This window comes from Bradyrhizobium sp. Ec3.3, assembly GCF_000472925.1.
GTDB lineage: Bacteria > Pseudomonadota > Alphaproteobacteria > Rhizobiales > Xanthobacteraceae > Bradyrhizobium.
Map to the genome: position 1 here is coordinate 115,343 of NZ_AXAS01000011.1, position 93,916 is coordinate 209,258.

Here is a 93,916-nt window from a genome sequence, read left to right on the forward strand (position 1 = left end):
CCATCTACGCGATGCTGACGACCCACGACAAATTCCGCCAGTTCACGCCGAAGCCGATCGCAGATGCAAAGATCTCGAACCAGGCGCTGTTCTGCTTGTCCGCCGACAGTCGGAGCGAGGTCGACGATATCGTCGGCAGGGCCGAGGCTGCGGGCGGGGTGGCCGATCCCAGCCCGAAGGACGAATACAGCTTCATGTACGGCCGCAGCTTCGAGGATCCCGATGGTCATATGTGGGGTGTGAATTGGCTGGACATGGCGGCGGCACCGACCCAGCCCGGCATGGCGAACGCTTGATCGAAGCCCAGAGGATGGAAGAGGAGCATTCACGATGTCCAAGCTCGTGCCCTGCATGTGGTTCAACGGCGATGCCGAGGAAGCCGCCAAGTTCTACGTTTCTCTCGTTCCGAATTCGGCGATCACGCACGTCCAGCGCAACGTTTCAGACAATCCGTCCGGCAAGGAAGGCTCCGTGCTTGTCGTCGAGTTCACGGTGGCCGGCCAGCCCCTGGTCGCGCTCAACGGCGGCATGAAGATGGAATACACCCACGCGCTCTCGTTGATGATCCATTGCGACGACCAGGCCCAGGTCGACAGCGTCTGGAGTGCGTTCCTGGCTCATGGCGGCAGTGAAGGGCAGTGCGGCTGGCTCAGGGATCGCTATGGCGTTTCCTGGCAGGTGGTGCCGAAGGTGATGTTCGAATTTCTGTCGAGCCCGGACAAGGCCGCCGCCGCACGCGCGATGCAGGCGATGATGAAGATGGTCAAGCTGGATGTGGACGTTTTGCGCCGCGCATTCGAGGGTAAGTCCGCGGCGTGACCTCAAGGCAGGTGCAGTAGGGTGGGCAAAGGCGCGTTCGCGCCGTGCCCACCATCTGTCCTCGATTAAGAGAGATGTGGTGGGCACGCTTCGCTTTGCCCACCCTACAAGACTATGCCTCGGTGAGGCGTCTCAGTAATTAATCCGCAAGCCGACGCCGCCGTGGATGGTGTTGCCGACGGGCTGCGGGCCGAGCGTGCCGTTGGCGAAGAGGTCGACGATCCACCCTTGCGCGAAGCGGAAGCCGAGGCGGCCGCCATATTCGAACCAGCCTTGATTGCCCATGGTCGGCACCACCGTGCCATTGCCGGTGACGGTGGCGACGATGCCGGAATGGGCGCCGAACGACTGCACCCAGCCGCCGTTGACGTTGGCCTCGACCGTGCTGCCAAACAGATGCGTCCATTGTCCGCCGAGCTTGACGAGGCTGGTGCGGTCGGTGCCGCCCGCGATCGTCGCATCGAACGGATTGATCGCGACGGTCGGATCGCTGTAGCCGGACACGCGCTGCCACAATTGCCAGAACTCGACGGAGGCGGCGACCTCGTCGCGCGGCGACAGCCGGCTCATCCAGCCGGCCCGGCCGTAGACGGCGTAGTTCGAGCTGTCGGTCGAGCCGGTCACGGTGACCGCGCCGAGGCTCGATTGATAGCTGCGGGTGTAGCGTGCCTTCTCCCAGGGCGTGAGCACCGTGCCGATGTCGAAGAAGGGGCGTGACGAGCCCCAGTCGGTGAAATCGTAGCGCAGCGCAAAGGCGCCGATCGGCGCGCTGGTGATGTGGTAGCCACCCTCATTGTATTGCGTATAGGCGAGGCCCGCGAGCAGCGACAGGTTGCTCGTGAGCTCCTTGCGGCCATGGACTCCGGCGGAGAACGAGCCGGCCGAGCCGAACGCGCTGATGCAGTCGCTGCAATTGACCTGCTCGTTGACACCAAGCAGCACCGAGCCGAGCACCCGGTTGGTGATCATCTGGTTGAAGCGCTGGTTGGCGAGGTCGCCGATCGAGCCGGCGCTGGAGTCGGCTCCGGTCGGCCCATTGCCCGGACTGTTCGTCGTCGTCGTCGGCGTAGGCGACGGAGACGGAGACGGAGACGGCGTTGGCGTTGGCGTTGGCGTCGATGTCGTCGTCACGCACTCGCCGTCGCAGCTCGCCGCTGCGGCCGGGCGCGCGCCCGCGCAGAGCAGCGCAAGAGTGGCGCTTGCGGCCAGCGCGACGGCGAGAAGCAGGCGATGTGGCCGGAATATCGCCATGGTCACCGTCCGCACAGCATGCCGTCATCATGGACGGCGGGCGTGATGGTGGGAGAGGCGTCGGCATATTGGTTGACCGAGCAGAGGCCGGCCGCCGCGGTGCAGGTCGCGGCAAAGGTCCAGGGCGGCGTGCTTGTCTTGGTGATCCTGGTCTTGCCGCCGGTCGAGGTAATGATCGCGGTATCGCCCGGCTGGGTAAGCTGGATGCACTGGAAGCCTAGCGTGCAGACGCTGGCAGCGCCTTCCTGCAGCACCACGACCGAGCGGCCGCGCTGGGAGAGGATGTCGAGCGTGGTGCCGCGTACGCCGATGGTCGCCAGCGGCGTCGTGATCTTGTAGGCGGCCTTCTCCGAATGCCCGGTCACGAATCGGAAGGCGCCGGTCGTCATCTGGATCGCGACGTCGCGATAGCTGTGCTCGTCGTTGAAGACAGTGCGGTCCAGCTTGAGCGTGGCGCTCGGTCCGAGTGACAGGTTGGTGCTGTCGGCCATGACGAAGCGCGCCGCGCTATCGGCACCGGTGCGCACGGTCTCGTCGCGTAGCATGCTGTCGCCGACGTTGATCTGCGTCGCCGTCGCCGCGACGCGAACGACTTCCTTCTGGATCACCACGGCTTCGCCGACGCGCGTCTGCGCTTGTGCGGCGGACGCCGTGCAAGAGAGAGCCGCAAGCAATGCAGGAAGAACAACGCGAAATCGCAAAATCATCTCATAGCCGATCGATGTGTCCCGTATCGTACCGGATCGCTCTCGCTTGCGATGTGGTATAATTATCACAAGTAGCGCATCACGAGCGTCATGGTTAGTGACAGTTGCGCCAGAATGCGTTCAATGCGCTGAGCAAAGATATTTTTCTTCGCGGTGAAGCAGATTTGCCACGCAAAACATCCGCACAACGACAGCACCAAGTGACTTCTGCGTCGCCGATGTCGCGGAGCGCAGTGATCCCTGTCGTTATTTTCCTAGTCGCGCATCTCGTGCTTCTGATTGGCGTCTCGACGCCGGACAAATTCGTGTTCGACGAGGTGCATTACGTGCCGGCCGCGCGGCAGATGCTCGAGCCGGTCATGCCGAAACCCGTGCTCAATCCGATGCATCCACCGCTGGCAAAGGAGCTTATCGCGCTGTCGATCGCGGCCTTCGGCGACAATTCGCTGGGCTGGCGCTATCCGGCAACGCTGTTCGGCGCGCTCGCGGTCGTCGCCGTCTATCTTTGCGGCCTCGCGCTGTTTTCGGCCGAAGGCCCCGCGATCGCGGCGGCGCTGATTGCTTTCTTCAACCAGATGTTGTTCGTACAGTCGCGCATCGCGATGCTCGACATCTTTGCGCTTGCCTTCGGCCTGCTGGCGTCGGCGGCCTTCATGCATGGCTTTCGGAGAGAGCGACCGCACCGGTTGTTTGCGCTGGCCGGCGGATTGTTCGGTGTTGCCGCCGCCTGCAAATGGAGCGGCCTGTTTCCGCTGGCGGCCTGCATCGTCATCGTCGCGGCGATCCGCTTGATGCAGAGCTGGCGCACGCTGTTTGCCGACGCGAAGCCGACCGACTGGTATCGGCCCGACCTCTGGCCGGATTTCAGGGCGCAGCATTTCGCGCTCTGCTTCGTCCTGTTGCCGGCGGTGTTCTATCTCGCCGCGTTCCTGCCGCTCTACGGACTGGCGCCATCCGGTCTGATCGAGGCCCAGCGGCGCATCTTCGCCGACAACACCACGACCGCGATCGCCGGGCATACCTATATGAGCTCATGGCCGTCCTGGCCGTTTCTCGTACGTCCGGTGTGGTTCCTGTTCGACAAGGTCGGCGACAACAGCATCTCCGCAGTCGTTTTCCTCGGCAATCCCCTCGTGCTGTGGCCGGCGCTGCTCGCGCTGGCGGTCGTGTTGCGCGACTTCATCGTCACGCGGCGCTGGGATGCGTTCCTCGTCTCGGCATTTTATTTCGGGCCGTATCTTGCCTGGGCGCTGCTGCCGCGCACGCTCGGCTTCATCTACTACTATCTGCCGGCCGCGACCGCGTCCTCGCTCGCACTGGTCTATGTGCTGCGACGTGACAAGCTTCCGCCTTGGGTGCTGTGGGCCTATGTCGCGATCGCAGCCATCGGCTTCGCCGTCATGTTGCCGATCTCCGCCGCCTTCGTCGGCACCTCGATGCAGAACTTCAACCGGCTGATGATCTTCCAGAACTGGATATGAAACTCGCCCGCCGCGGGCGCGGCCGGCGAGTTTTCGAATCGGACGCCGCAATCACTTCGAGGCTGTCGTCTTGGTTTCCATGTTCACGACCTGGACGCGACGGTTGACCGGGTCGGTGCCGTTCGCGGTGTCCTTCAGCTTGGTCTTGCCGTAGCCGACGGTGACGAGGTCACCGGAGCTGAGGCCGTAATTCTGGACCAGGTACTTCTTGATGGTATCGGCGCGCTTCTCGGAGAGATCCTGGTTGAAGGGATCGCTGCCGATCGCATCGGTGTGGCCGGCGACCACGAAGGTCGAGCCCTTCAGCGCCGGGTCGGACAGCGCCTTGCCGAGCGCCTGCACCGACCCCATTGAGGTCTTGGCGATGTTGGCCGAGTTGTAGTCGAACTGGATCTCCAGATCGATCTTCGGCTTGCTCGCCGCGAGCTCGGCGATCTGCTCACGCTCGCCCATCGACAGCGACCGGGTCTGCCGGTTGCGCACGGTGTTGAGGAAGCTCGCCTCCTTGGCCTGATTCGGGGTGTCGGTCTGTGGACCGGTGGACAGCCCGCGGGTCAGGGGCTTCGACTTCAGCGCATCCAGGATCTGGTTGGCGGTGACGTTGTTGTCGCCGGCGAGTGCCAGGCCCGCCGTCAGGGACAGCGCGGCCGAGATGGTAATCGCCTTCAATCCGAAAAATGTGTTGAAACGGGTCATTGTCGTAAATCCTCGCTATGACGCCTGATGGCGATTTGATGCTGCGAGCCTAGGTCAGGTTCAAACACCCTGATGTGATGCGGATCACATTCAGAAAGGATTGATCTCGATGCTTATTCTAGCGCCGGAGCCGGTCAGCATCCAATCGCATGTAGGTCCACGGCAGCGGCCGACCACCGACAAGACAGGGACGTTTGCGTTGGTCGGGAAGCACGCCTGTCTATTCGAGCTTCGAAAGAGCGCTGCGGATCGACCGTCGACTTTTCCCGGCGGCCTCTTCGGCGGCATATGGGCGGATCGTTCGGCCGCCGCTGACGAGCAAACAGGCGAAGCAAAGGCGGCCCGATCGGGGCCGCCCTTCGTTTTGGACACCCTCGCTCGACGATGGTCGCAAAGCGGTCGTCGCGCGGCCCGGCTGCGAACAAGAAATCGGCCAGATGGGCGCCTAGCAAACCCCTTCACCCCGGAAGAAACGCTAGCCCCGCGAAGGGAGCCGGTTCGGAACAGTGCCAAGGCCGAGTGACTATCAGTTCAATCGTGGCGGCCCGCCGGATCGGACGACTTCGCAGAGTTCAATGCCGATCTATATCGGCGCGGCGATGATCGCGGTCGCGATCCTGCTGTCGACATTGGTCACGGGTCTCACCAATCGCTATGTCGGCCTGGAAGGCGTGACCGAGGACAATATGTGGCTGGTCGATCGCCTGACCGGCAGCGTCTATCGCTGCCAGGCGACCGACCGCGGCAAGGCCGCCTGCGAGCCTGATGTTGCGACCGGCAGCATTGGGGACCGTCCCAAGGGGGCGAAGCGCGGGCCTTGAGCCGGGCCCTCCTTGCACTGCAGCAATGAAAGCGTCCTTCTTCGCGAAACGCTCCTCGCAGACAATACGTAGTTGCGAAGGCCGGCACGACGCCGGTTTCGTTTTACTTGAGGAGACTTTTCGATGAAGACTTTGCTGACCGCCGCCGCCTTTGTCGCACTCGCGCTTTCGCCCGCTTCGGCGAAGATGATGGCCTGCACGAGCGCCAATATGGGCGCCACGCTGACGACAGTGGCTGCCATGCCCGATGGTTCGTCCAAGATGGGCATGAACAAGGAAATGGCGATGGCCAACACCGACATGAGCAACGGCAAGATGCCCAGTGCCTGCAAGCACTACATGAAGGCGCAGATGATGAAGTAGCACCGGCCTTCGTGCCGGGGCCGGCCGCGCTGTCAGCAGGTGGCAGCGCGGCTTTTTCGTTGCCGTTGTTTCTTTGCTTGCTTGCGAATCCCGCTACATTGCCGCTCGCAATGTCCCGCACGCCCAAACCACTCCCGCTTCAGACGTCACAGGCGCGACAGATCTGGCTGCACGCGCAACGGCTCGATACCCGCGAGCCCTTTGGCGCGGGCGCGCAAGCGGTTGCCGATGCCATCGCCCATCTCGGCTATGTGCAGATCGACACCATCAACGTCATCGAGCGCTGCCATCACCACATTCTCTACAGCCGCATCCCGTCCTATCGCCGAGCCGACCTGAGCCACGCCCAGAGCGTCGACAGGAGCGTATTCGAATACTGGACGCATGCGCTGTCCTACGTGCCGTCGAGCGACTTCCGTTTCTTCCTGCCGGCGATGCGCGAGCACCGCCGCGAGGGGCACAAATGGTTCGCGTCGGTGACGGCGGCCGACATGCGCAAGGTAATGCGGCTGGTGCGGGCCGGCCCGCTGACGATCCGCGACATCGAGGATGACGTCCTCACCGAGAAAGAGCATCTGTGGCAGAGCCGCAAGCCCTCGAAGCGGGCGTTGCAACTCGCCTTCTACACTGGCGTCGTCACAATCAGCGAACGCCAGGGCATGCTCAAGACCTATGAACTGATGACGCGCCATTTCGGCTGGGACAAGCTGCCGAAGCCGGCCTCAGCGAAGGACGGTATCACCTACCTGCTCGACCGCGCGCTGCGCGCTCAGGGCGTCGTGAGCCTCGATTCGATCTGCCATCTCGACGCGCCGAGCAAGAAGGCGGTGGCGCGCCTGATCGCATCACGGGTCCGACGCGGCGAACTCGTATCGCTTGCTTTGGAAGGCGCGGGCAAGCAGGAGCATTGGGCGACGCCGTCGGCGCTGGAGCCGGGCGAGGGGGCACCGCCCGATCTCGTGCACATCCTCTCGCCCTTCGATCCCCTGATCATTCAGCGCAAGCGCACCAATCTCATCTTCGGCTACAATCACCTCTTTGAAGCCTATGTGCCGAAGGCCAAGCGCAAGCTCGGCTATTTCGCGCTGCCGGTGCTCGTCGGCGACGAGATCGTGGCCGCGCTGGACCTCAAGACCGATCGGCAAAACAAGAAACTCCTGATGCAGAAATGGACCTGGGTCGGCAACGGCAAGAAGACGGCCGGCCGCAAGGAGCTGAAGCGCAGGATCGAGGACGAGCTCGATCGCTTCGAGCGGTTTCAATTGGCGGAGGAAGTCGCGGCTTCGTAGGGTGGGCAAAGCGAAGCGTGCCCACCGCTTATGTTTCGTTGAGGCAAGATGGTGGGCACGGCGCTAGCGCGCCTTTGCCCACCCTGCGATCTGATCGAGCCAGGCGCCGACAACAATACCCACGACATAGGCCAAAACATTCCACAGCGAAAAGATCCGCCCCAGGAGCAGCGCGCCGGCGGTCGTGAGGCGGAACGCATCGAGCCACGGTGTATGCACCAGCCGGGACAACTCGACCAGAACCGCAATCGCCGTCGCAATGGCCGCAATCTTCGTCCGCGTCAGGTGTGGCAGCACGGCGCCGACCAGCAAAAACACCATGGTCGCCCATAGCAGCGAGCCGCCATACTTCACGACGAAAGCGGGCAGCCCAAGCGGAAAGCCATACCAGCGCAGGGTGAGGCCGCAGGCGATCACGACGAGAGCGAGGGCGGCGCGGACCAGCGATACCTGCAAAGGCGCAACAGGGGTGGTCGATTGCGTTCCGTGCATTGCTCGCTCCATTGACTCTTTCGCCGCGATGCTCAAAACCGCCCTCGGACCTGAGAAAAGCAACAACCAAGGGGGACGCCATGAGCCAGACCGCTACCTTTGCCGGTTCCGCAGGCACTGCCAAGAACCCTAACAAGAGCGCGGTCGAGACCTCGACCATCCGCGCCATCTCCTGGCGCCTGATTCCTTTCCTGGTGCTGGCCTACTTCTTTTCCTATCTCGACCGCGTCAATCTCGGCTTCGCGGCGCTGACCATGAATGCGGAGTTGAAGTTCACGCCGCTGATCTTCTCCTGGGGCGCCGGCATCTTCTTCATCGGCTATTTCATCTTCGAGGTGCCGAGCAACCTGGCGCTGGAGAGATTCGGCGCGAGCCGCTGGATCGCCCGCATCATGGTGACCTGGGGCGTGATCTCGGCGCTGATGGCGACGGTCAACGGCGTCACCAGCTTCTACGTCCTGCGCTTCTTGCTCGGTGTCGCCGAAGCCGGCTTCTTCCCCGGCATCATCCTTTATCTCACCTATTGGTACCCTGCCGAATATCGCGCGCGCTTCCTCGCGGCCTTTGCCATTGCGGTGCCGGTCTCGACTGTGATCGGCGCGCCGATCTCGGGCCTGCTGCTCGGGCTCGACGGTGTGCTGGGCCTGCAGGGCTGGCAGTGGCTGTTCATCATCGAGGGCGTGCCGTCGGTGCTGCTTGGCATCGTCACCTGGTTCTATCTCACCGACAAGCCGGAGAAGGCGGATTGGCTGTCGGCCGAGCAGAAGGCGTGGCTCAAGGCCAGGCTTGATTCGGAAGTCGCAGCCAAGCAGGCGGTGAAGCACCTCTCGCTCGGCGAAGCCTTGTCGTCGCCGAAGGTGATAGCGCTGAGCCTGATCTATTTCGGCTTCGTCGGTGCGCTCTACGGCATGCAGTTCTGGCTGCCGCAGATCGTGAAGGCTTTTGGGCTCACAAATGCGCAGACCGGCTTCGTCACCGCGATTCCGTACCTGTTCGGCACCATCGCCATGATCCTGTGGGCGCGGCATTCCGATGCCACGCGCGAGCGTGTGATGCATGTCGGTGCGCCGCTGCTGCTCACTGCCGTCGCGCTCGGCGTCTCCTCATATCTCACCGATCCCACCCTGACGATGGTGGCGCTGACGGTGGCCGCGATCGGCGTATTCTGCTGCTTCGGCGTGTTCTGGACCCTGCCGACCGCCTGGCTTTCCGGTATGGCGGCCGCCGGCGCCATCGCCCTGATCAACTCGATCGGCAATCTCGCCGGCTTCGCCGGGCCCTATTTGATCGGCTGGGTCAAGGAAGCCACCGGCCAGACCTCGACCGGCCTCCTGGTTCTCGCGATCCTGCCCCTGATCGCCGGCATCCTGGTGTTCGTCGGCGGCCACGAGAGCGAGCACGAGTTCGCCGAGCACGGGCGGTAGCCTTCATGCGTCGCCCTGGCGAAAGCCAGGGCCCATACCCCGCGGCCCCTCTTGGGGCAGGTGGGGAGACGTTTCTTTCAACAACAGACTTCAGGGGTAATGGGCCTTGGCTTTCGCCAGGGCGACGGGAGGGAGACCCACTACTATCCCCTAACGCTCACGTTTTTCTGATGACTGACGATTATTGACTTTTATCAGTGATTAGTCGACATTTCTCCGGAACACAGTCGCAGGAGTGTCCGATGTTCGTCCGGTCGATTTTGTCGAGCTATTCCAGGCTCTTGGCAGGTGCTTCGCTGGCCCTGATGGCCGTGGCGCTGGCCGGATGCAATGACACCGTGGCGCAAAAGGCCGAGCCACCGCGGCCGGTTCTGGTCGCAACCGCCCATTACGAGGCCGACACGCCGGAGCGTAGCTTCGTCGGCACCATCCGGCCCCGGATCGAGAGCGACCTCGGTTTCCGCGTCGCCGGCAAGGTGGCCAAGCGCCTCGTCGAGGTCGGCCAGACCGTCGAGGAGGGCCAGCCGCTCGCGACCCTCGATGAAGTCGATCTGAAGCTTCAGGCCGAGCAGGCCGTGGCCGAGCAGACTGCAGCGACCGGCGTGCTGGCCCAGGCTGCCGCCGCAGAGCAACGTGCCAAGGACCTCAAGGCCAAGGGCTGGACCACCGACGCGCAGATGGATACGAGCCGTGCGGCCGCCGACGAGGCCCGCGCGCGGTTGAATCGCGCCGAGCGCTCGGTCGAGCTGACCAAGAATTCCCTTTCCTACGCGACGCTCAACGCCGACGCCCGCGGCGTCGTCACCGCAACGCTGATCGAGCCCGGCCAGGTGGTCGCCGCGGGCCAGGCTTCGATCCGCGTCGCCCGCTTTGCCGAGAAGGAAGCGGTCGTCGCGATCCCTGAGACGCTGGTCGGACGCGCCAAGTCGGGCGTCGCCAGCGTCACTCTTTGGTCGGAGCCGAACAAGAAGTACGCCGCCAAGCTGCGCGAGATCGCGCCTGCCGCCGATCCGGCCACGCGCACCTATCTTGCGAAATTCTCGCTGCCGGAAGCCGACGACAAGGTCGCGCTTGGCATGACCGCGACGCTGACGCTGTCGGATGCCGCCACCGAGCGCGTCGCGCGGCTGCCGCTGTCGGCGCTGTTCAACGAAGGCGGCAAGCCCTCCTTCTACGTCGTGGACGACAACGGCGCCGTCGCGCTGAAGCCAGTCACGGTGAAATCCTACGAGAGCAACGACGTCGTCATCACCAGTGGCGTGGAAGAGGGTGCGAAGATCGTCGCGCTCGGCGTGCAGAAGCTCGATCCGAACCAGAAGGTCCGGATCGTGTCCTCGCTGTCGTTCTAATACGGTTCCGTCATTGCGAGGTGAGTTTCGGCCGTCGCGCGAATGCGATGGAAGAAGCGGCGAAGTGATCCAGAACCTGCCCAGCCCCCTGGATCGCTTCGCTACCTCGCAATGACGGGTTGAAGGGTTGGTTGTTTTGTTTTTGGCAATTGGGTCATCTCTGGAGAGAGTGCGATGAAGCGCTTCAACCTTTCCGCCTGGGCCGTCAGCCATCCGACGCTGGTCCTGTTCCTGATGATCGTGCTCGGCGCCGCCGGCTTCTTCTCCTATCAGAAGCTCGGCCGCGCCGAGGATCCGTTCTTCACGGTGAAAGTGGTCAACGTCTCGGTGATGTGGCCGGGTGCGACGGCGCAGGAGATGCAGACCCAGGTCGCCGATCCCATCGAGAAGAAGCTTCAAGAGCTGCCCTATTTCGAGAAGGTGCAGACCTACTCGAAGCCCGCCTTCACCGCGATGCAGGTGACCTTCCGCGACAACACGCCGCCGAAGGACGTGCCGTATCTTTTCTATCTCCTGCGCAAGAAGCTCGTCGACGTGCAGGGCCAGCTGCCGTCGGGCATTCTCGGCCCCGTCGTCAATGACGAGTTCTCCGACGTCGATTCGATTCTCTACATGATGACCGGCGACGGCGCTGATTATGCGCAGCTCAAGAAGACCGCCGAAGGTTTCCGCCAGCGCCTCCTCAAAGTTCCGGGCGTGACCAAGGTCGACGTCTACGGCACACAGGACGAGCGCATCTATGTCGAGTTCTCGCATGCGAAACTCGCGACTCTCGGCATCACGCCGCAGGCGCTGTTCGATTCGCTGGCCAAGCAGAATAACGTGACCCCCGCCGGCACGGTCGAAACGTCCTCGCAGCGCGTGCCGCTGCGCGTGACCGGCGCGCTCGACGGCGCCAAGGCTGTTGCCGAGACGCCGGTCGAAAGCAATGGCCGCGTCTTCCGCCTCGGCGACATCGCAACCGTCACCCACGGTTACGTCGATCCGCCCAGTTTCGTCGTGCGCCAGGAAGGCAAGCCCGCGATCGGTATCGGCGTCGTCACTGCCAAGGGCGCCAACATCCTCGAGCTTGGCAAGGAGGTCGAAAAGGCGACCAGCGAATTCATGAAGGCGGTGCCGCAGGGCATCGACGTCGAGCTGATCGCCGACCAGCCCCACGTGGTCGAGCATGCGGTGGGCGAGTTCGTGCACTCCTTCGTGGAAGCGCTTGCGATCGTGCTGTTCGTGTCCTTTGTTGCACTCGGCTGGCGCACCGGCATCGTGGTCGCCCTCTCGGTGCCGTTGGTGCTCGGCATCGTGTTCATCGTCATGAACTCGATGTCGCTCGACCTGCACCGCATCTCGCTTGGCGCGCTGATCATCGCGCTCGGCCTTTTGGTCGACGACGCCATCATCGCAGTCGAGATGATGGTGGTGAAGATGGAGCAGGGCTGGGACCGCATCCGCGCGGCATCCTTTGCCTGGGAATCCACTGCGTTTCCGATGCTCACGGGAACGCTGGTCACGGCCGCTGGCTTCCTCCCCATCGGCTTTGCCAATTCGGCGGTCGGCGAATATGCCGGCAGCATCTTCTGGATCGTGGCGATCGCGCTGGTCGCGTCCTGGTTCGTCGCGGTGATCTTCACGCCCTATATCGGCGTCAAGCTGTTGCCCAACATCAAGCTGCACCACAACCACGATCCGCACGCGGTCTATGAGACCCGCATGTACCGCGGCCTTCGCGCCATCGTGCAATGGTGCGTCAACCACCGCATCACGGTGGTGGTCGCGACCGTCGGCGTCTTCGTCGCCTCGATCGTCGGCTTCGGCCATGTGCAGCAGCAGTTCTTCCCGCTGTCCGAGCGGCCCGAGCTGTTCCTCCAGCTCCGCCTGCCGGAAGGCACCGCCTTCAACGTCACCGAAAAGGCGGTGAAGGATGCCGAGAAGCTGTTGAAGGATGACCAGGACATCGCGACCTACACGGCCTATGTCGGGCAGGGTTCGCCGCGCTTCTGGCTCGGCCTCAATCCGCAGCTGCCGAACGAGGCCTTTGCCGAGATCGTCATCGTCGCCAAGGGTGTCGAGGCGCGCGAGCGCATCAAGGCGAAGCTCGAGAACGCCGTTTCCGACGGCGCGCTCAACGAAGCCCGCGTCCGCGTCGACCGCTTCAATTTCGGTCCCCCGGTCGGCTTCCCCGTGCAGTTCCGCGTGATCGGCCCCGATCCCAACAAGGTGCGCGAGATCGCCTACCAGGTCCGCGACGTCATGCGGCAGAATAAGAACGTCAAGGACGTCCAGCTCGACTGGAACGAGCAGTCGCCGTATCTCAAGCTCGTCGTCGATCAGGACCGCGCGCGTGCGATGGGCCTCACCCCGCAGGAGGTCTCGCAGTCGCTCGCGATGCTGATCTCCGGTGCGCAGGTCACGACCGTGCGCGACGGCATCGAGAAGGTCGGCGTGGTCGCCCGTGCGATTCCGTCCGAGCGGCTCGACCTCGCCCATGTCGGCGATCTCACCATCACCTCGCGCAATGGCGTTGCCGTCCCGCTCCAGCAGATTGCCAAGATCGAGTATTCCCACGAGGAGCCGATCCTGTGGCGGCGCAACCGCGACATGGCGATCACCGTGCGCTCCGACGTCGTCGACGGTGTCCAGGCGCCCGACGTCACCAGCCAGATCACGCCGAAGCTGCAACAGATCAAGGACTACCTCGAGCCGGCCTACCGCATCGAGCCGGGTGGCGCGTTCGAGGAATCCGCCAAGGGCAATGCCTCGATCTTCATCCTCTTCCCGGTGATGGTCATGGTGATGCTGACGCTGTTGATGATCCAGCTCCAGAGCTTCTCACGCCTGATCCTGGTGTTCCTCACCGCGCCGCTCGGCATCGTCGGTGCGTCCCTCGGGCTCAACGTCGCCAACCAGCCGTTCGGCTTCGTGGCGCTGCTCGGCCTGATCGCGCTCGCCGGTATGATCATGCGCAACGCGGTCATCCTGGTCGACCAGATCGAGACCGACGTCTCCCATGGCCTGACCCGGCGCGAGGCGATCGTGGAGGCGACCGTCCGGCGTGCGCGTCCGGTGGTGCTGACCGCGCTCGCCGCGATCCTCGCCATGATCCCGCTGTCGCGCTCGGCGTTCTGGGGCCCGATGGCGATCACCATCATGGGCGGATTGTTCGTTGCGACCTTCCTGACGCTCCTGTATCTGCCGGGCCTCTACGCCCTGTGGTTCCGCAAGAGCCTCGACGAGGCTGGAACGGCCGAGCAGCCGGAGGTTGCGCCGCAGCATGGCAGCGATGCCGAGCCCGCATTTCCGCTTGCTGAAGCGGCTGAATAAATGAAGAGTGAGTTTTGACGAGTCCCGACAGATGACACTGGTTTCGGAACATATCGAAGGCGACACCCGGGAGCGCATCCTCGAGGTGGCCGAGCGGCTGTTCCGCCAGATCGGCTACCAGAAGACCACTGTCGGCGACATCGCCAAAGAGCTGCGGATGAGCCCGGCCAACGTCTATCGCTTCTTCGAATCGAAGAAGGCGATCCACCAGGCCGTGGCCCGCTCGCTGATGGGCGAGGTCGAACTCGAGGCGCAGCGGATCGTGGCCGATCCCGGTCCGGTGCGCGACCGCTTCCGGCAGTTACTGACCACCATCCATCGCATGAACACCGAGCGTTATGTCGGTGATTCCAAGCTGCATGAGATGGTCGAGATCGCGATGCAGGAGGACTGGGACGTTTGCGTCGCCCATATGGAGTGTATCGCCTCGATCATCGGCCAGGTGATCGCGCAAGGTGCCGCCTCCGGCGAATTCGAGGCGCCGGACCTGCAACTGGCCTCGCTCTGCGCCTGCACAGCGATGATGCGCTTCTTCCATCCCCAGATGATCGCTCAATGCGCCACCAAGCCGGGCCCCACGATCGATCAGATGATCGATTTCGTCATCGCAGGCCTGTCGCCGCGTCACTGACGCGTGGTGCAATTGCCCCTATAAGCAAGCTGGACGTCATTCTGGGATCGGTCTTGCGGACCTACCCCGGATGACCGGGCGATTGGCGCGCAACACGGACCAACAAACTCCGTCATTGCGAGCGCAGCGAAGCAATCCAGGATCCCGCCGCGGAGACAGTCTGGATTGCTTCGCTGCGCTCGCAATGACGATCAGGGAAAAAGCAACGTGACCGAGAAAGACCTGCACTTCTACGAGCCCGCCAAGGGCCATGGCCTCAAGCACGATCCTTTCAATGCCATCATCGCGCCGCGGCCGATCGGCTGGATCTCCTCGCGTGACGCCACGGGCCACGTCAACCTCGCGCCCTACAGCTTCTTCAACGCCTTCTGCTACACCCCGCCGATCATCGGCTTCTCCTCCACCAACTGGAAGGACACCGTCGGCAATATCGAGGCGACGAAGGAGTTCGTCTGGAATCTCGCCACTATGGACCTGGCGAAGCAGATGAATGCGACCGCCGCCCACGTCGCCCCCGAGGTCGACGAGTTCAAGATCGCGGGGCTGTCAGCCGTGCCCGGCAGGCTCGTCAACGTGCCGCGCGTCGGCGAGAGCCCGGTCGCCTTCGAATGCAGGGTGTCCGACATCGTGCGCCTCAAGGGCGCCGATGGCCGGCAGGCCGATGCCTGGCTGACGCTCGGCGAGGTCGTCGCCGTCCACATCGACAAGGCCTTCATCCAGGACGGCGTCTACCAGACGGCTGCGACTCGTCCGATCGTCCGGGCGGGACGGCGCGGCGACTATTTCGAGATCAAGCCGGAAAACATGTTCGAGATGGTCAGGCCGGATTAGGTCTTCCGTCATTCCGGGATGCGCCGACAGGCGCAGGCCCGGAATCCATTCATCTACAATCTCTGCGGTTCAATGGATTCCGGGCTCGCGCTTTGCTGCGCTCCGGAATGACGGTGTTGATATTTGCGCTTTCGGCTAAGCTAGGCACCCATCAATACCTGGAAATTTTCAAACGAGAGAGGCATGACCGAACAGACCAGCACCGAACCCCGCGGCGATCTCTGCATCCGCACGCTTGCGATGCCCGCCGACACCAACGCCAATGGCGACATATTCGGCGGCTGGCTGCTCAGCCAGATGGACGTCGGTGGCGGCGTGTTCGCCTCGAAAGTCGCGAAGTCGCGCACCGTGACGGTCGCGATCGAAGCGATGAATTTTCGCAAAGCGGTCTACGTCGGCGATCTCGTCTCGGTCTACGCCACGCTCGTGCGCGTTGGGCGCACCTCGCTCACGGTGCGTCTCGAAGCCTGGGCGCTGCGCCGCGGCGAACAGCATCCGTTCCTCGTCACCGACGGCAACTTCACCTATGTCTCGATCGATGATCACGGTCGCCCGCAGACCGTCAATCGCACCGCGCCGCCGATCGCGACGTAAGCGCGCGGAGCCTTAACGCATGTGTTGCCTTAACGCATGTGGTGATCGTGCGCCGCGGATGTCGCGGCTTCGCCAAGAACAAGTCACAAAACGGATGAGGTCGCAGCGTACTCCATTGCGTGTCGATTCGGGGTGGAAACGGCCGCATGCCCATAGGAACCATTGGGCAGGAGCACCGTTATTTGCCCGCACTCGAGGAATCACGGGCAATGCCGGACAGCTACATCATTGAAGTCAATTCACAGACAGCAGGTATCGTCGTACGCAACCCGGAGGGATACCGCTTCTTCGCTTCCTCCCACCGCTTCAACCGCCTCGAAGGCCAGATCTTCCGCAACGCACGCGAAGCGGAACGCGCCGCGCGGCGTTTGGTGAATGGAGATTTGAAGGAAGCGGCGTGATTGGAATTTATGTCGTGGAATCCGCGCGCCCGTTGCGGGGCGATGCAGCATCCACAGGTCATTCCGGGCTCGCGCCTCACGGCGCGCCCCGGAATGAAGTGAATTACATCAAAGCTTCGTCGCGGCGCGCGACAGCAGCTTCCAGTCGTCGCCCTGCTTCTGCCAGTTCATCAGGATGTGAAGGTTGGTCGGCACTTTTTTCCCATCAGCCGCCATCTCCTGCTCGGCGATCCAGTGGAAGCGCACGATCGCGGCGGGGCCGACGACCTTGATGGTCGGGTCCTTGTACTCGATCGACAGGAATTTCGATTTTCCATCCGTGGCGTTGGCGATGAAGGTCGCCTTGTCCTCGACCTTGCCGCTGGAATGGCTGTAGCTGAGATCGTCCCAGCAGAGCGCGCCGAGCGCCTTTGGATCCGCCGCAATCTGGGCGAGACGAAAAGCCTCGACCTTTTTCGCAACCGCCTCTTCGTCCACTGAGGCGGCCAGCGCGGGAGCCGCGCCGAGAGCGGCAAGTGCCAGGGCCGAGACGGCCAGTTCGCGCCGATCGATGGTCATCGTTTTCTCCTTTTTGCTCTTGCAGGTAGTGTTGCAGCCGCGCGCCGATTTGTCGAGTGTGCTCACTCGTCATTCGGGCCGCAGCGTGTGCGATTGGATGGATTCCGGGCCCGCGCCTTGCGGCACGTCCCGGAATGACGGACGAGGAATTCTCGGCTATTAGTGCGCCCCGGCGAAGAGGAATCATTTGAAATGTCGCAAACCACGGGCCAGGCTCTGCTGTTCGACATCGACGGCACGCTCGCCGATACCGACGCGCTGCATCGCGAGGCGTTCAACCAGGTGTTTGGCCCGCGCGGTCACGTGTTCGATCATGCACGGTTTTCGAAGGAGTTGCAGGGCTTCTCCAATGTGTCGATCGGGGAGCGATTCTTGAGCGACGTGTTGCCGGAGCGGCGCGCAGCGATTCTCGACGAGAAAGAGCACATCTTCCGCACGCTGGTGGCCGGGCAGATCAAGCCGGTACCGGGCCTGATGGCGCTGCTCGACAAGGCGGACGCGACGGGCGTTCCCATGGTCGCCGTCACCAATGCACCGCGACTGAATGCGGAGATGCTGCTGTCGGGGCTCGGCATCATGGATCGCTTCAAGGCGATCGTGATCGGCGACGAACTGCCGCACGGCAAGCCGCATCCGCTGCCTTATCTGGAAGGGCTGCGCTTCGCCGGTGCCGCCGCCCATGCCTCGATCGCGTTCGAGGATTCCCGCTCCGGAATTCAATCGGCCTCGGCCGCGGGCATACCGACGATCGGCATGCGGACCTCGCTCAGTCACGACGATCTTGTCGCTGCCGGCGCCGTCGCCTCGGCCCGCGCTTACGATGATGACGCCCTGATGAAGCTTGTCGCGGCCGCCATGAAGTGGTGAGGGCAGGGCGCCGGCGCGCCGTCGTTAACTTTACCGCGCTCTCTCGTTGACCTCGGCGTCGAACCGCCGCACCATGCAGAACTCTGATGTGAGGTTGCCGCCCGTGACCGGATTGACCCATCGCCAGGCCGAAATCCTCAACATCGCCCGCGCCTCGGGCCGGGTGATGGTCGAAGAGCTCGCGCGCCGTTTCGAGGTTTCGGCGCAGACCATCCGGAAAGATCTCAACGATCTCTGCGAGCGCCGCTCGCTGACCCGGATCCATGGCGGCGCTATCATCGCCTCGGGCGTCGAAAACCTCGCCTACGAGGCGCGGCGCTTCGTCGCCGCCGACGAGAAGAAGGCGATCGGCGCTGCGGCCGCCTCGCTGATCCCGAACGGCTGCTCGCTCTTCATCAACATCGGCACCACGACGGAAGAGGTCGCAAGCGCGCTGACCTCGCACGAGGACCTGCTCGTCATCACCAACAACCTCAACGTCGCGATGCTGCTCTATCGCCATCCCCGCATCGAGGTGGTGGTCGCCGGCGGCACGGTGCGGCGCGCCGACGGTGCGGTGGTCGGCTCGACCGCGACGCAGCTGATCGGCCAGTTCAAGGTCGACTACGCCATCATCGGTGCGTCCGCGATCGATGAAGAAGGCGCGCTGCTCGACTTCGACTATCGCGAGGTGCAGGTCGCGCAGGCGATCATCGCGAATGCGCGCAGCGTGATGCTGGTCGCCGATTCAACAAAGCTCCGCCGCAGCGCGCCGGTGCGCATCGCCCATATCAGCCAGATCCAGACCTTCGTTACCGACCAGGAACTGCCCGAGCGTCTCGCCACGATCTGCCACAGCAAGGGCATCGAGGTGGTCGAGGCGATGCCGAAAGGCTCCCCCGAGGACGACGCTGCAACGGAGCCCACTCAGGATTCCGCGCCCGAAGCGGCGCCGGTGGTGCGGTTGAGGTAGCGGGCCGATGCTTCCGCATCGTCACGGCCGGGCTGGTCCCGGCCATCCACGCCTAGCCCCGTGGCACAAAGAAACGTGGATGCCCGGGACAAGCCCGGGCATGACGATCTCTTTTGGATGGTCCATGTGAGCCGACCCAAGGGAGGGTACTGCCCACCGTTTCATCCTGTTGCCCAGCAAAAATCACCGGTTTGCCCACGAAAAAAGTTCCATTTTCGCTTTCTTTCGCCTTGCTTTCGTTTTCGGTTCTGATCTAATCGAAAGCGAAAGCAAAATCGCCTAAGCGAATGGGCGATCGCCGGGGGATGCGTCAGTTGGAGCGTGTTTTCGACCTCGCCATCATTGGAGGCGGTGTTAACGGTTGCGGCATCGCGCGCGATGCGGTCGGCCGGGGCAACACGGTTTTCCTGTGCGAAATGAACGACCTGGCTAGCGGGACGTCGTCCTGGTCGACCAAGCTCGTGCACGGCGGCCTGCGCTATCTCGAATATTACGAATTCCGCCTTGTCCGCGAAGCGTTGATCGAGCGCGAGATCCTCTGGGGCGTCGCGCCCCACATCATCCGTCCCCTTCGTTTCGTTTTGCCGCATCACGCCGGCCTGCGCCCGGCCTGGCTGCTCCGCCTGGGCCTTTTCCTCTACGATCATATCGGTGGCCGCCATCTGTTGCCGGCAACCCGTTCGGTCGATCTGACCAAGGACGAAGTCGGCCGTCCGCTGATCCCGAACCGCTATTCGCGCGCTTTCGAATATTCCGACTGCTTCGTCGATGACGCCCGCCTCGTCGTGCTCAATGCGCGCGATGCCGCCGACAAGGGCGCCGACATCCGTACCCGCACCCGCGCCACCGAGATCCGCCAGTCCGACGGCGTATGGACCGTCGGCCTGGTCGACACCATTACCGGCGCACGCTCGACGATCCGAGCCCGCGCGCTGGTCAATGCCGGCGGTCCCTGGGTCGAGGACGTGCTCGGGCGCGGCGCCGGCGTGAACGCGAAGGCAAAAGTCCGCCTGGTGCAGGGCTCGCACATCGTCGTCAAAAAACTCTACGACCACGACCGCGCCTACATGTTCCAGAACGCGGACGGCCGCATCATCTTCGTCATTCCCTACCAGGACGATTTCACGCTGATCGGCACCACCGACCGCGATTATGACGGCGACCCCGCCAAGGTGAAGGCGACGGCCGAAGAGATCCAGTATCTCTGCACCGCCGCGAGCGAATATCTCGCCAAGCCCGTGAAGGCTGAGGACGTCGTCTGGACCTATTCCGGCGTGCGCCCGCTCTATGACGATGGCGCCAGCGAAGCCAAGGCTGCGACCCGCGATTACGTGTTCGAGCTCGACACGCCCGGCGGCGCGCCGCTGCTGTCGATCTATGGCGGCAAGATCACGACCTACCGGCGTCTTGCCGAGGAGGCGCTCGAGCGTCTCGCGCCCTATTTGCGCAGCGCCAAGGCGCGCGAGGGCTGGACCGGCAAATGGCCGCTGCCCGGCGGCGACATGGACGTGTCGGCGGTCGACGCGCTGATCGCGGACCTCCAGCGCGGCTATCCCTTCCTCTCCGTCGAGCATGCCCGCCGCCTGGCGCGGGCCTATGGAACCCGCGCCATCAAGCTCCTCGGCGACGCCAAGTCGGCGGCCGATCTCGGCCAGTCCTTCGGCGCCACGCTGACGGAACGCGAGGTGCGCTATCTCATGAACAACGAATGGGCGGTGACCGCCGAGGATATCGTCTGGCGGCGCTCCAAGCTTGGCCTGCGACTAAGTGCCGATCAGATCGCGGCACTTGACGACTGGATCGCCAGCCATGCCGTGCCGCAAAGTCCCCTGCTCGAAGCGGGAGGACGCTCATGACCGTCACACTGGATCACGTCAGCCGTTCCGTGGACGGCGTTCCGCACATCAGCGACGTCTCGCTGACGCTCGACGGTGGCACGCTCAACGTGCTGCTCGGGCCGACGCTGTCGGGCAAGACCTCGATCATGCGGCTGCTCGCAGGCCTCGACAAGCCGACCACGGGCAGGGTGCTCGTCAACGGCAAGGACGTCACCGGCATCGACGTGCGCCAGCGCTCGGTGGCGATGGTCTACCAGCAGTTCATCAACTACCCCTCGCTCACGGTCTATGAGAACATTGCCTCGCCGCTGCGCGTGCAGGGCAAGCCGCGCGAGGAAATCGAGAAGCGCGTCGCGGAGGCCGCAAGGCTGTTGCGGCTCGAGCCGTTCCTGAAGCGCACGCCGCTCCAGCTTTCCGGCGGCCAGCAGCAGCGCACCGCGATCGCGCGCGCGCTTGTGAAGGGCGCCGATCTCGTGCTGCTCGACGAGCCGCTCGCCAATCTCGACTACAAGCTCCGCGAGGAGCTGCGCGCCGAGCTGCCGCGCATCTTCGAGGCCTCGGGTGCGATCTTCGTCTATGCGACAACGGAGCCGTCCGAAGCGCTGCTGCTCGGTGGCAACACCGTCTGCATGTGGGAGGGTCGTGCGCTCCAGATGGGCGAGACCTCCAACGTCTACCGCCGCCCGCAGACGCTCCGCGTTGCGCAGGTATTTTCGGACCCGCCGCTCAATCTGGTCGGCATCGAGAAGAAGAACGGGCAGGTCGCATATGCCGGCGGCAGCTTGGCGCCGGCCTCCGGCCTTTACGCCGGACTCGCCGACGGACCCTATCGCGTCGGCTTCCGCGCCCACCAGCTCGGGCTCGCCAATGGCCAGACCGATCGCCACGCCTTCCACGCCACAGTGACGGTGACCGAGATCACCGGTTCGGAGAGTTTCGTGCATTTGACCCGCGACGGATCGAACTGGGTTGCGGTGCTGCACGGCGTGCACGAGTTCGAGCCCGGCCAGACGCTCGATGCCGTGCTCGATCCGCAGGATGTCTTCGTGTTCGACGCGGCCGACCGCCTGGTCGCCGCGCCCAGCTCCATAAATACGTGAGGGAGGTGCGCCATGGCCCGCATTGACCTCGTCGATCTCGCGCACTCCTACGGCGGCAATGATGCGCCGGCCGAAAGCTTTGCGCTGAAGCCGGTGACCATGACCTGGCGGCAAGGCGGCGCCTATGCGCTGCTCGGGCCCTCAGGCTGCGGCAAGACCACGCTGCTCAACGTCATCTCCGGCATCATCACGCCCTCGCGTGGAAAAATCCTGTTCGACGGCAAGGACATCACACCGCTGTCAACCCAGAAGCGCAACATCGCGCAGGTGTTCCAGTTTCCGGTGATCTACGACACCATGACGGTGGGGGAGAACCTGGCGTTTCCGCTGAAGAACCGCGGCGTGCCGAAGGCTGATATCGACAAGCGCGTGACCCAGATCGGCCGCCTGCTTGACCTCGAGCCATATCTGAACCGCAAGGCGACGCGGCTCACGGCCGACGCCAAGCAGAAGATCTCGCTCGGCCGGGGCCTCGTGCGCAACGACGTCGCCGCCGTGCTGTTCGACGAACCGCTGACGGTGATCGATCCCGAGCTGAAGTGGCAGCTGCGCTCGAAGCTGAAGGCACTGCATCGTGAGCTCGATCTCACGATGATCTACGTCACCCACGACCAGACCGAAGCACTGACCTTTGCCGACACCGTGGTGGTGATGCATGACGGCCGCGTGGTGCAGAGCGGTACACCGGCGGAGCTGTTCGATAAGCCCGCGCATACCTTCGTCGGTTACTTCATCGGCTCGCCCGGCATGAACATCATGCCTGCGGAGGTGAAGGGCCGCGAGGCGCGGATCGACGGCCACGTCATCGCGCTCAACCGCAGCTACGACCATCTGCCCGCTGGGGCCAAGATCGAGATCGGGGTGCGGCCGGAATTCGTCGACGTGGTCGCGCCGGCTCCCGGGCTGCTCACCTCGAAGATCGACCGGATCGATGATCTCGGCCGCATCCGCTTCGCCCGCGTGCGCGTCGGCGATGCCAAGCTCGCTGCCCGCGCGCCGGGCGGTTTCACCAGCTCCGACGGCTCCGCCGGACTGAAATTCGATCCGTCGCATGTCCACGTCTATGCGGACAGCCTTCTGGTGGAAGGAGCCGCCTGATGGACAAGACCATTAATCAAAAAGCCTGGTTCCTGGTCCTGCCGGTGTTCCTGGTCGTCGCCTTCTCCGCGGTGATCCCGCTGATGACGGTGGTGAACTATTCGATGCAGGACACCTTCGGCAACAACCAGTTCTTCTGGAACGGCGTCGGCTGGTTCAAGGAGCTGCTCGACCCCTCGACCGACCTCGGCGGCCGCTTCCTGGCCTCGCTCGGCCGCAACCTGTTCTTCTCGCTGGTGATCCTCGCGATCGAGGTGCCGCTCGGCATCGTCATCGCGCTGTCGATGCCGCGCGAGGGCTGGACGGTGGCGGCCTGCCTCGTGATCCTCGCCCTCCCGCTGCTGATTCCGTGGAACGTCGTCGGCACGATCTGGCAGATCTTCGGCCGGCCCGACATCGGCCTGCTCGGCTACACGCTGAACAGTCTCGGCATCAACTACAACTACGTGTCGAACGAAATTGACGCCTGGGTCACCGTCATCGTCATGGACGTCTGGCACTGGACGAGCCTGGTTGCGCTTCTGTGCTATGCCGGCCTGAAGTCAATTCCCGACGCCTATTACCAGGCGGCGCAGATTGACGGCGCCTCGCGCTGGGCGGTGTTCACCGCGATCCAGCTCCCGAAGATGAATCGCGTGCTGCTGATCGCGGTGCTGCTGCGCTTCATGGACAGCTTCATGATCTACACCGAGCCGTTCGTCGTCACCGGCGGCGGTCCTGGCAACTCTACGACCTTCGTCTCGATCGAGCTCGTCAAGATCGCACTCGGCCAGTTCGATCTCGGCAAGGCCGCGGCCCTGTCGCTGGTCTACAACCTGATCATCCTGATCGTCTGCTGGGTGTTCTACACCGTGATGACCAATGCCGGCGTCGAGCGCAAGACGCAGGCGGAGAAAGAGCCTGCGGCGGAGCTCAAGCCCGCCGGTGCGCTCCAGCCCGCACATGCGCTTCAGCCCAAGGAAGGAGTGGCCTGATGCACTCGATCCCCGGCCGACGCGTCATCATGGCGCTGTTCCTGATCTTCCTGCTGTTGCCGATCTACTGGCTCGTCAACATGAGCTTCAAGACCAACAGCGAGATCGTGTCGACGATGACGCTGTGGCCGCACACTCCGACGCTGCAGCACTACAAGCGCATCTTCACCGACGAGAGCTGGTATTCCGGCTACATCAACTCGCTGGAATACGTCGTCCTGAACACCATCATCTCGATTACCGTGGCCTTGCCGGCGGCCTACGCCTTCTCGCGCTATCGGTTCCTCGGCGACAAGCACCTGTTCTTCTGGCTGTTGTCGAACCGCATGGCGCCTGCTGCGGTCTACGCGCTGCCGTTCTTCAACCTCTATTCGGCGATCGGCCTGTTCGATACGCCGTGGGCGGTTGCGCTCGCGCACTGCATCTTCAACGTGCCGCTCGCGGTGTGGATCCTCGAAGGCTTCGTGTCCGGCGTGCCGCGCGAGATCGACGAGACGGCGTTCCTCGACGGCTATTCCTTCCCGCGATTCTTCGTGAAGATCCTGATCCCGCTGATCGCAAGCGGCATCGGCGTCGCCGCTTTCTTCTGCTTCATGTTCTCCTGGGTCGAGCTCCTGCTCGCGCGCACGCTGACCTCGGTGCAGGCAAAGCCCATCGCGGCGATCATGACGCGCACGGTGTCCGCGGCCGGCATGGACTGGGGGCTGCTGGCTGCCGCCGGCGTGCTCACCATCATTCCGGGCGCGCTCGTGATCTGGTTCGTCCGCAACTATATCGCGCGTGGTTTCGCGCTCGGCCGGGTGTAAGGAGGCGACCATGGAATCCATCGCATGGATGGCCTGGACGATACCAACCGCGATCTTCTTCGCCGCGCTCGCCTGCACGCTCGCGGTGATGACGTGTCTCGCCGCGGTCTATCCCGAGGCGGAGCGCCTCGGGGTCCTGCGCATTCCGACCACGCGCGGCGATCGCCTGTTCATCTCGCTGATCGCGGCTGCCGTCATCCATCTCGCGTGGATCGGCCTCGTCGGGACCGACACCATCGGAACGCTGCCGATCGGCGAGGAGGGGTTTGAATTGTCGAGCCTGTGGCTCGCATCAGGAATTTCGCTTGTCACGGCCGCGCTCATATTCCGCACGGTCTGAAGCTCGCGAAGAAGACCAGATCCGGGGTCAACCCGGGCCTGTTAGAGTTTGTCGCTGCAACGGAGGAACAACATGCGACAGTTTAGGAGAAGGAAAGGTCCATTGACCAAGATCAGCTTTCTGACGGTATCAAGTGCCGCAGCTATCATTGCGGCTGCATTCGCGACCTCGGCGCCGGTTCGCGCCGCCGATGACGCCACGATCCAGAAGTGGATCGCGGAATTCCAGCCCTCGACCCTGTCGAAGGACGACCAGAAGAAGGAGCTCGAGTGGTTCGCCAAGGCCGCCGAACCCTTCAAGGGCATGGAAATCAACGTCGTCTCGGAGACGATCACGACTCACGAATACGAGTCGCAGACGCTCGCCAAGGCGTTCACCGAGCTCACTGGCATCAAGCTCAAGCACGACATCATCCAGGAAGGTGACGTCGTCGAGAAGCTGCAGACCCAGATGCAGTCGGGCAAGAACGTGTACGATGGCTGGATCAACGACTCCGACCTGATCGGCACGCATTTCCGCTACGGCCAGACCATCGTGCTGTCGGATTACATGACCGGTGAGGGCAAGGACGTCACCGACCCCATGCTCGATGTCAACGACTTCATCGGCAAGTCGTTCGGCACCGCGCCGGACGGAAAGCTCTATCAGCTTCCCGACCAGCAGTTCGCGAACCTCTACTGGTTCCGCTACGACTGGTTCACCAACCCCGACTACAAGGCCAAGTTCAAGGCCAAGTATGGCTACGAGCTCGGCGTGCCCGTGAATTGGTCCGCCTATGAGGACATCGCCGAGTTCTTCACCAACGACATCAAGGAGATCAACGGCGTCAAGGTCTACGGCCATATGGACTATGGCAAGAAGGACCCCTCGCTCGGATGGCGTTTCACCGACGCCTGGCTCTCGATGGCCGGCAACGGTGACAAGGGCATTCCGAACGGTCTGCCGGTCGACGAATGGGGCATCCGCATGGAAGGCTGCCGTCCGGTCGGCTCGAGCGTGGATCGCGGTGGCGACACCAACGGTCCGGCCTCGGTCTACGCCATCTCGAAGTATCTCGACTGGCTGAAGAAGTATGCCCCGCCGCAGGCCCAGGGCATGACCTTCTCCGAGTCGGGTCCGGTGCCGGCGCAGGGCAACATCGCCCAGCAGATCTTCTGGTACACCGCCTTCACCGCCGACATGGTGAAGCCGGGCATTCCCGTGATGAACGCGGACGGTACGCCGAAGTGGCGTATGGCTCCGTCTCCGCACGGCTCGTACTGGAAGGAAGGCATGAAGCTCGGCTACCAGGACGCCGGCTCGCTCACGCTGCTGAAGTCGACCCCGGCTGACCGCCGCAAGGCGGCCTGGCTCTATCTCCAGTTCATCGTCTCCAAGTCGGTGTCGCTGAAGAAGAGCCATGTCGGTCTCACCTTCATCCGTGAATCCGACATCTGGGACAAGTCGTTCACCGAGCGTGCGCCGAAGCTTGGCGGTCTGATCGAGTTCTACCGCTCGCCCGCGCGCGTGCAGTGGACCCCGACCGGCAACAACGTGCCTGACTATCCGAAGCTCGCGCAGCTCTGGTGGCAGAACATCGGCGACGCGTCGTCGGGTGCCAAGACCGCGCAGGCCGCAATGGACTCGCTCGCTGCTGCCCAGGACGCCGTCATGGAGCGTCTTGAGAAGTCCGGCGTGCAGGGCGCCTGCGGTCCGAAGCTCCACAAGAAGGAGTCGGCCGAGTTCTGGTTCGCGAAGGCCGAGAAGGACGGCACCATCGCGCCCCAGCGCAAGCTCGCCAACGAGAAGCCGAAGGGCGAAACGATCGACTACGACACGCTGATCAAGTCGTGGCCGGCCACCCCGCCCAAGCGCGCGGAAGTGAAGTAAGCCTCGCGCATCACGTCATCCAACATGAAAGGCCGGGAGCGATCCCGGCCTTTTCTTTTGCGGCGTGCGCTGCGCTCGCGATGCGGTGTGCGCATTGAAGCGCATTGCCTCCCCATCGTCGTCCTGGCGAAAGCCAGGACCCATTACCCCGACCGCCGGTGTGGCGCGATGCTCGGACCACGCGCCTGCCCATTTCCACAACCGGTGGTTATGGGTCCTGGCTTTCGCCAGGACGACCCCGGGAGACACCCGCTTGACTCCGCCCGGCCTCAAATCCATGATCAGCATAATGCGATTGAAGTAATCGCATAACAATTAAAGTCAAACAGGCGGTCGGGGCCACTGGCGGTCCCATCCGGGAGGCCGGTTGATGGCATTGATCGAGGCGTTCAAGCGCTTGCTGGGCGACACGGCCGTGCTTGTTCGCGAGGAGGATCTTGCGGGCCTCACCGAGGATTGGCGCGGTCGTTATCGTGCGCCGGCGCTCTGCGCCGTTCTGCCGTCCACGACCGAGCAGGTCGCTTCCATCGTTCGCCTCTGCGTCGAGAGCGGCACGCCCGTGCTGCCACAGGGCGGCAACACCAGCCTGTGCGGTGCCGCGACGCCGACCGGGCAGGGCAAGCCGCCGGTCATCATCGCGCTGACGCGCATGCGGCGGATCAGGTCGATCGATCCCGTCAACAACACCATGGTGGTCGATGCCGGCTGCGTACTGGCCACGATCCAGGAGACCGCGGCAGCCAGCGGGCGGCTCTATCCGGTGAGCCTCGGCGCCGAGGGCTCCTGCCAGATCGGCGGCAACATCGCCACCAATGCCGGCGGCACCGGCGTGCTGCGCTATGGCAATACGCGTGACAACGTGCTCGGTCTCGAGGTCGTGCTGCCGGACGGCGCGATCTGGGACGGCCTCTATGCGCTGCGCAAGAACAACACTGGCTACGACCTCAAGCATCTCTTCATCGGCTCCGAAGGCACGCTCGGCATCATCACCGGCGCGGTGCTGAAGCTGCATCCGTTGCCGACCGCCGAGGCCGTCGCCTGGCTCGCGGTCGACAGTCCGCAGCAGGCGCTCGACGTGCTCGGCCTGTTGCAGGCTTCTTGCAATTCGCGGCTTTCCGCCTTCGAACTGATGAACGCCAAACAGATCCAGCTTGTCCTTGAACAGGTGCCGGGCCGCCGTTGCCCGGTCGCGCAAGTCGATAGCTGGCATGTCCTCGTCGAACTGTCCGACACCGGCGATGCCGGGGCGCTCAACGCCACCATGCAGGCGGTGCTCGAGCGCGCGTTCGAGGCCGGCTTGATCAGCGACGGCGTCGTCGCCGCGAGTGAAGCCCAGCGCAAGGCGATGTGGCTGGTGCGTCACAGCGTGTCGGAAGCCAACAAGAAGGCGGGCGTTGGGCTGACGTCGGACAGCGCCGTTCCGGTGTCAGCGGTGCCCGCTTTCATCGCGCAGGCAATGAGCGCGGTGCACGCGATCATTCCGGATCTGCCGTTCGTGGTCGTCGGCCATATGGGCGATGGCAACATCCACCTCATTCCCTTCTTTGGCTTTGCCGAATGGGATGCCCTGCCGGACCGCGACGCGGTCGGGGAACGCGTCCGCCATGCGGTCAACGATGTTGCGGCATCGCTCCGCGGCACTTTCAGTGCCGAGCACGGCGTCGGCCGCACGTTGATGGAGCAGATGACCCGCTACAAGCCGCCTGTCGAACTCGCGCTGATGCGCGCCGTGAAGCAGGCCTTCGACCCGAGTGGGCTCTTCAATCCCGGCCAGGTTCTGCCGCCGCCATCTGCGGACGCGCACGTTTCTTCACCATCCATCGCAACATCGCATAGAGGGGACTGACCATGACGCATCTTCCGAAGATCATCACCTCCCGCCGCCGCCTGCTGCTCGGTGCCGGCACCGCAGCCGTCGCGCTCGCTGCGCCGGCCGTCTGGTCCCCGTCACGCGCCGCAGGAAAGCGCATCGTGGTGCGCGACGACGGCGGCATCTACACCAAGGCCTATGGTGCGGTGTTCTACCGTCCGTTCACCGAAGCGACCGGCATCGAGGTGGTCGGGGTGCAGGCCAATGCCGAGCCGGTCGCGCAGATCAAGACCATGGTCGATACCAAGAACTACACCTGGGACATGGCCAAGATTAGCTGGCCCGCGATCCTGCTCTTGACCACCGGCAGCAAGCAATATCTCGAAAAGCACGGCCTCGAATCCGAGCCCGTCATCAAGTCGATCCCCGCCGAATTCATGTCGCCCTACGGCGTCGGCACCAACGTCTACACCACCGTGCTGGCCTACCGCACGGACGCCTTCAAGGGCCGCAAGGCGCCGCAGTCCTGGGCCGACTTCTGGAACGTGGCGGAGTTTCCGGGACGCCGCGCCGTGCGCAAGCATCCGTTCGACACCATCGAGGAGGCCTTGATGGGCGCCGGCGTGCCGACCGCGCAGGTCTATCCGTGCGACCTGAACAAGGCGTTCGCCTCGCTCGACAAGATCAAGTCTTCCGTCGCGGTGTGGTGGACCAGCGGCGCGCAGGTCGAGCAGATGCTGACCTCGGGCGAGATCGATCTGCTGCCGACCTGGGTGTCGCGTCCCCAGGCCGCGCAGGCGGCCGGCGCACCGGTCGAGATCGTCTGGAATCAGGGTATCTGGGGCGGCGACAACTGGTCGATCCTCGCCGGCACGCCGAACGCGGATGCCTGCCGCGAGTTCATCAAGTTCGCCTCCGATCCGAAGCGCCAGGCGGCGCTGATGGAGTATTTCCCCGCCGGTCTCACGCAGCCGGAGGCCTTCAACTACGTCAAGCCGGAGCTCGCCAAGAACTGTCCGACCTATCCGGACAACATCAAGGCGGGCCTGAAGATCGATGCGAAGTTCTGGTACGACAACCAGGCCGCTGTCATCGAGCGCTTCAATAGCTGGATCCTGGCTTGAGCCTCGCGATTGGAGCAGGGCATGACCTCGTCGAGCTTGCGCGTCAAAGGCCTTACCAAGCGTTATGGCGACTTCGTTGCGCTGGCGCCGACCAGTCTCGATGTCGCGAAGGGGGAATTCCTCACGCTGCTCGGCCCTTCGGGGTCGGGCAAGACGACGCTGCTCAGCCTGATCGCGGGGCTCGCGCATCCGGACGAAGGTCAGATCCTGGTCGACGATGCCGATGTGACGCACAGCCCGGCCTATGACCGGGACATCGGCGTCGTGTTCCAGAACTACGCGCTGTTTCCTCACATGACGGTGGAGGACAACATCGCGTTTCCGCTGAAGATGCGGAAGGTCGCCGACGCCGACGCGCGCCGGCGCACGGCGGAGGCGCTGGAGACGGTTCGCCTGCCGCATGTCGCAAAACGCTATCCGCGCGAGCTCTCGGGCGGCCAGCAGCAGCGCATTGCGCTCGCGCGCTGTATCGTTTACCGGCCGGCGATCATCCTGATGGACGAGCCGCTCGGCGCGCTCGACAAGAAGCTGCGCGACCAGATGCAGCTCGAGATCAAGCGCATCCATCGCGAGCTCCGCACCACGATCATCTACGTCACCCACGACCAGGAGGAGGCGATGACGATGTCCGATCGCATCTGCCTGATGAACGCAGGCGCAATCGAGCAGCTCGGCACGCCGGAGGATCTCTACTTCCGGCCGCAATCGGTCTTCGTCGCGGACTTTCTCGGCGAGTCCAACCTGCTCAGCGCAACGGTGCGGCAGGTCGATGCGCAGGGGCTCGACATCGTGCTGGCCGACCAGACGGCGCCGTCGCGCGCGGTCGGCAACGGCGCGAGCTTCACGGCCGGCGAGCCGATCAAGCTCATGGTCCGGCCCCAGAACCTTCATGTGGCGGACGCGGCGGACGGCAAGCTCACCGGCAGGCTGGTCGACGTGATGATCAGCGGCAGCATGACGCGGCTCTACATCGCGCCCGAAAAGGCCGACATGCCGCAGCTCGTCGCGGCCTATCCGACGCGAGCGAGCGCAGCGCCTTACGAGATCGGCCAACGCGTTTCGCTCGGCTGGAATTCCGCGGATGCCGTGGCGATCCGCGACGGCAGGGGACACTGACGCCATGGCATTGGCCAAAGCGCCTGCGATCGAGTCGGGACAGCTCCGGACCGCGACGCGCTCTCGCGCCCGGTCGCAGGCCTGGACCTGGGCCGCGATGGGGGGCCCGCTCGTCCTGCTGCTCGTCCTCTTCCTGGTCTACCCCGTCGGCCAGTTGCTGCTGCTCAGCATCCACAACGACAGCGGATTCACGCTTGCGCCGTACCGCCAGCTCTTCGCCTCATCGGTCTATATCGATGTCCTCCTCATCACGCTGAAGATCTCGCTGGTGACGACGCTGGTGTGCGTCGTCACCGGCTACCCGATCGCCTATCTGATTTCCGTCGTCGGCAAGGAACGGAAGGCGACGCTGCTGTTCTGGGTGCTGCTGTCGTTCTGGACCAGTTTTCTGGTGCGCGCCTTTGCCTGGATCGTGCTGCTCGGGCGCAACGGCGTCATCAACAAGCTCCTGCTGTCGCTCGGCATCATCTCGAGCCCGGCGAGCCTGCTTTATAATTTCGGCAGCGTCCTCGTCGGCATGGTGAACGCGCTGCTGCCGCTTGCCGTGCTGACCATGCTCTCTGTGATGGAGAACATCGACCGCAACCTGCCGCGCGCGGCGGCGACGCTCGGGGCGCGGCCGGGCATGGCGTTCTGGAAGATCTATTTTCCGCTCTCGCTACCCGGCGTCGCCGCGGCTGGCATCATGGTGTTCGTCACCGCGATCGGCTTCTTCATCGTGCCGGCGCTGCTCGGCGGACGCCGCGAGACCATGATCACGCAATTGATCATCGACCAGGTCCAGCAGACCCTGAACTGGGGATTTGCCGGTGCAATCTCCGTGCTGCTTCTGATCGTCGTGCTCATCGTCTTTGCGGCCTACGACCGGCTGCTCGGCCTGTCGACGATGACGGGCGCGGCAGCGCCGCGCAGCGTGGCGCCCTCGCGCCTCGCCGGGCCTGTCCAGAGGATCGGCGATGCCGTGCTGACGCTGCTCGGCATGATCTCCGATCGCATCATTCTCGCGCTGCCGTCGCGCCGTCGCGACCGCAATCCGGATCAGGCGGGCCTCGGCTTGCAGGCCTTCGTCTGGACCATGCTAATCATCATCAGCGCGCCGACGCTCCTGATGATCCCGCTGTCGTTCGGCACCGGCGGCCTGAACTGGCCGCCGCAGGGATTTACGCTGCATTGGTATGAAACCGTGCTGCATTCGCCGGTATGGACCCAGGCGTTCCTGCGCTCGCTGCTGGTTGGTCTGGGGACGGGTGCGCTCGCCATGCTGATTGGAACGCCGGCGGCGTTTCTGCTGGTGAGGAGCAACATCCCCGGCAAGGCCGCCTGGCTCGCCTTCATCCTGTCGCCGATCGTCGTGCCGCGCATGATCATTGCGGTCGGCATGTTCTACGTGTTCGCGAGCATGGGCCTCGTCGGCAGCGCCTTTGGCCTCATTCTCGGACATACCGTCGTCGCGGTGCCCTACGTCGTCATGACCATGATGGCCGTGCTGCGCAACTACGACACGCGGCTCGACCATGCCGCGCAAAGCCTTGGCGCGCGCCCCTTTGCGACGCTGCGCCACATCACCTTTCCGATCCTCGGCGCGGGCATGTTCTCCTCGTTCCTGTTCGCCTTCGCGACCTCGTTCGACGAGCTCACCATCGCGTTGTTCGCGACCGGCGGGCTTAACGCCACGCTGCCGAAGCAGTTCTGGGACGAGGTGACGCTTCAGGTCTCGCCCGTGATCGCCGCCGTCTCAACCTGCCTGTTCATCTTCATGGGTCTCTTGATCTTCGTCGCCGAACGCCTGCGTCGGCGCGCTGCCGCAAGGTAGTCATCCCGCGTTCTAACCAGAGGTTCTCGTCATGCTCACTGCAAATCGTCTTCGCGGCCTGCTCCCCGCCATTCCGACCCCGGTGAAGGCCGACGACACGATCGACGCCCAGGCGGTCTCGGCGCTGTTTGCCTGGCTGCTCAAGCAGGGCATCGACGGCGTGGTGCCGCTCGGCGGCACCGGCGAATATGGTGCACTCGCGCGCGCCGAGCGCATCCGGATGGCGGGCCTGTCGGTGAAGGCCATGGCGGGCAGGGGGCCTGTGATCGCCGGCGTGCTCGACACCGGCTTCCACGACGCTCTTCAGGCGGGCAAGGAATTCGCCGCCGAGGGCGTGGACGGCCTCCTGGTCCTTACGCCATATTATACCAATCCGACTCAGACCGGCATTCGCGACTATTTCCTGCGCTATGCCGATGCCTCGCCCGTGCCCGTCCTGATCTACGAGATTCCCTACCGCACCCGGATCGCGATCGAGCCCAGGATTTTGCATGAGCTGTCGAAGCATCCCAACATCATCGGCATGAAGGCCTGTAATCTCGACATGTACCATTTCCTTCAGGTCGTGGCCGGCGTCGACGACAGCTTTGCAGTGCTCAGCGGCGAGGACAGCCTGTTCCCGCTGCATCTTGCGGGGGGCGCGACGGGCGGCATCGTCGTCACCGCCTGCCTGTTGCCGCGCGCGTGGCGACAGATTTACGAGACGGCGATTGCTGGCCGGACGGCGGAGGCACTGAGCCTGCATCGCCGTCTGATCCCGTTCATGAACATGGCGTTTGCCGAGACCAATCCGGGGCCGATGAAGGCGGTGATGGACATGGTCGGCGTCGACGCGCCGCGGATGCTGGCGCCGCTGGTGCAGCCGGCGCCGGCGCTGGTCTCGGCATTCCGGGCCGAGCTCGGCAAGCAATTGGCGATCTCGGAAGGGGTTGCGTGAGGCAAGGGAATGGCAGATGACGCGTAGCGGCGAGGGCGGCACGAAGACGGTGCGCAAGGCCAGGAGCACTCGGAAAAGCGCCGGAAAGAGCGCCGAGCTGGCGCGCTCGTCGCTGTTCGTCGGCTCGACCGAGAAGGCCTTTCAGGTCCTGCACGCCTTCGATGGCCCGCGACGCTTCATGACGCTCGCCGACATCGCGCGCGCGGCCAATCTCGACCGCAGCGCCACCCAGCGCCTGGTCTATACGCTGGAGACGCTCGGCTATCTCAAGCGCATCGAGGGCACGCGCAATTACGGGCTGACCTCGAAGGTGCTGCAGTTCTCTCACAGCTATCTCAAGGCCAACGAACTTATCGACAAGGCCTCGCCCTATCTTCTCGACATGAGCCGTAATCTCGGCGAGACCTGCAACCTGCACGAGCTCGACGGCCATGAGGTCGTGTTCGTGGCACGCTTTCCCGGCAGGCACCTCATCCACATCGATTTCGTGATCGGAAGCCGGTTGCCGGCCTATTTCACGGCGTCCGGCATAGCCATCCTGTCGGCTCTTCCTGAGGAGATGCGGCAGGATCTGTTGAAGCGTACGCAACTCGAGCCCCTTACGCCGTATACGATTACAGATCCAGATAAGCTTCTGGAGCAGGTGCGCGTCGCCGCCACGCGCGGCTACTCGATCCAGATCAACCAAAGCGTCATGGGTGACATTTCCGTCGCGGCGCCGATCATCGACGAGCACGGCCGCGCGGTCGCCGCGGTCAACATCTCCGTGCCGACCACGCGCTGGACCAAGGAGCGCGCCGAGGCCGAGCTCGTGCAGCATGTCCATGTCGCCGCGACCTCGATCTCGAAGTCGAAATTCAACCGCTACGCCGCCTGATGCGGATGCTGCTGAATGCCGACGACTACCGCAGCCGCGCGCAAAAGTTCCTGCCGCGCGGCTTGTTCGACTATATCGATCGCGGCACGGAGGATGAGGTCGCGCTGAGGCGCCTGCGCGCCTCGCTCGACGAGATCACGCTCATGCCGTCGGTGCTGACCGGGCACGACGGGCGATCGTTCGACGCGACGCTTCTTGGACAGCACCTCGCAGCACCCCTGGTCGTGGCGCCGACCGCGCTCGCCGGTCTTGTCGCGCATGATGGCGAGACCAAACTGGCGCGCGCGGCCTCGCGCGTCGGCATCCCCGTCTGTATCTCGACGCAATCGGTGACGACGGTCGAAACCATCCGGCGCGGCGCGCCCGATGCGACGCTGTGGTTTCAGCTCTATGTCTGGCGCGACCGGGCACTGACGGCAAGACTTCTGGAGCGCGCCCGCGCCTGCGGCTGCGAGACCCTGGTCGTCACGGCCGATACGTCGGTCTCACCCAACCGCGAGTACAACAAGCGCAACGGCTTCGGCATTCCGTTGGTGCCCAGCCTGCGCAGCACGGTCGACGTCGCACTGCATCCGCGCTGGCTCGTCGGTGTTCTCGCGCGCTATCTCCTGAGCGAGGGCATGCCGACCTATGGACATTATCCGGACGAGTACCGCACGGCGATTACCCGGCCAAGCATTGCTGAGGCCGTGCGGCTCGACCATCGTCTCAACTGGGGCGACGTGCGCTGGCTGCGCCAGATCTGGCCGGGCAAGCTGATCATCAAGGGCGTCTTGGCCGTCAAGGATGCGGAGACCGCGGCCGGACTCGGTTGTGAGGCAATCGTGGTTTCCGCCCATGGCGGACGCAATCTCGATTGCCTGCCTGCACCGGCGGAGTGCATTCAGGCTATCGCGGATGCCGTGAAGGGACGACTGACGGTGCTCGCCGACAGCGGCGTCCGCCGCGGCACGGACGTGTTGAAATATCTCGCGCTCGGCGCCGAGGCCGTTCTCCTCGGCCGCTTGCCGCTCTGGGGCCTCGCCGCCGGCGGCGAGGAGGGTGCGGAAGCGGTCTTGCGGATGATCATCGGCGAGATGGACACGGCGATGGCGTTTTTGGGCGCGGAGCGCGTGGCAGAATTACGGGCGATGCTTCGATAAGACAAAAGGCCGGGCGCGATCCCGGCCTTCCGCACTTGTTGCGCTCACGGTTTTCTCGGAAGTCATCGTCCGCGAAGGCGGACGATCCAGCACGCCGCGGCCTATCGGTTGAATCTCGCCGCCGGTGGCTACTGGATGCCCCGCCTTCGCGGGGCATGACGAGCTGAGATGCGGATCTACTCCGCCGCGTCGGCAGCCTCCAGCGTCGGATAGTCCGTGTAGCCCCTGGCGCCGCCGCCGTAGAAGGTGTTCTTGTCCCATTCGTTGAGTGGCGCGCCTTTCTGCAAGCGCTCGACCAGGTCGGGGTTGGAGATGAAGGGCTTGCCGAACGCGATGAGGTCAGCAGCGCCGGCATCGAGCACCTTCGTCGCCAGCTCGAAATCGTAGCCATTGTTGGCGATGTAGGCGCCGGAGAAGCGCTTGCGCAGGTCAGCATAGTCGAACGGCGCGAAATCGCGCGGGCCGCCGGTCGCGCCTTCCACGACATGCAGATAGACGAGCTTGAGCGCATTGAGCCCGTCGACGATGTGGTCGAACAGCGCTTGCGGATTCGAGTCGGAGATGTCGTTCGCCGGCGTCACCGGCGAGATGCGGATGCCGGTACGGTCGGCGCCCGCTTCGGCGGCAACCGCCTTTGACACCTCCAGCATCAGCCTGGCACGGTTCTCGATCGAGCCGCCGTAGGCATCGGTGCGCTTGTTGGCGCCGTCTTTCGCAAACTGGTCGAGCAGATAGCCGTTGGCGCCGTGGATCTCGACACCGTCAAAGCCGGCCTCGAGCGCGTTGCGCGTGACGCGCTTGAAATCGTCGATGATCCCTGGAATTTCGGCAAGCTCGAGTGCGCGCGGCTCGGAGACGTCGGCGAAGGTGCCGTTGACGAAGGTCTTGCCCTTGGCGCGGATCGCGCTGGGAGCGACCGGCGCGCCGCCATTGGCCTGAAGCGCGTTGTGCGAGATGCGCCCGACATGCCAGAGCTGGATGAAGATGCGCCCGCCGCGCTCATGCACGCGATCGGTGACCTTGCGCCAGCCGGCGACCTGGTCTTTCGAGTAGATGCCAGGCGTATCCTGATAGCCCTGGCCCTGCTGGGAGATCTGGCTTGCTTCGGTGACGAGGAGTCCGGCGGAGGCGCGCTGCGCGTAGTAGTCGGCCGCAAGCGGGCTCGGCACGAAAGTCCCGGGCGCTGCGCGATTGCGCGTCAGGGGCGCCATCACGAAGCGGTTGGCCAGCGAGATCGGGCCAAGCTGATAGGGCTCATACAATTTGGTCGGACGGCTCATGGGAATGTTTTCCAGCGGTGACAGGTAGGGCACAGTTGTGCATCGCCACACACCGCGCAAGGCCGGAGTCATTCCGAAAGTGCAGGTGAGCTGCGCGACGGGACGGCGGGGAAGCTGAAAGAGGATCGTTTTTCTTCAATGTCATCCGCGGCAGCGGAGTTGATCTCCGTGCCGCGGAAAATATGGATCACAAATCTCAGGTCATGCCGAGGAAATCGCGCTTGCCGATCTCGACACCGTTGTGACGCAGAATCCCGTGCGCGGTCGCGGCATGGAAATAGAAGTTCGGCAGCGAGACCGAGCTGAAGAATTGCTGCCCCTTCAATGTAACGGTCCGGTCGGGGCCGGCCGGGAATGTGACGTCCTTGGCATCGGCGCCCTCGAACTGCTCGGACTTGAACGACTTCACGAAGTCGATCGTCTTTGCCAGCCGCTGCTTCAATTCCGCGAACGTCGTCTCGGTGTCCGGCATCGACGGCAGCTCCGTGTGCGTGAGCCGTGCACAGCCCTTGGCTGCGAAGTCGCTGACGAGCTGGATTTGCTTGCTGAACGGCAGCATGTCCGGGAAGAGCCGAGATCCGATCAGCACGCTTGGCTCGATCTTCCTGGCCGCGCAATGGGCCTCCGCCTTGGTGAGCAGGCCGGTCAGGCTGTTCAGCATCTGCAAATAGGCGGGGACGACGGCGTCATAAAAGGACATGTGATGCTCTCTTCTCGTTGGGATGTCAGGAGGTATCCTGGTCCCAAGAGATGGGAGCACCGCAGGAAAATACAATCGCCGAAGTGGCGTTCGCGGGTTAAAAATTCTACCGCACGATCGCTTGCGGCTGCGCCTGCGCGGTGCCGCCGCGCATGCGCGCGAGCAGTTCCGCCGTCGGCCAGGAATCCGCGGGCAGGCCGTACTTGATCTGCATCGCCTTCACCGCGCTGCGGCTCTGCTGGCCCAGCACGCCGTCGACCTTGCCGACGTTGAAGCCTGCGCGCACCAGCAGCTGCTGCAACTCCTTCAGCTCGTTGAACGGCAGTTGCGCCACCGGCTGCGCCGGCTTGCGCATGGGAGCTGCGCCCGCAATGCGCGAGGCGAGGTAACCGGCGGTGGTGGAATAGATCAGCGAATTATTCCACTCAGTGTAGGCCGCGAAATTCGGATAGGCCATGAAGGCCGGCCCCGACCGCCCCATCGGCAGGAGCACGGAGGCGGCGAGATTGTCGTTCGGCAGCGGCCGGCCGTCGGGGTAGGTCACGCCCAGCTGCGCCCATTTCGAGCGCGGCTGCTGCACCGAGAGATCAGTCTGCTCCCAGGGCAAATTTGCGGGCACCTTGATCTCTTCCAGCCACGGCTCGCCGCGCCGCCATTTCAATCCGTTGGCGATATAGTTCGCGGTCGAGCCGATCACGTCGGGCCCGCTGCGGAGCAGATCGCGCCGGCCGTCGCCGTCATAGTCGACGGCGTAGTTGACGTAATGCGTCGGCAGAAATTGCGTCTGTCCGAGCTCGCCGGCCCAGGAGCCGATCATCTCGGCAGGGCTGAGATCGCCGCGGTCGATCACCTTGAGCGCCGCGATGGTTTCGCCCACGAACATCTCCGAGCGTCGGCAGTCATAGGCCAGCGACACCAGCGATTTCAGCGTCGGCAGATTGCCCATGTTGGCGCCGAAATCGCTCTCCAGCCCCCAGAATGCGGCGATCACCGCCGGCGGCACACCGTATTCCTTCTCGGCGCGCGCGAACGCCGCCGCGTATTGCTTGATGTGCTGCTGGCCGTTCTGCATGCGATAGGTCGCGGCCATGCGGCCGGCGAATTCGGTGAAGAGCTGGCCGAACACGCGCTGGCCGCGGTCGCGGTTGACGATGCCCTGGTCGTAGACGAGGTAGGGCGAGGCCTCGCTGATCGCGCGCTGCGACACGCCCGCGGCGATGGCCTGCTGTTTCACCTCAGTGAGGAAGCGGTCGAAGCTCGCGCCATTGTGGCACGAGGCTGCGCGCGGCGCGGTCGGCCGCGGCGCGGCCTGTGGTTTTACGGGCGGCGGCAGCAACTGGGCGGAAGCGGTGGCGGAGAGTGCGAGCAGTGTGACGGCCGCGATCGCGAATCGGGTCTGGAGCATAGGGTTTCCGGCAGCGGGAAGGGCGGGAGGAATCTCCCGAAGTTTAGGTGAAGAACCGGCCTCACGCCACCCCGTTGCCGCTAGCCGAACAACCGCAGCATCAGGGCTTTCCCGACTGGCAGCGCCTTGATGCCGCGATAGGCGCGCACATATTCGCCGGCATAGAACGCCCGGACCGCGTGCACGCGCGTGTCCATGCCCTCTTCGAACCGCACGGCAAAGCCGTTCGTGGTCCGCCGCACCACGGTAGCCGCGATGGAACGGCCATAGATCTGGCATTCGATCGCGCTGCCGATCGCAGGTGGGTCGGGATCGATCAGCCGCGCGCCGGTGATCGAGATATCGGCGAGCCGGACGAGGTGCGACTTGCCGCCCTGGCGCAACAGGATGGCCTCGTTGCGGACGAAGCGTTCGGCCTTGCGCTTGCGCGGCTGCTCGATGCAGACGAAGCAGACCACGGTGAGGATGAACGCGTTGTACAGGCTCCAGGCCAGCGCCAGCCCGCCATAGGCAATGCTCTCGCCGCGCAAATGCAGGATGAAGGCATAGGCGATCGCCGCGAGCGTGATCAGAAGCGCGGTGCCGTAGAGCCGCAGCAGCGGCCATTCGACGAATTTCTTGTCGCGGTCGCCGCCTTTGGCAGTGACCTTGAACTTGTGCCCCTTGGGCCTCAGCAGGCCCGTGGTGACGGCCTTCAGCACGGCGGGCGCCGCCACGAGCTGCGACACGTCTGCCATCATGGCAAGCGAACGGCCGTGCGACAGCCAGGCCATCGTCAGTCCATGCCAGACGTAGAATGGCAGGAAGAAATGCAAGAGCTCGGCGAGGTCCGCCTGCACCGCCTTGATGCCGAACAGCAGAAACAGCCAGGGCACGACCAGCCCGAACATCTTGGCGAAATAGACTGTCGTCCAGCTCATGAAGGCGTCGACCAGCGACAGCCGGTCGATAAGCGGGAGCTTCGATGTCTGCGACAGCGGACTACTGCGGCCGCGCACGATCTGCATGAAGCCGAGACACCAGCGGCCGCGCTGGGTGATGTATTCCTTCAGGCCCTCCGGCGCGAGCCCGATGGTCAGGCGCTCATTGAGATAGACGGTCTTGAGGCCGCGCTCCTTCAGGCGCAGGGTAACGAGATAATCCTCGGTCACCGAGTCGGTCGGGAATCCGCCGATCTGCATCAGCCCGGAATAGCGGATCAGGGACGAAGTCCCGCAGCAGAACGCGACGCCCCAAGCATCCTTGGCCGGCATCAGGATGTCGAAGAAGAACCGCTGCTCGTCGGGCCACACGTCAGACGCGGCGAGGTTGGTCTGGATCGGATCGGGATTTATGAAATGCTGCGGCGTCTGCACCACGCCGACGGATGCATCGTCCATCAAGCTGATGGTCCGCGCGAGAAAATCCGGACGCGGCACGAAGTCCGCATCGAGGACGGCGATGAAGTCCGGCCGTTCCGGCAGCCCGCCGACATACTTGAGTGCGTGGTTGATGTTGCCCGCCTTGGCATGGCGGTTGTCGGGACGCGTGAGGTAGTGGCAGCCGAGTTCGCTCGCGAGGTGCCGCAGCCACAGCCGGCGTCCGTCGTCGAGCACCCAGACGCGGTAATTGCCGTACTCCATTCCGGTCGCGCCGATGATCGTGCGCTCGAGGATCGATCGCTCCTCGTTGTAGGTGCAGATGAAGACGTCGATCAGCGGCGCCTTCGGATCGGTGGCGCGGCCGTCGACCTCCGTGGTGCGTCTGGTGGTGCGGCTGAGGAACAGAAGCGACAATGCGACCGCGACCAGCGAAGCCGCTTCCGCCAGCATGAAGGGATAGCCGAAGAAAAAATCCGCCGTCAGGCCCGGTGGAGGCAGGGTCTTGGTGACGCGCCAGTAGAAGTAGCGCAGCAGGAGGACGAACGACACGCCGGTCAAAAGCGAGCGCGCCAGCGTGTTGTCACGCCTGAGAAGTGGCACCATCGCCATGAAGGCGCCGAGCGCGAGAAAGCCGGGCGCCAGTGCCGCCATCATGGCGTGGTCTCGTTCCGGCCAAAGACGACCCGCCCGGTTCGGCCGACAGTGCAGTCGTGAGCGGCGGCATCGGCCGGTGCGACCGTGACGCGATAGGGCTCCTTGTTCAGCGCATCGGGATTGATGGCGAGATTGGCGGGCGCACCGGCGGAACCTGTCAGATTGACGACGGTGCCGGAGATCGGCTCGCCGCCGTCATTCGGCTCGAAGGTGGCGTGGTCGCCGAGCCGCAGCCGGTTATAGACGCTCTCCGTGACGTTGGCGGTGACGACGGCGCCGCTGCAATCGAGCACCTTGAGCAGCGGCTGGCCTGCCTGCACATCCTCGCCCGGCGAGGTCATCATCTCCCAGACGCGGCCTGCGACCGGCGTCTTGATGTTGGCTTCGGAGAGGTCTGTGAAGCGGATCTCCTCCGTGATGATCTCGTTCGCAAGCCAGGCGATCTCCGTGTCGATACGCATCAGATCGGCTTCCAGGTCCTTGGCGCGCTGGCGCATCTCCTCCTCGCGCTGCACCGAGCTTGGCCGGTCGTTGTAGCTGTCGCCGAGGAACGAGCCGCTTTGCGCCGCGGTCAGCTCGACCTTGGCCGCATCCAGTCGCTTGCGCGCGCCGAGCTCGGTCTGCTGCGCAACCGAAAGCTCACGCGTCAGCCGCGCGAGCTCGACCGTGGAGATGTTGCCGGATTTCGCCAGCGATGAGGCGCGATCCACCGCTGCGCTCGCTTCCTCGCGCCGCGCCGCCGCTGCCTCGATCGAGGTCTGGATCTCGGCGATGCGTGCCTCGAGCTGCAGGACGCGTCCATTCTTGAACTGCTCGGCCTGCCGCGCGAGGTCCTGCTGTGCTGCCTGTGCCGTCGCCAGCTTGGCCGCGAGAGACGGTCGCTCGTTTTCCAGCCGCGATTTCTGCCGCCGAAGGTCATCGAGTCGCGTACGATCACTGCGCGGGTTGACCACCCGCAGCACGACCGCGTCGGCGTCAAGCCGAGCCCGATCCTTGATGGGATCGGAGGCTGCGACGATGCGTCCACCGATCGGCGCACGCAGGGTGACGAGGCGGGAGTTCAGCACGGCTTCGACGCTGGAGTTCTGCAGCATGGCGCGCAGCGGCAGCCAGCCGAACACGGCAATCACGGCAAGGCCGGCTGCGATCTTCAAGCCCCGCCACAAATACGGCCAGCGTGACGCCGGTTCCGCGGCCTCCATCCGGGCAGCGGGTTCCTGCGGATGTTCCTCGTCGGCAAATAGGCGTTCCTGCAGCGCCTGCTGCAAGCTCCTGGCATCCGAACTCCTTGCATCCGAACTCCTGGCTTCGGGGGCACTTTCTGCCTCGCGCGCGGGGGTCGGGGATGTATCACTGGCGGAAATTGCTCGAGACCGGTCCATCATGAACAGTCACCTTGCTGACTGGTGGCAATGGAACCGAGTAATGCCCAGGCAGGCCTGGGGTGCCCGGTTGTCCTCGATTAAGCGGCGGCTGCCTTTCTAACGGGTAAACTTCGGCGTGGGGTTTGGTGCAAATGCGCCGTAAGGTTTATGAGTGCCGAATTTTCCTCGCCAACACCCGCCGCGGCTCTCCGACGCAGCGGCCTGTCTTGCGGCGCGACGGCGTCGCCATACTTTGATTGCGCCGGCTGAAGGCTTGGCCACGGCCGGCTCACGGAGGCGGCCATGAACTATCTTCGCACGGCAATTCTCCTCGCAGGCCTCACCGCCCTGTTCATGGGCGTCGGCTATCTCATCGGCGGCGCCACTGGGGCCATGATCGCGCTGGTCATCGCGGCGGCGACCAATCTCTTCACCTACTGGAACTCCGACCGCATGGTGCTCTCGATGTACGGAGCCCATGAGGTCGACCGCGCCAGCGCGCCGGAACTCGTCGGTCTCGTCGCCGAGCTTGCGGGCCGTGCCGGGCTACCGATGCCGCGCGTGTTTGTGATGGACGAGCCGCAGCCCAACGCGTTCGCCACGGGTCGCAATCCGCAGAATGCCGCGGTTGCCGTCACTGCCGGCTTGATGCATCAGCTCAGCCGCGAGGAGCTCGCCGGCGTGATCGCGCACGAGCTTGCGCACGTCAAAAACCACGACACGCTGCTCATGACCATCACCGCGACGGTCGCGGGCGCGATCTCGATGCTGGCACAGTTCGGCATGTTCTTCGGCGGCCATCGCAACAGTAATTCCGGCCCCGGCATCGTCGCCTCGATCCTGATGATGATCGTGGCGCCGCTCGCTGCAATGCTGGTGCAGATGGCGATCAGCCGCACCCGCGAATATGCCGCCGACGATCTCGGCGGCCGCATCGTCGGCCAGCCGATGTGGCTCGCATCCGCGCTTGTCAAGATCGAGAATGCCGCACATCAGGTGCCGAACTTCGACGCGGAGCGCAATCCTGCGACGGCGCACATGTTCATCATCAATCCGCTGTCGGGGCACGGCGTCGACAGTCTCTTCGCTACCCATCCCTCGACGCAGAACCGCATCGACGCGCTGCAGCAGCTCGCGGCCGAGCTCGGCGCGAACGGGGCGCCATCGCTCGGCGCCAACGAAAACTATCCGCCGCAAAGTCCATGGGGCCGCTCGTCCAGGCGCGGACCGTGGGGATGAGACCAGTTGGCTCAGCCGTCGCAGATGTGCCGTGATGGCGTCACAATTGATGCGGGAAACCAGCCATTCAACCTCGCATTGGTGACGGTGTTCGAGCTCTGCGTCCGCGATTTACGCTTATCCTTGTCCCAAAAGACTCTTGCGCTTTGTCGCGCATTGATTCACACCAATGCGACTCGCCTTTTTCGGCGAGTCGCAGGCCGGACGGCTTGCCGGGTGTGACAATTGTTTAAACGTAATTGCCGGAGGTGCGCATGTTGCACATGAACCGGTCCGTGCGGGATGAGGCAGCTTCGCACGAGAGTTTTCTGGTCAATGCGGAAGGCGCGCTCCTTCTGACGTCCTTCGCACTTGCTGCAATCGGCTGGTGTTGTCTGCTGGCAATGTGGCTGACGAGGGCGCTTTCTTGGGCGTCTGACTGGGCGACCTGAGGCCGGCACAACCGAGATTGTGGTCGGCTTTGTGAGCTGGCGCACACAAGATCGTCTCCGCCGGTGCTAACACCGGCCCAGACCTCAAGCGTCTGAAAGGGGATGCGTGGCCGGCCTGTTGCCGGCGACGGCTGACGATGACCAGATTAGCTGCGCCATTGTTGATCGTGTCGGGCATTCTCGTCGGATTGTCGTTGCACACCGTCGTCAATTGCGGCGATGCTAACGAGCCCGACGTCTGCTCGGCCGTGATCGGCTTCAGCCCGTTCCGCGGCTCGCTGATCGCGTTCGCCTATGAGGGGCGCGGCCGCATCGCGCTGCGGCACGGCGACGCCAAACGGGCGATCGTCGATTTCGACCAGGCCATTCATCTCAACCCGAACCGCGCCGCCACCTTCCGCGACCGCGGCCTGGCCCACCGGCAGAACGGCGAACTGGATCTGGCGGTCGCCGACTACGACCAGGCAATCGCGCTCGATCCGAAGCTTGCGGCGTCGTATTCCGAGCGGGGGCTCGCCCTTGCGGCCAGGGGCGATCTCCAGCGCGCAATCCTGAGCTACAACACCGCCATCCGCCTCGCGCCCAATGATCCGGACGCGCGCGTCAATCGCGCCCTCGCGTTCCTCGCGAGCGGACGGACGGACGATGCCCGCGCCGATTTCGAAGCCGTCCTCGCGCTGCCGGAGCGCCCCGACGGCGCCGCCCATCAGCTCGCCCGCACCAAGCTCGGCGAGCTGGGCGAACCAAGGCCGACCAACATCTCTGCGCCGCTGCGGTGAGTTTTTTGTGCCGCCTCGGCAGTGCACCCTCTCCCCTTGCGGGAGAGGGTGGCTTCGATGCGCAGCATCGAAGCCGGGTGAGGGGTCTGTCTCCGCGTATTCGACTGCGTGAGATTCATTCGCGGAGACAACCCCTCATCCGGCGCTTCGCGCCACCTTCTCCCGGAAGGGGAGAAGGGAAGGCAGCGAGTGTGCCTTACGCCTTCTTTTTCTTCTTCGCGGATTTCTTCTTGGCCACCGGCTGCTCCTTTGCCGGCTTCTTCTCCGCCGCCTGCTGCTTCTCAACCGTCTCGGCGGCCGCACTGGCTGCGAAGCGCATCGACCTAGCGTAGCTGTCGGCGACGTTGTCGGCGGACATCTGGAGGCGCTTGGCCGCAGTGCTGGCCTGCTCCATGGTGTTCTTCGCGATCAGCTTGTAGCGCTCGCGGGCGTCCTTGCCCTTGGCCTTGGCCGCGAGGGTATTTAAGCGATCCCGCCGTTCCTTGGCGCGGGCCATCAGGCCCGTGTGGAGCTGTCTTGCCAGTTGCCGGATCACGACATCCAGGTCGGCGTCCGCCATGTCTTTTGTCCCCTTCGTAACGGTCACGATTGTTGCGCGCGGACTATGCAGATGCCGCATCCGCTTGGCAATGTGAAGGGGCAGGAGGATCGCTTGCACAACTTCGCGCGAGGGCGTGGATCGGCCACGCGCTTCGGCGTAACATCGCCGCAGGGCACCAGGCCCCACATCAGCGAGCCGGAAGGAGGACCCCATGTATGCCGCCATCCGTCAGGCCAAGGCGAAAAGCGGGAGCGCGGAGGAGCTGGCGCGCCGCATCAAGGAAGGCGCCGTTCCGATCATCAGCGATGTCGATGGCTTCCGCGCCTATTACGTGGTCTATGCCGGCGACGACACGGTGACCGCGATCTCCATCTTCGACAAGTTCGAGCAGGCGGAGGAGGCGAACCGGCGCGCGATCGCCTGGATCGAGAAGGATCTGGGCCCGCTACTCGCGGGCCACGCCAGTGCCGCCGCGGGGCCGGTGATCGTGCATACGCTGGCGTAGGAAACGGTCACTGCGCTCCCGCCCCAATGTCGTCCTGGCGAAAGCCAGGACCCATTCCCCCAGGGAGTAGTTTTGCGACAATTGTCCGCCACCTTTGTTCACAGCGAACGCCGGTGGTAATGGGTCCTGGCTTTCGCCAGGACGACCACCAAAAATGTGTCTCGTGCAAACTGCAACAAATGCAGCCGCCGCTTCACAACTCCCGCGCATTCGAGAACGCGAAACTCGACACCCGCCTTGTCGTCTCATCCAAAATAAGCGTGCGCGTGATCGGCGGCTCGGCGCGCTGGGCGCAGTTTTCGCGTTCGCAGAGGCGGCAGTTGACGCCGATCGGCGTGCCCTCGGCCTTCTCAAGATCCATGCCGGCGGCGTAGACGAGGCGCGAAGCGTGGCGGATCTCGCAGCCCAGACCAATGGCAAAGCGCGGCTGCGGCAGAGGGTGGGGCGCGACGGGCCGGCGCACCATCTGCGCGATCGAGAAGTAGCGCGTGCCGTCGGGGAGCTCGATGACCTGCTTCAGAAGCCGGTCCGGCGTGTCGAAGGTCGAATGCACGTTCCACAGGGGGCAAGTGCCGCCGAACTTCGAGAACGGGAAGGTGCCGGAGGAGAAGCGTTTTGAGACGTTGCCGGCATTGTCGACGCGGAGCAGGAAGAACGGGATGCCGCGTGCGTTCGGCCTCTGCAGGGTGGTGAGGCGATGGCAGACCTGCTCGAAGCCGGAATTGAAGCGCTGCGCCAGCACGTGGATGTCGTAGTTCAGCGCGTCCGCTGCGGCCAGGAATGGCTGGTAGGGCATCATCACGCTAGCTGCGAAATAATTCCCGAGCGTAATGCGGAACAGGCGTCGCGGCGCATCGTCCAGCGGCCCGGCGCGGCCGATGATGGTTTCGAGATGCTGGGTGCATTCGCCGAGCCCGAGCTGGAACGCAAGCTGGAACGCGCGGCCGGGCGGATCGACGAGCTCGGAGATCAGGAGCTGGCGGCGATGGCGGTCGAAGCGCCGCAAGGTCTCGCGCATCACGTCGACCGGCATGATGCGGGTCTGAACCGAATGCTTTTCGCGCAAGCGCGTCACGAGGGCGGCATAGAGCCCTTCGGCCGGCACGTTCAGTTCGTCGCGCAGGGCTTCGGCGGCCTGCTCGAGCTCTGGAAAATAATTGCGGTTGGCCTCGATCAGTTCGCGCACGCGCTCGACCGGATTGGCCTCATAGCGCGTGCCGACGTCGCGGTCGGCCATCTGCGCCGCGGCCAGCGTCTCGCCCTGGCGCGCCTCGGTATAGGCGGCATAGAGCCGTTGCAGCGCATGGGTGACGCCGGGACAGAGCTCGGCGAGGTCGCGCAGCTCCTGCTTGGGGACGTCGATCTGGCGGAACAGCGGATCGGAAAAGATCTCGTTCAGCTCGGCGAAGAAGCGGTCCTCGTCGGCGGTCGCAAGATCCCGCAGGTCGAGATCGTAGGTCTCGGCCAGCCGCAGCAGGATCTGGGCGGTCACCGGGCGCTGGTTGCGCTCGATCAGGTTGATGTAGCTCGGTGAGATCCCGAGCCCCTCGGCGATCTGGGTCTGCGACAGCCCCAATTGCTGCCGGATCCGCCGGAAGCGCGGGCCGACGAACAGTTTCTTCCCGGAATCGGTGGCCATCAGCGCTTCTCCAGAGCCGGTAGGGACAGATTCGCTGACCCATATTTTTTACAAACTTTACAAAATAACAACCGTGACATGTTCTTATGTTACATGACATCACCATTCAAATACAAGCCTACTATACGAGCTAGGGATTCTCGCGTTTAGCTCTCACCACGCATTTCGCAATGCACTGTCAAAAATGTCGACAACCAACACTGCAGTTTGTCGCGAGCCAAGGGATCACGGATATGAATTTCCAACCGCGTGAGATGAGCGACCGGGCGCTCCAGGGTCCGGCTTCCTATCAGAGCGAGATCGAGGCGGCCGAAGCGCTCCTCAAGACCAAGGAGACCTGGAACGGCGTTACCGCTGAAGCCGTGGCGCGCATGCGCCTGCAGAACCGCTTCAAGACCGGCCTGGATGTTGCCCGCTACACCGCGGCGCTGATGCGTGCCGACATGGCCGCCTATGACGCTGATAGCACCAAGTACACCCAGTCGCTCGGCTGCTGGCACGGCTTCATCGCCCAGCAGAAGCTGATCTCGGTCAAGAAGCACTTCGGCAACACCGATCGCCGCTACCTCTATCTCTCCGGCTGGATGATCGCGGCGCTGCGCTCCGAGTTCGGGCCGCTGCCGGATCAGTCGATGCACGAGAAGACCTCGGTGCCGGCCCTGATCGAGGAGCTCTACACCTTCCTGCGTCAGGCCGACTCCCGCGAGCTCAACGACATCTTCCGCAGCCTCGACAAGGCGCGCAAGGAAGGCGACAAGACCAGGGAGAAGGAGCTGATCGAGAAGATCGACAACTTCCGGACCCATGTCGTGCCGGTCATCGCCGACATCGACGCCGGCTTCGGCAACGCCGAGGCGACCTATCTGCTCGCCAAGAAGATGATCGAAGCGGGCGCCTGCGCTCTTCAGATCGAGAACCAGGTCTCCGACGAGAAGCAGTGCGGACACCAGGATGGCAAGGTCACCGTGCCGCACGAGGTCTTCCTGGCGAAGATCCGCGCCTGCCGTCACGCCTTCCTCGAGCTCGGCGTCGAAGACGGCATCATCGTGACCCGTACCGACTCGCTCGGCGCAGGCCTCACGCAGCAGATCGCCGTCAGCCACAAGCCCGGCGACATCGGCGATCAGTACAACAGCTTCCTCGATTGCGAGGAAGTGACGGCGGCGAACGCCCGCAACGGCGATGTCATCATCAACCAGAACGGCAAGATGATGCGTCCGAAGCGGCTGCCCTCCAACCTCTATCAGTTCCGTCCCGGCACCGGTGCAGATCGCTGCGTGCTCGACTGCATCACCTCGCTGCAGAACGGCGCTGACCTGTTGTGGATCGAGACCGAGAAGCCGCATATCGAGCAGATCGCCAGCATGGTGGACCGGATCCGCAAGGTGGTTCCGAACGCGAAGCTGGCCTACAACAACTCGCCGTCCTTCAACTGGACGCTCAACTTCCGTTGGCAGGTCTACGATGCGATGAAGGAAGCCGGCAACGATGTCAGCAAGTACAACCGTGCGGAGCTGATGAAGGCGGAATACGACGACACGCCGCTGGCGATCGAAGCCGACGAGCGGATCCGGACCTTCCAGGCCGACTCCGCCAAGCGCGCCGGCATCTTCCACCATCTGATCACGCTGCCGACCTATCACACGGCCGCGCTGTCCACCGACAATCTCGCCAGGGAATATTTCGGCGAGCAGGGCATGCTAGGCTATGTGAAGAACGTCCAGCGCGCCGAGATCCGTCAGGGTATCGCCTGCGTGAAGCATCAGAACATGGCGGGCTCCGACATCGGCGACGATCACAAGGAGTACTTCGCCGGCGAGGCTGCCCTGAAGGCGGGCGGCGCGCACAACACGATGAACCAGTTCGGCTAACGGTGGAATTGAGGAGGACTGACAATGAGCAAAGGCAGCAATTTCTGGGTGATCGGCGGCGAGTTCGGTTCGATGAACTTCCACAAGCTCGTGGAAGGCTCGGCCCAGGTCAAAGGCCCCTTCAAGTCCCGCAAGGAGGCCGAAGACTGCTGGCGTGAAGTGTCGGAAGAGAACCGCCACAAGGCCGGCGTCCGCTTCTCCATCGTGGAAGAGCCGCACCGCGCTCCGGCAGCCTAGAGCATGATCCGGACCCGGAGGGCCGCGTTAGCGCAAAGTGTGCAGCGGTTCTCCGGAAGATCATGCTCAAAACAATAACGGCTTCTGACGGCCCAAAATCGAAGAAGACGTCCAAGGACGGACGATCCCATCCAGGCTTTGCCTGGGTGGGATCGTCTGTTTTTGGACAGGGAAAACTGACCCCCGGGGCCTTAAGTATCTGGAATTGTACGGCCTTTGCGGCGATCATGGTTGCTGATAGGTTAACGGACCTCGTCCAGGAGCCGAACCATGTCCGAGCCCGAGATCGCCGGGACCCATGCCCCTCAACCGCGCACCGTGCGGCTGCGCGATGCGCTTCTGAAGGCGCGGATCGAGGCCGCCGACCGGACCGGCGTCGTGGTCGACCTGCGCGATGCCGAGGTGGCGCGGCTGGAGATCCTCAACGACGCGCTCGATCCCCTGTTCGCTCAGGTCCCGGAGCAGATCGACCTGTTCGACCGCGGCGTCAGCCAGGGCGAAACGCCGCGGCTGTGGATCGACGTCGTCGCCCACATCATGATGGGACGCGACAAGCGGATGTACCGCTTCGTCCAGGACACCCGCTTCGGCCGTATCGTGCTCGCCGAGTCGCACGACACGGCCGTGATCGTCGAGGCGGTGACGGATTACGTCGCGCGCCGCATGATCGAGCGCGAGCACGCGATGGTCGTGCCGCCCGAGCCGAAGGCGGCGGAGCCGGAGAAGCCGCGTCGCTCCCGCATCTGGCCCTTCGTTTTCGGCTTCGTCCTCGGCGCCGCCGCCCTGTTCGGCCTCGCCTTGCTTGCGGCGTTGCAGAGCTGGTGAAGACCTCGTCATTGCGAGCGCAGCGAAGCAATCCAGGAATGTTTCCGCGGAGGGATTCTGGATTGCTTCGCTGCGCTCGCAATGACGGCGAAACTAAACCAGCCGCACGTGCTTGATCTGCCGAACCTGCAACCCATGATCCAGACTATGTACGGCCTGCTCGCAGCGCCAGCCGGCATTGTCCTTTTCGATCGCGAACAGATTATACGCCGCCGCCGGGTAGCGCCCATGCGCCAGCGCCGAGGCCGAGGGAACGCCGACCGCGGGCACGTTGCCGTTGGGCCCTTCGAACCACATCGTCGAATGCACGTGGTCGTGGCCGTGCAGGATCAGCTCGACGCCGTGCTGCCTGATCAGCGCGAGCAACGCATCCGAATCGGTCAGCCGCTTGTGGCGCGACTTCGACCTGAGTGGATGATGGACCAGGAGGATGCGAAACACGTCTTCGCTCGAAAGCCGCGCCAGCACCTCTGCGAGCGCTGCGAGCTGGTCGCGGCCGAGCGTGCCCGTCGCCATCAACGGCGCCGTCGGCACCGCCGTCGACAGGCTGATCAGCGCCGCCGGTCCGCGCCGGCGCACGGCGGGAAAGAAGCTCGCCGCAGGCTCGTCGCCGGCAATGTAATCCAGGAAGGTTTCGCCAAAGCGCTGGCGTGTCGCACTGACATAGGCGTCGTGATTGCCGGGGATCGCGGTGACGCGATCCGGCGGACCGACGCCTTCGAGCCAGGCCAGCGCTGGCGCGAACTCCGCCTCCAGCGCCAGGTTGACGAGGTCTCCCGTCACCGCGATGTGGTCGGGGCCTTGCGCCTTCATGTCCGCGACCAGTGCGTCGAGCACCTCGCGGCGCTGGTATTTGTGGCGGTTGCGCGCCCAGTTGACGTAGCCGAGGGCACGCTTGCCTGCGAGCTCGATCAGCCGGGGCCTTGGCAGCGGCGCCAGATGCGGATCGGACAGATGCGCGAGTATGAACGGTGCCATCAGATGCGCGATTGCCTCGCTATTCCCGTGCTGTAATGGCAAGGTCTGTCTTGCGACGCAAGGAAAGCTTCAAGGAAAGCTTCAAGGAAAGCTTGCAAGGAGTTTTGGAAGGAGCCTGATGGCAGGACGTCTGGACAAGATGCGACGGAAATACGAGTACCTGCTGCGGCGTGTCTTTCACTCCTACTTCCTGCTCGCCCGCGGCATGACGCTCGGCGTCCGCGCCGTGGTGCTGGACCGGGACAATCGCGTGTTCCTGGTCAGGCACAGCTATGTCAACGGCTGGTATCTGCCGGGCGGCGGTGTCGATCTCGGCGAAACCATGGAAGCTGCGATGCGGCGCGAATTGAAGGAGGAGGGCGACATCGACCTCACCGGGGGTGCGGCGCTGCACGGCATCTTCCTCAACAGCCACGTCTCGCGCCGCGACCATGTCGCGGTCTATGTGGTCAGGGAGTTCAGCCAGGAGCGCCTGCCGGAGCCCAACCGCGAGATCATCGAATGCGGGTTCTTCGCAAGCTCAGCCCTCCCCGAGGGCACCACGCCCGGCACGCGGCTGCGGATAGCGGAGGTGCTGGAGGGCCGCCCGCCGATTGCGACGTGGCGATGAGGCGCGGCTATGCTAAAGCAAGGATGAGTCTGGGTTGAATGGATGGGGCCCCGGGCTCGCTCAACCTCTTCCGCTTGCGGGGGAGGTCGGCGCGAAGCGCGGGTGGGGGCTCTCTCCAAATTGGGAGTATCGATTGCGGACACACCCCACCTTCCCACGCAAGCGGGAGAGGGGCGCACCTGCTTCGTGGCTCGCAATCAGACCCGATATTTTGGCAGGGCGCCGCGTCCCCAGCGCGCCAGGGACAACGGATGAAGAGCCTCAAAATTACCTTCGGCCTGATCTGCCTTGCGATCCTCGCCAGCAACATCGTGACGATGTCGCGCTGGAACGAGGCGCGCGGCGTCCATGACGACATCTGCTATCTGCGTCAGGCACATCTGTTCCAGCGCTTCGGGCTCGGTGGCATCGACACCGATATTTCACGGAATGACGACCACTTTCTGGAAGGCAAGTTGAAGGAGATCGAGTTCCCCGACTGGAATACGCAGAGAATGGCGCCGTGCCATACCTCGCAGCCCGACAACAAGTTCGTGCTGCAATATCCGCCGGGCACCGGCTTTCTGCTGGCGCTGTTTCCGGAAGGACATCAGGTGGCGCCGCTCTACGTTTTTGCAAACCTGATCGTGTGCGTCCTCGCGCTGCTCGGCATCCTCGCGGCGCGCACCCTGCCGTTGACCGTGGGAGCAGGTAGCTTGGGCGCGCTCGCAAACTACCTCATGATTAATCCGGCGAAGGCCAGCTACTCGATCGCACCGACCATGGCGCTCTGCGCCATCGCTGGATTGCTGACCGCGCTGTGGCTGGTCAAGGCGAAGCGCAATCTGTGGCTGGTGATGTCGATCGGGCTCCTGCTCGGTCTGTCCGTGAATTTCAGATTGTCCAATCTGTTTCTGGTCTCCGGCTATGTCCTGTATCTCGGCATCTCCTATCTTCGGACGCGCAAGCTTGCGGAGTTCGTGCAAAGTTCGGGCTTCGGTGTTGCCTTCGTCATCGGCATGGCGCCGACGCTGATCGCGAATGCGATCAATGCCGGTAGTCCTTTCACCACGACCTATGGCGGCGCCGACGTGTCCGCACCCGAATTCAATGTGAGCGTGCTCGGCCAATACCTCGGGGACCCGCAGCTCGGGCTGACCGCGCTCGCGATCGGCTCGACCGCCTGGCAGCTCCGGATGGGCGAGGGCGGCGTGCGCCAAGTCGCTCTCATTGCCGCCGGCAATCTGCTGGTCAATCTCGTCTTCTTCCTAAGCCACCCGGTCTTCACGCCCTATTACGTCGTGCCGATCGCGATGCTGACGCTGTGGAGCCTGTCCTTTGCCGAGCTGATGCAGCCGGTGGAAGCCTCTCAAGAGGCGCCGCTATGTGAAAGGGCGGCAAGCGTTGGAGCGCTGTCGCCATGACATCGACAGCGCTTCGCATCGCCGTGCTGGTGCCCTGCTACAACGAGGAGGCGGCGGTCGCGACCGTCGTCGCCGATTTCCGCAAGGTGCTGCCCTCGGCCGAGATCTATGTCTACGACAACAACTCGCGCGACCGCACCGCAAGCGTCGCGCGCGAGGCCGGCGCGATCGTGCGCAGCGAGCGGCGGCAGGGCAAGGGCCACGTGGTACGCCGGATGTTCGCCGACATCGAGGCCGACGTCTATGTGCTGGTCGATGGCGATGCGACCTATGATGCGCCGAGCGCATCCCGCATGATCGACAAGCTCCTCGACGAACATCTCGACATGGTCGTCGGCCTTCGCGTCGATCAGACACAGGCCGCCTACCGGCTCGGCCACCGCACCGGCAACCGCATGCTGACGGGCTTCCTGTCGTCGAGCTTCGGCCAGGCCTTCAAGGACATCCTGTCCGGCTACCGCGTGTTCTCGCGCCGGTTCGTCAAGTCCTTCCCCGTGCTCTCCGACGGTTTCGAGATCGAGACCGAGCTCGCGGTCTACGCGCTCGAGCTGTCGCTGCCGGTCGCCGAGGTCGAGACGCCCTATTACGCGCGCCCCGAGGGCTCGTTCTCCAAGCTCAACACCTGGCGCGACGGTTTTCGCATCCTCGGCACCATGCTCAAGCTCTACCGCTCCGAGCGGCCGCTGCGCTTCTTCACGCTGATCGGAATTCTGCTGGCGCTGATGTCGATCGTCCTGGCGATCCCGATCGTGATCACCTTCATCGAGACCGGTCTCGTGCCGCGCTTCCCGACTGCCTTTCTGGCGATGGGCCTGATGATCATGGCACTGTTGTCGGTGTCGTCGGGGCTCGTGCTCGACACGGTCACGCGAGGACGGCGGGAAATGAAGATGCTCGCCTACCTGTCCCAGCCGGCGCTGAAAAGGAACGGAAGCCTTGCCGGTGGACCTTCGCACTCCCAGATGCTAACCCGCGAACTGACATGAACGATCTCTCAGTCACCATCCTTCCCGAGGCTGCCGGCGACGCCCAGGCGATCGAGCGCCTGCACGAGCGCACCTTCGGGCCCGGACGCTTCGTGCTCAGCGCCTACCGCATCCGCGAGCACGTCGATCACCTGCTCGAGCTCTCCTTTACCGCCCGCATCGGCACGCTGATGGTAGGCTCGGTGCGCCAACTGCCGATCACGATCGGCGATACCAAGGCGCTGCTGCTCGGTCCGCTCACCGTCGAGCCGCCGTTCCGCGGCCGCGGCGTCGGCCACTTACTTCTCGAGCGCGCGCTCAAGGACGCGAAGGCGCAAGGCCACGCCCTCGTGCTGCTCGTCGGCGATGAGCCCTATTACACCCGCGTTGGCTTCAAGCCGGTGCCCAAGGGCCGCATCACCATGCCGGGCCCGGTCGACGCCAGCCGTATCCTCGTCTTCGAACTCGTCGATGGCGCGTTCGAAGACGTGTCGGGCCCTGTCGGTCCCGACTGGAGCAAGGCGCGGGGGGAGGAGAGGGCGTGGGTTCATCCAACGCCGATTGATCGATCCTGAATGCGAAAGCCGGACACGCTATACCTTCGGCGCGGTTTGTGCCAAAACCGCGGGCACGAAGCTGACGAAGGACATGTGAAGTTTGGCCGCATCCAAGAAGGGCGCCGAGCCCGCGGAACGCCAGAACGGGATTGATCGGACCATCGATCTCCTGGAAGCGCTGCTGCATTTGCGCGCGCCCTCCAAGCTCAGCGACCTCGCGAAGCAGATGGGCGCGCCGCGGTCGACGGTCTATGCCATCGCCAACCGCCTGATCGAGGCGGACCTGCTGGAGAGCGTCGGCGAGGGCGGTCAGGTCTATTTCGGCAAGGCGGTGCATCTCTACGGCCGGGCCTATGCGGAGGCCAATCCCCTGCATCGCCGATGCCGCGAAGCCCTCGACCGGCTGGCGACCGAGCATAGCGCGACCGCGCAACTCTGCGCGCTACGTGGCCGCAAATACGTGGTGGTCGATACAAGGGACGGGTCGGGCCTGTTCCGGATCACTACGGATGTCGGCATCGAGGTGCCGCTGCCGTGGACTGCATCCGGCAGGTTGCTGCTGGATCACATGAGCCCTTCGGAGATTCGTGCGTTCGTTCCGAAAGAGGATTTTCGTCTTCCGGACGGACGCCTGCTCGACGTCGGTGATTTCATCAAGGACGTCGCGCGCGCGAGGCGCGAAGGCAGATGCGTGACGACGGCACTGTCCGATCGGTTTACGTCGTGTCTTGCCGCGCCCATCCGCGACAAGAAGGGGGTCGCGGTCGCGACGCTCTGCTTCGTCGTTCCCGCGGACTCGCTGAAGGAACGCAGGACCGCGCTGCTCGACGATCTCGTCGCCACCGCAACCGAACTCTCAGATCGCCGCTGAGCCGAGCCGACAGGCAGCGTACGCACGATGCATCCGCATCGTTTCGTGCGCTGTCCTCGCGCGGCTCTCGCCGCGTGCGCGACGCATTCAGGTGAGGCGGTCCGGAACGTCCAGGCTTGACATCACGGCTCGGGAATATCTAGCATGACGCTATAAGATACTATTGTCCACTATAAGAGACTATAACAATGGCCGGCGCGACGAGGTTTCTCTCGGTTCCGTATTTCGACGGGACGAAAGACATGGTCCCGCGGCTTGGAGAGGATTCGAAATGACGAACGCAGGCCGACAAGTACCCGGGCGACGCTGGCTGATCGGTTGTCTCCTCGGCGTCGGAATCCTCATCAACTACATCGACCGTGTCGGGCTCTCCGCCGCGACGCCCGAGCTCACCAGGGAGCTTGGCCTCACCGCCACCGACATCGGCCTGCTCGGTAGCGCGTTCTTCTGGACCTATTCGTTGCTGCAAGTCCCGGGCGGCATGGTGCTGGACCGCTTTGGCGTCACCGCGGTCGGCCGCGCCAGCAGCTTCCTCTGGGCGGTCGCCGCCACCATCACTGCGCTCGCCAGCGGACTTTGGGGTATCGCCGCCGCGCGTCTGTTGCTCGGAGTCGCGGAAGCGCCGGCATTTCCGGCAAGTCAGAAAGCGACCGGCCACTGGTTTCCGCTCGACGAACGCGCGCGTTCGACCGCGATCTTCGATTCTGCCGCCAAATTCTCCAACGTGATCGGCGTGCCGCTGGTTGCCTATGTGATCTTTCTCTACGGCTGGCGCTGGGGTTTTGGCGTCACGGCGCTGCTGAGCCTTGCGTATTTCATCGCCTACTACGTCATCTATCGAAATCCGAGCGAGGATCCGAAGCTGTCCAAGGCGGAGCATGACTACATCGTCGCCGGCGGCGGCACGCCGGAGGGCCCGGCGACGGCGGGGCAGAGTCGCATGCTCGGCTACCTCTTGCGCAACCGCAAGGTCTGGGGGCTGACCATCGGGTTCTCAGCCTATGGCTATACCTTCTATCTCTTCCTCACCTGGCTTCCGGGCTATCTCGCCCAGACCATGCATATGAATCTGATGTCGGCCGCGGGCTATTCGACGATCCCCTGGATTTTCGCGACGTTGTCGGACCTCCTGATCGGCGGGTTCCTGGTGGATCATTTGATCGCGCGTGGCTACGACAGCACGAGGGTGCGCCAGTCGGTGATCATCGTCGGAATGCTGATGGGGCTCGCCGTGATCGGCGCCGCGTTCACCGTGAAGCCAGGCTGGGCGCTGCTGTGGCTGTCGATCGCGATCTCGGGGCTGTCAGCCGCGGCGCCCGTCGGGTCCTCGATCGTGTCGCTGATCGCGCCCAAGGGCGGCGCGGGAACGGTCGGCGGCATTCTGAATTTCACCAACAACATGATGGGCGTTCTGGCGCCGATCGTGACCGGAATCGTGGTCGACTGGACTCAATCCTTTGCCGGTGCCTTCATGATCGCCGGCGTCGTGCTGCTGATCGGTATCTTCTTCTATGTCGTGGTGCTCGGCCGGATCGAATCGATTCCCGATTTCGCCGAGGAAATGCCGCGAGACGCCGTGGCCGTCCACTGAGGAGGGAGCATGCCCCAAAGTCCGAACCAAGGTAGGGATACCCTCATCCGCAATGCTCGCCTGATCGACGGCACCGGTGCGCCGTGGTTCGAGGCCGACCTGCGCATCAGCGGCAGCCGCATCGCGGCGATCGGCGCCTCCTTGCCCGCGGACGGGGCCGAAATCATCGACGCGCGCGGATACTACCTCGCGCCGGGCTTCATCGACGCTCACTGCCATGACGATCTGATCTGCCTGCGCGAGCCTGATAGGCCCGAGAAGGCGCTGCAAGGCGTGACCACGCTCGTGGTCGGCAATTGCTGCTTTTCGCTCTACCCGGCGACCGCAAACTCCGCCGAGATGCTGCGCCAGCACTTCTCGGGCCTCGCGGGTGAAACCCGCGCGAACGAAGTCTTCGACAGTTTCGACGGCTACCGGCTGGCCCTGGAAGGGCCGGGCGTGGCGCTCAACCTCATCTCCTTGGTCGGGCATGCCGCGATCCGGCTCGCGGTTCTCGGTTACGAACGCCGCGCGGCGACGGACCGGGAGGTCGCGGCCATGCAGGCACTGCTCGCAGAGCAGCTCAGCCAGGGCGCAGCCGGCCTGTCGCTCGGCCTCGTCTATCCGCCGAGCGCCTATGCCGACACCAATGAACTGTGCGCACTGGCAGCGACCGTGCGCGCTCACGGCAAGCTGCTCACGGCGCATGTCCGCAGCTACGAAGCGGGCCTGCTGAGCTCCATCGACGAGTTCATCGCGATCCTGCGCGCCTCCGGCGCGGCGGGTCTGCTGTCGCATCTTCAGTCGGCAGGAAAGCCGAACTGGGGCGCTATCCCTAAGGCGCTCGACCGGCTCGAGGCCGCACGAGCGGAGGGGATCGATATCTCCTTCGACATGTATCCGTATCCTGCCGGCAGCTCCTACATGCTGCAATTGCTACCGCCGGCCGCGCTCGAAGGCGGCATCGACGCGCTGCGCGCGCGGTTGCGCGATCCGGGCAAGCGCGAGGCGCTTCGCGTGTTGGTGGAGGAAGGCGATCCCGATCCGCATGCCGCGCAGTCCAAGATCGTGCTGATCGGCTGGCATAATGTGCGCATTTCCGGCACCGGCAATCCCGCGCTGAAGCCGCTCGAGGGCAAGTCGATGGTCGACGCCGCGCGCGAGCTCGGCATCTCGCCGTTCGATCTCATGGTTCGGTGTATCGAGGAAGACCAGGGTCAGACCGGCATCATCATGTTCCAGCTCGATGAGGCTGACCTGCGTGCGGCCTTCACCCATCGCCTGCACATGGTCGGCTCCGACGGCATTCCGCGCCCGGGCACCAAGCCGCATCCGCGCGCCTATGGCAGTTTCCCGCGCGTCGCCGGCCGGCTGACGCGTGAGCAAGGCTGGCTGACTTTGGAAGATGCCGTACGGCGAATGACCGCGATGCCCGCCCAGCGCTTCGGCCTGTCCGACCGCGGTATCCTGCGACCGGGCATGATCGCGGATATGACTCTGTTCGACGATACCATCATGGACAAGGCGACGTTCGAGGCGCCGACGGAAATGCCCGCGGGCATCCGTTCGGTATTCGTCGCAGGCGAGGCCGTGGTCGCCGACGGACGCAGTACCTTCGCGCGTCCGGGCCGGGCCCTGATCACCGGATGACGGCGCCGCCGCCAATGGCTCGTCTCTCCGACGTCCCGAATCCGAACTTCGCCACCTGTTGTCGCGGAGTTTTTTGATCGATGACGTCCGATCTTTTTAAGCAGAGCCGATCAGCGTTCCGGTTACGCGCGCCAAGCGTCAGGAGTTCATGCGCGAACGGTACTAATTGATCGCGCAGACACCTGAAACGGCGCGCTTCCTTCAAGCACGGCGCATGTCGGACGGTGTGGCATCGAACCGCCGTCGGAACACGCGGTTGAAATAGGAGATGTCCACGAATCCTGCCGAATGCGCGAGATCGCTGACCTTGCGCCGTCCGTTGCGGGGATCGAGCAGCAGCCTGCGAGCGAGCAGCAGGCGTTGTTCAAGGAGGAATTCGGTGAACGTGGTCCCCGCCTGTTCGAACATCCGCTGTGCATGGCGCGGACTGACGCCCGCCTTCTGAGCGATCGAGTGGATCGTCAGATCACCCCGGCTCAAATTGGCGATGGCGTCGGCGCGCATGAGGTCGAGCCGTGCGGCGGAATGACCTCTGTTGTTCGCCAGTTCTGTGCGGTCGGCGTCCGTTCTCAGCAACAGCCCGATGAGGTCGACCATGTGTTGGGCTATCAGGTGCTGGCCGATCGCGTCTGTTTGCGGGCCAACCTCGGTGGCGAGTGCGTGGTAGCGTATGATGGCTTCTCTTATGGGATCTTGATCGCCAAGAACCCGCGCCATCCGGTCCTCCGCCTTGGGGCAGATCGTGAGGAGCAGGGATCGCGGGATGCGAATGCTCTTGCTCTCGCCTTCGTTGCTGACGTGCGCGCCACAGAGCACGCTCATGTCCCCGAGACACATTTGCGATTCCGACAGTTCGATCGATTGTCCCTCGTGCCATATGCGCACCCGACCGGACGTGGCGATGAGGAGGCACATGTCGTCGTAGCCGTCGTTTATGAGTTCGCGCGTGCGCGAGAAGCGCGCCGACGATCCGCCGGGAGCTGCCAGCGCGAGACCGCCCACCAGGCTGACTTGCAATGTGCACTCGATGTTGCCGCTGTTGCCCGGGTGAACGTCGACGCGGAGAGTGGACCGGCAGAATTCCTCGCGCCATCGTTCGTAATCGCGTCCATGCGGCGGGCCCGAGTAGCCAGTGACAAAGACATTCGGCACGCCCGCTTTATCCATCACGACTCCTTCGACGGCCAACCGTATCCCGAGGTTTCCTGAGCGAAAGGGCGGGCCAGCGGATATCGCATCAATCTACACGATTGGCGCCGGAGTCCTATCGTGGCGAAACCGGTATCTCCTGCGCTTTGATCGCGCCGCTACGTTCCGAAGGGCGCTGGGAGCGAAGCGAATGGCGCTCTATTCCAAGACAGCGAACCCTGCTCGGTAGCCTCTCACGAGGGTTCGGTGTGCCATTTCCTGTTGTGCAACTTTCCGTTGTGGATGCCCATTGCCCCGGGCGCGGCGCTTCTGCTCCGCCTTCCACGTTGGTGCTGGCTATTGCCGCAAGACCACACGCCACCGACGTAACCCCGCTTCGGCAGTCGCGACTGGTGAGCCAGTTCACACGGAAACGCCCGTACAGGTAGTATTCTTCAAACGGGGTGGCCAGTGGAGCGGAGGGAGAGATGCCCAGGAAGGCCAGCCGATCAAGAAAATTGAGCGGGATCGTCGAGCGCGCGCATCCGGATAGCCAGCCGAGATCGGGCGATGAGCAGTTTTCCGCAGACTATACGGTGACCAGCACAACCGACGGCGGCGGACGCGTGCTGACCGATGTCGAGGTGATTCTGGTCTTCTGGGGCAGCTTCTGGACCACGACGCCTGCTCCGTCTCCTTCCAGCGACGAGTACAAGCAAGCGATTATCGGCATCCTCACGGGCCCCTACATGGGCGGCCTGCGCCAGTATCGCGGCGTCGCGCAGGGCACGCTGATCTTCACCGATCTCAACGACAGCACGAGTCCGGTGGATCAATATACCGATGATGACGTGAAGACGATGCTCAAGGACCGGCTCGACCACACCAGCATGCCGCCCCCGGCATCAGGCCACAACCGCTTCTACGCCGTGATCGTGCCGCCGGGCATCAGGAACAAGCTCACGACCACCAACAACTTCGTGGGGCAGCATCAGAGTTTCACCTACAAGGGCGTCACAGGATACTATGCCTGGGTGGACAATACGGGTTCGCTGACGGGGCATAATTGCGTCACCAAGGTCTTTTCCCACGAGCTGATCGAGGCGTGCACGAACCCCGACGTCGATACCTCGAACAACAGCATCCTGGTCAACGGCACCAATCCCGACGGTTCGACGGTCACGAACGACGAGATCGGCGACACCTGCAACAACCAGTTCGCGACGATCGACGTCAACGGCGTCAGTTGCTCCGTCCAGGCTTACTGGAGCAAGGCGGACAACGCCTGCATCCTTCCAACCGGGACTTTGACCTTCCTGGTGGACAAGGACACTTTCGGCAAGGATGAGGTGCAGGATGTCATCAACACCAGCGGCGGGACGTTCGAGCAGGCGTTCTGGCTCGTCGTCGACGGATTCAGCAAGAACACGTTCAGCTCTCTCAACGTCACGGTCCCGCTGCCGACAGGAGCGTTCGCCAACCTCAGCGGGATCTCGATTACTCAAAATCCAAACATCGATTTTGAGAACGGTGCAGACCCCGGCGCGCAGCAGAGGATACGAGTCCCGTTCGACATCACGTTCTCGAACGCGGCCCTCACGCATTTCCCGGCGTCCGGCAGTCAGACCTTAGAGCTCGATGCCTTCCTTGCGACTGACGGCAACCAGGTGCCGGGCACGAACGCTTCGACCCTGTTTGAACTGGTGGCGGGTGCAGACCCCTATTTCACCAATGTCGATCCGACCCAGAACAATGTCTTCTATCTGAGCCAGGACCTCAGGGTCTTCACTGCGACGCCCGGCCTGTCCCAGCATCCGGTTGCCGGTGCGCCGGCCTTTGCAAGTGACAGCGTCAACGGCGCATTCACCTATATCCAGGACCTGCTCACGTTCCTGAACAACAATTTCAGCGATCCGGCCGGGGCCGATCCCTTCAACTCGATTCTTCCGAGCCAGGGGGCGGCATTGCAGGCCGACTCTTCCGTGACTCCATTCACCATCCAGCTCACGCCCACGTTCCCGCCGACGTTCAATATCTTCAACAACTACAACTTCGCGGTGGCGAGAGTCCGCATGCGCGGCACCGCGGGCCCGGCAGGCGAAGCCAAGAATGCCCGCGTGTTTTTCAGGCTGTTCGTGACGCAGAGCCCCGATACGGACTATCAAACGAGTACGACCTACCCCTTCAATCCGGATGCGGCGGGCTTGCCCGGTTCGCCCCAGGTCGGCGCCGGTCACGTCACGCTACCGTTCTTCGCGACCGGAAATCTCGCCGGTAACACCGATTACGACAATGGTGGCGTCAACAACCGCGATATCGAGATCGCGAGCGGGAATGACAGCATCTGGGTCTACTACGGGTGCTTCCTGAACCTTTATGATTCCGCCAACGTGATCGACGGCAAGCAGGCTCTGGCGTGGCTTGCCGGAACTCACCACTGTCTGGTGGCCCAGATCGCGTTCGACGATGCTCCGATCTTCATCGGGGCACGTCCCGAAGCGTCGGACAAGCTGGCGCAGCGCAATCTCCAGGTGACGGTCTCGGACAATCCGGGGCCGGCCTCGACGCACCGGATCCCGCAAACGTTCGATATCCGGCCGAGCACCATGGTCAGCCGAAAGACGCTCGTCGACGAGCTGATGATCGACTGGGGCAAAATTCCACACGGGAGCGTCGCCTCGATCTATTGGCCGCAGGTTCAGGCCTCCGACGTGCTTGCGCTCGCATCGCAGCTTTATCCTGCACATTCCCTGACGGCAGGAGACACGAATACGATCCAGTGCAAGATCACGGGCGGCGTCACCTATGTGCCGATCCCGATGACTGCGGGCGAAAACTTCGCAGGTCTCCTTACGGTGGACCTTCCCACAACCGTCGTCACCGGTGAGGAATTCAATGTGATCGTCAGGCGCGTGGGACGGCAAGTCTCGAAACGCGACGTTTCGATCCAGAGGCCAGTTCTCGAGAGGAATGCCAATCCGGACGTCGCTGTTCCGCGCCAACCATTTTCCTGGCGATATGTCATTGGAACGTTTCAGATCAAGATTCCAGTCTCGACGTCTGCCGTGATGCTGCGTCCCGAGGAAGACACGTTGGCGATCATGAAATGGCGATTGCAGCAGACTGCGCCGTCAAATCGGTGGTTTGCCGTGCTGCAGCGGTATGTCGCATTCCTGGCGGACCGCGTCGCCGGGCTTGGGGGCGATCCCAATGCCATTCCACCGTCACCCAATGGTGCGCCGGTTGAAGTGCCAAGCCCCTGCCTCGACGTCGTCGAGTACACAGGGAAGGTTGCCGAGATCATCTTCGACTGCTTCGGCGAGCTCGAGGGCTTTGTGCTCGCCGACTGCTGCACGACGCATGCCTTCAAGACGTGCGAGCGGCAAGTGGGAGAGCTGCTCCTGAGGGCATGCAGGGACCGGTTGCTTCTATCCGTTTTCGCTCTGAAGCATGACCGTTCGAAGGTTCATCGCATGGTCATTCGGGGTTGAACGATGCGGCAGGCGGACGGTGCTCGTGGGCATGCCACGAAGCGTCCGCAAGCGTCGGGGCCGGCCGGCCCCGACGGGAGCAGGAAGCGCGCCTAGAACCGCTGCGAGACGCCGACATAGAAGCCGCGTCGCGGCCCGTATTGCGGCGCGAACACGCCGATGCCGGTGCCGTCTCGGATCTGGTAGATCGTGTCGAACAGGTTCACCACGTCGAAGCGCACCGTCGTCGGCTTTTTCGGCGCCACGATGTTGAAGTCGTGCGACAGGCCGAGGTTCACCTGCGTGTAGGCGGGCAGGTGATCGGTGTTGGCAAAGCCCGCGCGCAGGCCGCTGCCATAGATCATCGACACGCTGTAGCGCGTGCCGTCCCACAGATAGGACGCGCCCGCCGAGGCCGTCAGCGTCTGCGCGTGGTCGGTGTAGACATAGTGGGTCGCGATGTAGTTGAGCTCGTCCTGGCCGAACAGGTACTGGTTCGAGACGATGTTGGTCGCGATCTGCCTGGCCCAGGCGAGATTGGCATAAGCGTTGAAATTGCCATTGTGATAGGTCGACTTGACCTCGAGGCCGATGTTCTCGCCGCGATCATAGTTGAAGCCGTTCAGCACATAGGCCGCGCCGAACTGGCCGTCGTCGAGCAGATTGCGCGCGATCTTGTAGTAGCCGTCGACCCCGACCTCGAGGCCCGGGATCGGATAGATCTTCTGCACCACGCCGACGTCGAACACGTGTGACCGCTCCGGCAATACCGGACTGCTGACCGGAACCTCCGGCGTCAGCGTGTTCGCTAGCACGTTGGGCGGCGTCACCAGCGCAAGATTGGTGGGCGAGGCGATCACCTGCGACGGCGGAGTGAAGTTGCGCGCATAGCCGGCATGGAACGTGGTGCCGTCGAACGGCTTCCAGGTCAGGCTGACGCGAGGGCTGAGCTGGTTGGCGTTCACATACTGGTACATCTGGTCGAAACGCAATCCGGCGTTCAGGGTCAGATTGTTGGTGATCCGCCACTCGTCCTGGAGATAGGTCCCGATCAACCAGCCGGTCTTGGCATTGGAATCGAAGATCGAGAACGGCGCATCGATCGTGCCTGCGGTGGGATCGGTCGGGTCGGCCAGCGGCAGCACGGTCGAGCCGTTGTTGACCAATGTCCGCTCCGCGCTGACGCTGAAGCCGAAGCGCAGCGTGTGGGCATAGCCGACGCGCCAGGCGGTGTCCTGCTGGATGCCGTTGACGAGGCTCTGCCGGTAGACGTCGGAGGACACGCCGTTGAAGACGAGATCGCCGATCGGGTCGGGGTAGAAGTGCAACTGGCTGTAACGGTTGAAATAGGCGATCTGGGTGTCCCATTCGCCGACGGACTTCTGGTAGGCAGCGACGTTGAACTGGTTGAACTCGTTCTGGTGCTCGTTGAGCTTCGACGAGTCGAAGTTGGACACGCCGAATGCCGTGAAGTTCGGCGTCTGTCCGGGATTGTTCGGGATCTGGAACGTCGCGTTCGACACGCCGCTCATGAAGGTCAGACGGCTGGTGGGATCGAGCACCGTCGACAGATAGAGGAATCCCTTCTCCTGATTGGTGCGGTCATGGATCGCGTTCACAGATGCCGTCGGATTCTCGATGCCGAGATTGTTCTGGAGGAAGCGGCCCGAGACGAAATACTGCGTCTGCCCGGCGGTCCCGCCATATTCGACGTTCGTCGAGATCGTGCCGTTGCTGCCGCCATAGACGCCGACGACGCCGGAATTGTTGAAGGCGTCCGCCTTGGTCTGGATGTCGAGCACACCGGCGGTGCGGAAGCCGTACTGCGCGGGCAATGCGCCGGTGAGGAGGCTCATGCTGCCGACAATCCCGGTATCGAGGATCTGCCCGAATGCGCCGACGCCGTCGGGGAGCATGACGCCGTTGATGCGGTACTGCAAATTGGCGTGCTCGTTGCGCACATGCAACTCGCCACTGGCGGCCGAATCCTGGGTCACTCCGGGGAATTGCAGCAGCACCTTGTCCAGCGTCGCATTGTTGCCCTGGGGCAGCGCCTCGATCGCCTGTCGGTTCATCGTGTGCGAGGTGGCGCCGATGGGGGCGACGACGTTGTCGCGGGTCTGGTCGAACTTCGCATTCTGGCCAGCCACGGTCTGCGCCTCGGTCGACGGCGGCGTTTCCGGCGCCTGGAGACGCTTTCGCACGGTGCGAACCTTCGGTGGACGCGACGGATGCACGCGTGGGGGGGCAGTGACCTCAACGCTGGGCAAGGTCGTGGCGGCGCTCGGCGCGGCGGTCTGCGCCATGGCGGTGCTGTTGAGATAGAAAAGCGTGAGCGTGGCTATGCCTGCGCCCGCCAAGCGGGGTCCTGAAGATACCAACATTGTCCTGATTCCGATCAGGCGCGGCCGAAATCCGGCTTCGACAACGAGCGCCTGCCGCCGACACGCGGCGGATCAATTTTCGAAAGCCCGACGGAGGCTTGCGCGCACGACGGCGGCAGCCCGTTGGGCGGTTCAATCGACGGAGATCAGGAAGCGGGTGGGGCGCGCGGCTGGAACGCGTGGCCGGCCGACTTCAGATGGATGAATTCTGCGTCGGTGGTGCGGTAGAGGAATTCGACCGCCTGCGGCAGATGCAGCAGCGGCGGCGTCGCGAACACGACCGTGCTCGCCATCGAGACGACGGCGCAGATGGCGCAATTGTCGTCGCCCTGCCGGTCGTGGTCGGGGTTGGCCGGCGACTGCTTCTGCAGCGCTGCACGATCGACGGACGCGATGCCGCCCGCCTGTTGCGACGACTGGAGCAGGGGGGCAGCCTGCGCGAACCAGTGGCTGTGGCCGAAGGTCAGCGCGAGCTGCATCAGCATCGCGAAGATCGCGAGCCGGGCGCCATGCCTGACGTTCGAGCGGAACCACTTCATTCGAAAACGCACCCCCGCATCGCGGCAGCCAATCCCCCGGCCATCACGATGTTACAATGTAACATCGCAAGATCGTGGCGCGCATGTCAACTGCGGGAGGCGCGGCCGCTGTGGCCGGCCTCCCGATGTGATCTTCATGCAACGGAATTCGTGGGGCTCAGCGCCCTTCGCGCACCCAGGTCGCGGCGAACGCACCGAGCAGGAGCAGCAGCCCGATCAGCCCGGCGAAGATCGGCAGCACGCCGACGCCTTTCACCACGCTGGCATCGCGCATCCTGACCCCCATCCAGCCGTCGCCGTGGAAGACGCTAGCCGAGCGTACCGGCACGACGCGGGGCAGATCGACGCTCGATCCGTCGACGACGCGCACGGCATCGCCGCCGGTTGCCTGCGTCAGCGGCTTCAACGTCTCGGCGGTCGAGGTGACCTCCGAAAATTCCTTCGGATTGGTTGGACCGACATTGATCAGCGCCTTCAGGGTGCCGTCGGTGGCCTGCCAGAGACCTAGCTCGCCGGCCGGCAGGCTGGCGCGCCATTCGCCGGGGTCGCCAGCGTTGAGCGTGAGATCGCGCGTCACGCCGGAGGGCGAGGTCACCGTCACCGGCTGCACGCTGTCGGACATGGTCTGGCGCACCACGATGAGATCCTTGCCCTGCACCTGAAGGCGCAGCGCCTCCTCGTCGAGATCCGGCTGCTTCATCAGCCAGTGCGACATCCGCCGCAGCAGGTCGAGATGCGGGCCGCCGCCCTCATAGCCGCGCGCCCACAGCCAGATGTGGTCGGAGAGCAGCAGCGCGACGCGGCCTTCGCCGAACCGCGACAGGAACAACAGCGGCTTGCCGTCGGCGCCGGTCATGACTGGCGAGCCGGTCGCATTCCTGGTGTCGACGGTGCGGAAGAATCGGGCCCAATGCGGCGGCTCGCTCGCCGAGCCTTCGAGGCCGCGCGTCACGGGATGGCGTTTGCCGGTGTCTGAGAGGTGCGCATAGAACGGCTTCTCGGTGACGCCGACCGGCTCGGCCGGCAGCACCGAATCCAGAGGCGTGCGCCAGATGCTGGTGTTGGAGGCGTAGTCGGGACCGGCCGAGACCAGCACCGCGCCGCCCGAGCGCACATAGCGCGCGATGTTGTCGAAATAGGCGATCGGCAGCACGCCCTGGCGGGCATAGCGATCGAAGATGATCAACTGGAATTCGTTGATCTTCTGCTGGAACAATTCGCGGGTCGGAAACGCGATCAGCGACAATTCGTTGATCGGCGTGCCGTCCTGCTTCTCCGGCGGGCGCAGGATGGTGAAATGCACGAGATCGACGCTGGCGTCGGACTTGAGCAGGTTGCGCCAGGTACGCTCGCCGGAATGCGGCTCACCGGAGACCAGCAGCACGCGCAGCTTGTCGCGCACGCCGTCGATCGCCACCACGGCGCGGTTGTTGACCGGCGTCAGCTCCTTCTCGAGCGGCGAGGCCTCGATCTCGACGATGTTCGGACCGGCATGCTTGATGTCGACGTCGACGCTTGCGGTCTGGCCGCTCGACAGCGTGCGCTCACTGATCGTCTCGCCGTCACGGCGGATGGTGACCTTGGCGCGTTCGCCAGTCACCCCCTGGTCGTCGAGACGGTAGGTGATGGTCTGGGTCTGGCCCACGATGCCGAAGCGCGGCGCGGCGGTGATTGCGATGCGGCGGTCGCGCTCGTTCTTCTGCCCGGTGATCAGCGCATGCACCGGCGCCTGGAAGCCGATCGCGGCGGCATTCGCCGGGATGTCATGCACCCGGCCGTCGGTGATCAGGAACGCGCCGGCGACGCGATCGACCGGCACGTCGGAGAGCGCGGAGGTGAGCGCGCCAAACAGTTTTGTGCCGTCGGTCTCGCCGTCGGCCTGTCCAGCCTCGACGACGCGCACCTCGAGTCCCTTGATCCGCTTCAGGCTGTCGACCAGCGCCTCCTGCGCCTGGGCGGCTTCCTTGGTGCGATTGCCAAAGTTCTGGCTCGGGCTCTTGTCGACGACGACGGCGGCGACCGAGGTGAGGGGATCGCGGTCCTCGCGGGTGAAGGAGGGGTTTGCGAGCGCAAGCAGGAACAGCGCCAGCGCGGCGACGCGCACCGCCGCGCCTCGTGCGCGCGCAAGCAGCAGGAAAATAGCGATGACCACGATCGCGGCAAGCGCGATCCACAAGACGATCGTGGGAACAAGCGGCGTGAACGCGATGCCGTAATTCATGTATTCATGTCGCTCCTATTGCCCGAGCCGCTCGATCAGCGCCGGCGCGTGCACCTGGTCGGCCTTGTAGTTGCCGGTCAGCGTGTACATCACGATGTTGACGCCGGCGCGGAAGGCGAATTCGCGCTGGCGCGGCTCGCTCTGGGTCAGCGGCAGCATCGGCTGGCCGTCGGGACGGATCGCCCAGGCGCCGGCAAGATCGTTCGAGGTGATGATGATCGGCGAGACGCCGTCGCCGCCGCGCGCTGGGCGCTGCGCGCTCTCGTCCTCTTCCTCGCGCGGCAGGGTCTCGACCCAGGTCTGGCCGGTGTTGAAGCGGCCGGGGAAGTCGCGCAGCAGATAGAACGTCTTGGTCAGCACGTGCTCGCGCGGCACCGGCTCGAGCTCGGGCACGTCGAGCGAGGAGAGAATCTCGCGCAGCGCCTGCATGCCCGGCGTCTGCGAGGCGCCGTTGTCGCCGGGCGGCGCCTCGACCGCGTCGCGGGTGTCGAAGATCACGGTGCCGCCCTGCTTCATGTAGGCGTCGATCTTGTTGATGGCGTCCTGCGGCGGTTTTGGCGCGCCCGGCACGATCGGCCAGTAGATCAGCGGGAAGAAGGCGAGCTCATCACGCGCCGGATCGACGCCGACGGGATCGCCGGCCTCCAGCGCGGTGCGTTGCGCCAGGAACAGCGTCAGCCCGGACATGCCGGCTTTGACGATGGAATCGACGTCGGCATTGCCAGTCACGACATAGGCCAGGCGAGTCTGCGACACCGCTTTCATCGCAAAATCGTCGGCAGGGCTGTCGGCGCGCGATGGTGCAGGCGAGGCGAGGCTGGCGAGCACCAGTCCGATCGCGAGCACGGCGGGCGCCGCGCGCCGGCGCAGGAGCGCAGCGAGGCCGCCGCCGAGCAGCGCGACGATGATGGCGTCGATCAGGAACAGCGCCAGCGAGGTCGAGAGCAGCCAGCCGCGCAAATCGCGCGGCTCGGCGTTGGTGTAGGTCGCGTGCCGCGCGCGCAGGCTCGCAGTGTTGAGCGGGGCGATGCGGTCGGCGGCGGCGAGCGTGTTCACGGCCAGTGGTCCCTCGGCCGGGCCGTAGAAGCCGGGCGGATGATCTGATGTCGCGCGGTCGCGATAATCGGCCGACAGCGGCTTTGCGGTGGCGGGCGGCGGACCGAACGCGCCAAAACCGTCGAGGATGTGCAGCGGCGCCACCGTCTCGGTGCTGGCCTCACCGGCGACGCCGGGGCCGGGCTTGGAGGTGTAGCCGGACATGTCGACGATCCGCCTCAGCATGTCGACAAAGGTGCCCGACATCGGCAGGTCCGACCAGCGCATGTCGGCCGAGACATGAAACAGGCTGACCAGACCCTTGCCGCGATGCTCTCCGGTGACGAGCGGCGTGCCGTCTTCGAGCGAGGCCCAGCTCTTGGTCGCGAGCACTGCATCCGGCTCTGCGAGCACCTGGCGGCTCACGGTGACATCTTTGGGGACGGGGACGCCGGCGAACGGACCGTCCGCGGTGAAGGCGGCGAGATGCTGCGGCTTCTCCCAGGTCAGGCTGCCGCCGAGCGTCCGGCCGCCCTTGCGCAGCTTCACCGGCACGAGGTCATCCTCGGCCTGCGCGAGGCGGGGACCTGCGAAGCGCACCAGCACGCCGCCCTGGTCGACCCAGGCGTTGAGGCGCTCGCGGATTTCGGGCGCGATGGTGCCGACATCGGCCAGGATGATCATCGGCAGCTTCTGGTCGAGGAATTGCGTGATGCCCTGTTGCGGCGCGCCCTTGTCGGCGAGGCGGACGTCGGCGAACGGCGCCAGCGCGCGGGTGAGATAGAAGGTCGGAGCCAGCAGCGGCTGCGCGGTCTCGCTGGTTGCGCCGGAGACGATGCCGATGGCGCGGCGCCGCCAGCGCTTGTCGAGCAGTTGCACGGCGCCCGCGGAGCGCTCGCCGGAGATTTCGAGCCGGGTGATGTCGTTGCGCAGCTCGACCGGCAGATCGAACGATGCCTCGGTCTCTTTGTCCTGCGGAGCGAATGCGTAGCGGGCTTCGCCGATCGGCGAGCCCTTCTGGTCCAGTGCGCGCACGGTGCCGGCGGCAATGCCGCTGTCGGTGCGCAGCACCTTCACGACCATCTTGGCGGCCGCATTCTCGGCGGCGACCAGCGCCAGCGGGGAGGGCGTGCCGCCTTCAAACACCGTCAAGCTGCGGTCTCCGATCGTCTTCGTCAGGCCTTGCAGGAACTCCTCACCGCGGCCGGTATCGACACCGTCCGAGAGCCAGGCGATCTCGCAATCGCCGGTTGCCTTGAGGAAACGATCAATCGCGGTGAGAGTTTCAACACGCTCGATGGAATAGGGTTTTGGTGCGAGTTGCCGCAGCGCAACGCGCGCCGCCCCGGCCTGCATCAACGTGATGTCGCGGTTCGGCTCCGAGAGCGGCACCAGCGCGATGGCGCGGCGGTTGCTGTCGGCATTCGCGATCAGCTCGTCGGCTGCCTTGATCCGCGTGTCCCAGTTCGAGGCCGCGCTCCAGCCGTCATCGAACATGATCATCAGCGGCGCCTTGCTGCCGGCTAGCCCGGTCTGCGGATTCCAGATCGGGCCGGCGGCGGCGAAAATCACCAGCGCCGCGGCGAGCAGGCGCAGCGCGGTGAGCCACCAGGGCGTGCGCGAGGGCGTCTCCTCCTTCGGCGCGATGTCGAACAGCAGGCGCGTCGGTGGGAATTCGATGCGGCGCGGCCGCGGCGGCATCACGCGCAGCAGCCACCACAGCACCGGCAGGCTGACGAGCCCGATCAGGAGCAGCGGTTCGGTGAAGGCGAGCGGCAGGCTTCCGATCATGCGGCTGGTCCCGCTTTGACGGTGGTCGAGCGCGCGCCCGACTTGCTCACCTGCATGCCGGCATGCAGGAACAGCAGCAGTTCGGCGGCCGAGCGATCGGTGACGTGGGTGGCGAACAGCCAGTCGAGCTTGTTGGTCTCGTCGCGAATCTGGTCGCGATGCAGCGCGAGCCGCGCGGTGTAATCCTGGGCCCAGCTTTCGGCGCGCCCCGCCGTGATCTCGCCAAAGCCCTCGGGCTCGACGAATTCGACGCGGCCGGAATAGGGGAAGGTCTCCTCGGCGGGATCGACGATCTGCACCAGCGTGCCATGGGCGCCGGAGCCGGAGAGCGCCGCGAGCGTGCTCCTGATCTCCGCGATCGGCGACCAGAAATCGGACAGCACGACAGTCTCGGCGAGTGCCGAGGGCACGAAGGACGGCGGCAGGCTCGGCCGCTCGGCGTCGTCATGCAGCATCGCCTGCGCCATCTTGTCGATGATGCTGCGGCTCGCGGTCGGCGCCATCAGGCCGGGAATGCCGACGCGTTCGCCGCCGGAGACGAGCAGCTCGGCCAGCGCGAATGCCACGATCAGCGTGCGCTCGAGCTTGGAGTCGCGTGCGTTCCTTGATGCAAATGCCATCGAAGGCGAGCGGTCGGGCCAGATCCATACCGTGTGCGCGGCCTCCCATTCCTGCTCGCGGACATAGAGATGGTCGTCACGCGCCGAGCGGCGCCAATCGACGTTCTGCGACGGCTCGCCGGAGACGAAGCGGCGATACTGCCAGAAACTTTCGCCCGAGCCGGCGCGACGGCGGCCATGCAGGCCGTGGATGACGTTGGCGGCAATGCGACGGGCCTCTAACACCAGGCGCGGCAGCGAAGCGGCGAGCGTACGGCTTTCGCCATCGGCACGTCGGATCGCAATGATCTCCCTCGCCGTGTGCCCGTTGTCTGCGGCCATCAACCGATCCGTGTCTTCAATTGCCGGATCACGTCCGGAATCGTGCGGCCTTCGGCGCGCGCCTGGAACGTCAGTGCCATGCGGTGCTTCAGCACCGGCTCGGCGAGGTCGAGCACGTCGTCGATCGACGGCGCGAGGCGGCCGTCGAGCAGCGCACGTGCGCGCACCGCCAGCATCAGCGACTGGCTGGCGCGGGGACCGGGTCCCCAGGCAATCAGCTTGCCGGTTTCGCCACCGTCGGGGCCGGGACGCGCCGAGCGCACCAGCGACAGGATGGCCTCCACCACGGAATCGCCGACCGGCAGCCGCCGCACCAGCCGCTGGGCCGTGATCAGCGCATCCGCCGTCATCGATCCCTTTGCCAGCGTCTCTTCGGCGCCAGTGGTTTCGAACAGGATGCGCCGCTCGGCGTCGCGATCGGGATAGTCGACGTCGATTTCCATCAGGAAGCGGTCGAGCTGCGCTTCCGGCAGCGGATAGGTGCCTTCCTGCTCCAGCGGGTTTTGGGTCGCGAGCACATGGAACGGTTTCGGCAGGTCATGACGTGCGCCGGCTACCGTGATGTGCTGCTCCTGCATCGCTTGCAGGAGCGCGGACTGCGTGCGCGGGCTGGCGCGGTTGATTTCGTCGGCCATCAGGAGCTGCGCGAAGACCGGGCCGGCGATGAAGCGGAACGAGCGCTTTCCGGCGGTGCTCTCGTCGAGCACTTCGGCGCCGAGAATGTCCGATGGCATCAGGTCGGGCGTGAACTGGATGCGCTTGGCATCGAGACCCAGCGTGACGCCGAGCGTCTCGACGAGCTTGGTCTTGGCGAGACCCGGAACGCCGATCAGCAGCGCGTGACCGCCGGAGAGGATCGTCACCAGCGTGTTCTCGATCACGCGGTCCTGGCCGAAGATGACGGTTGCGATCGCGTCCTTGGCGGCGCGAATCTGCCCCGACACCTGCTCTGCCGAGCGGACGATCACGTCCTCGAGTTTTTCGACACTTTCCGCCATCCGTCAGCTCCTTAAGCCTCTTACGCGGCCTGCTTGCGTCGTCATGTCAGCTCATGGCCCCCATGCTAGACTTGCAGGAAGGCTCTGTATTCGCTGAATTAACCTATCCCCACCTTATCGGCTTCGGGATATGTACGGCATCACGAAGTGGCGACCTTGCACACCGGATGATTCCGGTGTGGAACCGCTCACCGAGGTACAACGTAGACCTGCACCAATCGTGCCAAAGACAAAGTCAGGGCAAACCATGGCGAACCAAGGGCAGAGCACCAATCGGGGTCTTGACGGGCTGACCGCCGCCGCCAAGAACGCCGGCGCTGCCCAAAAAGGGCTGCCTCCGGTGCATCTGTGGAATCCACCGTTTTGCGGCGATCTCGACATTCGAATCGCCTCTGACGGTACATGGTTCTACATGGGCACGCCAATCGGCCGCCCGGCGCTGGTGCGCCTGTTCTCGACCATCCTGAAACGCGAAGGGGACAAGCACTTTCTCGTCACGCCTGTCGAGAAGGTCGGGATTCGCGTCGATGACGCGCCGTTCATGGCGGTCGAGATGCTGACGGAAGGCGAGGGCAACCATCGCGTGCTGAGCTTCCGCACCAATGTCGACGACTGGGTGAGGTGCGATGCTGCGCATCGCTTGCGCTTCGAGCAGGCGGCCGACGGCGGGCTGACACCCTATCTGCACGTGCGCTCTGACCTTTGGGCCAAGGTGACACGCGCGCTCTATTACGATCTGGTTGACATGGGCGAGGAGCGGGTGGTCGATGGCCAGCCAATGTTCGGTGTCGAGTCGGCCGGCGAATTCTTCGCCATGGCGGATGCTGAGCAGGTGAGGGCCGCGCTTTGACCAAGCCGCTACCGAAGGACGAACCTGCCCGGTTGGGCGCGGCGGATTTTTTCGCCCGCTCCAAGGCGCGGCTGACCTTCGACGTGCCGCCGGCCCTCTATGATCCCAACATCGTGCCGATGTCGGGTGATCCCGGCACCGACAAGATGCTCGAGATCGTTGCGCGCGAGCAGCCGGTCCGCCCCGCGGCGGTCCTGATCCCGGTCGTCGATCGGCCCGAGCCGACCGTGCTGCTGACGCAGCGCTCGGCGCATCTGAACGACCACGCCGGGCAGATCGCCTTTCCCGGCGGCAAGATCGACGCGATCGACGCCTCGCCGCGCGATGCGGCGTTGCGCGAGGCCGAGGAAGAGGTCGGGCTGTTGCGTGACTTCGTCGAGCCGGTCGGCTATCTCGATCTCTACGGCACCGCCTTCGGCTTCCGCATCCTGCCGACGGTTGCAAGGATCCGGCCTGGATTTGAGCTTGTGATCAACCATTCCGAGGTTGATGACGCCTTCGAGGTGCCGCTATCCTTCCTGATGAATCCGGCGAACCACCAGGTGCACAGCAAGGAATTCCGCGGCATGGAGCGCTTCTATTACGCGATGCCGTTCGCGGAGCGGTACATCTGGGGCGCGACCGCCGGCATATTGCGTGTGTTGTATGAGCGGATCTATTTGCCATGATCCGGCCGGCGCTGACCGAGATCGGAATCTTCCTCGTTCCCTTCGCGGTCTATGCCCTGTTCCTGGTCGCGACGCGCTCCGGCCTGTTCGTGCAGTCGTCCTGGCCGGTCTATACCATCGCCCGCCTCGGGCTGGTCGCGCTGGTGCTGGTGATCGCCAGCCTGGTGGGCCTTGCGCATTTCACCGGCGCATCGCCGAACTCGACCTACGTCCCCGCGCATGTCGAGAACGGCAGGCTCGTGCCGGGCGTCGAGAAATAGGGGCGGGCCGATGAGCGCGGAGCCGCTGCTTGCCGATGCCCGATGGCTGACCTCCGGCGGGACCGCGCGCGTCCTGCAACTGTTGAACGCGGACGGCGAGGAGGCGCGCGTGGTCGGCGGCGCCGTGCGCAACGCGCTCCTGAAGCTGCCGCCGGGCGACATGGATATCGCGACCACCGCACTGCCGGAGGAGGTGATGCGGCGTGCAAAGAGCGCCGGCATCAAGAGCGTGCCGACCGGCATCGACCACGGCACCATCACCCTGGTCATCGACGGGCACCCCTATGAAGTCACTACGCTGCGCGAGGACACCGAGACCTTCGGCCGCAAGGCCAAGGTCGCGTTCGGCCGCGACTGGGTGAGGGACGCCGAGCGGCGCGACTTCACCATGAACGGGCTGTCGGTCGACGCGACAGGCGTCGTGCACGACTATGTCGGCGGGCTTGCCGACGTCGCCGCGCGCCGCGTGCGCTTCATCGGCGATCCCGACCAGCGCATCGCGGAAGATTACTTGCGCATCCTGCGCTTCTTCCGCATCCACGCCGCCTTCGGCGCCGGTGAGGCGGACCGCGACGGCTATCTCGCCTGCATCCGTGGCCGCGCCGGACTTGCCGGTCTCTCGGCCGAGCGGGTGCGCATGGAAATGCTGAAGCTGCTGGTCGCCGGCGGTGCTGCAGCCGCGGCGCTCGCCATGGCCGACGGGGGCCTCCTGCAGTCGCTGATCGGCGGCGTCGCCTATACCGGCCCGCTGGCGAGGATGATTGCGATCGAGCGCGAGCTCGGCCTTGCGGCGAGCGCGACCCGGCGTCTCGCCGCGCTGACCGTCGCCGTCACCGAGGATGCCAAGCGCGTCGCATCGCGGCTCCGGCTCAGCAATGCCGAGGCCAAGGCGCTGGATTCGATGGGGCACCGCTGGTGGCGGTTCGCCAACTTCGCCAACAAGGACGAGTCCAATGCGCGGCGGCTGCTCTATCGGTTAGGCGCCGAGCGCTATCACGATCGCGTGTTGCTGGCCTGGGCGAGGGACGCCGGTGAGGTGAATTCGGCGCGCTGGCGCGAGCTCGCTGAGCTGCCGCAACGCTGGACACCGCCGAAATTCCCGCTGAAAGCCGCCGACTTCATCGCGCGCGGCATGGCGGAAGGCCCCGCACTCGGACATGTGTTGACACTCGCCGAGGACGCTTGGCTTGCCGCGGATTTTCCCCTAGAGGAGGCGGCGCTCGCTTCCATCGCCGATCAAGCTGCGGCACGCGCCGGCCGCGATCAGAGAATCTGACCATCGTATCAGCCTTCGCCGATATCTCGCTTCTCCAGCTCCTGCTGGTCGCGTTGATGGCGTTGTTCGCTTCGATCATCAGTGGGCTCGCAGGTTACGGCACCGGCGCGCTGATGCCGCTGGTGCTGGTGCCGATGGTCGGCGCCGAGCCCGTGGTGCCGATCATCGCGATCTCCGCGATCTTCACCAATCTCAGCCGCGCGGTTGCCTATGTCAGCTATGCCGATCGCCGCCGCGCCCTTGTCGTGCTCGCCTGCGCGGCGCTGACGACGGCGCTCGGTGCCTACGGCTACACGCGCCTCACCAATGCCGGCGCGGCGCTGGTGATCGGCACCATGCTGATCCTGAGTGTGCCGCTGCGCCGCGTGCTACGCCGCCGCCAGGTCAAGATCGGCAATACGGGTCTTGCAGCAGGGTCGGTCGGTTATGGCGTGCTGGTCGGCGGCACCTCGGGCTCGGGCGTGATCCTGCTCTCGCTGCTGATGGCCGCGGGCCTCGAAGGCGCGGCGGTGATCGCGACCGACGCGATGATCTCGCTCGGTACCGGCCTCATCAAGATCTCGGTGTTCGGCCTCGCCGGCGCGGTGACCGCACAGGTGCTGGCGTTCGCGCTTCTGATCGGCGGGATGGCAGCGCCGGGAGCGTTCCTGGCAAAGGCCTTCGTCGAGCGGATGCCGGTGCACATCCACGCCGCGATCCTCGACGTCGCGGTGATCACGGGCGGGCTCGTGATGATCTCGGCTGCGGTGAAGCAGCTGATCGGGTAGATGACCCGCCCGAACCAGCATTCGCGCATAGACCGCGGATCGGACCTCGTACTCATCGACGTCGGCTTCCGAGCACAAACCGGAATTCGCCCGGCTTAGCCGTCATCGGCGGCTTATGACCGACCCAGAGCCGACATTCGGATCGCAGAGTGCTGTCGCTCAATACAGTGTGGATGATCGTCCCGATCAATTGTGACTACTTGTTCGCACCGATTTCGAGCCTGGTTTAGCGAGGGATCGGCCAATGGGAAGGAAGCAAGGATCCTGCTCTCGGGATTGTATCGAGTGATTTTCTCTAGATGCGGCGATTTCAACGAAATCCAGCCTTTTTGAGACCCTCCAGCATATGGTCGTGCGCTGTCTGGGTGCCGAACTGCGAAGCGAACCGCTCCGCGTTTAGAAACGGCGCTATGTGCATCGCTGCGTCCCGCTCTCGTTCGGCGTCCGGTCGTCTATCCAGTTGTGCGTAGGCGGCTGCCAAAATAGACCGTCCCGATACCTGGGTGTTGAATCCGAGACTTCCAGCGAGGGCATGGTCCATGGCTTCGACGGACGCGCTGTACCGATCAAGGAAATAATAGGCCGTACCGAGAAGAAAGGTCGCTCTGGCATTGGTGCTATCGAGGCGGAGGGCGCCCTCGAGCCACGGCAAAGCCTCCGTGGCTCTGCCTGCCCACACCAGAATCTCACCTCGCCTCACAAAGCTCTCGGCGTTGCTCGGATTAATCTCGAGGGCACGGTCGATCTGTCCTAGGGCGAGGTCAAAATTCCGCCTCGCCAGATGGACCTCGGCGAGCAGGCGATAGCCGCTCGTCGATGCTGAATCCAGCGACAGGGCTTTCTGCGCCAGCGTTTCGGCACGAGCGAGGTCGTCGCCGACAAATTGTGTCCATCCGGACGCCACCGCTTCGCAAAGTGTCAAGCCTAGTTCCGCGTAAGCCTCGGCGTAGCTCGGGTCGATATCGATCGCGCGCTGGAACATGTCCTGCGCCTCGTCGTTGCTGTCCCGGGTCGCGCGCGACAAGTGCTCGCGCCCGCGCAGGACATATTCATAGGCTGCTAGGCTCTCGGTAGGCTTGGCGAGAGCGCGGTCCCGCTCGAAGCGGGTGAGCTTCACGGCTGCAGCGCCGACCACGCGCCGGGCAATGTCCTCCTGCACAGCAAAGATGTCCTTCACCTCGGCATCATACGCTTCGGACCAGACGTTTCGCGCCGTCGCGGCTTCGGTCAACTCGACATTGACGCGAACGCGATCACCAGCGCGGCGAATGCTTCCTTCAAGGAGGTAGCGAACGTCGAGCAGGCGCCCGATTTCGGCGGGCGACAGGTTTCGGTCCTTCAATTGAAGACTCGCCGATTTGGCGACGACGAGCAGGTTAGAGAAGCGACCAAGCGCGGTGATGACGTCCTCGGTGATCCCCGCGCTAAAGAAATCCTGGCCGGCGTCGGTCGATAGATTCTTGAAGGGCAGCACCGCCACCGAAGGGCGTCCGGCGAGACGATGCGGCGCAGCAAGGCCAGCGACTTCAACCGGCTTGGGCGCGGTCAACCCCATCAGATCTCGGCCCGCGCCCGTGTAAAGCGTCCATGCAACAAGGCCTGCCACAACGAGTCCGCATACGCCTGCTGCCGCTGCCAACAGTCCCCGCTGTTTTCCTGTCCGGCCTGGGACGGCCGAGACGCCTACCGCGTATGCGCGAACTGGCTCGGCGATGTTTTTGACACGATGGCTGCCGAGCGGATGATAATCGAGATCGACTTTATTCCTGACCTGCTCGTAAACAGTGTGGGAGATGCAAACGGTACCAGGCCGGGCGAGAGCTTGGAGGCGAGCGGCGATGTTGACGCCATCACCAAAGATGTCGCCGCCATCGACGATCACATCGCCGAGATTGACACCGATCCGGAGTTCGAGACGCCGGTCAGGCGGAATGGGATCGTTGATGGTCCGTGACGCTAGCTGGATCTCAATGGCGCAGTTTAGTGCGTCGACGACACTCGGAAAATCCGCAAGGAGACTGTCCCCCGCAGTGCCGACGATCCGTCCTCCGTAGGAGGCGATAAGCGGATCGATAGCGCGGCGAAGCTCTCCGAGCACTCGATGCGTGCCCGCTTCGTCCAAGCCCATCAGGCGGCTGAAACCGACCACATCCGCATGTAGAATGGCGGCGAGTTTCCGATTCCGAACGCCGAGTTCCAAAATCTTAGCCATCGGTCACCGGGAAAATTAGGCAAGCCGTTGACCTAGATGCAGACGGGGAGCATTATACTAGGTAAGGTATTGGGTCGCCATGGAAACGTGGGCTGACCATTGGGAGGAAGACGTGCAGACGGCTTCTTTCTTTAGACTGAAGCGGAGCACGACGCTGCTTGCGCTCCTGTCCGCGACCTTCCTCGCGCCCACAGCGTGGGCCGATGAACCGAGGCTCTCGATTAGTGGCTACGACCCGGTCGCGTATTTTACTGACGGAAAACCCGTTCAAGGCAAACCCGAATTCGAGTATTCGTGGCACAAATTGCGCTGGCACTTTGTCAGCGGCGAGCACCGCGATCTCTTTACGCGAGATCCGAATCATTACGCTCCGCAATACGATGGCTACTGTGCGATGGGAGTGGCGGAGACCGAGGCGGCGCAACACAAGGACACAGTTGATCCCGAAGCTTGGGCCATCGTCGACGGCAAGCTCTACTTGGCGCACAACCCCTATATTATGCAGATATGGCGCGAAAACGCTAAGGAGCATGTCCTCCAGGCCGACCGAGATTGGGATGTCGTCAAAGATTTGCCGGCACCGGAGATCGTCGGGCCGCCGTGCGCCGCTTCTCCGCCCACGGCCAAGGTCGCGTTACGCGGCGGTGGCCATTGGGTCATCGTCGGGGGGCAGGTCGCGATCGACGAGGCCGGCAACGTTGTAGGCAAAGGCGATCTGCAGGCGCAGATCGAACAAGTTGGCAAAAACGTCGGTGCTTGCCTCAAAAGCGGCGGCGCGACGGTGAGTGACATTATGTTTACGTTCAGCCACGTCACGCAGCCTCTCGAATTCGACAAATATACCGATTTGCGCCAGCGTTATTTCGGCCCGCTTTCGCCCAAGAGTGCGACGGTCCCAGTACCGCAATTGGCTAGACCGGATTTTCTGTTGCAGGTTGAGGCTTTCGCCAAAACTCGATAATGCGTGGCCCAACTACATCTTCGTCCCAGGGCACCTAACGCCCGACCGCACAGGTTGGGGGGAATAGTAGTGCCCGTTAGTTTTGCACGGTTTTGGCGTCATTTTAGCGGACTGCTCGCCGAACTGTTGCGCGCGTTTATTGATGTCTGCACCTGGCCCCAAGCTGGCCTTTGTAGGGCTGTTCTCGACGGACGGTCTGCTGGAAAAGATTAATGCACAACGGCTCGGAATAGGCGCCACTTGTTCGGCACCCCCTTTAGTCTGTGTGACCCGCGGTCTTCGAACACGAGTCCCGAACCCGCCACAAGGTCACGAACGGTCTGTGAAACTAGAACTTCGCCCGGGGCCGCGTGCGCGGCCACCCGCGCCCCAATGTGGACAGCAATACCAGCGAGATCGCGACCGATGAGTTCGCATTCGCCGGTGTGAATGCCACAGCGCATTTTGACGCCAAGGGGCCCTACGGCATTCCCAAGCGCGGCGGCACACCGGATCGCCCGAGCCGGCCCATCAAATGCAGCAAGAAACCCATCTCCAGCGGTGCTGACCTCGCGCCCTCGGTAGAGCTGTAACATTTCGCGGATCTGAATGTAGAACTCGTTCAGCAATTCGCGCCAGGGATCGTCTCCGATGGCTGCAACATGCTCGGTCGATCCAACAATATCTGCAAAGAGCACAGTCGCTAGCAGGCGCTCTGGCTCGCGGACGTGCTGCGCTCCCGTAAGGAATTGTTCCGCTACATCGAGGATGGCGTCTCGATTGCCCAACCAAGGTGGGTGCAGCGGCTCATCAAGTTCGACCAGCCTTGCGCCGGGAATGTGCTGCGCCAGGTAGCGGGCATGCCCGACTTCGATCACGGGATCGCCCGTTCGATGAACAACGAGTGTCGGCACGCGGGTAGCAGATAGGATGTGGCGAACGTCGATCTCTCGGTTCATTCGCATGATCGCTGCCGCCGCTCCTGGGCTCGCCGATGCTCGATAATAGGCTGCGACACGTTCCGCCCTAAGCGCATCGTCGCCGCTGCCAGCCGTTCGCATACCAATAGCCAATGATCGCGGAGTACCCCAATTTACTTCTATGTCCTCGAGAACGCGCTGCCATTGCTGGTCGTCCCAGCCGAAGGGGTAGTCCGGAGCGGGTGACCGCTTGGCGTAGGAGCCGTAAAGGACCAGCGCAGACGTTCGCTGAGGATAGGTGGCAGCATAAAGCAGAGACATCGGTCCACCTTCCGAAACCCCGAACAGAGCTGCCTGCTTGCATCCGATCGCGTCAAGTATGGCTCGAACGTCGTGCATCCGCTGCTCGAGCGTGAAATCTTGATTGGCTCGATCGGACATGCCGGTGCCTCGCTTGTCGAATAGGATCAGGCGGCTGAACGAAGCGAGACGTCGGAAAAATGCGCTCTGGTCCGGCGAGCGCCACAGGGCCTCGACGTTTGAAACGAAACCTGGAACGAAAAGCAGATCGAACGGGCCGTCACCAAGGACTTGGTAGGCAATATGCACATCATCGCTTTTGACGTAGTGCGTCTCGGGCGTTTCAGTCATAGCACTTGCACCTGCAACAGAGGCAAGGCGTTCGTCTTGACAAGGCTGCGCCGCTAGAGGGCAGTCAAATGATAGCTGTTGCTGCGGTCGGGCTCCACTGTCCTTTCGCGGACCAAGGAGCCCATCCGGCCCCGATTGACTGCGAGCGGGGCACCCGAGGCGTGGAACCACCGGCTTCGGACCTTAGCCTTCGACGATCAGGACCACAGCAGCCATTGGAGCCGCGTCGAACTGAGACAATGAATGTCGGCTTCTGGGTCCATCTGCGACATCCAGTTCCTACGTGCTCGGCACCGGCCTCATCAAGATCTCGGTGTTCGGCCTCGCTGGCGCTGTGACCGCGCAGGTGCTGGCGTTCGCGCTTCTGATCGGCGGGATGGCGGTGCCGGGAGCGTTCCTGGCAAAGGCCTTTGTCGAGCGGATGCCGGTGCACATCCACGCCGCGATCCTCGACGTCGCGGTGATCACGGGCGGGCTCGTGATGATCTCGGCCGCGTTGAAGCAGCTCGTCGCCCAAGGCATGACGAGATTGGGGTCGGTCATCCCAAATTTCGCAATGATGGCATCTTGCCCCTGATTTGCCCGACGCGTCAAGTGATTTCGTAAAATCCGCAAAGCGTCACGTCGTCCGCAGGGCGTCAAATCGACCGTCGCCGGCTACTTTGCATGGGCTTGTTTTCGGGATTTTGTTGGCACCGGGCGAAAGTCGGAGGCCGCCCCCGATCTGATCGCGTTTTCGGAATGTCGCGGTCCAGGTAGCGTTTTCCTGGACCGCGATCAGGCTTGGCCAAAACGGGATGGCGTTTGGTTGAATCGGTAGTGAGCCGAGGACTCAGATCACCTCTCCCGAAGGGAGAGGTCGGATCGCATCGAAAGGTGCGATCCGGGTGAGGGGTTACGGTCTCACTGTGCGCTGCGGCCCCTCACCCGGATTGCTGCGCAATCCGACCTCTCCCCGCTGGGGAGAGGTGGACTTGAGGCGATCGACTGAACTTGATCTCGTCAGGCCGTAGCCCCTATTCCTCGTCCTCGTCGTCTTCCTCGTCGTCCTCTTCTTCATCCTCGTCGTCTTCGTCCTCTTCGGGGCCGGCGTGCTCGAGCACGGCGAGCGGCAGCGTCTCCCGGAAGAGATTGCCTTCCATGCCCATCCAGAGGCAGAGCACGTCCTCCTCCTTGACATCGACGACGGTCAGCGGCTGGCCGCCGGATTTCAGCATCACGACATCGCCGGCTTTCAGTTCCATGGATTTCTTCTCCGTGTTGATCGACACGGGCTCGACGCTAGCAAGCCGTCATGACAGGGCGATCACGGACGGCTGCGATCGGTCGATCGCAAGGTGATGCCGAATCAGCGCCTGGCGACGATGATCGGCGTCGTCTTGATCGGGGTGCATGCATCGTTGAAAAAGCCCACCACGGTTGTGACGACCGGCACATGGCAGGCAAAGCTGTCCGGGCGATAGCTCTCGCGAATCCCGTCCATCTGGAAGGTCGCGAGGCTCATAAAGGCATTGAGGCGCTTGGCTTGAAGGTCGATCGCGGTCTGAAGGCGGTCGCGGTCGACCTGGAGTGAAGCCTTGCTCGCGGACTTCGCCTCGGGTTGCGAGGCCCAGTAGCGCACCGGCGCCAGTCTTTCGTGCAGGTTGCGGAGACAATAGTGCATCACCAGCACCTGATGCTTCGCGCTGAACCAGTGAATCGCGACGGAATCGTTCGTTCCCGCCTTTTCCCGGTTCTTCGGGCAAACATCGACATACGAATATGCCGGGTCCCAATTGTATCGGGCATCGATCGAACAGGCATCCTCGGCAGTTATGCGAGGGGTGGTCGACGCGCTGCCATTCGTGGGCGTGAATTGCGGCAAGTGGTGATCGCAATCGAAGTCATAGGCGCGAAGCAGGGATTGGTCGAGCGGGTCACTGTTTGGGGTCAGCCGTACTTCCGGATCGCCTTTGAAGTTCGAAGCCCAGTCGATGTATATCTCTGCGTTTCGTGCCAGCAGATCGCCGGTTTCAAACAACGCCAGCTGGGCCGTTTCGTAGACCTTGAGAACGTCCTGAGCGTTCTTGACGGCAAGGATCCGTTCGTTGGCGTCGGCGCGATCGTCGAGCGCAGCCGAATAATCAGAGAACAGCTGCTGTTGCAGCGCCTGCACCAGGGAGAATTTCGTCGAGATATCGTCGAACGTCTTCGCCGCAGCCAGCATGTTTTCCTTGGCCTGGGCGCTCACCTTATCCTGATAGGAGTTCAGATACTGGAAGGAGCCGACGAGGAGGCTGCCCAGCATCGTCACCAGCGAGAGGCTTTTGAAGAGCGTAAATCCGCGATCGAATTTCTCCAGCCACGATAGTGGCGGTTCGGATGGCGGAGGCGCTTTCGCGTCAGAGCCTGGCTTGGCTGCATCGTCCTGGGACACCGGTGACCTCCAAGGGTGTTCGGTCAGGAACCGAGCCGATACGATCTCCGATTGCCGCTCCTTGCACTGTGAGCTAGGTCATACATCACGGCACGGTGAAATCGCCGCCGCCCGTCCGCGGGACCGTCATCCAACCGGTCAGGGCAACAGCTCGGTCAGCGAGCGGATGATGCGGTCGGGCTTGATCGGCGATCCCGCAGGCAAGCCCTCGCCATGCACGTCCATCCAGACCGCGTAGATGCCGAGGCGCTGCGGTGTCACGACTTCCCATTCCAGATTGTCGCCGATCATCCAGGTATCCCCGGCGCTGACGCCGAGCGTGTCCATCGCGTGCAGATAGGCGCGCTCCTCGGGCTTGCCGAAACCATGCTCGCCCTCGATCTGGATGTGGTCGAAGCGGTGGGTCAACTCGAAACGCTCGACCTTGGCGCGCTGCATGTCGGCGGCGCCATTCGTCACCAGCGCGAGCTTGACCCCAAGCGCCTTCAGCCGGTCGATGGCCTCATGCGCGCCGGGGAAGACGAACATCTCCTCCTCGCGATAGGTGGTGAAGCGGTCGGCCAGGCGAATGGCGAGATCGTCGGGCAGGGCGCGGTGCCCGCTTGCGGCGAGCGCCGCGAAGCCGCCCTTCACCGTCAGCCGCCGCGCCTCGCCGAGCTTGAGCCGCCAGGCGGCTTCCGCATTGGCCCAGAAATTCCGCGCAAACGTCAGCACGGCTGCGGCGACCTGCTCCGGCGGCAGCGGTGCAAGTTCGGCCGCGAACTCGGTTGCGATCGTGTTCCAGGCGATCTCGGGACGACCATAGGCCGACAGGATGGTGTCATCCATGTCGATCAGCATGGCGCGGGGGAGGGGTTTCATCGCGGTCATGGCCATTTCACTTCCGGCGGCAGCGAGGACAGGATCGAATCCACATTGCCACCGGTCTTGAGCCCGAAGATGGTGCCGCGGTCGTAGAGCAGGTTGAACTCGACATAGCGTCCGCGCCGGACCAACTGCTCCTCGCGATCGGCAGGCGTCCAGGCGGTCGCGAAATTGCGCCGCACGAGTTCCGGATAGATCTTCAGGAAGGCGCGGCCGACGTCCTGGGTGAAGGCGAGATCGGCTTCCCAGTCGCCGCTGTCATGCCAGTCGTAGAAGATGCCGCCGATGCCGCGGGCTTCTTTCCGGTGTGGCAGATAGAAATACTCGTCGCACCATGTCTTGTACTTGTCGTAGTCGGCGACGCCGTTCGGCCCGGTGCAGGCTTCCCGCATCGCACCGTGGAAGGCGATCGTGTCCGCATCCTCCTGCGTGCGCCGCCGGTCGAGCACGGGCGTCAGATCGGCGCCGCCGCCGAACCAGGCTTTCGTCGTGACGACGAAGCGCGTGTTCATGTGCACGGCGGGCACGTTCGGATTGCGCATATGCGCGATCAGCGAGATGCCCGACGCCCAGAACCGCGGATCGTCCGCCGCGCCCGGGATCTGCGCGCGAAACTCTGGCGCGAACTCGCCATGCACCGTCGAGCAGTGCACACCGACCTTCTCGAACAGGCGGCCGTACATCATCGACATTACGCCGCCGCCGCCGGGCGCGCCGGTGTGGTCGGTGCGCTGCCAGGCCGTGCGCACGAAGCGGCCGGCCGCGCCGGGATAGAGCGCCTGCGGCGCGTCATCCTCGAGCCGCTCGAAGCTTGCGCAGATGTCGTCCCGCAGGGACTCAAACCAGGTCCGTGCACGCGTCTTGCGATCTTCAATCGTCGAAACGTCCATCTGCATTCCCGTCGCTAGCCAAGCGGAGTGTCGCGCAGGGTGGGCAAAGGCGCGTTTGCGCCGTGCCCACCACTTCTGCAACCGCCATTGCGGTCGCCGAAGAGGTGGGCACGCGTCGCTTTGCCCACCCTACGAATTTAGCCTTGCGGACCGTAATAGGTGCAGCTCTCGTTGCAACTGTCGCGATGGATGCTGACGCGGGTCAGTCCGCCGAGATGCTCAAGGCGCTCCCAGACGAAGCGCGAGAGATTTTCGAGCGTCGGGATGCCCAGCGCCTCGATCTTGTTGAGGAACTTGTGGTCCAGCGTCAGCCGCACGTCCTCGATCGCGCGCTGGAGGAGGCCGAGATCGACCACCATGCCGGTCACGGGATCCGGCGTGCCGCGCAAGCTCACCTCGGCGCGGAAGGAGTGGCCGTGAATCTCTTCGCTCGCCGCGCCGAAGGTCGTTCCCGACAGCGAGTGCGCCGCCTCGAAGCGGAATGATTTGGTCAATTCCCACATCTTGTGAACGTCAATCCTGTCTGATGCCAGGCTACCTGATGCCGAGCGTCTTGTGTGTTTGCACGCTGAGCCGCCATTGCGGGTGGCGCAGGCAATAGTCGATGGCGCGCGCGGTGTTCTCGGCCACCTCAGGTCCGTCCATCGGTTGCAGCGAGAACCGCTCGAAGGCGAGGCCTTCGAAAGCTTCCGGCAGCGCCTGCGCTTGCGGATAGACCAGCTTCAGCTCGTGACCGCGCCGCACGACGAGGTCGCTTCCCGCTTTTGGACTGACACAGATCCAGTCGAGGCCATCGGGCGGGAGGATCGTACCGTTGGTCTCGACCCCGATCTCGAAGCCGTTCGCGTGTAGCGCATCGACGAGCGGGGCGTCTACCTGCAAGAGCGGCTCGCCACCGGTCAGCACGACATAACGGTTACTGCCGGTTCCCGTCCATTGCGCGGCGATCGTCGCCGCAAGGTCCTCCGCGGTGGCGTAGCGTCCGCCCAGCGTGCCATCGGTGCCGACGAAATCCGTGTCGCAGAACTGGCAGGTGGCACCGGCGCGGTCGGCCTCGCGGCCGCTCCAGAGGTTGCAGCCGGCAAAACGGCAGAACACGGAAGCGCGCCCGGCATGGGCGCCTTCACCTTGCAGGGTCAGGAAGATCTCCTTGACCGCGTAACTCACCATGCTCTCCTTAAAATGGCCTAGAGGTTGCGGACCTGCCGCAGCGCTTCGCCTGCAGCCATCGCCGCGGTCATCGCCACATTGAGCGAGCGCAGCCCCGGCTTGATCGGGATGACGAGCCGCGCATCCGCGGCCGCGACCACCTCGTCGGTGACCCCGGCGCTCTCGCGCCCGAGCAGCAGGATGTCCGACGGCTGGTAGCGAAAATCAAGATAGTTGGTCGCGCCTTTGGTCGTGAACAGCAGCAGCCGGTACCCTTGTTCCGTGCGCCATGCCTGAAATTTCGACCAGGAGTCGTGACGGGTCACGCTGACCTGGTCCAGATAGTCCATTCCCGCCCGGCGGAACAAGCGGTCGGAGACGGGAAAACCTGCCGGCTCGATGATATGGGCGGCCATGTCCAGACAGGCGCAGAGCCTGAGAATCGTGCCGGTGTTCTGGGGGATGTCGGGCTGGAAAAGCGCTATCTGCATGGGCGTGGACGGGGCTGGTTGCGGGCCGGAAATGTCTCAATAAAACATCGCCTGCCGCGGAATTCGTGCATTGCACGCTTCGGCGCCGATAGCGGGCTTGCGCTCGCCCGGCAAGGGTGCCAATAGAACGATTCTGGACTGCTGTTTCGCTCGTTTTGTCGCGGATCAAGCAAAGTTCTGCCGCCGCGGGGGGCCGCGGGCGCCGGCAGCCTGTTCTGGGGACCTTTGGGCGCCCCCTGGGGCGGTTCCGCCGGTCGCATAAGAAGAAAGGGTTGGAATCGTGACGACAGCGTCTTCGGCGGACCATCCGACACGCCGTGATTTCCTTTTCGTTGCAACGGGGGCAGCAGCGGCAGTGGGGGGCGTTGCGACGCTCTGGCCGTTCATTTCCCAGATGAATCCGGACGCCTCGACGATCGCCGCCGGCGCGCCGATCGAGGTCGATCTGACCCCGGTCGCCGAGGGCCAGGACATCAAGGTGTTCTGGCGCGGCAAGCCGATCTACGTCAGCCACCGCACCAAGAAGCAGATCGAAGAGGCGCGCGCAGTCAACGTCGCGAGCCTGCCCGATCCGCAATCCGACGAGGCGCGGGTCAAGGCCGGGCACGAGCAGTGGCTGGTCGTGATCGGCATCTGCACCCATCTCGGCTGCATCCCGATCGCGCATGAGGGCAATTACGACGGCTTCTTCTGCCCGTGTCACGGATCGCAGTACGATTCCTCGGGGCGTATCCGCCAGGGGCCCGCACCCGCTAACCTGCCGGTGCCGCCCTATCAGTTCGTCTCCGACACCAAAATCCAGATCGGCTGAGCTATCCGGGCTGAAAAGCCCGGAGCCTTGAGCCATTGCGTCAAAATTCCTCAGGATCGCATCATGAGCGGACCATCCGACTACCAGCCGAGCAATCCGGCACTGAAGTGGATCGAGCGGCGCCTGCCGATCTTTGGTCTTATGCACTCCTCGTTCGTCGCCTATCCGACGCCGCGTAACCTGAACTACTGGTGGACCTTCGGCGCCATCCTGTCCTTCATGCTCGGGATCCAGATCCTGACCGGCGTCATCCTGGCGATGCACTACACGCCGTATGCCGATCTCGCCTTCAAGTCGGTCGAGCTGATCGTGCGCGACGTCAATTACGGCTGGCTGCTGCGCAATATGCATGCGGTCGGCGCGTCGATGTTCTTCTTCGCCGTCTACGTCCACATGTTCCGCGGCCTCTATTACGGGTCGTACAAGGAGCCGCGCGAAGTGCTGTGGATCCTCGGCGTCATCATCTATCTGCTGATGATGGCGACCGGCTTCATGGGCTACGTGCTGCCGTGGGGCCAGATGAGCTTCTGGGGCGCCACCGTCATCACCAACCTGTTCTCAGCCTTTCCCTATGTCGGCGAGAGCATCGTGACGCTCTTGTGGGGCGGCTATTCCGTCGGCAACCCGACGCTGAACCGCTTCTTCTCGCTGCACTACCTGCTGCCGTTCCTGATCGCGGGCGTCGTCGTCCTGCACGTCTGGGCGCTGCACGTCGCCGGCCAGAACAATCCTGACGGCGTCGAGCCGAAGACGGAAAAGGACACAGTACCGTTCACGCCGCATGCAACGATCAAGGACCTCTTCGGCGTGTCCTGCTTCCTGCTCCTCTATTCGTGGTTCATCTTCTACATGCCGAACTATCTCGGCGACGCCGACAACTACATCCCGGCGAACCCCGGCGTGACGCCGCCGCACATCGTGCCCGAATGGTACTACCTGCCGTTCTACGCGATCCTGCGCTCGATCCCGAACAAGCTCGCCGGCGTCATCGCGATGTTCTCGGCGATCATCGTGCTCGCCTTCCTGCCCTGGCTCGACAGCGCCAAGACCAGATCCACGAAGTACCGTCCGCTGGCCAAGCAGTTCTTCTGGATCTTCGTCGTGGTCTGCATCCTGCTCGGCTATCTCGGTGCGCAGCCGCCCGAAGGCATCTACGTGATTGCCGGCCGCGTCCTGACGGTCTGCTACTTCGCCTACTTCCTGATCGTGCTGCCGCTGCTCTCCCGCATCGAGACCCCGCGGCCGGTGCCGAACTCGATCTCCGAGTCGGTCCTGGCGAATGGTCGAAAGGTTGCGGCCTCTGTCGTCGTCGCACTCGTCGCGGCCGGCGCGCTGTTTGCCGGTACATTGCAGGATGCCCGCGCCGCCGAAGGCACGGACAAGCCGCCAGCGCAGAAATGGTCGTTTTCAGGCCCTTTCGGCAAGTTTGACCGCGGCGCGTTGCAGCGCGGCTTGAAGGTCTACAAGGAGGTCTGCGCCAACTGCCACGGCCTGTCCTACATCGCCTTCCGCAACCTCGCGGAAGCCGGCGGACCCGGCTATTCCGTCGCGCAGGCATCGGCCTTTGCCTCCGAGTATAAGGTCAAGGACGGCCCGAACGACCAGGGCGAGATGTTCGAGCGCCCGGGCCGCCCGGCGGATTACTTCCCCTCGCCCTTCCCGAACGAGCAGGCGGCTCGCGCGGCGAACGGCGGTGCTGCGCCGCCCGACCTGTCGCTGATCACCAAGGCACGGTCCTATGAGCGCGGCTTCCCTTGGTTCATCTTCGACTTCTTCACCCAGTACCAGGAGCAGGGCCCGGACTACGTCGCTGCGATGCTCCAGGGCTTTGAGGACAAGGTGCCGGAGGGCGTGACCATTCCGGAAGGCTCCTACTTCAACAAATACTTCCCGGGCCACGCCATCAAGATGCCGAAGCCGCTGAGCGACGGCCAGGTCACCTATGACGATGGCTCGCCGACTACGGTCGCGCAATATGCCAAGGACGTCACGACGTTCCTGATGTGGGCCGCAGAGCCCCACATGGAAGCGCGCAAGCAGCTCGGCTTCCAGGTGTTCGTGTTCCTGATCATCTTCGCGGGATTGATGTACTTCACCAAGAAGAAGGTCTGGGCCGACGCGCACTGAGGCCGTATAGCCATAGAAATGGAAAAGCCCCCACAAGGGGGCTTTTTTGTTGGCTGCGTTCGCGTCCCGGACGCGCTGCAGCGTGCAACGCTGCTGCGCAGAGCCGGGACCCAGCGTATCCACGGCTGGGCCCCGGATCAGCAATGCACCACGCCGCGAAGGGCGGCGCACTGCATTGCATCCGGGGCACGAGACTGTGTTGCTTGAAGCGATTGCCTATCGTGCCCGCACCCGCCAAAATACCCGTAACGACCCCTGAAACTCGTCGGAGGAAAGCATGGGCACCGTCATCACCTTCAAGCGTCCGGACGGCCAGGATGCGTCGGGCTATCTCGCCAATGCCGCGCGCGGCAACGCGCCGGGTGTGGTCGTTATCCAGGAATGGTGGGGGCTGTCGGACCAGATCAAGGGACTGTGTGACCGCTTTGCGCTCGCCGGCTTCGATGCGCTCGCGCCAGACCTCTACAAGGGCAAGGTGGTGCCCTATCACGACACCGATGCGGCCAATCGCGAGATGAACTCGCTGGACTTCATGGACGCCACCACGCAGACCGTGCGCGGCGCTGCGCAATATCTTTCGCGCAACAGCGCCAAGGTCGGCCTGACCGGCTTTTGCCTCGGCGGTGCCGTGACCATCATCGGCGCCACCAAGATCCCGGAGCTTGCAGCCGGCGTCGTGTTCTACGGCATCCCGCCGGAGCAGGCCGCCAAGCCCGCCGACGTCAAGATCCCGCTCCAGGCGCATTTCGCCAACAAGGACGATTGGTGCACGCCGGAGCTCGTCGGTGGTTTCGAAAAGGCCATGAAGGCCGCCGGCAAGCCGCTGGAGCTGTTCCGCTATGACGCCGAGCACGCCTTCGTCAACGAGCAGCGGCAGGCCGTGCATGACCGCGAAGCCGCCGAGCTCGCCTGGGGCCGTGCCACGGAGTTCTTCAAGAAGCATCTGGGATGAACGCAGCGGCGCGCTGATGCGACACAAGACAGGCCGCCCGGTGTCGGGCGGCCGCTCTGGCGCGGTCAGGCACTCTGCCGCGTCGGAGCCAACACATTGGCGCCGAGCATCCCCTATGAAAGCCTTCCTGATCGCATCACTGTTCGTTACCGGCCTTGCGGCGCCTTGTTGGGCCAAGGATCCCGCGTGCAACGGGCCGGAATTCGGGGCATTCCGGACTGACTTCGAAGGCGCGGCGAATGCGAACGACAAGAACCGCATCGTCAAGCTGATCTCCTTCCCCGTCGAGTACTGGTCGGCGGAAGGCAAGCACGACGTTCAGAGCGGCCCGGTCAAGAGCGAGGCCGAATTCCTGCAACGCTACGACGCGCTGTTCACGCCCGCCATGCGCAAGCATCTGCACACCGCAAAGCTCCTGTCGCTGCCTGATGGCCACTGCGCACTGACCTGGCACGACACGAATTCCGAATTCACGTTCGAATTCCGCTACGCCCCAGAGACCGGATTCCGCGCGGTCGGATATGAGGTCGGGGCGTACTAGGTGAGGGTGCCGTAGATGGGGTAACGGGCTCCCGAGAGGCGTTCCTGCCCCGCAAGCCGCGCTCGCTACGGCGCTGTTTGGTGCGCGCGTCGCGCGGCTTGGTTGGAAAGGCAAGCGGTCGTCCCTCACATTGATGGTGTAGCGGAGTCAGGGCCTAAGCCTCGCTCCAAGCATCGAGGAGAGACGACCATGGACTATTATGCCGGAATCGACGTGTCATTGGAATGCTCCAGCATGTGCGTTGTCGATGCGAACGGCAAGATCGTTCGGGAGGCCAAGGTGGCGAGCGAACCGGAGGCGCTGATCGACTGGTTCCGTTCGCTTGGGTTCGGTCTTGCCAGGATCGGACTGGAGGCAGGACCGCTGTCGCAGTGGCTTTACGCGGCGATGAAGCAGGCAGGGCTTGCGGTCGAGCTTCTGGAGACGCGCCACGCGAGCGACGCCTTCAAGGCGATGCCGGTGAAGTCGGATCGCAATGATGCCCGCAACATCGCGCAATTGATGCGGCTCGGCTGGTTCCGGCCGGTGCATTGTAAGTCGATGAGTGCACAGGAGATCCGCGCGATGTTGACGGCGCGCAAGCTGATCCAGGCCAAGCTTCAGGACGTCGAGAACAGCTTGCGCGGGATCTTGCGTGGCTTCGGGCTGAAGGTCGGCAAGACGACGAAGCGCAGTTTTGCAACCCGGATTGGCGAGCTGGTGGCCGGCCATCCGGCCCTCGAGGCGATCGCCGCAGCAACACTCGCGGTTCACATGATTCTGCTGCGCGAGTTCAACGGCTTTGAGAAGCGGGTCCGGGCGATGTCTCTCTTGGATGCCAAGGCTCGGCTGTTGATGTCGACGCCGGCCGTGGGACCGATCATTTCGCTGACTTATGCCAGCGCCATCGATGATCCCACCCGCTTCACCTCGTCGAAGCGAGCGGGCCCACTCTTCGGATTGACACCGAAGAAGCACCAGTCAGGCGAGACCGACTACTCCGGCCGCATCAGCAAAAATGGCGACGCTTCCGTGCGCGAGGCGCTCTATGAGGCCGCCCACATCATCCTGACCAAGCCGATCAAGGGCTGTGCGCAGCTCAAGAGCTGGGCGATGCGGATCGCCAGGCGCGCCGGCATGAGCAAGGCCAAAGTGGCGCTGGCACGCAAGCTCGCCGTGATCATGCTCCGCATGCTCAAGGACAACGTGCCCTTCAATCCGGCCGCCAAGGCAACCGCCGCCGCGGCTTAGCAGAGGAGCGAACAAAGGTTTCGGGCGGGTCAGGACACCAGCCTTCCCGAAGCGGAGTCCCTTCGCCGGGACGATGGATCAGGTCAGGCCGTCATCCGGGTTGTCGACGCATCCCCGATGTGATCACGCGTTCCGTAGATTGGCCGACCTGCTCCTCTCTAGAANCCCATCAGGCGACGGCCACAGCGCCGATCCCGTACAGAAGCAGGTTCCTGGCGAGTGGATGACGCAAAAAGGGATTGACTAACCAGGGCCCGTTACAGAAGCCCGGATG

General features: G+C 64.0%; 83 protein-coding genes and 1 pseudogene (1 of these 84 only partly in view). 55 read left to right on the top strand and 29 right to left on the bottom strand.

What is annotated here, in order from left to right; all coding sequences use genetic code 11:
- On the top strand, positions 1-296 hold the 3' portion of the coding sequence (locus YUU_RS0113045; RefSeq protein WP_027522761.1) for a VOC family protein. It extends 133 nt beyond the left edge of the window; 296 of the gene's 429 nt are visible here — the last part of the coding sequence; its start codon lies beyond the left edge, outside the window; its stop codon occupies positions 294-296.
- A 34-nt stretch (positions 297-330) separates the two neighbouring features.
- The gene (locus tag YUU_RS0113050; RefSeq protein WP_027522762.1) at positions 331-819 is read left to right on the top strand and encodes a VOC family protein; all 489 of its coding nucleotides are present in this window, start codon (positions 331-333) and stop codon (positions 817-819) included.
- 132 nt (positions 820-951) lie between these two features.
- Here the strand turns inward: YUU_RS0113050 and YUU_RS0113055 are convergent, their stop codons facing one another.
- A complete protein-coding gene (locus YUU_RS0113055) occupies positions 952-2,070 on the bottom strand; it encodes a hypothetical protein (protein ID WP_027522763.1) in 1,119 nt (372 codons plus the stop codon).
- A gap of 2 nt (positions 2,071-2,072) precedes the next feature.
- A complete protein-coding gene (locus YUU_RS0113060) occupies positions 2,073-2,777 on the bottom strand; it encodes a FecR domain-containing protein (RefSeq protein WP_027522764.1) in 705 nt (234 codons plus the stop codon).
- Between the two features lie 218 nt (positions 2,778-2,995).
- Here YUU_RS0113060 and YUU_RS0113065 point away from each other — a divergent pair, with 218 nt between their 5' ends.
- Positions 2,996-4,258 (top strand): phospholipid carrier-dependent glycosyltransferase, encoded by a 1,263-nt coding sequence (locus tag YUU_RS0113065; RefSeq protein WP_035662278.1) that lies wholly within the window; start codon positions 2,996-2,998, stop codon positions 4,256-4,258.
- A 51-nt stretch (positions 4,259-4,309) separates the two neighbouring features.
- On the opposite strand, the gene YUU_RS0113070 is transcribed toward YUU_RS0113065, so the two are convergent.
- The gene (locus tag YUU_RS0113070) at positions 4,310-4,954 is read right to left on the bottom strand and encodes an OmpA family protein (RefSeq protein ID WP_027522766.1); all 645 of its coding nucleotides are present in this window, start codon (positions 4,952-4,954) and stop codon (positions 4,310-4,312) included.
- Positions 4,955-5,529: 575 nt separating this feature from the next.
- On the opposite strand from YUU_RS0113070, the gene YUU_RS0113075 reads away from it, so the two are divergent.
- From YUU_RS0113075 to YUU_RS0113085, 3 genes are all read left to right on the top strand, one after another.
- A complete protein-coding gene (locus tag YUU_RS0113075; RefSeq protein ID WP_027522767.1) occupies positions 5,530-5,775 on the top strand; it encodes a hypothetical protein in 246 nt (81 codons plus the stop codon).
- 123 nt (positions 5,776-5,898) lie between these two features.
- Positions 5,899-6,138, top strand: coding sequence for a hypothetical protein (locus tag YUU_RS0113080; RefSeq protein WP_027522768.1), 240 nt, complete (start codon positions 5,899-5,901; stop codon positions 6,136-6,138).
- Positions 6,139-6,248: 110 nt separating this feature from the next.
- A complete protein-coding gene (locus YUU_RS0113085) occupies positions 6,249-7,427 on the top strand; it encodes a winged helix-turn-helix domain-containing protein (RefSeq protein ID WP_027522769.1) in 1,179 nt (392 codons plus the stop codon).
- Between the two features lie 63 nt (positions 7,428-7,490).
- Here the strand turns inward: YUU_RS0113085 and YUU_RS0113090 are convergent, their stop codons facing one another.
- A complete protein-coding gene (locus YUU_RS0113090; RefSeq protein WP_027522770.1) occupies positions 7,491-7,919 on the bottom strand; it encodes a DUF2809 domain-containing protein in 429 nt (142 codons plus the stop codon).
- 80 nt (positions 7,920-7,999) lie between these two features.
- Between YUU_RS0113090 and YUU_RS0113095 the strand changes: the two genes are divergently transcribed.
- From YUU_RS0113095 to YUU_RS0113125, 7 genes are all read left to right on the top strand, one after another.
- Positions 8,000-9,343, top strand: coding sequence for an MFS transporter (locus YUU_RS0113095; RefSeq protein WP_027522771.1), 1,344 nt, complete (start codon positions 8,000-8,002; stop codon positions 9,341-9,343).
- A gap of 242 nt (positions 9,344-9,585) precedes the next feature.
- A complete protein-coding gene (locus YUU_RS0113100) occupies positions 9,586-10,692 on the top strand; it encodes an efflux RND transporter periplasmic adaptor subunit (protein WP_027522772.1) in 1,107 nt (368 codons plus the stop codon).
- Between the two features lie 174 nt (positions 10,693-10,866).
- Positions 10,867-14,007 (top strand): efflux RND transporter permease subunit, encoded by a 3,141-nt coding sequence (locus YUU_RS0113105; RefSeq protein ID WP_027522773.1) that lies wholly within the window; start codon positions 10,867-10,869, stop codon positions 14,005-14,007.
- A gap of 31 nt (positions 14,008-14,038) precedes the next feature.
- A complete protein-coding gene (locus YUU_RS0113110; protein ID WP_027522774.1) occupies positions 14,039-14,638 on the top strand; it encodes a TetR/AcrR family transcriptional regulator in 600 nt (199 codons plus the stop codon).
- Between the two features lie 207 nt (positions 14,639-14,845).
- A complete protein-coding gene (locus YUU_RS0113115) occupies positions 14,846-15,469 on the top strand; it encodes a flavin reductase family protein (RefSeq protein ID WP_027522775.1) in 624 nt (207 codons plus the stop codon).
- 183 nt (positions 15,470-15,652) lie between these two features.
- The gene (locus YUU_RS0113120; RefSeq protein WP_027522776.1) at positions 15,653-16,063 is read left to right on the top strand and encodes an acyl-CoA thioesterase; all 411 of its coding nucleotides are present in this window, start codon (positions 15,653-15,655) and stop codon (positions 16,061-16,063) included.
- Positions 16,064-16,272: 209 nt separating this feature from the next.
- Positions 16,273-16,464 carry a hypothetical protein gene (locus YUU_RS0113125; protein WP_027522777.1) on the top strand — a complete coding sequence of 64 codons (192 nt, stop codon included), beginning with the start codon at positions 16,273-16,275 and terminating at the stop codon, positions 16,462-16,464.
- 108 nt (positions 16,465-16,572) lie between these two features.
- On the opposite strand, the gene YUU_RS0113130 is transcribed toward YUU_RS0113125, so the two are convergent.
- On the bottom strand, positions 16,573-17,022 hold the full coding sequence (locus YUU_RS0113130; RefSeq protein ID WP_027522778.1) for a nuclear transport factor 2 family protein: 450 nt from the start codon (positions 17,020-17,022) through the stop codon (positions 16,573-16,575).
- A gap of 192 nt (positions 17,023-17,214) precedes the next feature.
- Between YUU_RS0113130 and YUU_RS0113135 the strand changes: the two genes are divergently transcribed.
- The 16 genes from YUU_RS0113135 (at position 17,215) to YUU_RS0113215 (ending at position 35,685) form a co-directional block, all read left to right on the top strand.
- Positions 17,215-17,889, top strand: a complete 675-nt coding sequence (locus tag YUU_RS0113135) for an HAD family phosphatase (RefSeq protein ID WP_027522779.1) — start codon at positions 17,215-17,217, stop codon at positions 17,887-17,889.
- Positions 17,890-17,992: 103 nt separating this feature from the next.
- The gene (locus YUU_RS0113140) at positions 17,993-18,841 is read left to right on the top strand and encodes a DeoR/GlpR family DNA-binding transcription regulator (protein ID WP_027522780.1); all 849 of its coding nucleotides are present in this window, start codon (positions 17,993-17,995) and stop codon (positions 18,839-18,841) included.
- A 305-nt stretch (positions 18,842-19,146) separates the two neighbouring features.
- Positions 19,147-20,697, top strand: a complete 1,551-nt coding sequence (gene glpD, locus YUU_RS0113145) for a glycerol-3-phosphate dehydrogenase (RefSeq protein ID WP_027522781.1) — start codon at positions 19,147-19,149, stop codon at positions 20,695-20,697.
- Positions 20,694-21,779 (top strand): ABC transporter ATP-binding protein, encoded by a 1,086-nt coding sequence (locus tag YUU_RS0113150; protein WP_027522782.1) that lies wholly within the window; start codon positions 20,694-20,696, stop codon positions 21,777-21,779. Before glpD ends, YUU_RS0113150 begins: the two co-directional genes overlap by 4 nt.
- A gap of 12 nt (positions 21,780-21,791) precedes the next feature.
- On the top strand, positions 21,792-22,877 hold the full coding sequence (locus YUU_RS0113155; RefSeq protein WP_027522783.1) for an ABC transporter ATP-binding protein: 1,086 nt from the start codon (positions 21,792-21,794) through the stop codon (positions 22,875-22,877).
- The gene (locus YUU_RS0113160; protein WP_027522784.1) at positions 22,877-23,851 is read left to right on the top strand and encodes a carbohydrate ABC transporter permease; all 975 of its coding nucleotides are present in this window, start codon (positions 22,877-22,879) and stop codon (positions 23,849-23,851) included. The genes YUU_RS0113155 and YUU_RS0113160 overlap by 1 nt, the downstream gene beginning before the upstream one ends.
- Positions 23,851-24,657 carry a carbohydrate ABC transporter permease gene (locus YUU_RS0113165; RefSeq protein ID WP_027522785.1) on the top strand — a complete coding sequence of 269 codons (807 nt, stop codon included), beginning with the start codon at positions 23,851-23,853 and terminating at the stop codon, positions 24,655-24,657. The genes YUU_RS0113160 and YUU_RS0113165 overlap by 1 nt, the downstream gene beginning before the upstream one ends.
- Before the next feature lie 10 nt (positions 24,658-24,667).
- Entirely contained in the window at positions 24,668-24,997 is a 330-nt protein-coding gene (locus YUU_RS0113170) for a DUF2160 domain-containing protein (RefSeq protein WP_027522786.1), read from the top strand.
- Positions 24,998-25,069: 72 nt separating this feature from the next.
- The gene (locus YUU_RS0113175) at positions 25,070-26,866 is read left to right on the top strand and encodes an ABC transporter substrate-binding protein (protein WP_035662217.1); all 1,797 of its coding nucleotides are present in this window, start codon (positions 25,070-25,072) and stop codon (positions 26,864-26,866) included.
- A gap of 370 nt (positions 26,867-27,236) precedes the next feature.
- Positions 27,237-28,712, top strand: a complete 1,476-nt coding sequence (locus YUU_RS0113185; protein WP_027522789.1) for an FAD-binding oxidoreductase — start codon at positions 27,237-27,239, stop codon at positions 28,710-28,712.
- Positions 28,713-28,714: 2 nt separating this feature from the next.
- Positions 28,715-29,800, top strand: coding sequence for an ABC transporter substrate-binding protein (locus YUU_RS0113190; protein ID WP_027522790.1), 1,086 nt, complete (start codon positions 28,715-28,717; stop codon positions 29,798-29,800).
- A gap of 21 nt (positions 29,801-29,821) precedes the next feature.
- Positions 29,822-30,916 (top strand): ABC transporter ATP-binding protein, encoded by a 1,095-nt coding sequence (locus YUU_RS0113195; RefSeq protein ID WP_027522791.1) that lies wholly within the window; start codon positions 29,822-29,824, stop codon positions 30,914-30,916.
- Positions 30,917-30,920: 4 nt separating this feature from the next.
- Positions 30,921-32,729 (top strand): ABC transporter permease subunit, encoded by a 1,809-nt coding sequence (locus YUU_RS0113200; RefSeq protein ID WP_198031750.1) that lies wholly within the window; start codon positions 30,921-30,923, stop codon positions 32,727-32,729.
- 31 nt (positions 32,730-32,760) lie between these two features.
- Complete coding sequence (dapA, locus tag YUU_RS0113205) at positions 32,761-33,666, top strand: 4-hydroxy-tetrahydrodipicolinate synthase (RefSeq protein WP_027522793.1); 906 nt, start codon at positions 32,761-32,763, stop codon at positions 33,664-33,666.
- 16 nt (positions 33,667-33,682) lie between these two features.
- Positions 33,683-34,543 carry an IclR family transcriptional regulator gene (locus YUU_RS0113210; protein WP_027522794.1) on the top strand — a complete coding sequence of 287 codons (861 nt, stop codon included), beginning with the start codon at positions 33,683-33,685 and terminating at the stop codon, positions 34,541-34,543.
- On the top strand, positions 34,543-35,685 hold the full coding sequence (locus tag YUU_RS0113215) for an alpha-hydroxy acid oxidase (protein ID WP_027522795.1): 1,143 nt from the start codon (positions 34,543-34,545) through the stop codon (positions 35,683-35,685). Before YUU_RS0113210 ends, YUU_RS0113215 begins: the two co-directional genes overlap by 1 nt.
- 176 nt (positions 35,686-35,861) lie before the next feature.
- Here YUU_RS0113215 and YUU_RS0113220 read toward each other — a convergent pair whose 3' ends face one another.
- The 5 genes from YUU_RS0113220 to YUU_RS50830 all read right to left on the bottom strand — a co-directional run bounded on the left by YUU_RS0113220 (position 35,862) and on the right by YUU_RS50830 (position 42,353).
- On the bottom strand, positions 35,862-36,965 hold the full coding sequence (locus tag YUU_RS0113220; RefSeq protein ID WP_027522796.1) for an alkene reductase: 1,104 nt from the start codon (positions 36,963-36,965) through the stop codon (positions 35,862-35,864).
- A 196-nt stretch (positions 36,966-37,161) separates the two neighbouring features.
- Entirely contained in the window at positions 37,162-37,665 is a 504-nt protein-coding gene (locus YUU_RS0113225; protein ID WP_027522797.1) for a DUF1993 family protein, read from the bottom strand.
- Positions 37,666-37,771: 106 nt separating this feature from the next.
- A complete protein-coding gene (locus YUU_RS0113230) occupies positions 37,772-39,070 on the bottom strand; it encodes a lytic murein transglycosylase (protein WP_027522798.1) in 1,299 nt (432 codons plus the stop codon).
- Between the two features lie 80 nt (positions 39,071-39,150).
- A complete protein-coding gene (locus YUU_RS0113235) occupies positions 39,151-41,085 on the bottom strand; it encodes a glycosyltransferase (RefSeq protein WP_027522799.1) in 1,935 nt (644 codons plus the stop codon).
- Positions 41,082-42,353 carry an HlyD family secretion protein gene (locus YUU_RS50830; RefSeq protein WP_371260484.1) on the bottom strand — a complete coding sequence of 424 codons (1,272 nt, stop codon included), beginning with the start codon at positions 42,351-42,353 and terminating at the stop codon, positions 41,082-41,084. Before YUU_RS50830 ends, YUU_RS0113235 begins: the two co-directional genes overlap by 4 nt.
- A gap of 399 nt (positions 42,354-42,752) precedes the next feature.
- Between YUU_RS50830 and htpX the strand changes: the two genes are divergently transcribed.
- The gene (htpX, locus tag YUU_RS0113245; RefSeq protein WP_027522800.1) at positions 42,753-43,688 is read left to right on the top strand and encodes a zinc metalloprotease HtpX; all 936 of its coding nucleotides are present in this window, start codon (positions 42,753-42,755) and stop codon (positions 43,686-43,688) included.
- 568 nt (positions 43,689-44,256) lie between these two features.
- Positions 44,257-44,898, top strand: a complete 642-nt coding sequence (locus YUU_RS0113255; protein WP_027522801.1) for a tetratricopeptide repeat protein — start codon at positions 44,257-44,259, stop codon at positions 44,896-44,898.
- A 196-nt stretch (positions 44,899-45,094) separates the two neighbouring features.
- On the opposite strand, the gene YUU_RS0113260 is transcribed toward YUU_RS0113255, so the two are convergent.
- Positions 45,095-45,457 (bottom strand): hypothetical protein, encoded by a 363-nt coding sequence (locus YUU_RS0113260; RefSeq protein WP_027522802.1) that lies wholly within the window; start codon positions 45,455-45,457, stop codon positions 45,095-45,097.
- A 193-nt stretch (positions 45,458-45,650) separates the two neighbouring features.
- Between YUU_RS0113260 and YUU_RS60205 the strand changes: the two genes are divergently transcribed.
- Positions 45,651-45,944 (top strand): antibiotic biosynthesis monooxygenase, encoded by a 294-nt coding sequence (locus YUU_RS60205; RefSeq protein ID WP_027522803.1) that lies wholly within the window; start codon positions 45,651-45,653, stop codon positions 45,942-45,944.
- A gap of 193 nt (positions 45,945-46,137) precedes the next feature.
- Here the strand turns inward: YUU_RS60205 and YUU_RS0113270 are convergent, their stop codons facing one another.
- A complete protein-coding gene (locus tag YUU_RS0113270; RefSeq protein WP_027522804.1) occupies positions 46,138-47,583 on the bottom strand; it encodes a short-chain fatty acyl-CoA regulator family protein in 1,446 nt (481 codons plus the stop codon).
- 233 nt (positions 47,584-47,816) lie between these two features.
- Between YUU_RS0113270 and YUU_RS0113275 the strand changes: the two genes are divergently transcribed.
- From YUU_RS0113275 to YUU_RS0113285, 3 genes are all read left to right on the top strand, one after another.
- Complete coding sequence (locus YUU_RS0113275; protein ID WP_027522805.1) at positions 47,817-49,454, top strand: isocitrate lyase; 1,638 nt, start codon at positions 47,817-47,819, stop codon at positions 49,452-49,454.
- A 24-nt stretch (positions 49,455-49,478) separates the two neighbouring features.
- Positions 49,479-49,691: a hypothetical protein gene (locus YUU_RS0113280; protein ID WP_027522806.1), complete on the top strand. Its 213-nt coding sequence runs from the start codon at positions 49,479-49,481 to the stop codon at positions 49,689-49,691.
- Between the two features lie 270 nt (positions 49,692-49,961).
- The gene (locus YUU_RS0113285; RefSeq protein ID WP_027522807.1) at positions 49,962-50,516 is read left to right on the top strand and encodes a hypothetical protein; all 555 of its coding nucleotides are present in this window, start codon (positions 49,962-49,964) and stop codon (positions 50,514-50,516) included.
- A 93-nt stretch (positions 50,517-50,609) separates the two neighbouring features.
- Here the strand turns inward: YUU_RS0113285 and YUU_RS0113290 are convergent, their stop codons facing one another.
- A complete protein-coding gene (locus YUU_RS0113290; RefSeq protein ID WP_027522808.1) occupies positions 50,610-51,494 on the bottom strand; it encodes a metallophosphoesterase in 885 nt (294 codons plus the stop codon).
- Positions 51,495-51,612: 118 nt separating this feature from the next.
- Here YUU_RS0113290 and YUU_RS0113295 point away from each other — a divergent pair, with 118 nt between their 5' ends.
- From YUU_RS0113295 to YUU_RS0113325, 7 genes are all read left to right on the top strand, one after another.
- Positions 51,613-52,104 (top strand): NUDIX domain-containing protein, encoded by a 492-nt coding sequence (locus YUU_RS0113295; protein ID WP_027522809.1) that lies wholly within the window; start codon positions 51,613-51,615, stop codon positions 52,102-52,104.
- Positions 52,105-52,355: 251 nt separating this feature from the next.
- Entirely contained in the window at positions 52,356-53,507 is a 1,152-nt protein-coding gene (locus YUU_RS0113300; RefSeq protein WP_027522810.1) for a hypothetical protein, read from the top strand.
- On the top strand, positions 53,504-54,493 hold the full coding sequence (locus YUU_RS50835; RefSeq protein WP_051389726.1) for a glycosyltransferase family 2 protein: 990 nt from the start codon (positions 53,504-53,506) through the stop codon (positions 54,491-54,493). Before YUU_RS0113300 ends, YUU_RS50835 begins: the two co-directional genes overlap by 4 nt.
- Entirely contained in the window at positions 54,490-55,047 is a 558-nt protein-coding gene (locus YUU_RS50840) for a GNAT family N-acetyltransferase (RefSeq protein WP_051389727.1), read from the top strand. Before YUU_RS50835 ends, YUU_RS50840 begins: the two co-directional genes overlap by 4 nt.
- An 82-nt stretch (positions 55,048-55,129) precedes the next feature.
- A complete protein-coding gene (locus YUU_RS0113315) occupies positions 55,130-55,900 on the top strand; it encodes an IclR family transcriptional regulator (RefSeq protein WP_027522811.1) in 771 nt (256 codons plus the stop codon).
- A 271-nt stretch (positions 55,901-56,171) separates the two neighbouring features.
- Entirely contained in the window at positions 56,172-57,491 is a 1,320-nt protein-coding gene (locus tag YUU_RS50845; protein ID WP_035662227.1) for an MFS transporter, read from the top strand.
- 9 nt (positions 57,492-57,500) lie between these two features.
- A complete protein-coding gene (locus YUU_RS0113325) occupies positions 57,501-59,120 on the top strand; it encodes an amidohydrolase family protein (protein WP_027522812.1) in 1,620 nt (539 codons plus the stop codon).
- Positions 59,121-59,321: 201 nt separating this feature from the next.
- Here the strand turns inward: YUU_RS0113325 and YUU_RS0113330 are convergent, their stop codons facing one another.
- Positions 59,322-60,287, bottom strand: coding sequence for an AraC family transcriptional regulator (locus YUU_RS0113330; RefSeq protein WP_027522813.1), 966 nt, complete (start codon positions 60,285-60,287; stop codon positions 59,322-59,324).
- A 449-nt stretch (positions 60,288-60,736) separates the two neighbouring features.
- Between YUU_RS0113330 and YUU_RS0113335 the strand changes: the two genes are divergently transcribed.
- Complete coding sequence (locus YUU_RS0113335) at positions 60,737-63,739, top strand: hypothetical protein (RefSeq protein WP_156944271.1); 3,003 nt, start codon at positions 60,737-60,739, stop codon at positions 63,737-63,739.
- A 92-nt stretch (positions 63,740-63,831) separates the two neighbouring features.
- Here the strand turns inward: YUU_RS0113335 and YUU_RS0113340 are convergent, their stop codons facing one another.
- From YUU_RS0113340 to YUU_RS0113365, 6 genes are all read right to left on the bottom strand, one after another.
- A complete protein-coding gene (locus YUU_RS0113340) occupies positions 63,832-65,922 on the bottom strand; it encodes a TonB-dependent receptor (RefSeq protein ID WP_245288008.1) in 2,091 nt (696 codons plus the stop codon).
- A gap of 326 nt (positions 65,923-66,248) precedes the next feature.
- Entirely contained in the window at positions 66,249-66,641 is a 393-nt protein-coding gene (locus tag YUU_RS0113345; protein WP_027522816.1) for a DUF2946 domain-containing protein, read from the bottom strand.
- 157 nt (positions 66,642-66,798) lie between these two features.
- Entirely contained in the window at positions 66,799-68,862 is a 2,064-nt protein-coding gene (locus tag YUU_RS0113350; protein ID WP_027522817.1) for a membrane protein, read from the bottom strand.
- A gap of 15 nt (positions 68,863-68,877) precedes the next feature.
- On the bottom strand, positions 68,878-71,688 hold the full coding sequence (locus YUU_RS0113355; RefSeq protein ID WP_027522818.1) for a DUF4159 domain-containing protein: 2,811 nt from the start codon (positions 71,686-71,688) through the stop codon (positions 68,878-68,880).
- Positions 71,685-72,629 (bottom strand): DUF58 domain-containing protein, encoded by a 945-nt coding sequence (locus tag YUU_RS0113360; protein WP_027522819.1) that lies wholly within the window; start codon positions 72,627-72,629, stop codon positions 71,685-71,687. The genes YUU_RS0113355 and YUU_RS0113360 overlap by 4 nt, the downstream gene beginning before the upstream one ends.
- Positions 72,629-73,627 (bottom strand): MoxR family ATPase, encoded by a 999-nt coding sequence (locus tag YUU_RS0113365; protein WP_027522820.1) that lies wholly within the window; start codon positions 73,625-73,627, stop codon positions 72,629-72,631. Before YUU_RS0113365 ends, YUU_RS0113360 begins: the two co-directional genes overlap by 1 nt.
- A gap of 247 nt (positions 73,628-73,874) precedes the next feature.
- Between YUU_RS0113365 and YUU_RS0113370 the strand changes: the two genes are divergently transcribed.
- The 5 genes from YUU_RS0113370 to YUU_RS0113390 are packed head-to-tail and all read left to right on the top strand — an operon-like array spanning position 73,875 to position 77,448.
- A complete protein-coding gene (locus tag YUU_RS0113370) occupies positions 73,875-74,477 on the top strand; it encodes a DUF1285 domain-containing protein (RefSeq protein WP_027522821.1) in 603 nt (200 codons plus the stop codon).
- Complete coding sequence (locus YUU_RS0113375) at positions 74,474-75,145, top strand: CoA pyrophosphatase (RefSeq protein WP_027522822.1); 672 nt, start codon at positions 74,474-74,476, stop codon at positions 75,143-75,145. The genes YUU_RS0113370 and YUU_RS0113375 overlap by 4 nt, the downstream gene beginning before the upstream one ends.
- Entirely contained in the window at positions 75,142-75,405 is a 264-nt protein-coding gene (locus YUU_RS0113380; protein WP_027522823.1) for a DUF6111 family protein, read from the top strand. The genes YUU_RS0113375 and YUU_RS0113380 overlap by 4 nt, the downstream gene beginning before the upstream one ends.
- A gap of 10 nt (positions 75,406-75,415) precedes the next feature.
- Positions 75,416-76,681 carry a CCA tRNA nucleotidyltransferase gene (locus YUU_RS0113385; protein ID WP_027522824.1) on the top strand — a complete coding sequence of 422 codons (1,266 nt, stop codon included), beginning with the start codon at positions 75,416-75,418 and terminating at the stop codon, positions 76,679-76,681.
- Positions 76,678-77,448: a TSUP family transporter gene (locus YUU_RS0113390; RefSeq protein WP_027522825.1), complete on the top strand. Its 771-nt coding sequence runs from the start codon at positions 76,678-76,680 to the stop codon at positions 77,446-77,448. The genes YUU_RS0113385 and YUU_RS0113390 overlap by 4 nt, the downstream gene beginning before the upstream one ends.
- Positions 77,449-77,758: 310 nt before the next feature.
- Here the strand turns inward: YUU_RS0113390 and YUU_RS50850 are convergent, their stop codons facing one another.
- Positions 77,759-79,660 carry an adenylate/guanylate cyclase domain-containing protein gene (locus YUU_RS50850; protein WP_035662231.1) on the bottom strand — a complete coding sequence of 634 codons (1,902 nt, stop codon included), beginning with the start codon at positions 79,658-79,660 and terminating at the stop codon, positions 77,759-77,761.
- 112 nt (positions 79,661-79,772) lie between these two features.
- Between YUU_RS50850 and YUU_RS55070 the strand changes: the two genes are divergently transcribed.
- Positions 79,773-80,621, top strand: coding sequence for a YHS domain-containing (seleno)protein (locus YUU_RS55070; RefSeq protein WP_198031751.1), 849 nt, complete (start codon positions 79,773-79,775; stop codon positions 80,619-80,621).
- 209 nt (positions 80,622-80,830) lie between these two features.
- Here the strand turns inward: YUU_RS55070 and YUU_RS0113405 are convergent, their stop codons facing one another.
- A complete protein-coding gene (locus YUU_RS0113405; RefSeq protein WP_027522826.1) occupies positions 80,831-82,171 on the bottom strand; it encodes an adenylate/guanylate cyclase domain-containing protein in 1,341 nt (446 codons plus the stop codon).
- A gap of 283 nt (positions 82,172-82,454) precedes the next feature.
- On the opposite strand from YUU_RS0113405, the pseudogene YUU_RS50860 reads away from it, so the two are divergent.
- Positions 82,455-82,748 (top strand): annotated as a pseudogene (locus YUU_RS50860) (hypothetical protein); the annotation flags it as partial.
- Positions 82,749-83,187: 439 nt separating this feature from the next.
- On the opposite strand, the gene YUU_RS0113415 reads toward YUU_RS50860, so the two are convergent.
- From YUU_RS0113415 to YUU_RS0113445, 7 genes are all read right to left on the bottom strand, one after another.
- Positions 83,188-83,415 (bottom strand): YodC family protein, encoded by a 228-nt coding sequence (locus tag YUU_RS0113415; RefSeq protein WP_027522828.1) that lies wholly within the window; start codon positions 83,413-83,415, stop codon positions 83,188-83,190.
- Between the two features lie 104 nt (positions 83,416-83,519).
- On the bottom strand, positions 83,520-84,464 hold the full coding sequence (locus tag YUU_RS0113420; protein ID WP_156944273.1) for a hypothetical protein: 945 nt from the start codon (positions 84,462-84,464) through the stop codon (positions 83,520-83,522).
- 261 nt (positions 84,465-84,725) lie between these two features.
- Positions 84,726-85,463: an HAD family hydrolase gene (locus tag YUU_RS0113425; RefSeq protein ID WP_027522830.1), complete on the bottom strand. Its 738-nt coding sequence runs from the start codon at positions 85,461-85,463 to the stop codon at positions 84,726-84,728.
- Positions 85,454-86,341, bottom strand: a complete 888-nt coding sequence (gene hemF / locus YUU_RS0113430) for an oxygen-dependent coproporphyrinogen oxidase (protein ID WP_027522831.1) — start codon at positions 86,339-86,341, stop codon at positions 85,454-85,456. Before hemF ends, YUU_RS0113425 begins: the two co-directional genes overlap by 10 nt.
- Positions 86,342-86,478: 137 nt before the next feature.
- Positions 86,479-86,844 carry a 6-carboxytetrahydropterin synthase gene (locus YUU_RS0113435; RefSeq protein ID WP_027522832.1) on the bottom strand — a complete coding sequence of 122 codons (366 nt, stop codon included), beginning with the start codon at positions 86,842-86,844 and terminating at the stop codon, positions 86,479-86,481.
- Between the two features lie 31 nt (positions 86,845-86,875).
- On the bottom strand, positions 86,876-87,508 hold the full coding sequence (queE, locus tag YUU_RS0113440) for a 7-carboxy-7-deazaguanine synthase (protein ID WP_027522833.1): 633 nt from the start codon (positions 87,506-87,508) through the stop codon (positions 86,876-86,878).
- A 20-nt stretch (positions 87,509-87,528) separates the two neighbouring features.
- Positions 87,529-87,981 carry a tRNA (cytidine(34)-2'-O)-methyltransferase gene (locus tag YUU_RS0113445; protein ID WP_027522834.1) on the bottom strand — a complete coding sequence of 151 codons (453 nt, stop codon included), beginning with the start codon at positions 87,979-87,981 and terminating at the stop codon, positions 87,529-87,531.
- A gap of 280 nt (positions 87,982-88,261) precedes the next feature.
- On the opposite strand from YUU_RS0113445, the gene petA reads away from it, so the two are divergent.
- The 5 genes from petA (at position 88,262) to YUU_RS0113470 (ending at position 93,642) form a co-directional block, all read left to right on the top strand.
- Complete coding sequence (petA, locus tag YUU_RS0113450) at positions 88,262-88,792, top strand: ubiquinol-cytochrome c reductase iron-sulfur subunit (protein WP_027522835.1); 531 nt, start codon at positions 88,262-88,264, stop codon at positions 88,790-88,792.
- Positions 88,793-88,855: 63 nt separating this feature from the next.
- Complete coding sequence (gene fbcH, locus YUU_RS0113455) at positions 88,856-90,919, top strand: cytochrome b/c1 (protein WP_027522836.1); 2,064 nt, start codon at positions 88,856-88,858, stop codon at positions 90,917-90,919.
- Positions 90,920-91,196: 277 nt separating this feature from the next.
- Positions 91,197-91,871, top strand: coding sequence for a dienelactone hydrolase family protein (locus tag YUU_RS0113460; RefSeq protein WP_027522837.1), 675 nt, complete (start codon positions 91,197-91,199; stop codon positions 91,869-91,871).
- A 115-nt stretch (positions 91,872-91,986) separates the two neighbouring features.
- Positions 91,987-92,412, top strand: a complete 426-nt coding sequence (locus YUU_RS0113465) for a hypothetical protein (protein WP_027522838.1) — start codon at positions 91,987-91,989, stop codon at positions 92,410-92,412.
- A 189-nt stretch (positions 92,413-92,601) separates the two neighbouring features.
- Complete coding sequence (locus YUU_RS0113470) at positions 92,602-93,642, top strand: IS110 family transposase (protein ID WP_027522839.1); 1,041 nt, start codon at positions 92,602-92,604, stop codon at positions 93,640-93,642.
- Positions 93,643-93,916: the final 274 nt, after the last annotated feature.

Bases quoted from the DNA above. Each gene is read 5' to 3' on its own strand.
- YUU_RS0113070 (WP_027522766.1), bottom strand. From the start codon at position 4,954: ATGACCCGTTTCAACACATTTTTCGGATTGAAGGCGATTACCATCTCG.
- YUU_RS0113465 (WP_027522838.1), top strand. From the start codon at position 91,987: ATGAAAGCCTTCCTGATCGCATCACTGTTCGTTACCGGCCTTGCGGCG.
- YUU_RS0113215 (WP_027522795.1), top strand. From the start codon at position 34,543: ATGCGGATGCTGCTGAATGCCGACGACTACCGCAGCCGCGCGCAAAAG.
- YUU_RS0113330 (WP_027522813.1), bottom strand. From the start codon at position 60,287: ATGGATAAAGCGGGCGTGCCGAATGTCTTTGTCACTGGCTACTCGGGC.
- YUU_RS0113120 (WP_027522776.1), top strand. From the start codon at position 15,653: ATGACCGAACAGACCAGCACCGAACCCCGCGGCGATCTCTGCATCCGC.
- YUU_RS0113185 (WP_027522789.1), top strand. From the start codon at position 27,237: ATGGCATTGATCGAGGCGTTCAAGCGCTTGCTGGGCGACACGGCCGTG.
- YUU_RS0113235 (WP_027522799.1), bottom strand. From the start codon at position 41,085: ATGATGGCGGCACTGGCGCCCGGCTTTCTCGCGCTCGGCGCCTTCATG.
- YUU_RS0113260 (WP_027522802.1), bottom strand. From the start codon at position 45,457: ATGGCGGACGCCGACCTGGATGTCGTGATCCGGCAACTGGCAAGACAG.
- YUU_RS0113050 (WP_027522762.1), top strand. From the start codon at position 331: ATGTCCAAGCTCGTGCCCTGCATGTGGTTCAACGGCGATGCCGAGGAA.
- dapA (WP_027522793.1), top strand. From the start codon at position 32,761: ATGCTCACTGCAAATCGTCTTCGCGGCCTGCTCCCCGCCATTCCGACC.
- YUU_RS0113290 (WP_027522808.1), bottom strand. From the start codon at position 51,494: ATGGCACCGTTCATACTCGCGCATCTGTCCGATCCGCATCTGGCGCCG.
- YUU_RS0113355 (WP_027522818.1), bottom strand. From the start codon at position 71,688: ATGATCGGAAGCCTGCCGCTCGCCTTCACCGAACCGCTGCTCCTGATC.
- YUU_RS0113425 (WP_027522830.1), bottom strand. From the start codon at position 85,463: ATGGCCATGACCGCGATGAAACCCCTCCCCCGCGCCATGCTGATCGAC.
- YUU_RS0113125 (WP_027522777.1), top strand. From the start codon at position 16,273: ATGCCGGACAGCTACATCATTGAAGTCAATTCACAGACAGCAGGTATC.
- YUU_RS0113110 (WP_027522774.1), top strand. From the start codon at position 14,039: ATGACACTGGTTTCGGAACATATCGAAGGCGACACCCGGGAGCGCATC.
- YUU_RS0113295 (WP_027522809.1), top strand. From the start codon at position 51,613: ATGGCAGGACGTCTGGACAAGATGCGACGGAAATACGAGTACCTGCTG.
- YUU_RS50840 (WP_051389727.1), top strand. From the start codon at position 54,490: ATGAACGATCTCTCAGTCACCATCCTTCCCGAGGCTGCCGGCGACGCC.
- YUU_RS0113170 (WP_027522786.1), top strand. From the start codon at position 24,668: ATGGAATCCATCGCATGGATGGCCTGGACGATACCAACCGCGATCTTC.
- YUU_RS60205 (WP_027522803.1), top strand. From the start codon at position 45,651: ATGTATGCCGCCATCCGTCAGGCCAAGGCGAAAAGCGGGAGCGCGGAG.
- YUU_RS0113460 (WP_027522837.1), top strand. From the start codon at position 91,197: ATGGGCACCGTCATCACCTTCAAGCGTCCGGACGGCCAGGATGCGTCG.
- YUU_RS0113055 (WP_027522763.1), bottom strand. From the start codon at position 2,070: ATGGCGATATTCCGGCCACATCGCCTGCTTCTCGCCGTCGCGCTGGCC.
- YUU_RS0113405 (WP_027522826.1), bottom strand. From the start codon at position 82,171: ATGACTGAAACGCCCGAGACGCACTACGTCAAAAGCGATGATGTGCAT.
- YUU_RS50835 (WP_051389726.1), top strand. From the start codon at position 53,504: ATGACATCGACAGCGCTTCGCATCGCCGTGCTGGTGCCCTGCTACAAC.
- YUU_RS0113195 (WP_027522791.1), top strand. From the start codon at position 29,822: ATGACCTCGTCGAGCTTGCGCGTCAAAGGCCTTACCAAGCGTTATGGC.
- YUU_RS0113105 (WP_027522773.1), top strand. From the start codon at position 10,867: ATGAAGCGCTTCAACCTTTCCGCCTGGGCCGTCAGCCATCCGACGCTG.
- YUU_RS0113060 (WP_027522764.1), bottom strand. From the start codon at position 2,777: ATGATTTTGCGATTTCGCGTTGTTCTTCCTGCATTGCTTGCGGCTCTC.
- YUU_RS0113200 (WP_198031750.1), top strand. From the start codon at position 30,921: ATGGCATTGGCCAAAGCGCCTGCGATCGAGTCGGGACAGCTCCGGACC.
- YUU_RS0113325 (WP_027522812.1), top strand. From the start codon at position 57,501: ATGCCCCAAAGTCCGAACCAAGGTAGGGATACCCTCATCCGCAATGCT.
- YUU_RS0113080 (WP_027522768.1), top strand. From the start codon at position 5,899: ATGAAGACTTTGCTGACCGCCGCCGCCTTTGTCGCACTCGCGCTTTCG.
- YUU_RS0113255 (WP_027522801.1), top strand. From the start codon at position 44,257: ATGACCAGATTAGCTGCGCCATTGTTGATCGTGTCGGGCATTCTCGTC.
- YUU_RS0113085 (WP_027522769.1), top strand. From the start codon at position 6,249: ATGTCCCGCACGCCCAAACCACTCCCGCTTCAGACGTCACAGGCGCGA.
- YUU_RS0113230 (WP_027522798.1), bottom strand. From the start codon at position 39,070: ATGCTCCAGACCCGATTCGCGATCGCGGCCGTCACACTGCTCGCACTC.
- YUU_RS0113435 (WP_027522832.1), bottom strand. From the start codon at position 86,844: ATGTGGGAATTGACCAAATCATTCCGCTTCGAGGCGGCGCACTCGCTG.
- YUU_RS0113225 (WP_027522797.1), bottom strand. From the start codon at position 37,665: ATGTCCTTTTATGACGCCGTCGTCCCCGCCTATTTGCAGATGCTGAAC.
- hemF (WP_027522831.1), bottom strand. From the start codon at position 86,341: ATGGACGTTTCGACGATTGAAGATCGCAAGACGCGTGCACGGACCTGG.
- YUU_RS0113360 (WP_027522819.1), bottom strand. From the start codon at position 72,629: ATGGCCGCAGACAACGGGCACACGGCGAGGGAGATCATTGCGATCCGA.
- YUU_RS0113445 (WP_027522834.1), bottom strand. From the start codon at position 87,981: ATGCAGATAGCGCTTTTCCAGCCCGACATCCCCCAGAACACCGGCACG.
- YUU_RS0113075 (WP_027522767.1), top strand. From the start codon at position 5,530: ATGCCGATCTATATCGGCGCGGCGATGATCGCGGTCGCGATCCTGCTG.
- YUU_RS50845 (WP_035662227.1), top strand. From the start codon at position 56,172: ATGACGAACGCAGGCCGACAAGTACCCGGGCGACGCTGGCTGATCGGT.
- YUU_RS0113220 (WP_027522796.1), bottom strand. From the start codon at position 36,965: ATGAGCCGTCCGACCAAATTGTATGAGCCCTATCAGCTTGGCCCGATC.
- glpD (WP_027522781.1), top strand. From the start codon at position 19,147: ATGCGTCAGTTGGAGCGTGTTTTCGACCTCGCCATCATTGGAGGCGGT.
- YUU_RS0113365 (WP_027522820.1), bottom strand. From the start codon at position 73,627: ATGGCGGAAAGTGTCGAAAAACTCGAGGACGTGATCGTCCGCTCGGCA.
- YUU_RS0113385 (WP_027522824.1), top strand. From the start codon at position 75,416: ATGAGCGCGGAGCCGCTGCTTGCCGATGCCCGATGGCTGACCTCCGGC.
- YUU_RS0113165 (WP_027522785.1), top strand. From the start codon at position 23,851: ATGCACTCGATCCCCGGCCGACGCGTCATCATGGCGCTGTTCCTGATC.
- fbcH (WP_027522836.1), top strand. From the start codon at position 88,856: ATGAGCGGACCATCCGACTACCAGCCGAGCAATCCGGCACTGAAGTGG.
- YUU_RS0113335 (WP_156944271.1), top strand. From the start codon at position 60,737: ATGCCCAGGAAGGCCAGCCGATCAAGAAAATTGAGCGGGATCGTCGAG.
- YUU_RS0113275 (WP_027522805.1), top strand. From the start codon at position 47,817: ATGAATTTCCAACCGCGTGAGATGAGCGACCGGGCGCTCCAGGGTCCG.
- YUU_RS0113155 (WP_027522783.1), top strand. From the start codon at position 21,792: ATGGCCCGCATTGACCTCGTCGATCTCGCGCACTCCTACGGCGGCAAT.
- YUU_RS0113350 (WP_027522817.1), bottom strand. From the start codon at position 68,862: ATGAATTACGGCATCGCGTTCACGCCGCTTGTTCCCACGATCGTCTTG.
- YUU_RS0113285 (WP_027522807.1), top strand. From the start codon at position 49,962: ATGTCCGAGCCCGAGATCGCCGGGACCCATGCCCCTCAACCGCGCACC.
- YUU_RS0113370 (WP_027522821.1), top strand. From the start codon at position 73,875: ATGGCGAACCAAGGGCAGAGCACCAATCGGGGTCTTGACGGGCTGACC.
- YUU_RS0113160 (WP_027522784.1), top strand. From the start codon at position 22,877: ATGGACAAGACCATTAATCAAAAAGCCTGGTTCCTGGTCCTGCCGGTG.
- YUU_RS0113090 (WP_027522770.1), bottom strand. From the start codon at position 7,919: ATGCACGGAACGCAATCGACCACCCCTGTTGCGCCTTTGCAGGTATCG.
- YUU_RS0113345 (WP_027522816.1), bottom strand. From the start codon at position 66,641: ATGAAGTGGTTCCGCTCGAACGTCAGGCATGGCGCCCGGCTCGCGATC.
- YUU_RS0113470 (WP_027522839.1), top strand. From the start codon at position 92,602: ATGGACTATTATGCCGGAATCGACGTGTCATTGGAATGCTCCAGCATG.
- YUU_RS0113270 (WP_027522804.1), bottom strand. From the start codon at position 47,583: ATGGCCACCGATTCCGGGAAGAAACTGTTCGTCGGCCCGCGCTTCCGG.
- YUU_RS0113380 (WP_027522823.1), top strand. From the start codon at position 75,142: ATGATCCGGCCGGCGCTGACCGAGATCGGAATCTTCCTCGTTCCCTTC.
- YUU_RS0113095 (WP_027522771.1), top strand. From the start codon at position 8,000: ATGAGCCAGACCGCTACCTTTGCCGGTTCCGCAGGCACTGCCAAGAAC.
- YUU_RS0113150 (WP_027522782.1), top strand. From the start codon at position 20,694: ATGACCGTCACACTGGATCACGTCAGCCGTTCCGTGGACGGCGTTCCG.
- YUU_RS0113065 (WP_035662278.1), top strand. From the start codon at position 2,996: ATGTCGCGGAGCGCAGTGATCCCTGTCGTTATTTTCCTAGTCGCGCAT.
- YUU_RS0113300 (WP_027522810.1), top strand. From the start codon at position 52,356: ATGAAGAGCCTCAAAATTACCTTCGGCCTGATCTGCCTTGCGATCCTC.
- YUU_RS0113130 (WP_027522778.1), bottom strand. From the start codon at position 17,022: ATGACCATCGATCGGCGCGAACTGGCCGTCTCGGCCCTGGCACTTGCC.
- YUU_RS0113175 (WP_035662217.1), top strand. From the start codon at position 25,070: ATGCGACAGTTTAGGAGAAGGAAAGGTCCATTGACCAAGATCAGCTTT.
- YUU_RS0113415 (WP_027522828.1), bottom strand. From the start codon at position 83,415: ATGGAACTGAAAGCCGGCGATGTCGTGATGCTGAAATCCGGCGGCCAG.
- YUU_RS0113100 (WP_027522772.1), top strand. From the start codon at position 9,586: ATGTTCGTCCGGTCGATTTTGTCGAGCTATTCCAGGCTCTTGGCAGGT.
- YUU_RS50850 (WP_035662231.1), bottom strand. From the start codon at position 79,660: ATGGCTAAGATTTTGGAACTCGGCGTTCGGAATCGGAAACTCGCCGCC.
- YUU_RS0113280 (WP_027522806.1), top strand. From the start codon at position 49,479: ATGAGCAAAGGCAGCAATTTCTGGGTGATCGGCGGCGAGTTCGGTTCG.
- htpX (WP_027522800.1), top strand. From the start codon at position 42,753: ATGAACTATCTTCGCACGGCAATTCTCCTCGCAGGCCTCACCGCCCTG.
- YUU_RS0113190 (WP_027522790.1), top strand. From the start codon at position 28,715: ATGACGCATCTTCCGAAGATCATCACCTCCCGCCGCCGCCTGCTGCTC.
- YUU_RS0113135 (WP_027522779.1), top strand. From the start codon at position 17,215: ATGTCGCAAACCACGGGCCAGGCTCTGCTGTTCGACATCGACGGCACG.
- YUU_RS0113210 (WP_027522794.1), top strand. From the start codon at position 33,683: ATGACGCGTAGCGGCGAGGGCGGCACGAAGACGGTGCGCAAGGCCAGG.